The organism is Kytococcus sedentarius DSM 20547 (assembly GCF_000023925.1).
GTDB lineage: Bacteria > Actinomycetota > Actinomycetes > Actinomycetales > Dermatophilaceae > Kytococcus > Kytococcus sedentarius.
Genome location: NC_013169.1, coordinates 447,615 through 562,184, shown reverse-complemented (window position 1 = coordinate 562,184; position 114,570 = coordinate 447,615). Strand labels below are relative to the sequence as shown.

101 protein-coding genes, 4 pseudogenes and 1 riboswitch (2 of these 106 running past the window's edge) are annotated in these 114,570 nt (G+C 70.6%); of the genes and pseudogenes, 53 read left to right on the top strand and 52 right to left on the bottom strand.

Going from position 1 to position 114,570, the window contains the following annotated elements; translation table 11 throughout:
• Positions 1–118, bottom strand: partial view of an SDR family NAD(P)-dependent oxidoreductase gene (locus KSED_RS02700; RefSeq protein ID WP_012802046.1) — the 5' portion only. The gene continues 773 nt to the left of window position 1, outside the view; only the first 118 of its 891 coding nucleotides appear in the window; it begins with the start codon at positions 116–118; its stop codon lies off the left edge, out of view.
• Positions 115–1,434 carry an MFS transporter gene (locus KSED_RS02695; protein ID WP_012802045.1) on the bottom strand — a complete coding sequence of 440 codons (1,320 nt, stop codon included), beginning with the start codon at positions 1,432–1,434 and terminating at the stop codon, positions 115–117. Before KSED_RS02695 ends, KSED_RS02700 begins: the two co-directional genes overlap by 4 nt.
• Before the next feature lie 66 nt (positions 1,435–1,500).
• On the opposite strand from KSED_RS02695, the gene KSED_RS13405 reads away from it, so the two are divergent.
• The 4 genes from KSED_RS13405 to KSED_RS02675 all read left to right on the top strand — a co-directional run bounded on the left by KSED_RS13405 (position 1,501) and on the right by KSED_RS02675 (position 5,450).
• Entirely contained in the window at positions 1,501–2,094 is a 594-nt protein-coding gene (locus tag KSED_RS13405; protein WP_012802044.1) for an ArsR/SmtB family transcription factor, read from the top strand.
• A gap of 17 nt (positions 2,095–2,111) precedes the next feature.
• Entirely contained in the window at positions 2,112–2,957 is an 846-nt protein-coding gene (locus KSED_RS02685; protein WP_012802043.1) for an exodeoxyribonuclease III, read from the top strand.
• Positions 2,954–4,396 carry a flavin-containing monooxygenase gene (locus KSED_RS02680; RefSeq protein WP_012802042.1) on the top strand — a complete coding sequence of 481 codons (1,443 nt, stop codon included), beginning with the start codon at positions 2,954–2,956 and terminating at the stop codon, positions 4,394–4,396. The genes KSED_RS02685 and KSED_RS02680 overlap by 4 nt, the downstream gene beginning before the upstream one ends.
• A 142-nt stretch (positions 4,397–4,538) precedes the next feature.
• Positions 4,539–5,450, top strand: coding sequence for an SDR family oxidoreductase (locus KSED_RS02675; protein ID WP_012802041.1), 912 nt, complete (start codon positions 4,539–4,541; stop codon positions 5,448–5,450).
• 85 nt (positions 5,451–5,535) lie between these two features.
• Here KSED_RS02675 and KSED_RS02670 read toward each other — a convergent pair whose 3' ends face one another.
• Entirely contained in the window at positions 5,536–8,133 is a 2,598-nt protein-coding gene (locus tag KSED_RS02670) for an ATP-dependent Clp protease ATP-binding subunit (protein WP_012802040.1), read from the bottom strand.
• 405 nt (positions 8,134–8,538) lie between these two features.
• Between KSED_RS02670 and KSED_RS02665 the strand changes: the two genes are divergently transcribed.
• Positions 8,539–11,424, top strand: a complete 2,886-nt coding sequence (locus tag KSED_RS02665; protein ID WP_169307768.1) for a cell wall-binding repeat-containing protein — start codon at positions 8,539–8,541, stop codon at positions 11,422–11,424.
• 223 nt (positions 11,425–11,647) lie between these two features.
• Positions 11,648–15,586 carry a cell wall-binding repeat-containing protein gene (locus KSED_RS02660; protein WP_012802038.1) on the top strand — a complete coding sequence of 1,313 codons (3,939 nt, stop codon included), beginning with the start codon at positions 11,648–11,650 and terminating at the stop codon, positions 15,584–15,586.
• Between the two features lie 174 nt (positions 15,587–15,760).
• Here KSED_RS02660 and KSED_RS02655 read toward each other — a convergent pair whose 3' ends face one another.
• The 8 genes from KSED_RS02655 to KSED_RS02620 form a co-directional block, all read right to left on the bottom strand.
• The gene (locus KSED_RS02655; protein ID WP_012802037.1) at positions 15,761–16,195 is read right to left on the bottom strand and encodes a heat shock protein transcriptional repressor HspR; all 435 of its coding nucleotides are present in this window, start codon (positions 16,193–16,195) and stop codon (positions 15,761–15,763) included.
• Positions 16,192–17,277, bottom strand: coding sequence for a DnaJ C-terminal domain-containing protein (locus KSED_RS02650; RefSeq protein WP_012802036.1), 1,086 nt, complete (start codon positions 17,275–17,277; stop codon positions 16,192–16,194). The genes KSED_RS02655 and KSED_RS02650 overlap by 4 nt, the downstream gene beginning before the upstream one ends.
• A gap of 76 nt (positions 17,278–17,353) precedes the next feature.
• Positions 17,354–17,980 carry a nucleotide exchange factor GrpE gene (locus tag KSED_RS02645; protein ID WP_012802035.1) on the bottom strand — a complete coding sequence of 209 codons (627 nt, stop codon included), beginning with the start codon at positions 17,978–17,980 and terminating at the stop codon, positions 17,354–17,356.
• 107 nt (positions 17,981–18,087) lie between these two features.
• On the bottom strand, positions 18,088–19,983 hold the full coding sequence (gene dnaK / locus KSED_RS02640; protein ID WP_012802034.1) for a molecular chaperone DnaK: 1,896 nt from the start codon (positions 19,981–19,983) through the stop codon (positions 18,088–18,090).
• Positions 19,984–20,369: 386 nt separating this feature from the next.
• On the bottom strand, positions 20,370–21,512 hold the full coding sequence (locus KSED_RS02635; RefSeq protein WP_012802033.1) for a serine hydrolase domain-containing protein: 1,143 nt from the start codon (positions 21,510–21,512) through the stop codon (positions 20,370–20,372).
• Between the two features lie 126 nt (positions 21,513–21,638).
• A complete protein-coding gene (locus KSED_RS02630) occupies positions 21,639–22,586 on the bottom strand; it encodes an RNA polymerase subunit sigma-70 (protein ID WP_012802032.1) in 948 nt (315 codons plus the stop codon).
• Positions 22,583–22,972, bottom strand: coding sequence for a YybH family protein (locus KSED_RS02625; RefSeq protein ID WP_012802031.1), 390 nt, complete (start codon positions 22,970–22,972; stop codon positions 22,583–22,585). Before KSED_RS02625 ends, KSED_RS02630 begins: the two co-directional genes overlap by 4 nt.
• Positions 22,969–23,409, bottom strand: a complete 441-nt coding sequence (locus KSED_RS02620; RefSeq protein WP_012802030.1) for a YybH family protein — start codon at positions 23,407–23,409, stop codon at positions 22,969–22,971. The genes KSED_RS02625 and KSED_RS02620 overlap by 4 nt, the downstream gene beginning before the upstream one ends.
• An 823-nt stretch (positions 23,410–24,232) precedes the next feature.
• Between KSED_RS02620 and KSED_RS02610 the strand changes: the two genes are divergently transcribed.
• The 5 genes from KSED_RS02610 (at position 24,233) to KSED_RS02595 (ending at position 28,519) form a co-directional block, all read left to right on the top strand.
• Positions 24,233–25,483 (top strand): IS256 family transposase, encoded by a 1,251-nt coding sequence (locus KSED_RS02610; protein ID WP_012802028.1) that lies wholly within the window; start codon positions 24,233–24,235, stop codon positions 25,481–25,483.
• A 117-nt stretch (positions 25,484–25,600) separates the two neighbouring features.
• Positions 25,601–26,062 carry a helix-turn-helix domain-containing protein gene (locus tag KSED_RS15735; protein WP_081439745.1) on the top strand — a complete coding sequence of 154 codons (462 nt, stop codon included), beginning with the start codon at positions 25,601–25,603 and terminating at the stop codon, positions 26,060–26,062.
• Positions 26,063–26,172: 110 nt separating this feature from the next.
• Positions 26,173–26,739, top strand: coding sequence for a TetR/AcrR family transcriptional regulator (locus KSED_RS02605; RefSeq protein WP_012802027.1), 567 nt, complete (start codon positions 26,173–26,175; stop codon positions 26,737–26,739).
• Positions 26,740–26,741: 2 nt separating this feature from the next.
• Positions 26,742–27,698 (top strand): SDR family NAD(P)-dependent oxidoreductase, encoded by a 957-nt coding sequence (locus tag KSED_RS02600; protein ID WP_049758298.1) that lies wholly within the window; start codon positions 26,742–26,744, stop codon positions 27,696–27,698.
• Positions 27,695–28,519: an SDR family NAD(P)-dependent oxidoreductase gene (locus KSED_RS02595; protein ID WP_012802025.1), complete on the top strand. Its 825-nt coding sequence runs from the start codon at positions 27,695–27,697 to the stop codon at positions 28,517–28,519. The genes KSED_RS02600 and KSED_RS02595 overlap by 4 nt, the downstream gene beginning before the upstream one ends.
• 148 nt (positions 28,520–28,667) lie before the next feature.
• Here KSED_RS02595 and KSED_RS02590 read toward each other — a convergent pair whose 3' ends face one another.
• Positions 28,668–29,513, bottom strand: coding sequence for an RCC1 domain-containing protein (locus KSED_RS02590; RefSeq protein WP_237699554.1), 846 nt, complete (start codon positions 29,511–29,513; stop codon positions 28,668–28,670).
• Between the two features lie 583 nt (positions 29,514–30,096).
• Here KSED_RS02590 and KSED_RS02585 point away from each other — a divergent pair.
• The 3 genes from KSED_RS02585 (at position 30,097) to KSED_RS02575 (ending at position 33,656) form a co-directional block, all read left to right on the top strand.
• Positions 30,097–31,425: a hypothetical protein gene (locus tag KSED_RS02585; RefSeq protein WP_143827328.1), complete on the top strand. Its 1,329-nt coding sequence runs from the start codon at positions 30,097–30,099 to the stop codon at positions 31,423–31,425.
• 247 nt (positions 31,426–31,672) lie between these two features.
• Positions 31,673–32,266 carry an adenylate/guanylate cyclase domain-containing protein gene (locus KSED_RS02580; protein WP_012802022.1) on the top strand — a complete coding sequence of 198 codons (594 nt, stop codon included), beginning with the start codon at positions 31,673–31,675 and terminating at the stop codon, positions 32,264–32,266.
• 70 nt (positions 32,267–32,336) lie between these two features.
• Positions 32,337–33,656 carry an ISL3 family transposase gene (locus KSED_RS02575; protein ID WP_115306791.1) on the top strand — a complete coding sequence of 440 codons (1,320 nt, stop codon included), beginning with the start codon at positions 32,337–32,339 and terminating at the stop codon, positions 33,654–33,656.
• A 175-nt stretch (positions 33,657–33,831) separates the two neighbouring features.
• On the opposite strand, the gene KSED_RS02570 is transcribed toward KSED_RS02575, so the two are convergent.
• From KSED_RS02570 to KSED_RS02555, 3 genes and pseudogenes are all read right to left on the bottom strand, one after another.
• Positions 33,832–34,257 (bottom strand): hypothetical protein, encoded by a 426-nt coding sequence (locus KSED_RS02570; protein WP_012802020.1) that lies wholly within the window; start codon positions 34,255–34,257, stop codon positions 33,832–33,834.
• Positions 34,258–34,282: 25 nt separating this feature from the next.
• A pseudogene (locus KSED_RS02565) lies at positions 34,283–35,605 on the bottom strand (ISL3 family transposase).
• Positions 35,606–36,300: 695 nt separating this feature from the next.
• The gene (locus KSED_RS02555; RefSeq protein ID WP_012802018.1) at positions 36,301–36,645 is read right to left on the bottom strand and encodes an ArsR/SmtB family transcription factor; all 345 of its coding nucleotides are present in this window, start codon (positions 36,643–36,645) and stop codon (positions 36,301–36,303) included.
• 114 nt (positions 36,646–36,759) lie between these two features.
• Between KSED_RS02555 and KSED_RS15540 the strand changes: the two genes are divergently transcribed.
• The 4 genes and pseudogenes from KSED_RS15540 (at position 36,760) to KSED_RS02540 (ending at position 39,971) form a co-directional block, all read left to right on the top strand.
• Positions 36,760–36,948 carry a winged helix-turn-helix transcriptional regulator gene (locus KSED_RS15540; protein ID WP_081439744.1) on the top strand — a complete coding sequence of 63 codons (189 nt, stop codon included), beginning with the start codon at positions 36,760–36,762 and terminating at the stop codon, positions 36,946–36,948.
• A 212-nt stretch (positions 36,949–37,160) separates the two neighbouring features.
• Entirely contained in the window at positions 37,161–37,709 is a 549-nt protein-coding gene (locus tag KSED_RS02550) for a TetR/AcrR family transcriptional regulator (RefSeq protein ID WP_012802017.1), read from the top strand.
• Positions 37,700–38,296, top strand: coding sequence for a dihydrofolate reductase family protein (locus tag KSED_RS02545; protein ID WP_237699553.1), 597 nt, complete (start codon positions 37,700–37,702; stop codon positions 38,294–38,296). Before KSED_RS02550 ends, KSED_RS02545 begins: the two co-directional genes overlap by 10 nt.
• 345 nt (positions 38,297–38,641) lie before the next feature.
• A pseudogene (locus KSED_RS02540) lies at positions 38,642–39,971 on the top strand (ISL3 family transposase).
• A gap of 161 nt (positions 39,972–40,132) precedes the next feature.
• Here the strand turns inward: KSED_RS02540 and KSED_RS02535 are convergent.
• Entirely contained in the window at positions 40,133–40,891 is a 759-nt protein-coding gene (locus KSED_RS02535) for a hypothetical protein (protein WP_012802015.1), read from the bottom strand.
• A gap of 302 nt (positions 40,892–41,193) precedes the next feature.
• On the opposite strand from KSED_RS02535, the gene KSED_RS02530 reads away from it, so the two are divergent.
• The 6 genes from KSED_RS02530 (at position 41,194) to KSED_RS02505 (ending at position 45,876) form a co-directional block, all read left to right on the top strand.
• On the top strand, positions 41,194–41,997 hold the full coding sequence (locus tag KSED_RS02530) for an SDR family NAD(P)-dependent oxidoreductase (RefSeq protein ID WP_012802014.1): 804 nt from the start codon (positions 41,194–41,196) through the stop codon (positions 41,995–41,997).
• 155 nt (positions 41,998–42,152) lie between these two features.
• Positions 42,153–42,521: a hypothetical protein gene (locus KSED_RS02525; RefSeq protein ID WP_012802013.1), complete on the top strand. Its 369-nt coding sequence runs from the start codon at positions 42,153–42,155 to the stop codon at positions 42,519–42,521.
• Positions 42,522–42,584: 63 nt separating this feature from the next.
• Complete coding sequence (locus KSED_RS02520) at positions 42,585–43,304, top strand: ATP-binding cassette domain-containing protein (RefSeq protein ID WP_012802012.1); 720 nt, start codon at positions 42,585–42,587, stop codon at positions 43,302–43,304.
• On the top strand, positions 43,301–44,500 hold the full coding sequence (locus tag KSED_RS02515) for a hypothetical protein (RefSeq protein WP_012802011.1): 1,200 nt from the start codon (positions 43,301–43,303) through the stop codon (positions 44,498–44,500). The genes KSED_RS02520 and KSED_RS02515 overlap by 4 nt, the downstream gene beginning before the upstream one ends.
• A 29-nt stretch (positions 44,501–44,529) precedes the next feature.
• Complete coding sequence (locus tag KSED_RS02510; protein WP_041290834.1) at positions 44,530–45,048, top strand: hypothetical protein; 519 nt, start codon at positions 44,530–44,532, stop codon at positions 45,046–45,048.
• Positions 45,049–45,192: 144 nt separating this feature from the next.
• Entirely contained in the window at positions 45,193–45,876 is a 684-nt protein-coding gene (locus KSED_RS02505; protein WP_012802009.1) for a maleylpyruvate isomerase family mycothiol-dependent enzyme, read from the top strand.
• Between the two features lie 21 nt (positions 45,877–45,897).
• Here KSED_RS02505 and mnhG read toward each other — a convergent pair whose 3' ends face one another.
• From mnhG to KSED_RS02475, 6 genes are read right to left on the bottom strand one after another with little or no spacing between them, the layout of a single operon-like run.
• On the bottom strand, positions 45,898–46,389 hold the full coding sequence (gene mnhG / locus KSED_RS14460; RefSeq protein WP_012802008.1) for a monovalent cation/H(+) antiporter subunit G: 492 nt from the start codon (positions 46,387–46,389) through the stop codon (positions 45,898–45,900).
• Positions 46,386–46,676 (bottom strand): MrpF/PhaF family protein, encoded by a 291-nt coding sequence (locus KSED_RS02495; protein WP_012802007.1) that lies wholly within the window; start codon positions 46,674–46,676, stop codon positions 46,386–46,388. Before KSED_RS02495 ends, mnhG begins: the two co-directional genes overlap by 4 nt.
• Positions 46,676–47,296, bottom strand: coding sequence for a Na+/H+ antiporter subunit E (locus tag KSED_RS13400; protein ID WP_012802006.1), 621 nt, complete (start codon positions 47,294–47,296; stop codon positions 46,676–46,678). Before KSED_RS13400 ends, KSED_RS02495 begins: the two co-directional genes overlap by 1 nt.
• Entirely contained in the window at positions 47,293–48,858 is a 1,566-nt protein-coding gene (locus KSED_RS02485) for a Na+/H+ antiporter subunit D (protein ID WP_012802005.1), read from the bottom strand. The genes KSED_RS13400 and KSED_RS02485 overlap by 4 nt, the downstream gene beginning before the upstream one ends.
• Entirely contained in the window at positions 48,855–49,337 is a 483-nt protein-coding gene (locus KSED_RS02480; protein ID WP_012802004.1) for a Na(+)/H(+) antiporter subunit C, read from the bottom strand. The genes KSED_RS02485 and KSED_RS02480 overlap by 4 nt, the downstream gene beginning before the upstream one ends.
• Positions 49,334–52,270: a Na+/H+ antiporter subunit A gene (locus KSED_RS02475; protein ID WP_012802003.1), complete on the bottom strand. Its 2,937-nt coding sequence runs from the start codon at positions 52,268–52,270 to the stop codon at positions 49,334–49,336. Before KSED_RS02475 ends, KSED_RS02480 begins: the two co-directional genes overlap by 4 nt.
• Positions 52,271–52,508: 238 nt before the next feature.
• Here KSED_RS02475 and KSED_RS02470 point away from each other — a divergent pair, with 238 nt between their 5' ends.
• From KSED_RS02470 to KSED_RS02460, 3 genes are read left to right on the top strand one after another with little or no spacing between them, the layout of a single operon-like run.
• Positions 52,509–53,303, top strand: coding sequence for an N-formylglutamate amidohydrolase (locus tag KSED_RS02470; protein ID WP_012802002.1), 795 nt, complete (start codon positions 52,509–52,511; stop codon positions 53,301–53,303).
• Complete coding sequence (locus tag KSED_RS02465; protein ID WP_012802001.1) at positions 53,300–54,490, top strand: peptidase MATCAP family protein; 1,191 nt, start codon at positions 53,300–53,302, stop codon at positions 54,488–54,490. The genes KSED_RS02470 and KSED_RS02465 overlap by 4 nt, the downstream gene beginning before the upstream one ends.
• Positions 54,487–55,530, top strand: a complete 1,044-nt coding sequence (locus tag KSED_RS02460; protein WP_012802000.1) for a glutathione synthase — start codon at positions 54,487–54,489, stop codon at positions 55,528–55,530. The genes KSED_RS02465 and KSED_RS02460 overlap by 4 nt, the downstream gene beginning before the upstream one ends.
• A gap of 19 nt (positions 55,531–55,549) precedes the next feature.
• Here the strand turns inward: KSED_RS02460 and KSED_RS15535 are convergent, their stop codons facing one another.
• Positions 55,550–55,684, bottom strand: coding sequence for a hypothetical protein (locus tag KSED_RS15535; protein ID WP_012801999.1), 135 nt, complete (start codon positions 55,682–55,684; stop codon positions 55,550–55,552).
• 7 nt (positions 55,685–55,691) lie between these two features.
• Here KSED_RS15535 and KSED_RS15220 point away from each other — a divergent pair, with 7 nt between their 5' ends.
• Together KSED_RS15220 and KSED_RS02450 are read left to right on the top strand one after the other, a co-directional pair.
• A complete protein-coding gene (locus tag KSED_RS15220) occupies positions 55,692–56,432 on the top strand; it encodes a 4a-hydroxytetrahydrobiopterin dehydratase (protein WP_012801998.1) in 741 nt (246 codons plus the stop codon).
• A gap of 34 nt (positions 56,433–56,466) precedes the next feature.
• Positions 56,467–56,925, top strand: a complete 459-nt coding sequence (locus tag KSED_RS02450; protein ID WP_012801997.1) for a Rieske (2Fe-2S) protein — start codon at positions 56,467–56,469, stop codon at positions 56,923–56,925.
• A gap of 64 nt (positions 56,926–56,989) precedes the next feature.
• On the opposite strand, the gene KSED_RS02445 is transcribed toward KSED_RS02450, so the two are convergent.
• Positions 56,990–57,664, bottom strand: coding sequence for a LysE family transporter (locus KSED_RS02445; RefSeq protein ID WP_012801996.1), 675 nt, complete (start codon positions 57,662–57,664; stop codon positions 56,990–56,992).
• A gap of 88 nt (positions 57,665–57,752) precedes the next feature.
• On the opposite strand from KSED_RS02445, the gene KSED_RS13395 reads away from it, so the two are divergent.
• The 3 genes from KSED_RS13395 to KSED_RS02430 are packed head-to-tail and all read left to right on the top strand — an operon-like array spanning position 57,753 to position 60,074.
• Positions 57,753–59,063, top strand: coding sequence for a DUF389 domain-containing protein (locus KSED_RS13395; protein WP_012801995.1), 1,311 nt, complete (start codon positions 57,753–57,755; stop codon positions 59,061–59,063).
• A 4-nt stretch (positions 59,064–59,067) separates the two neighbouring features.
• Positions 59,068–59,454: a thiol-disulfide oxidoreductase DCC family protein gene (locus KSED_RS02435; protein ID WP_012801994.1), complete on the top strand. Its 387-nt coding sequence runs from the start codon at positions 59,068–59,070 to the stop codon at positions 59,452–59,454.
• Positions 59,455–59,471: 17 nt separating this feature from the next.
• Entirely contained in the window at positions 59,472–60,074 is a 603-nt protein-coding gene (locus tag KSED_RS02430; RefSeq protein WP_012801993.1) for a DnaJ family domain-containing protein, read from the top strand.
• 28 nt (positions 60,075–60,102) lie between these two features.
• Here KSED_RS02430 and KSED_RS13390 read toward each other — a convergent pair whose 3' ends face one another.
• Together KSED_RS13390 and KSED_RS02420 are read right to left on the bottom strand one after the other, a co-directional pair.
• On the bottom strand, positions 60,103–60,678 hold the full coding sequence (locus KSED_RS13390) for a GNAT family N-acetyltransferase (protein WP_012801992.1): 576 nt from the start codon (positions 60,676–60,678) through the stop codon (positions 60,103–60,105).
• Positions 60,679–60,682: 4 nt separating this feature from the next.
• Positions 60,683–62,011 (bottom strand): MFS transporter, encoded by a 1,329-nt coding sequence (locus KSED_RS02420; protein ID WP_237699552.1) that lies wholly within the window; start codon positions 62,009–62,011, stop codon positions 60,683–60,685.
• Positions 62,012–62,119: 108 nt separating this feature from the next.
• Here KSED_RS02420 and KSED_RS02415 point away from each other — a divergent pair, with 108 nt between their 5' ends.
• The 3 genes from KSED_RS02415 to KSED_RS02405 all read left to right on the top strand — a co-directional run bounded on the left by KSED_RS02415 (position 62,120) and on the right by KSED_RS02405 (position 67,317).
• The gene (locus KSED_RS02415; RefSeq protein WP_012801990.1) at positions 62,120–63,682 is read left to right on the top strand and encodes a SulP family inorganic anion transporter; all 1,563 of its coding nucleotides are present in this window, start codon (positions 62,120–62,122) and stop codon (positions 63,680–63,682) included.
• 262 nt (positions 63,683–63,944) lie between these two features.
• The gene (locus KSED_RS02410; protein ID WP_012801989.1) at positions 63,945–66,572 is read left to right on the top strand and encodes an excinuclease ABC subunit UvrA; all 2,628 of its coding nucleotides are present in this window, start codon (positions 63,945–63,947) and stop codon (positions 66,570–66,572) included.
• A gap of 94 nt (positions 66,573–66,666) precedes the next feature.
• A complete protein-coding gene (locus KSED_RS02405; RefSeq protein ID WP_012801988.1) occupies positions 66,667–67,317 on the top strand; it encodes a lytic transglycosylase domain-containing protein in 651 nt (216 codons plus the stop codon).
• Between the two features lie 57 nt (positions 67,318–67,374).
• Here the strand turns inward: KSED_RS02405 and trhA are convergent, their stop codons facing one another.
• The 7 genes from trhA to KSED_RS02370 form a co-directional block, all read right to left on the bottom strand.
• Positions 67,375–68,061 (bottom strand): PAQR family membrane homeostasis protein TrhA, encoded by a 687-nt coding sequence (gene trhA, locus KSED_RS02400; RefSeq protein WP_012801987.1) that lies wholly within the window; start codon positions 68,059–68,061, stop codon positions 67,375–67,377.
• Positions 68,058–68,843 carry an alpha/beta fold hydrolase gene (locus tag KSED_RS02395; protein ID WP_012801986.1) on the bottom strand — a complete coding sequence of 262 codons (786 nt, stop codon included), beginning with the start codon at positions 68,841–68,843 and terminating at the stop codon, positions 68,058–68,060. Before KSED_RS02395 ends, trhA begins: the two co-directional genes overlap by 4 nt.
• Positions 68,844–69,195: 352 nt before the next feature.
• A complete protein-coding gene (locus KSED_RS02390; RefSeq protein WP_041290833.1) occupies positions 69,196–69,906 on the bottom strand; it encodes a DUF305 domain-containing protein in 711 nt (236 codons plus the stop codon).
• Between the two features lie 59 nt (positions 69,907–69,965).
• Positions 69,966–72,206, bottom strand: a complete 2,241-nt coding sequence (locus KSED_RS02385; protein WP_012801983.1) for a copper-translocating P-type ATPase — start codon at positions 72,204–72,206, stop codon at positions 69,966–69,968.
• A 75-nt stretch (positions 72,207–72,281) separates the two neighbouring features.
• The gene (locus tag KSED_RS02380; protein WP_012801982.1) at positions 72,282–72,611 is read right to left on the bottom strand and encodes a heavy-metal-associated domain-containing protein; all 330 of its coding nucleotides are present in this window, start codon (positions 72,609–72,611) and stop codon (positions 72,282–72,284) included.
• A 71-nt stretch (positions 72,612–72,682) separates the two neighbouring features.
• Entirely contained in the window at positions 72,683–73,852 is a 1,170-nt protein-coding gene (locus KSED_RS02375) for a sensor histidine kinase (RefSeq protein ID WP_012801981.1), read from the bottom strand.
• Entirely contained in the window at positions 73,849–74,580 is a 732-nt protein-coding gene (locus KSED_RS02370) for a response regulator transcription factor (protein ID WP_041290832.1), read from the bottom strand. The genes KSED_RS02375 and KSED_RS02370 overlap by 4 nt, the downstream gene beginning before the upstream one ends.
• Positions 74,581–74,736: 156 nt before the next feature.
• On the opposite strand from KSED_RS02370, the gene KSED_RS02365 reads away from it, so the two are divergent.
• Both KSED_RS02365 and KSED_RS02360 read left to right on the top strand, forming a co-directional pair.
• Positions 74,737–75,603, top strand: a complete 867-nt coding sequence (locus tag KSED_RS02365) for a F510_1955 family glycosylhydrolase (protein ID WP_012801979.1) — start codon at positions 74,737–74,739, stop codon at positions 75,601–75,603.
• A 612-nt stretch (positions 75,604–76,215) separates the two neighbouring features.
• Entirely contained in the window at positions 76,216–77,781 is a 1,566-nt protein-coding gene (locus KSED_RS02360) for a multicopper oxidase family protein (RefSeq protein ID WP_012801978.1), read from the top strand.
• Positions 77,782–78,153: 372 nt separating this feature from the next.
• Here the strand turns inward: KSED_RS02360 and KSED_RS02355 are convergent, their stop codons facing one another.
• On the bottom strand, positions 78,154–79,461 hold the full coding sequence (locus KSED_RS02355; RefSeq protein ID WP_012801976.1) for an ISL3 family transposase: 1,308 nt from the start codon (positions 79,459–79,461) through the stop codon (positions 78,154–78,156).
• 219 nt (positions 79,462–79,680) lie between these two features.
• Here KSED_RS02355 and KSED_RS02350 point away from each other — a divergent pair, with 219 nt between their 5' ends.
• The 4 genes and pseudogenes from KSED_RS02350 to KSED_RS14010 all read left to right on the top strand — a co-directional run.
• Positions 79,681–80,622: a cation diffusion facilitator family transporter gene (locus KSED_RS02350; RefSeq protein ID WP_012801975.1), complete on the top strand. Its 942-nt coding sequence runs from the start codon at positions 79,681–79,683 to the stop codon at positions 80,620–80,622.
• The gene (locus KSED_RS02345; protein WP_012801974.1) at positions 80,619–81,533 is read left to right on the top strand and encodes a DMT family transporter; all 915 of its coding nucleotides are present in this window, start codon (positions 80,619–80,621) and stop codon (positions 81,531–81,533) included. The genes KSED_RS02350 and KSED_RS02345 overlap by 4 nt, the downstream gene beginning before the upstream one ends.
• Before the next feature lie 802 nt (positions 81,534–82,335).
• The gene (locus tag KSED_RS02335) at positions 82,336–82,809 is read left to right on the top strand and encodes a helix-turn-helix domain-containing protein (protein WP_012801972.1); all 474 of its coding nucleotides are present in this window, start codon (positions 82,336–82,338) and stop codon (positions 82,807–82,809) included.
• Positions 82,810–83,111: 302 nt separating this feature from the next.
• Positions 83,112–83,414: pseudogene (locus KSED_RS14010) on the top strand (integrase core domain-containing protein); the annotation flags it as partial.
• Here KSED_RS14010 and KSED_RS02330 read toward each other — a convergent pair.
• The 6 genes from KSED_RS02330 to KSED_RS14825 all read right to left on the bottom strand — a co-directional run bounded on the left by KSED_RS02330 (position 83,345) and on the right by KSED_RS14825 (position 89,022).
• On the bottom strand, positions 83,345–83,809 hold the full coding sequence (locus KSED_RS02330) for a hypothetical protein (RefSeq protein ID WP_012801971.1): 465 nt from the start codon (positions 83,807–83,809) through the stop codon (positions 83,345–83,347). The pseudogene KSED_RS14010 and the gene KSED_RS02330 overlap by 70 nt on opposite strands.
• 108 nt (positions 83,810–83,917) lie before the next feature.
• Positions 83,918–84,652 (bottom strand): 5'-methylthioadenosine/adenosylhomocysteine nucleosidase, encoded by a 735-nt coding sequence (locus KSED_RS02325; RefSeq protein WP_115306793.1) that lies wholly within the window; start codon positions 84,650–84,652, stop codon positions 83,918–83,920.
• A 318-nt stretch (positions 84,653–84,970) separates the two neighbouring features.
• Positions 84,971–86,185 carry a cobalamin-independent methionine synthase II family protein gene (locus KSED_RS02320; RefSeq protein WP_012801969.1) on the bottom strand — a complete coding sequence of 405 codons (1,215 nt, stop codon included), beginning with the start codon at positions 86,183–86,185 and terminating at the stop codon, positions 84,971–84,973.
• Between the two features lie 28 nt (positions 86,186–86,213).
• A complete protein-coding gene (locus tag KSED_RS02315) occupies positions 86,214–87,329 on the bottom strand; it encodes a homoserine O-acetyltransferase family protein (RefSeq protein WP_012801968.1) in 1,116 nt (371 codons plus the stop codon).
• Positions 87,326–88,732 (bottom strand): O-acetylhomoserine aminocarboxypropyltransferase/cysteine synthase family protein, encoded by a 1,407-nt coding sequence (locus KSED_RS02310; protein WP_012801967.1) that lies wholly within the window; start codon positions 88,730–88,732, stop codon positions 87,326–87,328. Before KSED_RS02310 ends, KSED_RS02315 begins: the two co-directional genes overlap by 4 nt.
• 152 nt (positions 88,733–88,884) lie before the next feature.
• Positions 88,885–89,022: a hypothetical protein gene (locus KSED_RS14825; RefSeq protein WP_012801966.1), complete on the bottom strand. Its 138-nt coding sequence runs from the start codon at positions 89,020–89,022 to the stop codon at positions 88,885–88,887.
• 12 nt (positions 89,023–89,034) lie between these two features.
• A riboswitch (SAM riboswitch) is annotated at positions 89,035–89,135 on the bottom strand.
• Positions 89,136–89,278: 143 nt separating this feature from the next.
• Between KSED_RS14825 and KSED_RS13385 the strand changes: the two genes are divergently transcribed.
• The 3 genes and pseudogenes from KSED_RS13385 (at position 89,279) to KSED_RS02300 (ending at position 90,770) form a co-directional block, all read left to right on the top strand.
• Positions 89,279–90,028, top strand: a complete 750-nt coding sequence (locus KSED_RS13385; RefSeq protein ID WP_012801965.1) for an aminotransferase class IV — start codon at positions 89,279–89,281, stop codon at positions 90,026–90,028.
• A gap of 48 nt (positions 90,029–90,076) precedes the next feature.
• Positions 90,077–90,415: pseudogene (locus tag KSED_RS15725) on the top strand (glutamine amidotransferase-related protein); the annotation flags it as partial.
• The gene (locus tag KSED_RS02300) at positions 90,321–90,770 is read left to right on the top strand and encodes a chorismate-binding protein (protein WP_308699673.1); all 450 of its coding nucleotides are present in this window, start codon (positions 90,321–90,323) and stop codon (positions 90,768–90,770) included. The pseudogene KSED_RS15725 and the gene KSED_RS02300, both read left to right, overlap by 95 nt.
• A gap of 53 nt (positions 90,771–90,823) precedes the next feature.
• On the opposite strand, the gene KSED_RS02295 is transcribed toward KSED_RS02300, so the two are convergent.
• Positions 90,824–91,939 (bottom strand): alanine racemase, encoded by a 1,116-nt coding sequence (locus tag KSED_RS02295; protein ID WP_012801964.1) that lies wholly within the window; start codon positions 91,937–91,939, stop codon positions 90,824–90,826.
• A 3-nt stretch (positions 91,940–91,942) separates the two neighbouring features.
• The gene (locus KSED_RS02290) at positions 91,943–92,533 is read right to left on the bottom strand and encodes a TIGR03086 family metal-binding protein (RefSeq protein WP_012801963.1); all 591 of its coding nucleotides are present in this window, start codon (positions 92,531–92,533) and stop codon (positions 91,943–91,945) included.
• A gap of 170 nt (positions 92,534–92,703) precedes the next feature.
• Between KSED_RS02290 and KSED_RS02285 the strand changes: the two genes are divergently transcribed.
• From KSED_RS02285 to KSED_RS02270, 4 genes are all read left to right on the top strand, one after another.
• On the top strand, positions 92,704–93,243 hold the full coding sequence (locus tag KSED_RS02285) for a YbhB/YbcL family Raf kinase inhibitor-like protein (protein WP_012801962.1): 540 nt from the start codon (positions 92,704–92,706) through the stop codon (positions 93,241–93,243).
• A gap of 1 nt (position 93,244) precedes the next feature.
• On the top strand, positions 93,245–93,793 hold the full coding sequence (locus KSED_RS02280) for a hypothetical protein (protein WP_012801961.1): 549 nt from the start codon (positions 93,245–93,247) through the stop codon (positions 93,791–93,793).
• A 24-nt stretch (positions 93,794–93,817) separates the two neighbouring features.
• The gene (locus KSED_RS02275) at positions 93,818–94,291 is read left to right on the top strand and encodes a hotdog fold domain-containing protein (protein WP_012801960.1); all 474 of its coding nucleotides are present in this window, start codon (positions 93,818–93,820) and stop codon (positions 94,289–94,291) included.
• 74 nt (positions 94,292–94,365) lie between these two features.
• Positions 94,366–95,604 (top strand): PIN domain-containing protein, encoded by a 1,239-nt coding sequence (locus KSED_RS02270; RefSeq protein ID WP_012801959.1) that lies wholly within the window; start codon positions 94,366–94,368, stop codon positions 95,602–95,604.
• Between the two features lie 441 nt (positions 95,605–96,045).
• On the opposite strand, the gene KSED_RS02265 is transcribed toward KSED_RS02270, so the two are convergent.
• The gene (locus tag KSED_RS02265) at positions 96,046–97,041 is read right to left on the bottom strand and encodes a siderophore-interacting protein (protein WP_012801958.1); all 996 of its coding nucleotides are present in this window, start codon (positions 97,039–97,041) and stop codon (positions 96,046–96,048) included.
• A gap of 119 nt (positions 97,042–97,160) precedes the next feature.
• A complete protein-coding gene (locus tag KSED_RS02260; protein WP_012801957.1) occupies positions 97,161–98,069 on the bottom strand; it encodes a CPBP family intramembrane glutamic endopeptidase in 909 nt (302 codons plus the stop codon).
• A gap of 157 nt (positions 98,070–98,226) precedes the next feature.
• Here KSED_RS02260 and KSED_RS02255 point away from each other — a divergent pair, with 157 nt between their 5' ends.
• Positions 98,227–99,408 carry an MFS transporter gene (locus KSED_RS02255; RefSeq protein ID WP_012801956.1) on the top strand — a complete coding sequence of 394 codons (1,182 nt, stop codon included), beginning with the start codon at positions 98,227–98,229 and terminating at the stop codon, positions 99,406–99,408.
• Positions 99,409–99,469: 61 nt separating this feature from the next.
• Here the strand turns inward: KSED_RS02255 and KSED_RS02250 are convergent, their stop codons facing one another.
• The 3 genes from KSED_RS02250 to KSED_RS02240 all read right to left on the bottom strand — a co-directional run bounded on the left by KSED_RS02250 (position 99,470) and on the right by KSED_RS02240 (position 104,314).
• The gene (locus KSED_RS02250) at positions 99,470–100,687 is read right to left on the bottom strand and encodes an MFS transporter (RefSeq protein WP_012801955.1); all 1,218 of its coding nucleotides are present in this window, start codon (positions 100,685–100,687) and stop codon (positions 99,470–99,472) included.
• Between the two features lie 100 nt (positions 100,688–100,787).
• Positions 100,788–103,664, bottom strand: a complete 2,877-nt coding sequence (locus KSED_RS02245; RefSeq protein ID WP_012801954.1) for an MMPL family transporter — start codon at positions 103,662–103,664, stop codon at positions 100,788–100,790.
• On the bottom strand, positions 103,664–104,314 hold the full coding sequence (locus KSED_RS02240) for a TetR/AcrR family transcriptional regulator (RefSeq protein ID WP_012801953.1): 651 nt from the start codon (positions 104,312–104,314) through the stop codon (positions 103,664–103,666). Before KSED_RS02240 ends, KSED_RS02245 begins: the two co-directional genes overlap by 1 nt.
• Positions 104,315–104,482: 168 nt before the next feature.
• Here KSED_RS02240 and KSED_RS02235 point away from each other — a divergent pair, with 168 nt between their 5' ends.
• Positions 104,483–105,949: a basic amino acid/polyamine antiporter gene (locus tag KSED_RS02235; protein ID WP_012801952.1), complete on the top strand. Its 1,467-nt coding sequence runs from the start codon at positions 104,483–104,485 to the stop codon at positions 105,947–105,949.
• A 76-nt stretch (positions 105,950–106,025) separates the two neighbouring features.
• Here the strand turns inward: KSED_RS02235 and KSED_RS02230 are convergent, their stop codons facing one another.
• From KSED_RS02230 to KSED_RS02215, 4 genes are all read right to left on the bottom strand, one after another.
• Positions 106,026–106,748, bottom strand: a complete 723-nt coding sequence (locus KSED_RS02230) for a GAF and ANTAR domain-containing protein (RefSeq protein ID WP_012801951.1) — start codon at positions 106,746–106,748, stop codon at positions 106,026–106,028.
• Positions 106,749–106,856: 108 nt separating this feature from the next.
• Positions 106,857–107,642 (bottom strand): ABC transporter ATP-binding protein, encoded by a 786-nt coding sequence (locus KSED_RS02225; protein WP_012801950.1) that lies wholly within the window; start codon positions 107,640–107,642, stop codon positions 106,857–106,859.
• Positions 107,639–109,294 carry an ABC transporter permease gene (locus KSED_RS02220; RefSeq protein WP_012801949.1) on the bottom strand — a complete coding sequence of 552 codons (1,656 nt, stop codon included), beginning with the start codon at positions 109,292–109,294 and terminating at the stop codon, positions 107,639–107,641. The genes KSED_RS02225 and KSED_RS02220 overlap by 4 nt, the downstream gene beginning before the upstream one ends.
• A 50-nt stretch (positions 109,295–109,344) precedes the next feature.
• Positions 109,345–110,523 carry a thiamine ABC transporter substrate-binding protein gene (locus tag KSED_RS02215; protein ID WP_012801948.1) on the bottom strand — a complete coding sequence of 393 codons (1,179 nt, stop codon included), beginning with the start codon at positions 110,521–110,523 and terminating at the stop codon, positions 109,345–109,347.
• Between the two features lie 326 nt (positions 110,524–110,849).
• On the opposite strand from KSED_RS02215, the gene KSED_RS02210 reads away from it, so the two are divergent.
• Complete coding sequence (locus KSED_RS02210) at positions 110,850–111,200, top strand: DUF4235 domain-containing protein (protein ID WP_012801947.1); 351 nt, start codon at positions 110,850–110,852, stop codon at positions 111,198–111,200.
• 167 nt (positions 111,201–111,367) lie between these two features.
• Here the strand turns inward: KSED_RS02210 and KSED_RS02205 are convergent, their stop codons facing one another.
• Positions 111,368–112,240: an alpha/beta hydrolase gene (locus KSED_RS02205; RefSeq protein WP_012801946.1), complete on the bottom strand. Its 873-nt coding sequence runs from the start codon at positions 112,238–112,240 to the stop codon at positions 111,368–111,370.
• Between the two features lie 197 nt (positions 112,241–112,437).
• On the opposite strand from KSED_RS02205, the gene pdhA reads away from it, so the two are divergent.
• Positions 112,438–113,553: a pyruvate dehydrogenase (acetyl-transferring) E1 component subunit alpha gene (pdhA, locus tag KSED_RS02200; RefSeq protein ID WP_012801945.1), complete on the top strand. Its 1,116-nt coding sequence runs from the start codon at positions 112,438–112,440 to the stop codon at positions 113,551–113,553.
• Positions 113,550–114,570: the 5' portion of an alpha-ketoacid dehydrogenase subunit beta gene (locus tag KSED_RS02195; protein ID WP_012801944.1), read on the top strand. 14 nt of this gene lie beyond the right edge of the window; the window shows 1,021 of its 1,035 coding nt (coding positions 1–1,021); its start codon is at positions 113,550–113,552; the stop codon falls past the right edge of the window. Before pdhA ends, KSED_RS02195 begins: the two co-directional genes overlap by 4 nt.

Sequence of the window (114,570 nt, the reverse complement as noted above, 5' to 3'; positions counted from 1 at the left end):
CCACCAGCACGAGACCGTGCCCCTTGGCGGCCAGCTGCTCGGCGAACTGCTTGCCGATGCCTGAGGAGGCGCCGGTGACCAGCGCCATCGGGTGGGAGGAGTGCTCAACCGAGGTCATGGGACAACTGTCGCAGCCCGGCGGGGCCGGCGCCCGCTGGGACGCGCCGCACGATGGGCGCGGTGCAGCCAGACGCTGCCGGCCAGCATCACCAGGCAGGCGGCGGTTCCGCAGGCCACGTAGGTGCCGCGAGGGCCGAGGGCGGACCCGAGGAGGCCACCGATGGCCAGGGCACCCAGGGAGAAGGCACGGACGGTGCCCACGAAGGCGGCCTGCACCCGCCCGCGCCGGGCCTCGGGCGTGTGGAGCATCAGCAGGGTGGCGGAACTGACGTTGGCGGCCATGTTGCCGGCGCCGATGGGGACGGCCAGCCCGACGTACCACCACCACGACGGGACGACCCCCGCGACCAGGATGAGGACGGACACGACCCAGAAGCCGCCGAGGAAGAGGACGAGCCTCGCGGCATCGGAGGTGACGCGCCGGACGCCCCACGTCCCGATGACCGCGCCGACCCCGAAGGCGACCTCACCCCATCCGTACTGGGCGGCCGAGGCTCCCAGCTCCTGCCGGGCGAGCAGCACTTCCACCACGTTGACCGCCTCCCCCACGAGCACGAGTGGAGTGAGCACCAAGAGGATCGGCCCGAGCACCGGGTGGGTGACGAGCCAGCGGAGGGTAGAGACGGTGGGCGGGGCCTCCGCGTCCTCCGACTCGGCGATCTCGTCGGTGGCGAGTGGGTGCGTGGCCGCCCCGCCACCCCGGCGGGTCCGGATCGCGAGTGCTGCCACACCCCCGGCGAGAGCGCAGAGCGCCGTGATGCCGGCGGCTGCCACCACGCCGCCGAGGGAGTAGGCGAACGCGCCGAGCAGCGCCCCGGCGGGTGCCGCGAGCACGCCGAGCCCCTGCTGCCACGCCATGGCGTCCCCGATGCGCTCGTCCCCCACCACCTTGGCGGTCAGGGCGGGCCAGACCGGCAGCTCGAGAGCGTGGCCGGTCTGGACGAGCGCCACCGTTCCCAGGGTCAGCCACCACCAGAGGGTCTCGCTGCCACCTCCCGGTCCCGGCGCACGGACGGCGGCCACCAGGCCCGCAAGACCCGCCAGCTGGACCGCCGTCGCGGCCAGGAGCAGCTGGCGCGAGTCGCGAGTGTCCGCCAGGCGGCCCGTCCAGCCGATGGTGAGGACCACCGGCAGGGTCACGGCCCCCATGAGCAGGGCCACCCCCACCGCCCCTCGCCCGGCGCCCTCGGTGGTGAGCAGCAGGGCCGTGGCCAGGGCCGAGCTGCCGAGCAGGGCTGCGAGACGCGCGGGCAGGATCCAGCGGATGTCCCCCTCGGTCCAGATCGAGGCGGAATTGCGAAGGTTTTCTTTCATGATTGTGAAGGTAATGCTTCACAACTCTATGCGCAAGATGTCTTTCAGGTCGTCTACGGTGGGGTCATGGCCGCGAAGGACCCCACCCCCGACCTCCCCGAGGGCGTCGAGATCACCCACGACCACACCGGCAGCACGCTGCGGATCACCGGCGCCCGCCCGGTCCGCGCGCTGGCCCACGTGGCGCGGCAGCACGTCATCGAGCTGCTCTACGACGGCCGGGTGCTGACGGCGTCCGCCGCGGCCACCGCGGTGGGCACCACCCCCTCGGCCATGAGCTACCACCTGCGCGCCCTGGAGAAGTTCGGCATCGTGCGGCGCGCGGACTCCCTCGACGGCCGGGAGCGGCCTTGGCGAGCGGCCGCCGACCACCTGGCGGTCACCCACTCGGCGCTGCGGCAGGACGATGCCGGGACCGAGACCTACCTCTCCACCCTGCTGCCCACGGTCGAACGGGCCCTACGCAGCGCCAGCGGGATCCAGGTGCCCACGCGCTTCAAGCGCACCACCCTCCAGCTGACCCCGCAGGAGGCCGAGCAGCTCAACACCGAGGTGGAAGCGCTGCTGGACGCCTGGGCCGCACGTCACGCCACGCCCTCCGACGGCGCCCGGACCTACACCCAGTTCTGGATTGACGCGCCCACCGGCCCGGACGCCTGACCTCCTACAGTGGGCCTGTGCGCATCGCGACCTGGAACGTCAACTCCCTCCGCGCCCGCCTCGACCGGGTGGCGGAGTTCCTGCAACGTCACGAGGTGGACGTCCTGGCCCTGCAGGAGACCAAGGTGCAGGACGACAAGTTCCCCGCCGAACGCTTCGCGGAACTGGGCTACGAGATCGCCTTCCACGGACTCAACCAGTGGAACGGCGTGGCCATCGCCTCCCGCGTGGGCCTCGAGGACGTCACCGTGGCCTTCCCCGACCAGCCCGGATGGGGCGACGAGCCCGTCGTGGAGGCCCGCGCCCTGGGGGCCACGGTCGGGGGTCAGCCACGCGCCGACGGCAGCGCGACCCCCCGCATCCGCCTGTGGAGCCTGTACGTCCCCAACGGGCGCGAGATCGGGCACCCCCACATGGACTACAAGGTGGGCTGGCTGGACACGCTGGCCGGGCACGCCGGCACGTGGGCCGGCGAGGACCTGCCGCTGGCCCTGGTGGGCGACTTCAACGTGGCTCCGCTGGACACCGACGTCTGGGACATCGCCGCCTTCGAGGGCCACACCCACGTCACAGAACCCGAACGCGCCGCCTTCCAGGGCTTCCTCGACGCCGGCCTGGTGGACGTCGTGCGTCCCCACACCGAGCCCGACACGTTCACCTACTGGGACTACCAGCAGCTGCGCTTCCCCAAGCGGCAGGGCATGCGCATCGACTTCGTCCTCGGGTCCCAGCCGTTCGCCGACCGGGTGACCGGGGCCTTCGTCGACCGCGAGGAACGCAAGGGGAAGGGCGCCAGCGACCACGCCCCGGTCGTCGTGGACCTCGCAATCGACCTCCCGACCGGCACCCGGGACACGCCGTGACCCGCTGCACCGTCGCGGTCGTCGGCGCCGGCTTCGGCGGCGTGTCCGTGGTGGATGCCCTGGCGCGCCAGGGCATCCACGACGTCGTCGTGGTGGACGAGCGCGGCGGCGTCGGAGGGCGCTGGCTCGACCGCCTGGACCCCGGCGCACGTAGCCGCGGCTCCCTCAGCGAGTCGACCCTGCCCGGCCGGCCCCGCACGCCCGCGGAGTCCTCCCCCTTCGCCGACGCGATGCGGTCCTACCTGCAGCGCGTCGCCGCCTGGACCTCGATGGGGGAGCGCCTCCTGACCGACCGGGTCGCCTCGGCCACCCAGGCCGGGGACGGGTCCTGGACCCTGCACCTGGGGTCCGGCGACACCCTGGAGGCCCAGTTCCTCGTGCTCGCCACCGGCCTGGAGGGCGACCCCTTGGTCCCGGAGATCCGGGGGACGAATGCCTTCGAGGGCCCCCTGCTGCACACGCACGTGTGGGACCCGGCGGCGGAGCTGGACGGTCAGCACGTCGCCGTCCTGACCCACCCCACCGCCGGCCACCTCGCGCCGCTGGAGCACGTCCACACCGCCGCGGCGCTGGCCGAGGGGGCCTCCCGGGTGACCGTCTTCTCCCCCGACCAGCCCTGGATCCTGCCCGAGCGCCCCACCACCGACCCGGTCGACCTGGTGATGAGCAACTCCCGGGTCCGTACCGCCGGAGACCGCGCGCGGCGGGTGAACCAGGTGGTGCGCACCGCCCTGCCGGCCCCCGCACGCGCCCCCTGGGACGCGGCAGAGACCGTGCTGCGGCCCTCCCCCATGCCCTGGCAGCGCGCGATGCACGACGCCACCCGCCTGGCCCGCCAGCACCTCGAGCCCCAGGCCCTGGAGCACCACCACGCCTCCACCCCGGTCTCCCGCGGGACGGTCCGCAGCGAGGCCTGGTTCCGTGGCGTCACCCAGGGGCGGCTGGACCTGCTGCGCATCGGGATCCACCGCATCACCCCCGATGCGGTCGTGGACGTCAACGGCACCCGACACCGCGTGGACGCGATCGTGCTGGCCACCGGCGCCGAGTCGGTGGGGCCGGGGCACGGCATCGAGGGGCTGGACCCCGCCACCGGGGGGCTGCTCGCCGACTGGGCACCGCACCTGGGGACTCTCGGGCGAGTGGCCAACCTGATGGTGACCGGGGGCCCCGCATCGGACCTCCCCGTCGGGGGCGACGCCGAGGTGTTCGGTGCCCGGGCCGACCTCGTGGCACGCCTCATCGGGACGACGATCCGACGCGGCGCGCAGACGGTGCGCGCCACCCCCCTCGCCGTGGAGCGCTGGGAGCGTCGCGTCAGGGAGCTCCAACGCGATGCGGGTCTGGAGCGGGTCGTCGAGGCCGTGATGTGGCCCGGCCAGCGCCGCGACCTCGTGCGGCTGCTGCGCGGCGCCCCCGAGGACTTCGTCCTGGGCTGAGCGCCTCCGGGGGCCCGGGCGCACCCCAGCGGGGCGCGGCGCTCCCCGCACGCCTCCCCCTCGAGGCGCCGTCCTGACGGCGTGAGCCGCGTCATGCCTGCTCGGGATGCGGGACCCCTGCCCGCAGGAGAAGACTGAGGGCATGAACGAGCAGACGAACAACGCCTCGGACTCCCCCGCCGTCGACCCCGTGACCCGCTTCGAGAGCATCACCCCGCCCGAGCAGGACCAAGACTTCCCGGGCCTCGACACCGAGCTGGACCCGGTGCCCGACCTCGGGGAGGACAGCTACCGCGGGAGCGGGCGCCTGGAGGGCAGGAAGGCCCTCGTGACCGGTGGCGACTCCGGCATCGGCGCCGCCGTGGCCATCGCCTACGCCCGGGAGGGCGCCGACGTGGCGATCAACCACCTGCCGGCCGAGCAGTCGGACGCCGACCGCATCATCGCCCTCATCGAGGCCGAGGGGCGCACGGCCGTCTCGATTCCCTCGGACCTGACCACCCGCGAGGCCTGCGACGACGTGATCGCGCAGGCAGTGGAGGGGCTCGGCGGGCTGGACATCTTGGTGAGCAACGCCGGCAAGCAGGTCTCCACCCCGGAGATCAGCCAGATCAGCGACGAGCAGTTCGACCTCACCATGAAGACGAACGTGTACGCGATGTTTTGGCTCTGCCGCGCGGCCGTGGAGCACCTCGGTACGGGGAGCTCCATCATCATCACCACCTCGGTGCAGGCCTACTCCCCCAGCGAGCACCTGCTGGACTACGCGGCCACGAAGGCTGCCGAGAACGCGTTCGGCAAGGCGCTGTCCAAGCAGCTGGCCCCGAAGGGGATCCGGGTGAACCTGGTGGCCCCGGGGCCGATCTGGACGGTGCTGCAGGCCGTCGAGGGCCAGCCCGAGGAGAAGTTGCCGAAGTTCGGCAAGGACCAGCCGCTGGGCCGCGCCGGGCAGCCGGCCGAGCTGGCCTCGGCGTATGTGTTCCTGGCCAGCCCCGAGGCCAGCTACGTCGTGGGCGAGACGCTCAACGTGAACGGCGGCGCCGACTCGCCGTGAGCCCCGCGGACACCCGAACTCCGCACCGGTGCTGAACTCGGCAGTTGAGATCAGCACCGGTGCGGAGTTGGTCACCGATGGCCCGTCAGACCAGGCGCAGGCCACCCTCGGCATCGTCGGCTACGTCCACGGTGACCTCCTGGCCGTCACGGACCTCCCCGGCGAGCAGCGCCCGGGCCAAGGTGTCGCCCACCTCGGTCTGCACCAGGCGGCGCAGCGGCCGGGCCCCGAAGGCCGGGTCGTATCCCTGGTCCGCCAGCCAGGCGCGGGCCGCGTCCGTGACCTGCAGCGTGATGCGGCGCGCCGCCAGCCGGCTGGCCAGCGCGTCCACCTGCAGGTCCACGATGCGGGCCAGCTCCTCGCGCGACAGCGGCTCGAACACCACCGTGTCGTCCAGCCGGTTGAGGAACTCCGGCTTGAAGTGGGCCCGCACCGCGGCCATCACCGACTCCGTCCGCACGGCCGGGTCCAGCGACGGGTCCACCAGGTACTGGGAACCCAGGTTCGAGGTCATGATGAGGATGGTGTTGCGGAAGTCCACCGTCCGCCCCTGGCCATCGGTCAGCCGCCCGTCGTCGAGCACCTGCAACAAGATGTCGAAGGTCTCGGGGTGGGCCTTCTCCACCTCGTCCAGCAGCACCACCGAGTACGGCCGGCGCCGCACCGCCTCGGTCAGCTGCCCGCCCTCGTCGTGGCCGACGTACCCGGGGGGCGCACCCACCAGACGCGCGACGGCGTGCCGCTCGCTGTACTCGGACATGTCGATGCGCACCATCGCCCGCTCGTCGTCGAACAGGAAGTCCGCCAGCGCCTTGGCCAGCTCGGTCTTACCGACGCCCGTGGGGCCCAGGAACAGGAACGAGCCGGTGGGCCGGTCCGGGTCCGCCAGCCCCGCGCGGGAGCGGCGCACCGCATCGGACACGGCCCGCACTGCCGCGGTCTGCCCGATCAGGCGCTCGCCCAGGAACTCCTCCATGCGCAGCAGTTTCTCGGTCTCGCCCTCGAGCAGGCGTCCGGCGGAGATGCCGGTCCAGGCGGCGATCACCTCGGCGATGTCGTCGGCCGTCACAGCATCGGACACCATCGGCGCCGTCGCGTCACCGACCTGCCCCGATGCGGGGGCGTCGCCCTCCGCGTCGGGGCCGCGCCCCGCATCGCGCCCCTCGGCCTCGGCCAGCTGTGCCTCCAGCGCGGGGACGTCCCCGTAGAGCAACTTGGACGCGCCGGCGTAGTCGCCCTCGCGCTGCAGCCGCTCGGCCTGGGTGCGGGCCTCGTCCAGCTGGGCCTTGAGCTCGCCCACCCGGTTCAGGCCGGTCTTCTCGGCCTGCCACCGCGCGTTCAGGTTCGAGAGCTCCTCGCGCTTGGCCGCGAGGTCCTCACGCAGGGCGGCGAGCCGCTCACGAGAGGCCTCGTCGGTCTCGGCGGCCAGGTGCATCTCCTCCATCGCCAAACGGTCCACGGCGCGGCGCAGGGTGTCGATCTCCATCGGCGAGGAATCGATCTCCATGCGCAACCGGCTGGCCGCCTCGTCGATGAGGTCGATCGCCTTGTCGGGCAGCTGGCGGTGGGTGATGTACCTGTCGGACAGGGTGGCGGCGGCCACCAGGGCCGAGTCCTCGATCGTGACCTTGTGGTGCGCCTCGTAGCGCTCCTTCAGACCACGCAGGATGGCGATGGTGTCGACCACCGAGGGCTCGCCCACGAACACCTGCTGGAAGCGGCGCTCCAGGGCGGCGTCCTTCTCGATGTTCTCGCGGAACTCGTCCAAGGTGGTGGCCCCCACGAGGCGCAGCTCGCCGCGCGCCAGCATGGGCTTGAGCATGTTTCCGGCGTCCATGGAGCCGTCCCCGGTGCCGCCGGCGCCCACCACGGTGTGGAGCTCGTCGATGAAGGTGACGATCTGGCCGTCAGAGGCCTTGATCTCCTCGAGCACGGACTTGAGGCGCTCCTCGAACTCGCCGCGGTACTTGGCCCCGGCCACCATCGCCCCCAGGTCGAGGCTGATGAGGCGCTTGCCCCGGAGCGACTCGGGCACGTCGGCGTCCACGATGCGCTGCGCGAGCCCCTCCACCACGGCGGTCTTGCCCACGCCCGGCTCGCCGATGAGCACCGGGTTGTTCTTCGTGCGACGTGAGAGCACCTGCACCACGCGCCGGATCTCGGAGTCCCGCCCGATGACGGGGTCCAGCGCTCCCTCCCGGGCCAGCGCCGTGAGGTCGGTGCCGTACTGCTCCAGTGCTTCCGAGCCGTTCTGCGGGTTCTCGCTGGTCACCTTCGTGCCGCCGCGGAGGGCATCGAGCTCGGCGGACACGGCCGCCGCGTCGGCGGTGATCGCGCCGGTCTCCACCAGCGCCAGGGTCAGGACGTCGACGGCCAGGTGGGTGTCGCCCCGCGCGGTCATGATGGTGTGCGCCTGCTGCAGCAGTCGCAGCGCCTGCTGGCCCAGTTGGGGGGTCTGGCCGGTTGCCGTCGGCAGGCTGGACAGCGTCGAGCGGGTGGCCGCGGCAACCGCCTCCGGCGAGGTCCCTCCGGCGGCCAGGAGGGAGCTCACGGTGGCGTCGCCCAAGGCGACCGTGGCCGCGGCGACGTGGGCAGGGGTGATCTCGGCGTGGCCGGCGGCCTGGGCCTCTCGCTGGGCGATGGCCAGGACCTCGGACACGAGGGTGGTCGGTTGAAGGTCCATGGAACTCCTCGGGGTCGGCGGCGGTGCCGCGGGGTGCGCCGTGGGTTCGCGCCCGGGCGCCTGTCGTGTGCTGGTGTCAACACCCCCAGAGTTGAGTCCATTCCGCTCAACCCTGGGACTCGGGTCGGGCACCCCCGGCGGTCAACCGGCACCCGACCCGGCCGATGTGGGATTTCCCACCCTGCGTGATCCACACAACACCATAGTCCTTCGGCTCCATCATTTTTCGTCACCTGACGAGACTGCGTTCACCGAGTGTTCACCGGAGGCATTTGCACCCCCGGGGGCGCCCCGATACCTTGCAAGGACGGGACGTCAGGGGAAGGCCCTCTGCCGACCGGGCCGACGGACTCCCGCCGGCAGGACGGGTGCCCGTGCCACCACACATGAATGGGGAATGTTGTGTTGAACTCCACATCTCGTCGCGCGCTGAGCGCCGTCGGCGTCTTCGGGCTCACGCTGGGCATGGTCCCGGTCGCCGCCGTCGCCACCGGTGACTCCGCACAGCCGGCCGCCAAGGACGCCTCCTCCGAGGCCAGCACCGCGAAGGCCGACACCAAGCGCTACATCGTGACGATGGCCAAGCCCTCGCTGAGCGCTACCTTCAAGAACAGCGGCGCCACGGGCCGCCTGAACACCCAGACCGCTGCCGCCCAGAGCTACACGCAGAAGCTCGAGGCCCAGCACGCCACCGCCGCCAAGGCCGTGGGCGCCGACATGGTGTTCGAGTACTCGACCGTGATCAACGGCTTCTCCGCCGACCTCACCGAGACGCAGGTCGCTGCCCTCACGGCCCGCGGTGACGTCGTCTCCGTCACCCCCGTGCGCATCGAGCGCCTGCTCGACGGCCCGGCTGCCCCGAGCGCCTTCTCCGCCAACAAGCCGCAGACCGACGTCTCCCGGGACGTGATCGGCCTGACCGGCGAGAACGGTCTGTGGAACCAGGTCGGCGGCCCCACCGAGGCCGGCAAGGGCCAGGTCGTTGCCGTCATCGACTCGGGTATCACCCCGGACAACCCCTCCTTCTCCGACGAGGGCATGCCGCAGGCCCCCTCCACCTGGAACGGCGAGTGCGAGGCCGGCAACGACCCCGCCAACTGGTCGGCCGACAAGTGCAACAACAAGTTGGTCGGTGCGCGCTCCTACGTCGACGAGATGATGGCCGCCTACCCCGGCCAGGAGTTCGGCCCGGACGAGAGCAACAGCCCCTACGACAAGAACGAGCAGTCGCACGGTAGCCACGTGGCCGCCATTGCCGCTGGCGCTCCCGTCAGCGTGCAGGGCTACGACATGGTCGGCGTGGCCCCGGCCGCCCACATCGCGGCCTACAAGGTCTGCATGGACATCGTCCAGGACGGCCAGGTCTTCCAGGGCTGCCTCGGCGACGCCTCGGTGATGGCCTACGAGGACGCCGTCCAGGACGGTGCCGACGTCATCAACTTCTCGATCTCCAACGACGACCAGTACGCCAACGACCCCGTGGACGAGGCCATGAAGGGCGCGGCCGACGCCGGCGTCTTCGTCGCCGCGGCCGGGGGCAACTACGGCCCGGGCACCTCCAACCCGGTCAACGTCAACAACGGTCTGCCCTGGGTGACCACGGTCGCCGCGGCGAACCACCGCGAGGAGAACGGCCCGGTGCCGAGCGTGCCGGACTGGTCCTCGATCGGCCCGGTCACCGACAGCCCGGCCAACCAGAACCTGCTGGCCCCCTCGCTGGGTGCCCCCGGCGTCCAGGTGCTCTCCGCCATCAACAACGACAACTGGGGTTGGATGGACGGCACCTCCATGGCGAGCCCGCACGTGGCCGGCATGGCGACCGTCGTCGCCGGTGCGCGTTCGGACTGGTCGCCCATGGCCATCAAGTCGGCCCTGCAGACCACCTCCACGTCCTACGCCAACGACATCAGCAACGACCCGTTCGTGGGTGGTAGCGGCTTCATCGACGGCTCCAAGGTGCTGAACCCGGGTGCGGTGTTCGACTCCGGCCTGGCCGACTGGAACGCGTTCGACGGCGACCGCGCCAACGGCTACCAGATGAACATCGCCTCGATCCAGATCGGCCAGCTGAAGTCCGACGGCGCCACCGCCGTCACCCGCTCGCTGACCGGTGTGGCCGAGGGCTCGGTCACCTGGACCGCCACCTACGAGGGCCCCGAGACCCTCGAGGTCACCGCCCCCGACGTGACCGTCGCCGCCGGCGAGACCGTGGAGACCGAGATCTCCGTGGCCAACACCGGTGCGGCTGCCGACGAGTGGCAGAAGGGTTGGATCACCTACTCGGCCGACGGCCAGAACGACATCCGCGTCCCGGTTGTCGCCCGTGGCCCGGTGACCGATAGCGGCACCGACCCGGAGCCGGAGCCCGACAACGAGCTCATGCGCTGGTGGGGTGCTGACCGCTACGGCACCGCCGCGGACATCGCCACCAAGTACGGCAAGGCCGACACCGTCTACATCGCCTCCGGCGAGGGCTTCTCCGACGCGATGACCGGTAGCACCGCTGCCGCCCGCGGCGAGACCCTCTCCATGCCCGACGGCGGCGAGGACGTCCCGGTGCTGCTGACCCGCAACGACCGCATCCCGGCGCAGACGACCGAGGCGCTGCAGACTCTGGGTGCCAAGAAGGTCGTCCTCATCGGTGGCGAGACCGCTATCTCCGGTGAGGTCGCCGACCAGTTCGCGGCTGCTGGCCTGACCGTCGAGCGCATCGGTGGCGAGGACCGCTACGAGACCAGCGCCAACGTCGCCGAGAAGTTCGGCGCCGGCCTGGACACCCTGTACGTGGCCTCCGGCGAGGACGCGGCCTACGCCGACGCCCTGGCCGGCAGCGCGCTGGCCGGCATGCAGAACGTGCCGGTGCTGCTGACGCACCCGACCGAGGTGGCGAAGTCCACGCAGGACGCCATCAACGAGCTGAAGCCCAAGAAGGTCGTCGTCCTGGGTGGCCCCGCCGCCGTGTCCGACGCCGTGGCCCAGCAGCTGGGTGCCTCCGAGCGCCTGGCCGGTGCCAACCGCTACGAGACCGCCGCCGAGATCGCCGAGCAGTTCGGTGACACCGACTGGACCTTCGTGGCCGACGGCATGGACTTCCCGGACGCGCTGACCGGTGGCGCCTACGCCGCCAGCGTGGACAGCCCCGTGCTGCTGACCCGCACGGCCAAGCTGCCCACCGCGACCTCCGCGTACATCACGGCGAACACCACCGAGAAGACCGTGATCTTCGGTGGCACCGCCGCGGTGTCCCAGGGCGTCGAGGCCGAGCTGAAGGCCATCCTGGGCATCAACTGAGGCCGATGGGGTGAGCGGGCCACCGCGCCCGCCCTCCCCGCCACCTGATCGCCCGAGGGGCCCCGTCCACACCCGTGGACGGGGCCCCTCTCGCGCACCCGGCCCCGATGTGGTGACTCAGGTCACGTTTGGGTAACCTTTGGCGACATTTCGCTGATTTGCGCGACGTAGCGCGGGCGGGTCTGAGAGGTTGGCAGCACCATCCCCCCCATGAGGAGTATCAGTGGTCACACACCGCTCTCTGCCGCGCCATGCCACCGCATCGGCGATCGCCATCGCCATGGCCGGCGTCATCGCCCCCGCCACCACGGCAGCACCGGCCACCCAGGACGCGTCGTCGGCCGGCACCTTCGCCGTCGCCCACGGCGAGGCCCGCGACGCCGCCGCCAAGCAGGAGTTCACGGACGGTCAGTACATCGTCACCTTCCGTGACCAGCCCACCGTCGCCTACGACGGCCACCTGAAGGGGCTCGCGGCCACCAGCCCGGCCAAGGGCGAGAAGTTCGACGTGCAGAGCGCCGCGGTGCAGAAGTACGAGAGCCACCTGGTCCAGCGTCAGGACGCCGTGCTGGCGACCGTCGGGGCGAAGAACCCCGTCGTCCGCTACACCACGGCCCTGTCCGGCGTCGGCGTGACCCTGACCGCCGAGCAGGCCGCGGAGCTTGCCCGCAGCAGCGAGGTCATCAGCGTGGCCCCGGAGGAGATGCTCGAGCTCCACACCGACACCTCGCCGGAGTTCCTCGGCCTGACCGGTGAGAACGGTGTCTGGAATACCGGCAACGGCCTCAAGGGCGAGGGCATGGTCGTCGGCGTCATCGACTCCGGCATCTCGCACCACAACCCGAGCTTCGCCGAGGGCGACATGGCTCCCGCGCCGGCCGACTGGAAGGGCGTGTGCGCCACCGAGGCGCCGCAGGACTTCCCCTCCGACGCGTGCAACAACAAGCTGATCGGCGCCCGCTTCTACGTGGAGGGCTTCGGCAAGAGCCGCATCGCCGACCACGAGTCCCTGTCCCCGCTGGACGTGGGTGGCCACGGCTCCCACACCGCCAGCACCGCCGCCGGCAACGAGGGCGTCACCGCCACCGTGAACGGCGAGGAGCACGGTGTCATCTCGGGCATGGCCCCGATGGCCCACGTCGCGGCCTACAAGGTCTGCTGGGACGAGAAGGGCGGCGACGGCGGCTGCAGCAGCCTCGACTCCGTCAAGGCCATCGACGACGCGGTCGCCGACGGCGTGGACGTCCTGAACTACTCGATCTCCGGCACCTCGAGCAACTACATCGACCCGGTCGAGATCGCCTTCATGAACGCGGCCGCCAACGGCATCTTCGTGGCTGCCTCCTCCGGTAACTCCGGTCCCAAGGCCTCCACGACGAACCACCCCTCCCCGTGGCTGACCACCGTGGCCGCCTCCACCCACCGCATCGCCGAGAACACCCTGGTGACCGGTGACGGCGAGCGCTACATCGGCTCCTCGGTGACCGGTGGCCTCCCCGAGGCCCCGATGATCCTGGCCCAGGACGCCAAGGCGGCATCCGCCACGGCCGAGGACGCGAACCTCTGCAAGATCGGTTCCCTGGACCCGGCCCTGGTGGCCGGCAAGATCGTGGTCTGCGACCGCGGCGTCACCGCTCGTACCGAGAAGTCCGACGTCGTGGCCGAGGCCGGCGGCGTGGGCATGGTGCTCATCAACCCCACCGAGAGCTCGCTGGACACCGATGCCCACGTGGTCCCGACCGTGCACCTGTCGCACACCCACCGGGACGTCGTGCGCGCCTACGCCTCCGGCGAGGGCGCCACCGCCTCCATCCTGGAGACCAACGAGGGCTCCACCACCGAGGTCCCCGAGATCGCCGGCTTCTCCTCGCGCGGCCCGTCGCTGGGTGGCGAGGGCGACATCCTCAAGCCGGACGTCTCGGCCCCGGGTGTCGGTGTGCTCGCGGCCTACGCCACGCCCGAGCGCGGTGCCGACGCGTTCGGTTACAGCTCCGGTACCTCGATGAGCTCCCCGCACATCGCCGGCCTGGCCGCCCTGGTCAAGCAGGCCAACCCCGAGTGGTCCCCGATGGCGGTCAAGTCCGCCCTCATGACCACCACGCGTGACCACATGAGCGCCGCCAGCAACGACCCCTTCGCCACCGGCGCCGGGTTCGTCGAGCCGCGCCGCATGCTCTCCCCGGGTCTGGTCTACGACGCCGGTGAGCAGGACTGGTGGGACTTCCTCGCCGGTCAGGGTGTGACCCGTGGCGGCAAGCCCGTCTCCGAGAACCCGATCGACGCCTCGGACCTCAACCAGGCCTCGATCGCGCTCGGCCAGCTGCTGGGTCAGCAGACCATCACCCGCACGATCACCAACACCACGGACGCCACGGCCACCTGGACCGGCACCATCGCAGGCCTGGAGGGCGTGAAGGCGACGCTGAGCCAGTCCACCGTCACCCTGGACCCGGGCGAGTCCGCGGACGTGGAGATCACGTTCGTCGACGAGACCCTGGCGAAGGACGCGTGGACCAAGGGCACGCTCACCTGGACCGCCGCGGGCCAGAACGACGTGCGCTCCCCCATCGCGGTGCGCGCCGGTGACCTGAAGGCGCCGCAGCTCGTCGAGGGCAAGGCGACCGACGCCACCATCGACATCCCGATGATCTCCGGCGAGGACCGCGACGTGAGCATCGCGACCCGCGGCCTGGTCAAGGGCGACGACGTCCGCGGCGAGGTGCGACTGCCGTCGAGCCGCGACGACCTGGTGATCGACGACCCGAACAACTTCCGCTACGACTTCGAGGGCTCGCGCTACTCGACCGTGTGGACCGAGATCATCCCGGACGACCCGTCGGTCGACCTGGACCTGTACGTCACGTACAAGGGCATGAGCCTCAAGGTCGGGCAGGCCGCCACGGCCGGCGCCGCCGAGCGGATCCTCATCCCGACCCTGTACCTGCAGGACGACTACACCGTCCACGTGCAGGCCTACGACCTGGGCGGCGCGGACTCCACCGGGTTCACGCTGCGCACCTTCGTGCTGCCGGAGAAGGGCGACGCGGGCAACCTGACCTTCGCCAACCCCTTCTCGCTGGAGCAGGGCGTGGAGACCAACGTCCCGGGCACCATCTCCGTGGACGACACCTCCGCCCCGTGGTTCGGCAAGGCCACCACCACTCCCCCGAACAACTCCTTCCGCACGCTGGCCGAGACCTACGTGCTGCTGGAGCCGGGTGAGAAGGGCGAGCCGGGTCTGGAGCGCATCGAGGGCCGGGACCGCTACGCCACCGCTGCGGAGATCTCCAAGAAGTTCGGCTCGTCCGACACGGTGTACATCGCCTCGGGCATGAACTTCGCCGACGCGATGTCCGGCACCGCGGCTGCGGGCGCCGGCATCGAGGGCCTGCAGTCCCTGCCGGACGACGCGGACAAGGAGATCCCCGTCCTGCTGACCCGTCCGGACCGCATCCCGCCGCAGACCACCGAGGCCCTGCAGTCCCTCGGCGCGAAGCGCGTGGTGCTGGTGGGTGGCGAGACCGCCATCTCCGAGAAGGTCGCCGACGAGCTGGCCGCCTCCGGCCTGAGCGTCGAGCGCATCTCCGGTGCGAACCGGTACGAGACCAGCGCCAACGTGGCCAAGTCGTTCCGCGGTGACGTGGAGACCCTCTACATCGCCTCCGGTGACGAGAAGAACTACGCCGACGCGCTGGCCGGCAGCGCCCTGGCCGGTTCGCAGGACGTCCCCGTCCTGCTGACCCGCCCGGACCGGGTGCTGCCCACCACCATGCACGCGGTGAGCACGCTCAAGCCGAAGAACATCGTGGTGCTCGGCGGCGAGACCGCCGTCTCGCCGGAGGTGTACGAGACCCTGGGCGCCACCGAGCGCCTGGCCGGCTCGGACCGCTACGGGACGGCCGTGGAGATCGCCAAGGAGTTCCCCGCCAAGAGCGACTTCACGGGCTACGCGACCGGTATGAACTGGCCGGACAGCCTCACCGGTGGCGCGTACGCGGCCAAGGAGGGCGGCCCGCTGCTGCTCACCCGCCCGGACCGCCTGCCCCCGGTGGTGTCGGACTACGTGACGGCGAACCCGACCACGCAGAACGTCATCTACGGCAGCGAGGCGGCCGTCTCGCAGAACGTGGAGGACGCGCTGCGCGGCCTGCTGGGCCTGTGATCCCGATGGGGTGAGCCGCCCTGGCGGTCGGCTCACCCCATCGCGCCCGGGTCGTCCGGGGAGGCACACGAGGGAGGTCCCCCACCTGTTCAGGTGGGGGACCTCCCTCGTGCCGCGGACGGCCGGGTGGCGGCGCACCTCCGGCGGCGCCGCGGCCACAGCGGGAGTGTCCGACTACCGCAGCGGACTCCAGAGCACCAACTCGCCCGCCGATGCGGGGCGCGTGGGCCGCTGCCCCTGGCGCACCGCCTCGACGCCACCCCGGCGACTGGCGGCGAAGACGCGCTGCCCGGCCTCGAGCACCGTGCGGAGGCGCTGGACCTCCGCATCAAGCTCCGCCAGGCGGGCCTCCAAGTTCTCGTTGGCCCGGGTGAGCTCCAGGATGCGGCGGATGCCCTCCAGCGAAACCCCCTCGGAGCTGGAGAGCCGCTGCACCTCGCGCAGGCGCTCGACGTCGGCCTCCGAGTAGCGCCGCCCCCCGCCCCGGGCGCGCGAGGGGGAGACAAGTCCCATGCGGTCGTACTGCCGCAGCGTCTGGGCGTGCATGCCGGTCAGCTCGGCCGCCACCGAGATGACGTAGACCGGGCGGGTGTCCGGCGAGCGGCTCACGACGCAGCGCGGGTGGCGAGACCTGCCCGCGGGTCGGAGTCGTCGGCCGCGCGCAGGGCCTCGATGGCCTCGCGCTGGGCGTCGGAGAGCTCGGCGGGCACCTCCACCTGCACCACGGCGATGAGGTCACCGTTGCCGTTCTTGGTGGGCATGCCCCGGCCGCGGATGCGCAGGCGTCGCCCAGACGGGGTGCCGGGGGCGAGCTTCACCTTGACGCTCTGGCCGTCCAGGGTCGGTACCGCCACCGTGGCGCCCAGGGCGGCCTCGGCGAAGGTGACCGGCAGGTCAAGCACCAGGTTGTCGCCCTCGCGCCGGAACACCGGGTGGGGGCGGACGTGCACGGTGATCATCAGGTCACCGGGCGGGCCGCCGGTCCGGCTGGGGTGCCCCTTGCCCTTGAGACGGATCTTCTGGCCGTCCTTGACCCCGGCCGGGATGCGGATGGTGGTCGAGCTGCCGTCGGGCTGGCGGACGGTGGCCTTGTCGCCGGTCATCGCCTGCCGCAGGTCCACGGTCACCGAGCTCTCGACGTCCTGGCCCTTGGTCGGGGCGCTGCGGGGGCCTGCCCCGCCGGGACCGAAGCCTGCGCCGCCGCCGGGGGCGCCGAAGCCGGCGCCACCGCCCCCGCCGAACATCCGCAGGATGTCCTCGAGGTCCTCGGGGTCGACCGACTGGCCACCACGGCCACCCATGCCGCCCATCCCGGCGCCACCCGGGCCACCGGTGGTGAAGCGCACGCGCTGTCCACCGCCGCCACCGCCGCCGAACATCGAGGAGAACACGTCCTCGAAGCCGTCTGCCCCACCGCCGCCTGGGCCGCCGCCGGCGCTGAAGCGCGCCCCGCCGGCGGCCATCTGGCGAATGGCGTCGTACTGCTCGCGGTCCTCCGCATCGGAGAGCACCTGGTAGGCCTCGCCGATCTCCTTGAAGCGCTGCTCGGCGGCCTCATCACCGGGGTGCTGGTCGGGGTGGTTCTTCCGTGCCAGCTTGCGGTAGGCCTTCTTGATCTCGGCGTCGTCGGCATCGGGCGAGACGCCCAGGGTCTTGTAGAAATCCTTCTCGAACCAGTCCTGGCTCGCCATCACGCCTCCTCGCGAGATCGATGAAGTGGGTGCCTGACCCGCCGCCCGGTCCCCATCACGGGGTGGGCGGCGGGGCTCAGGCCGGGTCGGCCACGGCCACGCGGGCGGCGCGGACCACGCGTTCGCCCACCACAAAACCGGGCTGGAGCACCTGGACGATGGTGGTCTCGGTGGTGCCCTCGGGCAGCTCGGCCTGGGTGTGCATCAGGGCCTCGTGGAGGGTCGGGTCGAAGACCTCGCCCACCGCGCCGACCCGGCGCACTCCGAAGCGCTCCAGGGTGGTCTCGAGCTTGGTGGCGATGGCGGCAAACGGGCCGTCGGTCAGCTCACCGTGCTCGCGGGCCATGTGCACGTCGTCCAGCACCGGGAGGAGCGCCTCCACGACGGTGCCGATGGTGGCATCCTTGTCCTTGGCGCGCTCCCGCTCCATGCGGTTGCGGTAGTTCACGTGGTCGGCCTGCGCGCGGCGCAGGTCCTCCAGGCGCTCGGCGGCCAGCAGCGTGTCGGGGTGGGGCTCGGGCGCGGCCTCGCCGCCCGAGGCGGGCTCGGCCTCGTCGACGAAGGCAGGCGCACCCTCGGCGGTCACTTCGGGCATCTCGGCCTGGTCGCCCACCTGCTCGGGGCGGGACTCCTCCACCAGGCGCTGGGCCTCGGCGTCGAGGTCGTCCTGCGGCTCCTCGGGGCGGTCGGTCTGGTCAGTCATGGGCACCTCCGGGTCTGGGCGTCGGGGGCGGGGCGGTCGGCCCCGCCCCCGATCGTGCATCAACGTCCACCGCGCCGGGCGCAGCGCTCAGCTGCGCCCGGACGGCATCACTTGGACTGGTCGGTCGTGCCCTGGTCGTCGTCCTCGACGACCTCGGCGTCCACCACATCCTCGTCGGCGGCCTGCTCGTCGCCAGCGCCCTCGGCGCCGGGGGCGCCCTGGGCGCCCGCGTCACCGGCCTCGGACTGGGCCGCATACATCGCGGCACCCATCTTCTGGCTGGCCTCGGAGACCGCGGTGGTCTTGGCCTTCAGGTCCTCCGGGTCGGCGTCCTCCTGGGCCACGACGGCCTTGAGGTCGGACAGTGCGGTGTCCACCTCGGACTTCTCCGCCTCGGGAAGCTTGTCGCCGTTGTCGGCAATGAACTTCTCGGTGGAGTAAACGACCTGCTCAGCCTGGTTGCGGGCCTCGGCGGCCTCACGGCGCTTGGCGTCCTCGGCCGCGTGGGCCTCGGCGTCCTTCACCATGCGGTCGATTTCGTCCTTGTCGAGGGCCGAACCGCCGGAGATCGTCATCGACTGCTCCTGGCCGGTGCCACGGTCCTTGGCGGACACGTGCACGATGCCGTTGGCGTCGATGTCGAAGGTGACCTCGATCTGCGGCACGCCACGGGGCGCCGGGGCGATGCCGGTGAGCTCGAAGTTGCCCAGCGGCTTGTTGTCCCGGGCCAGCTCGCGCTCGCCCTGGAACACCTGGATCCCGACGGCCGGCTGGTTGTCCTCGGCGGTGGTGAACACCTCCGAGCGCTTGGTCGGGATGGCCGTGTTGCGCTCGATGAGCTTGGTCATCAGGCCGCCCTTGGTCTCGATGCCGAGGGACAGCGGCGTGACGTCGATGAGCAGGACGTCCTTGCGGTCGCCCTTCAGCACACCGGCCTGGATGGCGGCACCGGCGGCCACGACCTCATCGGGGTTGACGCCCTTGTTGGGCTCCTTGCCGGTGAGCTTCTTGACCAGCTCGGTGACGGCCGGCATGCGGGTGGAACCACCGACCAGCACGACGTGCGAGATCTCGTCGATGGTGACGCCGGCGTCCTTCATGACGGCCTCGAAGGGCTGCTTCGTGCGGTCCAGCAGCTTCTCGGTCATCTGCTCGAACTGGGTGCGGGACAGCGACTCGTCCAGGTGGATCGGGCCGTTCTCCCCCATCGACAGGTACTGCAGGTTGATCGACGTGGAGGTGGAGCTCGAGAGCTCCTTCTTGGCCTGCTCGGCGGCATCGCGCAGACGCTGCATGGCGATCTTGTCGTTCGACAGGTCCACGCCGGTGGTGTTCTTCACGCTGGTGAGCAGGTGCTGCACCACCGCGTCGTCCCAGTCGTCGCCACCGAGCTTGTTGTCACCGGAGGTCGCGCGCACCTGGATGGTGGAGAAGCCGTCCTCGGGGTCCTTGCCCACCTCGAGCAGCGAGACGTCGAAGGTTCCGCCACCGAGGTCGAAGACGAGGATGAGCTCGTCCTCCTTGCCCTTGTCCAGGCCGTAGGCCAGGGCGGCGGCAGTGGGCTCGTTGATGATGCGGAGCACGTTGAGGCCCGCGATCTCGCCGGCCTCCTTGGTGGCCTGGCGCTCGGCGTCGTCGAAGTAGGCCGGCACGGTGATGACCGCGTCGGTGACGTCCTCACCCAGGTAGGCCTCCGCATCGCGCTTCAGCTTCTGCAGGGTGCGGGCGCTGATCTCCTGCGCGGTGTACTTCTTGCCGTCGATCTCGGTGGTCCAGTCCGTGCCCATGTGGCGCTTGACGGAGCGGATGGTGCGGTCGACGTTGGTGACGGCCTGGCGCTTGGCCACCTCGCCGACGAGGACCTCCCCGTTCTTGGAGAACGAGACGACGGACGGCGTGGTGCGGCCGCCCTCGGCGTTGGCGATGATCTCCGGCTCCCCACCATCGAGGATGGCCATGGCGGAGTTGGTGGTACCCAGGTCGATACCGATTGCGCGTCCCATGCGGGAACCTCCTGCGAGTAGTCGCGGTTGAGTTGATGCGGAGCAACTCTGGGGTTCGCCTGGCCGGGTGGTCAAGACGGGGCTCACCAAAGTTGCGTCTGATGGACTCAACCCACGACGCCACGGGTTCATTCCCCGCACCGTGGTGTGACCTGCGTCACGGCGTGCCTGTAGGTTCTCGCGCGATCTGTCAGCGGTGCAGTGCTGTGGCCTGCGGCGCGACGACTAAGACGCGGGCCCGGATTCTCACTAGGTTGTCCGGTTCCTCAGCGACGGAGCTGTTGTGACACCTATTGGCACATCAGCTCCTAGCGAAGCTCTGGATCGACAATGTGCAACGAACGCTGCTCCTCGGTCGATCGAAGGTTCTCTTGCCGCCCTCGAAACTATTGACGATCGCCTTGCTCGCGATTGAGAAGTTCTTCGAACTCGGAGATGACGAGGGATCCCTGAGGCCCCTCGAGGGCCACCTGCGTCAGCAGGATGCTCACCTCGCCGCGATCAGGGTTCACACGCCCAAAGGTGCCGGCCCCTCCCGACCACCCGTAGCTGCCGTCGGAGCGCACGCTTCCTCCGAACCCCCACCCTTCGCCGCCGTCAAGGAAGAAGCCGGCCCAACGCCGCTGCGACGCGGTGAGATGGTCGGTCAGGAGAAGGGTCACCAGGTGTTCGGGGAGCACCTGGTGACCGCGCCGCTGACCGCCGTCGAGCAGCATCTGTCCGAAGGCGCGCCAGTCGTCGGCGGTTCCGATCAGGCCTCCCGCCCCGTCGGGGAACGACGGCGGTCGTGAGTACAGCCCCTCGGGCGGATCGATGAGTTGAAGCGGTAAACGGGCATCGTCAGTACGTCCATAGCGGCTTGCGAACCTGGGGAGTTCTGCTGGCGGGACCCACCAGCGCGCATCCTGCATTTCCAACGGCTCGAGGAGGCGTTCGGCCATCAGTACGTCCAGTGACTGGTCGCCGACCCGCTCCAGCAGGAGTCCCAGCAGGGTGCTACCCGTGTTGTACGTCCAGCCGACTCCGGGCTGGTGCGCAAGTGGCAGTCGTCCCGCAGCCTTCAGGAAGGATTCCCTGTCCAGAGACCGTGGTTCCGGGCCCTCCTGGAGTTCGGTCATGAGCGCCTCGGTGAACGGCGACTCGAAATCGGTGGTGAACCCGAGCCCTCCGCGCATGGTGAGCAGGTCCTGCACGTTCACCGGTCGGTGCGCCGGCTCCGTCTCCGATAGGGGCCCGCCCGGGTTGATGAGGACGCGCTGACCGGACAGCTCCGGGAGCCAGCTTTCGATGGGCGAGTCAAGATCGAGGCTGCCGTCTGCCACGAAGGAGAGTGTGAGGGCCGCGGTGAACGGCTTGCCGAGGGAGTCCCAGTGGAACAGCGTCTGAGAAGACATCGGGATGCGGAACTCGAGGTCCTGCACCCCGACGGCAGCAATGTCGGTGTGCCCGTGCCGGGAGCGCAGTGCCACGGCCCCGGGAAGGATTCCCGCATCGACCTGTTCTTGGAGCATTCTGCGGATCTGTTCCATCCGTGCAGTGTCCCATGATGGGTGGAGGGCTTCACGGGCCTGTCAGGACTTTTCACCGGGAGCGAGCCAGGCCGACCGCCGGGTTCCCGCTGTCCGGGGTCCGTAGATCCTGCGCCCTGCTCGTGGCTATGCGGTCAGGGGTAGTCCGAACGTTGGGAAGTGCGATGCGTCGAGGAAGCTGTGCATCGCGGAAATCTTCCTGTTGTCCACCCGGAGCACGTCGATCGAGAGTGCGGTGAACGGTCCGGCCGGGGACGGTGCGATGTAGTTGGCTATGGCGGGTGCTCCGTTGGCGCGGGTCTCCATGAGGTGCCAGTATCCGATATTTGCCGGATCGAGCAGGTAGGCGTAGAACTCGTGAATCTCGGGGCGTCCCACGCAGGGATCCTCGGGTGGCATGCTGAGGCGGGCGTCGGCCGTGAAGAGCTCGACAACCGCGGTGATGTCACCCCTCCCGTGGGCCTCGAGGTAGGCGCGGACGAGCTGCGCGACCGCTGGAGCGTCATCCGCTTCGAGGTGTGGCGCGAAGTCCGCTCCGAGGCGGCGGGTCCTGGCGCGTGCACGTTGGAGCAGGCTGTTCACGGCGGTGGGCGGGCAGTCCAGCAGTTTCGCGGTCTCAGCCGTGTCGAACTCGAGGAGGTCCCTCGCGATGAGCACGGCGCGCTGACGGACGGGAAGATCGAGCAGAGCGGCCATCACCTCGAGTGAGGTCGACTCCTTCCGTGCAACGAGTTCTGCGGGATCGACATGGTCCGGATGCGGAGAGATACCTCCTTCGGTCTCGAGGATCTCGGCGACCGAGGCGTGGGGGCCGGTGCGTCGCTCGTGACTCTTCAGGAAGTCCAGGCAGGCGTTGGTCGCGATGCGGTAGAGCCAGGTGCGTCCGCTGGCACGTCCGTCGAACTGTGCTCGGGAGCGCCACGCGCGCAGGTAGGTTTCCTGCGCGAGCTCCTCCGCGTCGGTGAAGGACCCGGTCATCCGGTAGCAGTGAGCGACGATCTCGCGCCGATGCGCGTCGAACAGAGCGCCATACTCCGCCTCGACCGACGCCTTCTCGCTCTGCCCCGCGCTCATGGGTGCGTAAATGAGTGGTGCTCGTGACTGATCTGCCAAGTCCCCTCGCGTCGTCGCAACCCGAATGAGAGTCGCAGTCGGCGACTGGGGTTCTGCGCGAGATCGTCGGGGGTGCCGCACCGTAGCAGTGCCCAGGCGAAACCGTGATCGTCGCCGTGTTCGACGTGGAGCTCGGTGATCTCGAAGCGAGCACCGGTACGGACCCACTCGAAGAAGGGGTACCAGCTCGCGGTGTAGTCGTCCAGTCCCCGGCGACCTTGTTCGGGTCCGGGGACGTCGAACATGACGATGTCGTCACTGTGGTGCGCGAGGGTACCGTCGAGGTCTTCTTCCTGGACGGCGCGGGCCCACTCGGTGATGAGAGTGCGGATATCTGGCTCGTTCATGGCGTCAGCTCCATCGCGGCAATCCCGGTCTCCGGGTCTACGGGGAACGAGACGTGTTGGTGCACCATTCTCCATCCGTTCTCCGTGCGGCGGAAGACCCGAGTGCCGCGTGACCAGGAAACCATTATGGTCCCGTCGGCGTTCGTCGATGCCATGCGGTTCAAGCCCCAGGCGACGGCCAGATCCTCGCGAACCATGACCTGGAGGTCGGGCACCGTCCATGAAAAATCATCACCCTGGTAGTCGAACCCCTGGCGGCACTCCTCGCGGATCTCGGTGACGTCGGTGTGCTGAAGCGGGGGCGAATGCTCGTAGGAGATGATGCTGGGGGCGATCGGGGTCATCGTCGCGTCGAGGTCCTTTCGGGCGCTCGCCGCGAACCACTCCTCATGGAGCTCGCGTATCTCGCGTTCAGCCTGGGAGTCTCGGGTGTTCATGGCGGTCCTCGTCTCTCGTTTCGGAAGTTCCGGGTCGCAGGTACAGACGATCGGCGGCGCTGGATTCATCGGCCTCCCCGTCGATGATCAGATGGGCACGTGACTGCTCCCACGTCGTCGCGACCTTGTCGCCGGCGACGGTGCAGTACCGGAGGAACACGTCGCGTCCGCCCACAGGTCCATCGTGCCCGTCTGACAGATGCGCCCGAAATCTGACACGCACTGGCCAAGAAACCCGGAACTGGCCAACTTGTGCCGGAACCTACACGGAATCTCTTACCCGGCCGGAGCGACAAGGGGAGTTAGGCTGTCTGTGCGTCTCCTACGTCGATGCTCGCCAGCCTACACCCCCGTGTCAAGCGGAGGTAAGGGCGGCGCGCCCGCCGTGGTTGTCGGTTCTCATTAAAGATGTCGTTGTCTCACTAAGGATGTCGTAGGTGTGTCGCTGTCTCACTAGAGATGTCGCGGCGAGGATGCTGGTTCTGAGGCAGAGGACACCAGCGTCCACGTCGAGGCCTCATACGTGACCTCGGCCGGCATGCACGTCACCGAGCAGATGGGCTCGGTGGACGACCTTGTGGTGGCACTAGCGAAGCCCGTGCGACGTATCCGGTCCCACCGCGGACAGAAGCATCGGCCCGGGCTCTTCTGGTCCGCGACGACCGGGGATCACGTGCCGTACGAGAGCTGGCTGGAGCTCGATCGGAGTTGAGTCCCGCATAGTGGTGTAGCGCGGTGGCCACGATGTGCCCGGACATGGGTGCGGTCACCGTGTGATCCTTCGAGTCAACCTTCCACAGAATCCTCGAACGGAGTCATCACGATGACCGCACCTCACATTGTGGACCCTGCCGGCCTGCTGAGCGAAGCCCTGGCCGAAGCCTCGCCGGACCTGATGCGCCACTTGCTGCAGCAGACCATCAACGCCCTGCTGTCCGCAGACGCCGACGCGGTGGTCGGCGCCGAGTACGGCCGCCCCAGCACGACCCGTACCGCCCAGCGCAACGGGTACCGTCACCGCGACCTGGACACCCGCGTGGGCACGATCGACGTGGCCGTTCCCAAGCTCCGCACCGGGACCTACTTCCCCGAGTGGCTGTTGGAACGCCGCAAGCGGGCCGAAACCGCGCTGATCACCGTCGTGGCCGACTGCTATCTGGCCGGGGTGTCCACCCGCCGCATGGACAAGCTGGTCAAGACCCTCGGTATCGACGGCCTGTCGAAGTCCCAGGTCTCGCGGATGGCCGCCGAACTCGACGAGCACGTCGAGGAGTTCCGGCACCGGCCCCTGGACACCGCCGGGCCGTGGACCTTCATCGCGGCCGACGCCCTGACCATGAAGGTCCGTGAAGGCGGCAGGGTCATCAACACCGTCGCGTTGATCGCCACCGGGGTGAACAACGATGGCCACCGCGAAGTCCTGGGCCTGCGCGTAGCAACCGGAGAGACCGGGGCGGCATGGAACGAGTTCTTCGCCGACCTCGTCGCCCGCGGCCTGACCGGTGTGCAGCTCGTGACCTCTGACGCCCACACCGGTCTGGTCGAAGCGCTGCGGGCCAACCTGCCCGGCGCGACCTGGCAACGCTGCCGCACGCACTACGCAGCCAACCTCATGTCGGTCACTCCCAAGAGCATGTGGCCAGCAGTCAAGGCCATGCTGCACAGCGTGTACGACCAGCCCGACGCCCCCGCGGTGGACGCCCAGTTCGACCGGCTCCTGGACTACGTCCAGACCAAGCTTCCCGAGGTCCACGCCCACCTGGACGCCGCTGAGGCCGACATCCTCGCGTTCACCAATTTCCCGAAGGACGTGTGGTCCCAGATCTGGTCGAACAACCCCGCCGAACGCCTCAACCGTGAGATCCGCCGCCGCACCGACAGTGTCGGGATCTTCCCCACCCGCCAGGCCGTGGTCCGTCTCGTCGGGGCCGTCCTGGCCGAGCAAACCGACGAATGGGCCGAAGGCCGCCGCTACCTGGGCCTGGACCTCCTGGCCCGCTGCCGCATGCACCTCATCCCCACCCCCCAGGAGGACACCACCACGACCACCGAGCTACCCGCCCTCACCGCCTGACAAACCACCCCACGACCCGAAGGACACCGCTACACCACTACCCGGGACTTGACCGACCGGCGCAAGCTTCGAAGAGGTAGCACTCAACTGGCAGCACTTCGAGGGGGATCAGCCCGCATGAGCCTTTTCGAGGTCCGCGTCGGTGAGCGCGTCTGGCTGGACGGCCAACCATGGCTCGTTGAGGAACTCAGTGGGGCGTCAGCGCTGATTCGCCATGGCTCGACCTTTCATCGAGTTGCACTGGAACGCCTGCGCTCCGCCGTACCGCTGGGGGGTGACGCGACCGAGCGCCCGCTGGAAGACACTGAGTCTTGGAGCGCGGCCGGGAAGGCAGATCAGAGCAAGGCTCTCCACCGTGCTCGAGTCGTGGAGGAGATCCTCCGCTCGGAATCGAGGGCCGCGGTGACTGCTGCTGCAGATGCCGAGGGAGTGTCCGTCCGGACGATCCAACGCTGGATCACCGCTTATCGGGACGCCGCAGCCCCCGGGCTACTGGACCTGGTCGTCCTTCGTGCGGATCGCGGACCGAATATCCACGGGGCTCGGTTGTGTTGGCGGGCGAGTGCGGGTACCTTATGAAAGGAAACCATTTCGTATCGAAAGGACGGGGCATCGTCATGACAGAGGGCTCAGGTGGACTCGGAGGATCGTCAGGTCGCCCTGTCAATGCTGAACTGACGCCGGCGATCATGGAGGCGGTGCTGTCTCTGCTCGCGGACGAGGGCTACGCCCGGCTGACCACCGCTGCGGTCGCGAAGCGGGCCGGGGTGTCCACAGCGACGCTGTACCGCCGATGGCCCTCCAAGCGGGAGCTCCTGCTGGCCGCGGCTGGTCAGATCGGCGAGGCCGAGGCGGACGACGTCGACACCGGCACAGTGGAGGGAGACCTGCGCGCGCTGCTGGCCCATAAGCGTGCTGTGCTCTCCGGCAGGATCGGCGCGACACTCGTCGCGCTCGTCGGCGAGTCGGCGCATGACCGAGAACTCGCCGCGATCGTGCGCACCAGCATCCTCGAACCGACGCGGGAGCACCTGGAGGCGATCTTCGACCGTGCTGCCGCACGGGGCGAGGCCGTGGGAGCCGATGCCGCATCCGCGGCGCACCTGGTCGTGGGGACGGTCTTGGCCCGCGTCGCTTTCGCGGAAGGCGCAGGACACGACGACCTTCTGCCGGGCAGCGACGTGACACTCCTGATCCAGGCCATCGCCGGTGACACCGCCCAACCGGGTCCCGGCGGAAGGGCCCGGAGGCGATGACGATGGAGCAGACCGTGGTGATGACCGGAGCGAGCCGCGGGATCGGCCGCACGGCGGCGCGCCGCCTGCTCGCCGGTCGCCCGCAGGCGCATCTGGTGCTGCTGAGCCGTACCGTCCCGCAGGCATTGGTCGACGAGTTGCGAGCAGCCGGCGGGTCGGTGACTGTCATCCGCGCCGACCTGTCCTCTCTGCGCAGCGTGAGTGAGGCGGCTGACGAGGTGGTGGAGCTGGTGCATCCCGGCCGCCTGCCACCGATCGGAGCGCTGGTCTGCAACGCCGGGGTGCAGCTGACGAACGCACTGACCGAGACCGTGGACGGCTTCGAGGCGACCTTCGCGGTCAACGTCCTGGCCAACCACGTCCTGCTGCGGAGGCTCCAGGGGCACCTGCCTCCCAGCGCGCGGGTCGTCGTGACGGTCAGCGACACGCACTTCGGCGACCTGAGGCACAACCTCGGCATGGTGCCGGGCCCGCTGTGGCACCCGGTCGAGACGCTGGCTCGGGTCGCCGCGTTCCCCGACCCGAGCGGCAGCACAGCGGGGCGGGCCGCCTACTCGACCAGCAAGCTCGCCGCCATCTACCTCGTGCACGAATACGCGCGCCGACTCCCGACCGGCTTGACGATCACCTCGTTCAACCCGGGCTTCGTGCCCGGCACCGACCTCGCACGCGATGCCGATGCCATCTCCCGGTTCGCCATGCGACGGGTCATGCCCCTGCTGACGCTCACTCCGCTGGCGACCTCCCCCAGCCTGGCAGGGCGGTTCCTGGCAGACGCGGTACTCGGCACCGTCTCGGCCCCGACCGGCGCGTACATCGACCGTGACCGAGTGGCTGCATCATCGCCGGCGTCCTATGACCGGCAGCGCGAGCGTGAAGCCTGGGAGGCGGTCGAAGCGCTCACAGCCCGGTTCCTCCCCTCCGATGCTGACCCGAACCCAGGAAGGGAGAACCGATGAGAACGATCGTCATCACCGGAGCCAGTGACGGCATCGGCGCGGCAGCCAGCCGACAGCTCGCGGAGACCGGCGCACGGCTGATCCTCGTAGGGCGTTCGCCGGAGAAGACCAGCGCGGTCGCCGCCGCCACCGGTGCCGAGCACTATGTCGCCGACTTCGCCAGGCTCGACGACGTACGCCGCCTCGCCGGCGAGCTGAACGAGGTCTGCGAGCGGATCGACGTGCTGGCGAACAACGCGGGCGGCATGTTCTCCGGACCGACAGTCACCCAGGACGGCTTCGAGAAGACCTTCCAGATCAACCACCTCGCCCCGTATCTGCTCACGCACCTGCTGATCGACAAGTTGCTCGACAGCCGCGCGGCCGTTGTCAACACCTCCAGCATCGGCGCGAGACTGTTCGGCCACATCGACCTCGAGGACCTGAACAACTGGGAGGGGTTCTCACCGAACAAGGCCTATGGCGACGCCAAGCTCGCCAACATCCTGTTCACCAAGGAGCTGCACGAGCGCTTCCACGGCCGGGGCCTCTCCTCAGTCGCATTCCATCCTGGCAATGTCGCGACGAACTTCGCCTCGGACACAGACAGCTACTTCCAACGCGTCTACCACGGCGCGCTCAGGGCGTTCCTGATCTCCCCAGAGCAGGGAGGAGCACGCCTGCGGCACTTCATCGAGGGTCAACCGGGCCGGGCGTGGACATCGGGGGAGTACTACGGTGCACCGGGCCGGATCGGCCGCACGAACAGGCAGGCCTACGACGCCGGTATCGCGGTTGAGCACTGGCGGCGAAGCGCGGCCATGCTCAGCATCGACTGGTGAAGAGCATGCGCCCACAATCCCTCGGCTGCAAGTGAGCGGTCTCAGTGACCTTGATCCCTGATCGGAACCAGATGGCTGTACGTACCGGAACGCGGTGGAGTTTAGGTTCAACGTGTGATCGACGGTCGATTACCGGGCATGCTGGACTTCAGTTCATCTGTGGTCGAGTGGCCCAGGCGTTGACATTGCATTGCTGCTCGGTGTGGTCGCCCGCAGCCACGACTGTTCCGTCGGCGCGCAGCCCAAGCGAGTGTCTCGCTCCGGCTGCGATCGCTGTGATGCCGGTCCATGACTGGACATCGCACTGGCCGAACTGGTTGTCGCCCGTTCCGAAGACCCTTCCGGTCTGGCTCAGCGCGAGCGTATGGACGGAGCCGGCCGCCACTGAGGTGATGCTTCTCCACGATGACACCTCGCACTGGCCTCTGCTGTCGTCGCCGACGGCGACGACGGTGCCGTCTTCGTGTAAGCCGACGGTGTGCAGGTAGCCGGCAGAGACCCCGGACACGTGTGTCCACCGGGCGACGTCGGTCTGCCCTCGCTGATTGTTGCCAGTTGCGAGGGCTGTGCCGTCGCGTCGAACTGCGACTGTGTGCCAGTCGCCGCACGCGATCGCGACGATCCCGCTCCACAACTGCACGTCACACTGTCCTTCCGCGGTGCGACCGGTGGCGACGACCGATCCGTCGGCACGTAGCCCCACGGTGGTCCTCCAGCCGGCGGCTATTGCCGTGATCTCGCGCCACTGCGTGACGGCGGTCTGCCCGGCGTCGCTCCAGCCGGTAGCAAGTGCAGTCCCATCGGCTCGGAGCCCCATTGTGTGAGACTTGCCGGTATTGCGGGCCGTGTGGACGCTGCCAGCGGCTACGGCGATGACGTCGGACCAGGGTAGGACGTCACACTCGCCGGCTTGATTGTTGCCAGTGGCAATCACGGTCCCGTCCTCGCGTCGCAGCACTGAGTGCCGGTTCCCGACCGCGAGTACGGTGCGCACGTGGACCTCCTCCGCGGTTCTCGTCGCCACCTGATCGTAGGCCGTCATACCAGTCGTTGCGGCAACGCCCGTCTCGTGGCCCCAGCGCGACGTGGCAACGTTACCGACCTCGGAACTCGGACGAGCTCCAGCACTCCCGCGACCGTAGTGACAGCTCTGGTGCTCGCAGTCGTTCGAGAGCTTGTGATCGTCCCGATCTCCCACATGGGAGCGCCGGAGGGACGGTGAGCGAGCACCGACCTATGGACATAGCTCTCCAAAGGTGATTCGGCTACGGAATGCGGTGGAGATCCGGTTCAACGTTTGATTCGGCGCGTTTGCGCTCTAACTTCTGCTAGCGGTGGCCTTCGCTAGTTCTTCAGTGCGCACTAGTGCGACCGCACGATGGGGAAATTCTGTAGGACACGCCTAAGGTAGGATTGGGTTCCTTGCATTCGCGCCAGGGCAACGCGCTGCCACCGCGAACCCGACCGCTGGGCAGGTTGCGGAGTCACCTAAGTCCTCAGCGGTCCCGCGTGCCCGTTAGGAGATCGGACTGGTGCCGGTGTGCCTAGATACGGTTGAGCGAATCCAGTATTGACAAGTGGCTTGGGCAAACATGCTGAATAATCGTGAACTTGCGTCCGTGATCTTGATCGCGTCGCTGGTCGTGCTCGCAATGGTGCTGCCTAAATGGCGCGGCGTCGCTCTCCCTGCTCTCAGAACTTTTGCGAGCTCTCTCTTCAAATGGGCGGTGCTCCGCGTCTTTGGGCTCTTAATCGTTTGGGTCGCACTATGGGTCGTGCTCGCGTGGCTCCTCGGCATCTGGCAGATGAAGCTACTGAAGGACACCGTCGTCATCGTGGTTGGTGTTGGCTTCCCGCTCCTCTTCAAGTCCATAGGAGCGAAGTCCGGCGTTGAGATCCTCGACCATGTCCGTCGCGAGACCCTCACGCTGTCCACGCTGTTCCTGTTCTACCTGAACCTGGAATCGTTGCCACTGTGGGGCGAGCTGATCGCGCAACCGGTCATCTTTCTCCTGGCGGCGATGACGGCCTTTGCTCAGCATGACGAGAAGGGGCAGCGAGTACTCGGGTGTTTCTCTATCCCGCTCGTGTTGATCGGACTGGGCCTGCTCGCATGGACCACCGCCCAGACCTTGAACAAGTGGGACGAGCTCGTCTGGCCAGACCTACTGGCTCCGTTGGCGCTCTCAGTGTGGCTCCCGTTCGCGATGTTCCCTTACCTCTACGCAGTGGCGTTCTACGCCGCGACTGAAGTGATCTTGAAGCGGCTCCTGTGGACAAACGAAGAGTTGCCAGTACGTGCACGCTTAGGAGTCTACGCAGGGCTACACGGATCTGTGCGCTGGGCGAAGGAACTGACCGGCCGCTACAATGACGTGGCGCGGGCAACAACATTTAGGGGAGCGCTGTCAGAGATGCGCGACTTCCGACACGACGTGACCCGACGCGAGCAACTCGAAGCTGATCGGCTTTCCGACCTGGAGACCTTCTCAGGCCAGGCCGGGGTTGACGAAACAGGGGCTCAACTCGACCGTAGAGAGTTCTACGGCACCAAACGCGCTCTGCAGTTCATCCATACTGCCCAGGCTCTCCGGTACGAACGGCGGGGAGAGACGTTTTGGGATGACCTCACCGACATGGTGATCAGCCCCGTGTCGAAGTGGGGCTTACCAGATCAGCACGGCATTGTCGTTCAGACGACGAACGACAAGAAGAAGTGGCGGGCGTGGCGTCGCTTGCCGTCAGGCTGGGTGCTCGGGATCGGTGCAACCGGGCGCTTTGGAGAGTATCGGTATGCCGGTGCGGAACCGCCCACGACGTGGCCAGGAGCGTCCGACGAGTGGACCGACTCTGCCATCGCGTTGGGTCCCGTCGATTGGGATCGGAACGACGGTCCCAGGTTGTGACGATGGCTTTGCCCCGGCGTTACTGTTACGCTTGAGCGATGACCGGCCTATCAGGTGAGACGGCTTTGCCGAGTTCGCAAGCTGAGGTTATTCGGCTACTGAACGTGGTGGAGTTCCGGTTCGCTTTATAACCTCTGGCGTCCATGACAGGTTGCGCACAGACCTTATTCTGCGCCCCTTTGACGCCGCCCAGAGACCAAGCTGATCAAGCGAACGGATAAAGTGAGCATGGGGGAGGAGCCTCGACATGAGTCTGAAAGATGAACTGGATGCGTACGTCCAGAAGACCGTCGACGAGCAGTGGGAGCGTCGCGCAGGCCAGAAGGTGCCCGACGCCGATGACCTTCCGCTGAAGAACCTTGCTGTCGAGCTCGACGCAACCGTCCTCTACGCGGACCTTGCGTCGTCGACGAAGATGGTCAAGGGTCACAATGACTGGTTCGCTACGGAAGTCTACAAGAGCTATCTCTACTGTGCAGCCAAGATCATTCGAGCGCGGGGCGGCATCATCACCGCCTACGACGGGGACCGCGTCATGGGTGTGTTCATCGGAGACTCGAAGAACACCGACGCTGCGAAGTGCGGGTTGCAGATCAACTGGGCATCGAAAAAGATCGTGGCAGCGAAGATCGCCGAGAAATACCCGAAGAGCACCTTCGTGCTCAAGCAGCGGGTTGGCATCGATACCTCGAAGCTTTTCGTCGCCCGAACAGGCATCCGAGGCAGCAATGACTTGGTGTGGGTCGGGAACGCGGCAAACAATGCGGCGAAGCTGGCCGCGCTTGATCCTCGTTACCGGCTCTTCAGAGTTGAGTGTGGGCGCGCCGCTGGCGCGGGGTAGCTGGAGGTAGACGTCGAGGTCCCCGATGATGAGCGGACTTCTACCCCCGCTGATCTCAAGGACCTCGACGATGCCCAACCATAGTTGCGTATGCCCTGACGCGCTCGATCGCTGCGACCGATGCGACCTTCTCCTCGACTTCCCCAGCCTCCACCTCGTGGCGGTCACCAAGGCCCGAGCGGGACTGGTCCTTGAGGTCGAGTCCTGCGACCCGGTCGCCGGCTGCCCGGGCTGCGGTGTCGTCGCAACTGGCCACGGCCGGATCACGATCGAGATGATCGACGCTCCCTGGGCCGGACGGCCGGTGCGGATCCGGTGGCGCAAGCGCCGCTGGATCTGTCTCGAGAGCGTTTGCGCGGTGACGACCTTCGTCGAGCAGGACCCGGAGGTCTGCGCCCCGCGGGGCCTGCTGAGCACGCGCGCGATCCGCTGGGCGATCGGACAGCTCCGGCGCGTGGGAGCGACGATCCAGGGCCTGGCCCGCCAGCTCGGCACAACCTGGAACACGCTCTGGTCCCAGGTCCAGCCCGTCCTGGCCCAGGCCGCAGGCGATCCATCCAGGTTTGAGGGCGTTCAGGTCCTGGGCGTGGACGAACACATCTGGCACCACCGGGACCCGCGCAGGCGCGGACCGAAGGAGCTCACCGGGATGGTCGATCTGACTCGCGGCACCCACCCCACCGCCAGACTCCTCGACCTCGTCCCCGGCCGATCCGGCAAGGCCTACCGAGACTGGCTCGACGAGCGCGGCGAGGAGTTCCGCAAGCGGGTCGAGATCGCGACGCTGGACCCGTTCCAAGGCTACAAGAACGCGATCGATGACCAGCTCGAGGATGCCACCTGCGTGCTGGACGCCTTCCACATCGTGAAGCTCGCCGGGGCTGCAGTCGATGACGTCCGCCGCCGGATCCAGCAGGAGACCCTCGGCCACCGAGGCCGCAAGGGCGACCCCCTCTACGGGATCCGTCATGTTCTCCGCGCCGGACGGGAACGCCTCACGCCGCGCCAGCAGACCCGTCTGGCCAGCGCATTCGCGGCCCACCCCGATCACGTCGCGGTCGAGGTCGCCTACCAGTGCGCCCAGGACCTCCGAGACGTGTTCCACCAGCCCACGCACGCGCAGGGTCGTCGACTGGCCGAGCAGCTGATCGAGAAGCTGCCATCCTGCCCGATCCCCGAGATCGCGCGATTGGGGAAGACGCTACGCCGGTGGAAGACCGCGTTCCTTGCCTACTTCGACACCGACGGCGCGAGCAACGGGGGCACCGAGGCCGTCAACGGGATCATCGAACTCGGCCGCCGCATCGCCCGCGGATTCCGGAACTTCGAGCACTACCGCCTCCGAATGCTCCTCATCGCCGGCGGGCTCGACGCCTCACCCCACACTTAACTCTGAAGAGCCTCGTTACCCGACCTACATCACCGCCGACGTCTACAGCAAGCTGAACGAGACCTCGAAGCTCGGGGGCGACCCGAAGCGGAACATGTGGACTGACCTCGGTACCTCCGACATGGGCTATCAGATCTACGGGTCGACGTTCTGGTGGTCGGTCTGACGCCGGATCTCAACTGAGGGAGCTGATCCAGTCGTCCATCGGAGGGATGATGGGATTTCCCTGGTACACGGTTCCGATGCTGGACGTCCACTGCGGGCGTAGCAGGCTCTTGTTGTTCTCGTTCAGGTTTGAGTAGAAGACGTCGCCGACGACGATCGGGCTCGATCCCCAGCCACGCCCCGCCAGGTGCGCCAGATGTGCTGCCCTGTTGACGACGTCGCCCATGTACACGACGTCGTTGATCGTGCTGCCGCTGTACCCCGCCTTGATCATGAGGACCCGCCCGTATTCGACACCTATGCCGATGCTGAGCTGGGTGATCCCTGCCTTCTCGTAGTGGTGGTTGAGGAGCTTCAGGAGGGTATTGGCCTGCGCCGCGATGGCGAACACATCGTCGATGTGGTTGACCTGCGTCGTCTTGTAGGACGCCCACACGCAGTCGCCGACGATATTCGGCTCTTCACAGATGAGGGTGTAGGTGGGGTCTGAAGCCGCCGGTCTCGAGCAGGCTGCGGGCGATGTAGTTGGTGAGGTTGCGGAAGCCGAGGGCGGAGCCGCGGAGGTGTTCCAGGCGTCCGTTGAGGGCCTCGGTGGGCCCGTTGGATGTGCCGGGCCGGTCGAAGTAGGCGAGCACGTCGGCGGCGCGCTTGGCCAGGGTCCGGCCCAGCGTGGTGAGCTCGACCAGTGGCTGCGGGATGCCGGCGCCCAGGTCTGTGATCAGTTTGTCCATCAACTCCCGGCCCTGGCGCCGGTCCTGGTGCCGGTAGGCGGCGATCATGCGCTGGTAGATCCCCCAGGTCGCCTCGACCTCGAGGTGTTCCTCTGCCGCGAAGAGCGCGTGCAGGCGGTCGTTCTGCTTGTCGGTGAGCAGGTCCGCGCCGGTGTGCAGGGTTCGGCGGGCCTTGTAGAGCGGGTCGTCCTTGAATCCTCGGTGGCCGTGGATCATGAGCTGGACCCGGCGTCGGCACGCATCCAGGGCGTCGCCGGCCAGTCGAACGACGTGGAAGGGGTCCATCACCGCGACCGCGTCGGGGACCTCCTCGGCGGCGGCGGTCTTGAAGCCGGTGAACCCGTCCATCGCGACCACCTCGACCCTGTCGCGCCAGGGCTGGTCGCGGTCGGCCAGCCAGGTCTTGAACACGGCCTTGGAGCGGCCTTCGACCATGTCCAGTAGCCGGGCCGGGCCAGTGCCGTCGCGAACCGGGGTGAGGTCGATGATCACGGCCGGCGTACTTGTCGCCCTTGCGGGTGTGGCGCCACACGTGCTCGTCTACGCCGAGGACACGCACCGAGTCGAACCGGGCTGGGTCATCGATCAAGACCCGCTTGCCTTCGGCCAGGACCGCGTCGTTCGCGGTGTTCCAGGCAACACCGAGGCCTTCGGCGACGCGAGACATCGTCAAGTGCCCGACCACGATCCCTTCGAGTGCCCACCGCAGCCCGGCCCGGGAGATCTTCGCTCGTGGTTCAGCCGCGGCGGTGGTGTCCTGCCGCCACACATGACCGCACCCGGCGCACCGGTACCGGCGGATCGTGACCAACAGAGTCGTGGGGCGCCAGCCCAGCGGTTCATGGGCCAGTTCCCGGGTCACGGTGTCACGCGGGACACCCTGACAACCGCACCGCCGGCACCACTGGTCCGGCTCCACGACCCGGCAGGCCAGCACGGCACGGTCGGGTTCGAGCCGTTGGCCCACTGCTTCCAGGCCGAGCACGTCCAGACGGCAGTCAGGTCAGGGTGGTCGAACAAATCAGCGCGGCCACCGACGGTAGCGTCGTACATGTCGAGGTCTTTCGAGATGGGCGTGTAGGAACCTCCATCCTCGGAAGACCTCGACCCCTACCCCCACACCGACGCGCCACCCGACCGCGCGACATGCCCTACACCCTCATCTATGAAGAGCCGTCAAAGATGGATCTCACACTCTTGGCCTCCCAGGCGTCTACAGGACATGACACGGTCACCACAGACGGCTCAGGCCATTCCCTTTTCGACGACGTGCGACCAGATCGCCTGGGAGCAGACGAATCCCGACGGCACACGATCGGCCACGCTGGTGGGTACGCGGCAACCAGGGGTCACGTTCACGTACGCGTTCTTCATCCCGGCGGGCGTCTGGGACCAGCCGCATTCCCACCTCAGCGATGCCCGCCTCGTGGTCGCTCGTGGGGAACTGCGCTTGGGGTACGGGCACCGACTGGACCGCGACGCGGCGACACAGCACCCAGTGGGCAGCTTCCTCCATGTCCCGGGAGGCGCAACGCATTTCGACGGGGCCGAGGTCGACACGATCTTGATCGGCACGGCGGTCGGTCCATGGTCGACGGACTACGCGAACATCCGGCCTCGCTGAGCTCGCCGCCGGGAGAGGCAGCTGAGGATGCACGCCGGCCCGTCGGGCGTTGGCGGAGGGCAACACCCGTGCTCCGGACGGTCCACGCGTGCGAAAGGCCGTTGCAGCTCTGCTCGCCAGCGCCCTACTTGAGTCCGACTTTGGTTGCCTCGCCGGGCGCGGCGCTCAAGAGGGAGGACACCAGCCCGGGAAACCGCGCTTCGAGGTCATCAGCGCGCAGGTGGACGTAGCAGCGGGTGCCCTCGTCCCGGGTGCGGGTGATCCCCGCACTGCGAAGGGTCTTCATGTGGTGGCTCAGCGTGGACTTCGACACCGGGGCGTCCAACTCGCCCCACTGGCGCTCATGCCCGTCGGAGAGCAGGCACACGATCCCCAGGCGCAGCGGGTCGGACAACGCAGAGAGCACACGAGTCAGAGAGAGGTCCGCGGTGGCCGGGTGCTTGCTGTCCGCGTGGTCGTCGGGGGTCACGGCCTAATCCTAGCTCGTTCGATGTTCGTCGACCATCGAACATTCTGGTAGCGTCTTCAATGTTCGCTAACCGTCGAACATTACTCAGCATCCAACACTGACTTGAGGAGACGCATGCCTCGCCGTTCCCCGTGGCTCGCCGCCCTGTTCATCGCCACCCAGGTGCCGCCGAAGGTTGAATACTCCCTCACCGCATCAGGTGCATCCCTCAACGAGGCACTTGGCCCCCTCGGCGATTGGGGTCGAGAACGACTCCACCGAGAAGGCCTCGAGGTTTGCGACGTCGACTCCCGCAGACCGTGACGCCACCAACGTCCAGACCCGCAAGACCCGTGAGAGGGCTGGACGTTGGTGACGCCCGCCGAAGATGCGACGCGGGTGCCTGGTCCCCACCGCTGAGTTGGCGGTGGTGGCCGTAACGTTCGTTCCAGATGGCAAGCGCGGTCGAGCGGTCGGCACGAGACGCCGGGAGGAGCCGGCTGGCAATAGATAGTGAATGATGATTTACTATCTGTATGGCCAGACCACGACGACACGATCAACAGGTACTCCTGGAGCGCATCGGCATCGCACTGGAGGAACGGCGGTCGTTGGAGCCCTGGACTCTTGCGGACATTGCACCATCCGCCGGCCTGAGTCCTGCGGGGTTGCTCAAACGGTTCGGGTCCCGTCAAGGGATCTTGCTGGCGTTGAGCCGCCGTTGGGCCGAGTCGATTCCGGAGGCTCCGCTGGGGAAGAACCCGCCGGAGGTGGAGCTGCGTACATGGGTTGAGTTCCGCTTTTCCGCCGATGGGTCCGGAGGCGTGGCTCAGGGCCTGGTCAATCTTCTCGACGACCTGATGGACGATGAGCTACGCGCGCTTCTCGCGGAAGGTTGGGCCAAGGAGATCCGCTACCTGGCCGCCCTTCTGAGCCAGATGAATCGACCCCGGGATGGGGACGCGAATCGATGCGCCGCCCTGCTCTTCGACGCACTCAACGGGGCGATGCTTCGCCGCGCCACGGAGCCCACCGCACCTGGACCCGAACAAGTTCTCGATCACCTGCTGGAGGTATGGACATGACCCATCAACGACGCAACTGGACCGGCCGTGTCTTCATCGGAGCAAGTCTCGACGGCTTCATCGCGCGCCGCGATGGAGAGATCGACTGGCTCACCGATCCACCGCCCGGCCCGCAGCACGCAACGGTCACCAGCAGCACCGAGGTCGCGGGGTGGGACACCTTCTTCCCAAGCATTGACCACCTGGTGATGGGTCGCGGCACCTACGAAAAGGTGCTCACCTTCGACGGCTGGCCGTATGGCGGAAAGAAGGTGATCGTCATGTCCACAACCCTGGAATCCGACGACGACCGCATCACGATCGCCCGCAGCCTCGACAATGCCCAACGGACGCTGGCCGCATCCGGGGCCCGGCAGGTCTACGTCGATGGCGGAATGGTTGTCCAAGAGTTCCTGCGTGCTGATCTGATCGACGAGATCAGCATCGGATGGGCACCGGTCCTGATCGGGAGTGGACGCCCTCTCTTCGGCCACCTTGACCACGACCTTCAGCTCTCGCTGGTGGCCACGAACGCCAGCGCCAGCGGCATGGTCCACGTCACCTACGCCGTACACCCGCACCAGGCGCAGACGGACGGCGGTAAATGAGGACGGCCGCTTGAATCGTTCTCGCGCTGGCTTCTTCGACCATAGGGGGCCTCGGCGACGACCCGCTTGACGCAGCTTCGCGATCTGCCCGTCGATCTCCTCGTCGAGGTCGTCACTGACAGGACCACGATCGAGACGGCCAGGGCTTCGGCAGCGATTACGGCCGCCTCCAGCCGGACGGGACGGGTCTGTGACCTGCGGTTCCCCCGAGGAGCCCGAATGAGGCTCTTCATAGATGAGGGTGTAGGGCATGTCGCGCGGTCGGGTGGCGCGTCGGTGTGGGGGTAGGGGTCGAGGTCTTCCGAGGATGGAGGTTCCTACACGCCCATCTCGAAAGACCTCGACATGTACGACGCTACCGTCGGTGGCCGCGCTGATTTGTTCGACCACCCTGACCTGACTGCCTTCTGCCGTCTGGACGTGCTCGGCCTGGAAGCAGTGGGCCAACGGCTCGAACCCGACCGTGCCGTGCTGGCCTGCCGGGTCGTGGAGCCGGACCAGTGGTGCCGGCGGTGCGGTTGTCAGGGTGTCCCGCGTGACACCGTGACCCGGGAACTGGCCCATGAACCGCTGGGCTGGCGCCCCACGACTCTGTTGGTCACGATCCGCCGGTACCGGTGCGCCGGGTGCGGTCATGTGTGGCGGCAGGACACCACCGCCGCGGCCGAACCACGAGCGAAGATCTCCCGGGCCGGGCTGCGGTGGGCACTCGAAGGGATCGTGGTCGGGCACTTGACGATGTCTCGCGTCGCCGAAGGCCTCGGTGTTGCCTGGAACACCGCGAACGACGCGGTCCTGGCCGAAGGCAAGCGGGTCTTGATCGATGACCCAGCCCGGTTCGACTCGGTGCGTGTCCTCGGCGTAGACGAGCACGTGTGGCGCCACACCCGCAAGGGCGACAAGTACGCCGGCCGTGATCATCGACCTCACCCCGGTTCGCGACGGCACTGGCCCGGCCCGGCTACTGGACATGGTCGAAGGCCGCTCCAAGGCCGTGTTCAAGACCTGGCTGGCCGACCGCGACCAGCCCTGGCGCGACAGGGTCGAGGTGGTCGCGATGGACGGGTTCACCGGCTTCAAGACCGCCGCCGCCGAGGAGGTCCCCGACGCGGTCGCGGTGATGGACCCCTTCCACGTCGTTCGACTGGCCGGCGACGCCCTGGATGCGTGCCGACGCCGGGTCCAGCTCACGATCCACGGCCACCGAGGATTCAAGGACGACCCGCTCTACAAGGCCCGCCGAACCCTGCACACCGGCGCGGACCTGCTCCCCGACAAGCAGAACGACCGCCTGCACGCGCTCTTCGCGGCAGAGGAACACCTCGAGGTCGAGGCGACCTGGGGGATCTACCAGCGCATGATCGCCGCCTACCGCCACCAGGACCGGCGCCAGGGCCGGGAGTTGATGGACAAACTGATCACAGACCTGGGCGCCGGCATCCCGCAGCCACTGGTCGAGCTCACCACGCTGGGCCGGACCCTGGCCAAGCGCGCCGCCGACGTGCTCGCCTACTTCGACCGGCCCGGCACATCCAACGGGCCCACCGAGGCCCTCAACGGACGCCTGGAACACCTCCGCGGCTCCGCCCTCGGCTTCCGCAACCTCACCAACTACATCGCCCGCAGCCTGCTCGAGACCGGCGGCTTCAGACCCCACCTACACCCTCATCTGTGAAGAGCCCTATTGATCTCAAAGCCCTTGCCCACTGCGATGTCCTCCCTGGTCGACTGCTGCGCTCGAGGATCTTACGCCGTGTCGACAACCCCCCGGGTTCTGCACTTGATGGGGCGAGTGTCCGGCCGTGACCAAGCCGCGGGAAGAAACCACGCCCTAGATCATCCGTCGCTGCTCTCGTTGGGGTCACCTTCCCGTACGAGGGGAGTGCCTTTGCCCCACCAGGAGCGAACCTCATCTCCGATCACCTGTGCCGCCTTCTGTGGGAGTGGCGTCATGATGGTGAACGCGGTGCGCCGCGAGACTGTATTCAGTGAAGCCCCAATGGTCCATACTCTCCCGTCGTCCGCTACCAGGAGACGGTCATGGAGATCCGGCTGTGAGCGAACGTCCACCTGCAGCCCTTGGTTGCTATCTACCAAGGTCGTAAGAGCCGCTTTCTTCCGACTGTCCTTCTCCCCCACCAGCACCCTGTCGATGCTGGTGTTTCGTGCAACATCCACCAACCCGTTGAGGTCAAGGTATGGATCGACGAGCGTTGCGCGACCAGCTGCGGCGAGCTCCCCAATCAGGACCGCATAGGAGAGCGGGTCACGATGGTCCAGGGTGACAACCTGACCGGCATCAGAACTGGCAGCTTCCGCCCAGCGGAGCAGCGATTTCCCCAACGGGGTGACTTCTACTCCGCCCCCGACCTTCTGAAGCCACTGAATGCGGATCAGATGCTTCACGATCCCCTCGTCAACGCGCATCCATTGCTTGTTCCACCCCGTCGGCAGCACTGACACCAGTGAGGCCTCCGCCGGCACCGGGGAGGCGAGCCACAGCTTGACCTCGCTCTCAACGGGCCGGTAGCCGCCCGCGTTGGCTGCCGCCACAGAACCCAGCACCCTGTGCTGCTCCTGATTCATGACCTCCATGGCGGGATCTTCACACAGACTTGCCGTGGCAGCGCTATCCGCATCTCCCCGGCCAGAGCCACTGGCGCAGGGCCCCATGAGTGGTGTCCGAGGATTTGGACACGAACATGAGATGAGTCCCGCGACAGCACTGTGTCAATGGCCTAGTCAGCGCCGGGTCTCCGTGACACTCGGTGCGAGAACCTACAGTGCCGCCTCGTTGTCGGCTCACCCACGTGTTCGGGGACGCCTCGGCGGTGCTGAACTGCGGCGGTGGCGGACGGCCCGTGGAGCTCCCCCTGGCAGGGTGACAGGCTGAGGGCATGAGCACTCCCTCCCGAGGCATCCTGGTCACCGGCTCCTCCCGCGGCGTCGGCGCCGCCACCGCCCGTGCCTTCGCCGAGCGAGGTGACCGGGTGGTGGTGCACTGCCACCGCAACCAGGACGCCGCCCGGGCCGTGTGCGAGGCCCTGCCCGGCACCGGCCACACCGTGCTGTCCGCCGATGTGGCCGACCCCGATGCGGTGGAGCAGCTCGCGCGCGACGCCATCGCCCACCTGGGCCGCATCGACGTGCTGGTGAACAACGCCGCCCTGGCCACCCCACCCGATGAGGGGCGCGGCCGCCGCGGCGACCACCCGCTGGAGGACACCGACTACGACGACTGGGTGGCCATCTGGCAGCAGACCCTGGCCACCAACCTCATCGGCCCGGCAGCGCTCACCCACCAGGTGGCCCGCCACATGATCGACACCCCGCCGGCCGACGGCCTGCCGACGGGCCGCATCGTCAACATCGGCAGCCGCGGCGCTGTGCGCGGCGAGCCGGACATCCCGGCCTACGGTGCCAGCAAGGCGGGGCTGCACGCCTTCGGGCAGTCCATGGCCGTCCGGCTGGGGCGCCACGGCATCGCCGTCACGACCCTGGCCCCCGGCTTCATCGAGACCGACATGACGCGCGACCTCCTCGCCACCGAGGCCGGTGAGGGCCTGCGCACCCAGAGCCCGTTCGGCCGCGTGGCGCGGGCGCAGGAGGTCGCCGCGGCCGTGGTGGCCCTCGCGGACCCGGGTGCCGAGTGGGCCTCCGGCACGGTCGTGGACTTCAACGGCGCCAGCCACCTGCGCTGACGACGTCAACCCCCTGACTGCACCGTCAGGCATTTCTTGACCAACTCTTGGGCACATCGTGACCTGCTGTTCACCCAGGACGAACGTCCCCATGGGAGTGTGAACCCGACGGGGGGGGGATCAGCCCGACCCGCACACACGTTCAGGAGCAGATCATGAAGTCGCCGATGCGCGCCGGAGCCGCCGCACTAGCTCTCACCACCCTCGCCATCGCCCCCGCCGCAGCAGAAGCGGGGGGCTTCACGTCGTTCATTCAGGGCGCCCAGGCAGGCTTCTTGTCCCAGGTCTGGCACGACTATGACCACGACAACGTTGACACGAAGATCTACTTCGGCAGCTGCGACAGGAGCCGCCAAGAGGTGGGCGTGTACCGCCAGCAGTTCGGCATCGACCCCAACTACGGCACCCGAGTGCTCTGTGGTGGGCGCACCGGGATGTGGGGTGACATGCCGGCGGACGACTACCGCTTCAAGCTCGAGAGCGGTAGCTACATCGACGTCGGCATCGTGCGCGTCTCTTGGTGACGACTCATCCAGAGTGTGGGTCGCGCCGCCGCGCGGCCCACACTGGCCGTTGAAGGGAGACTCATGACTCTGCGCGCTGAGAACATCTCCGTGGGGTACCGCAGGAAAGTGGTCTTCGAGGAGCTCGACTGGACGTTGCGCCCTGGGGACCGTGTGGTGCTGCTCGGCCCCAACGGAGCCGGAAAGACCTCACTGATGAAGACCTGCGCAGGCCTCCTGCGCCCACGGGGTGGTCGTGTCGCCACCCACGAGCACGAGGCCGCCACACCGCAGGAGCTGGCTGAAGCCGTCGCTCTCATGCCGCAGCAGATCACGGCCGTCCCCCGACTGTCCTGTCGCGAGCAGGTCGCCTATGCCGGGTGGCTCGCGGGGCTCCCCACCTCCGAGGCCGAACAGCGAGCCGACGGCGCCCTGGTAGCAGTAGGTCTGACCGACCAGGCCGCCACGCGGTCCAAGGCACTCTCGGGCGGACAGTTGCGGCGTCTGGGGCTGGCCGAGTCGCTGGTCAGGCGCACTGGGGTGCTGCTCCTGGACGAGCCCACCGCGGGTCTCGACCCCGCTCAACGGGCCCGTTTCCGCCGCGTGCTGGCCGACCTTCCGCCGGAGAACACGGTGGTGGTCAGCACCCACGAGACGCACGACATCGCCGAGGCCTTCACCCGTGTGTGCATCCTTGACTCTGGGCGCTTCGTCTTTGATGGCTCCCCGGAGGAACTGCTCGAGCGGACGGGTGCCCACACCATCGAGCTGGCGTACGCCCAGATCATGGAGAACGCTGCATGAAGGCCCTGACAACCCTCCGCTGGTCCCGGGCCCCGTGGTTGGCGTTGCTGGCCGTGGGCGGCACCGTCCTGTTCATCGCCGGGACACGGTTCCCCCACTCCTACACGGCGGATGTCTTCTCCCGCATCGACTTCACCCTGCGCGCCCTGGCTCCCCTGACTGCCGCAGGTGCCGCCTACCTCACCGCAGAGATTGCCGAGTACGTCTCCAGACACCGCGCCGGACGCTCGTGGTGGGCCGGCGTCCTCCGGGCGGTCTGGCCCGCTGTCGCCATTCCGGCCGTTGTGTATTCCTCCGCCCTGGCGTGGGGGTTGATCGTCAAGGCTGGCGCGTTGCCCTCTCCGGCCACCTGGGCAATGGCCGGCCTCAACCTCGCCGCCCTGGTCACGTGGGGCCTGGTGGGAGTGCTCGTCGGCAGCACGGGGCAGCGGCTGGCGGCCCCCGTCCTGGCGGTCGCGGTACACCTCTTCTACGCGTTCCTCCCAGCCATGACGACCCCTTGGCTTCGGCAGCTGCCCGGCGTGCAGACCGGGTGTTGCGCCACGGACACGGCCCCCGGGTGGGGGTTCATGGCCACGGGCGCCCTGTTCTACGGCCTGCTGGCGGTCGGATGCGTGGCCGCCGGGTTGCTCTCTGCCCGCCGTTGGGCGGGGCTGCTCGCCAGCCTCGCGGTCGCTGGCGGGGCCGCCAGTGCCCTGGCCATCAACTCGACCGGGAGCGACGAGTACGTGATGTCCGTGCCCCGCACCGATCCCCTCGTCTGCCAGGAGGGCCACCCGACGGTGTGCCTGTGGCCTGAGCACCAGGACCGACTCCCCCAGGTCTCACAGGCCCTGGCGCAGGCCCAGCAGACCTTGACGGAGCACGGCGCGCCGGCCCTCAGCGACCGGATCAGCGAGCACGAGGGTGACGGTGCGGGACCGCTGGGATATCGCAGGGACCTCTCGGAAGCCCCGATGGTGACCAATGCCGCCTACATCAGCTTGGCCCAGCAGGCTGGCCGCGAGAAGTGCGGCAAGACCGGCCTTCGGAGTGCGGCAGTCGCCATGGCCTTGGCAGCCGGGCACGAACTGAAGGACATCTACCCCTACGAGAAGCCGCCCCAGTCCATGCGCGAGTTGAGCCGACAACCGGTGGACCAGCTGATCGCCCGGGCCCAGAGGGACCTGCTCACCGTCGCGGAGTGCGCTCGATGACATGGTGGTGGCGTTCCCGCGGTGGAGTGGTGACACTGCTGGTGGGCGGACTCGCGATTCCCGGCCTCCTGACCCTGGCGCACACAACCACCCGGCTGGACATCTGGCAGTTCCTCACGCTCGCACTGCCAGTCGCCTTGGCGTGGTCACTGGCCTCTCGCGACGATCCGCGCGAGGTGCGCGCCCAGCGGCCCTCGGGTGTGCTCGATGCAGCATGGGTGGCCGCAGTGACCGGCCTGTCGATCGGCATGACGGCGACGCTCATCTTCGCGCTGGGTGGTGAAGGCAGCCTGCGCGGCGCCTTGTTTCTCCTGTGGAACCTCGCCTTCTCCGCCGGCCTGGCCAGCGTGCTGATGCGGTGGGTGTCCCCCGCCACAAGCGCTCTGATCACCGTGGTCTGCTCCCTGGCTCTGTACACCGCTCGGTTCGTGTTCAGCCCCACGGCGGCCCTGATTCACGCCGAGACCCCGGTCGCCCTGGCGGTGGCGGCGTCCGCGATCGTGTTCGCTGCGGGCTTGGTTGCCGTGGCTGTTCGCCGCAGATCCTGAACCGCGACCTGTTCGCCTCCGAGCCCCGGAGAGGATCCGGCACGGTCGTGGACTTCAACGGCGCCAGCCACCTGCGCTGACGACGGGGACCGGACACTCGCCTGATGAGCCCGAACTGTCTGTGCCCTGCGCGAGACTGAGCCCATGCAGCTGCCCCACCGCCGCCGTTCCCACCTCAGGGCCGACAGCCCCCGCCCGGCCGACCACGACGTCTGGCGCCTTGTGCACGCCGAACGCCGCGCCCTCATCGACGACCTGGCGGGCCTGACGCCCGAGCAGTGGGAGACGCCCTCCCTGGCCGACGGGTGGACGGTGCACGACGTGGCCGCCCACCTCATCGACAACGCGCGCGCCACACCCTGGCGGTTCACCGTGGGCATGGTCCGCGCCCGTGGTGACCTGGACCGGCAGAACCGGGCCGGCGTCGAGGCCGAGCGTCGTCCCACCCCCGCCGCCACGCTGGACGCACTGCGCTCGGTGGCGGGGCGCACCAGCGGACCACCCACCTGGATGGCGCCGGTGGCCAGCCGGCTGGTGGAGGAGATCGCCCACGGAGAGGACATCCGCCGCCCGCTGGGCATCCGCCACTTCTACCCCATTCCGGCCGTGCAGCAGGCGCTCGCGTACCAGCTGCGGGCCCCGGTCTCGATGGGGGGAGCCCCCGCCGAGATGCGCCGCGTGCGCCTGGTGGCGACGGACGCCGCCATCACGGTGGGTGAGGGGCCGGAGGTACACGGGCGACTGCTCGAGCTGCTGATGGCCGCCACCGGACGGCCGTGGCACCAGGGGGCGCTCACCGGCGACGGGGTCGGGCTGCTCGGGGGCTGAGCGGCCGGGGCCCCGGGGAGGTCAGGCCCGGGGGCCGTCCTGCGGGGCGGGCTCGTCCTGCTCCGCGGCGCCGGACTCACGCTCCGGCTCCCGCCAGGCCTCCCACGGGTCCTGGCCGGCGTCGGCGTCCTCCTCCTGGAGCCGGGACTCCTGCTCCTCGAGGGACTCCAGCATGGCCATGCGCTCCTCCCACGCCCGCACCACCGGCCCCTCGGAGTCGGCCTGCCCGATGCGCAGCGCGGCGCGGCCGGTCATCTGCGCAGCCACGGGCACGGTGATCAGGTGACAGGCCGCCATCACCAGCAACATGCCCACGTCGCCGAGCTCCCGGGTGCGCAGGCCGATGCCCAGCGCGACCAGCAGCACCCCCAGCACCTGGGGCTTGCTGCCGGCGTGCATGCGGCTGAACAGGTCGTTGAAGCGCCACAGCCCGACCGCTGCCGACAGGCACAGCACCGCGCCGCCGAGCAGGCACAACAGCCCCACGACGTCCGCCAGGTCGAGCAGGCTCACCGGTCCACCTCCTGCGACACAGGCGCGTCCTGCTTGCGCACGAAGCGCGCCACGCTCACCGAGCCCAGGAAGCCGATGAGCGACAGGGACACCAACACCGGGAGCGTGGTCGTGTGACGGTGCACCGCGGCCTCGACGCCCAGCGAGCAGATGAGGATGCCCATCAGCACCTCCAGCGCCACCACGCGGTCGAGCATCGTCGGCCCCGTGACCACCCGGGCCAGCGTGAGCACCCCGGAGACCGCCAGCACGATGCCGACGCCCCAGATGAGGATGGTCTCGGCCATCACTCCTCCCCTTCCTCGGACGCACCGCGCCGGACGCGCCCGGTGAGCGCGGACTGGCCCGCGATCGGCTCGCCCGGCTCGCAGACCAACACCTGTTCGCACTTCGGGTCCAGGGCCTTGAGCAGGAGCTCCTCCTGGCGCCACACCCGGTGGCGGAAGGCCTGTTGCTCCTCGGGGGTGTAGACGGCGAAGCCGTGGACCAGCAGGGTGCCGACGCTGCGGTCGATGTCCAGCACCACGCTGCCCGGCACCAGGGTGGTCATACCCGCCGTGGTGGCCACGAAGAGCTCGTCGGTGGAGCGCAACGGCACCTCGAACAGGGTGCCGCTCGGGGGCCTGCGGGCCGTGAACACCGTCCACGCCACCGAGGCGCTGGCCACCGTCAGGTCCCCCACGAAGTGCGCGCCCAGCCGTGCCAGGGCCACGGGGCGGAAGGCCAAGGGCACCTCCAGCCGGGGCAGCGGGAAGAACAGGCACACCAGCACCGCGACGACCACACCGCCGATGAGGTCGAGCCACCCGAGGGAGCCCCACAGCAGCAACCACAGGCTCGTCAGGAGGACCACGGCACGCAGGTCGACGCGGTCGCGCCAGGCCCGGCCCAGGCTGGCGGAGCTCACTGGGGCACCCCCTCGGGGAAGATCGCCTGCGTGTAGACGACCGTCTCCAGCAGGTCGTACGCCGCCCGGTCGGTGAGGGCGAACAGCGGGCCCGCACCGACCGACAGGGCCAGCCCGACGACGATCAGCAGGATCGTGGGGGTGACCACACCGGGCACCAGGGCCTGCGAGACGTCACGGTCCGGGTCCGGCAGGTCCCGCAGGGGGCGCCCGTCCTCGCTGAACGGCGGGCGCCAGAAGGCCCGGGCCCAGGTGCGCGAGAGCGCATACAGGGTGAGCAACGAGGTGACCACCGAGGCGGCCACCAGGGTGTAGGCCAGCCAGCCCCCGTCGGCCACACCGGCCTCGATCAGTCCCACCTTGGCCACGAACCCGGAGAAGGGCGGGATGCCGCCGAGGTTCATGGCCGGCACGAAGAAGAGGATCGCCACCAGCGGCGAGGTGGTGGCCAGCCGGTCCAGGCGCATCGTCGAGGTGGTGCCCCCGCGGCGCTCGATGAGGCCGGCGACCAGGAACAACGAGGACTGGATGAGGATGTGGTGGACCATGTAGAAGATGGCCGCCGAGAGACCCAGCTCCCCGCCCAGGGCAATACCGAAGATCATGAAGCCGATGTGGCTGACCAGGGTGAACGACAACATCCGCTTGATGTCGTCCTGCACGACCGCGCCCAGGATGCCCACCACCATCGTCAGCGCCGCGGCGACCAGCAGCATCGGGCTCACCCGGTCGTCCGGGAAGAGCAGCACCTCGGTGCGGATGACGGCGTACACACCCACCTTGGTGAGCAGGCCGGCGAACACCGCCGTGACCGATGCGGGGGCCGTCGGGTAGGAGTCCGGCAGCCATCCCGACATCGGGAAGACGGCGGCCTTGATGCCGAAGCCGAGCAACAGCATCAGCTCCAGGGCCAGCCGGGTGTCGGCGTCCACCGAGGACAGGCGGTAGGCCAGGTGGGCCAGGTTCACGGTGCCCGCCGCCGCGTACACCAAGGCGATGGCCGACAGGAAGACCAAGGAGGAGACGAGGCTCACCGCCACGTAGTTCACCCCGGCGCGCACCCGCTCCCGCGTACCACCCAGGGTCAGCAGCACGAAGCTGGCCGCCAGCAGCATCTCGAAGCCGACGTACATGTGGAACAGGTCGCCCGAGAGGAAGGTCGTGGAGACCCCCGCCGAGAGCACCAGCAGCGTCGGGTGGAAGATCGCCAGCGGCGCCTGACCGTCGCTCTCCTCGTCGAAGGAGGACCGGCCCTCCCCGATGGAGAACAGCACCACCGCCAGGGTGACCACCACGCTGACCAGCAGCATCAGGGAGGCCAACCGGTCGGCGATCAGGACGATCCCCTCCAGCGGCGACCAACCGCCGACGTTCACCACCTGCGGGCCCCGGGTGTCGCTGAGGTAGACCAGCGCGGCGCTCACGGCCACGGTCAGCGTCAGGGCACTGACCGTGATCAGGCGCTGGGTGCGGGTGCGTCGGGTGGCCACCAGGGTCATCCCGGCCGCGGTGAGGGGGACCACCACCGGCAGCGGCACCAGCATGTCGGGCGTCAGGTTCATGCCACTCCCCCCTGCTCCTGGTCGCGGTGCGTCCGGGTGTCGTCCTCGGCGTCGTCGTCCTCGTCACCCTCCCCGTCGTCGGTGGAGGCCTCGCTGAACACCTCGTCGGTGTAGGTGTTGGCCTCCGCGCGGCGCGAGATGCGGGCGCTCTCGGTGTCGGCCTGGACGAGGTCGGTGTGGCTCAGCTGCCAGGACCGGTGCGCCAGCGCCATCACGAACGCGGACATGGCCAGGCTGATGACGATGGCGGTGAGCACCATCGCCTGCGGCAGCGGGTCGCTCATCTCGGAGGCCTGGTAGAGCCGCGTGATGGGGGCGCGCCCCGGCTCACCGCTGGACACCATGAACAGCAGGTTGATGGCGTTGCCCATGAGCAGCATGCCGAACAGAATCCGCACCAGGCTGCGCGAGAGGAACAGGTACACACCGCAGGCGGACAGCACGCCGACAAGCAGGCACAGGGTGAGGCTCGGGATCATCGGGAGGCCTCCTCGTGGTCGGCGTACTCGGCGTCCAGCAGGCGGGCCGAGCGGTCGGCGGGCTGGTCTTCGTGGTGGATGTCGCGGTCCAGCGCCGAACCCAGGGAGCTGAAGATGTCCAGCAGCAGCCCCACGACCACCAGGTAGACGCCCACGTCGAAGGCGGTGGAGGTGACCAGGTGCAGGTCCCCGAGCGGCCCCAGGTGCAGGTCGAAGACCCAGGTCTGCAGGACGTGGCCGCCCACCAGCATCGAGAGCAGGCCGGTGCCCGCCGAGAGGAACAGTCCGGTCCCCAGCAGCCAGCCGGGCACCACCGGGAGCGCCGCCCCGAGCTCCGCGCGCCCCCCGGCCAGGTAGCGCAGGAGCAGTGCCAGACCGGCGACCAGGCCGGCAGCGAACCCGCCGCCGGGGTGGTTGTGCCCGGCCAGCAGGAGGTACAGCGACCAGACGATGATGGCGTGGAAGATGACGCGGGTCGCGACCTCCAGCATCAACGAGCGACCGCCCCAGGGCAGCGACCCCGCATCGGGGATCCAGCGCCGCCCGTCCGAGGAGGCGGCCGCGTGGCTGCGTCGCCGGCCGCGGGCGTTGCGGATGCGTTCCCAGCTGGTGCTCGCGCGCTCGGAGCGCAGGAAGACCAGGCTGGCCACGCCGGTCGCGGCCACGAGGACCACGGAGAGCTCCCCCATCGTGTCCCAGGCGCGGATGTCCACCAGGATCACGTTGACGATGTTCTCGCCGCCGCCGTAGGACTTCGCCCGGTCGGCGAGGATCCCCGAGGCCGGCGGGGCCTGCCGCACGGCGGCCGCCGTCAGGGCGAGCAGGAACATGACCAACCCCACCGCGATGCCCAACGCCCAGCGCAGCCGGCGGTCGAGGCGGGTGGAGAAGTCGCGGAACTTCACGGGCAGCCGGCGCAGCACCAGCACGAAGACGGCGATGGACACCGTCTCCACCAGCACCTGCGTGAGGGCGAGGTCGGGCGCGCCGTGCAGCAGGAAGAGCATGGCCACGCCGTAGCCGGTGACCCCGACCAGGAAGACGCCGCGCAGGCGACGCCGGGAGCGGGCGGCGGCGATGGCGGCACCACCCACGATGAGGGCCACGGCCAGCTGGGCCGCGCTGTCGAAGACGCGGACCTCGGCCGGCCAGGTGACCCCGGTGACGAGGGCCGCTCCGGGCAGGAGCACCACCATGCTGAAGATGAGGGCCAAGTTGAGCTCGAGCGAGCCCCGCTGGATGAAACCGGTGGTCTCGTTGGCGCTGCGCTCCAGCATCCGCATGGCCCAGCGGTAGCCCCGCTCGGAGGAGACGAGCTCCGGCATCGAGCGTTGGGCCACGGCGACGGGGCGGCGCGCGACGACCAGCAGGACACCCAGCACGATGACCACCCCGGTGAGCAGCAGGGGGATGCCCGGGTGCGGGACGAACAGCAGGTGCGCGGGCTCGGGGGTCTTCGGCCACGGACCACCTGCGGCCGCGAGCCAGGGCTCCAGGCGCGTGGCCAGTGGCGCGAGCACCAGGCCGGCGGCAGCGAGCACGGCCGGCACGGCAACCGCCCAGACCGGCTGTCGGGTGACCGGGGTCGGGACGGTGGCGGCCTTCTTGCCCGGGATGCCCGGGGCGTGGTCGCCCAGCCCCACGAGCAGGAAGCGGGCGCTGTAGGCGAAGGTCAGCGCCGAGCCCAGCACCACGACGACCAGGGCGGCGGTGGAGACCGCGTCACCCGGGGCGGGCCCGCCGTGCTGGAGGGCGCCGATGGCGGCCTCCTTGGCGACAAAGCCGTACAGCGGGGGCAGTCCGGCCATGGAGGCCAGGGCGAGCACGCACGACCAGTAGGTCCACGGCATCGAGCGGCGAAGCCCCGAGAGCAGGCGGACGTCGCGGGTGCCGGTGGCGTGGTCGATGACCCCGACCGAGAGGAAGAGCGAGGACTTGAACAGGGCGTGGGCCACGATCAGCGCCACCCCGGCCAGGGCGGCGTCGCCGTTGCCGATGCCCAGCAGCAGGGCGAGGAAGCCCAGCTGGCTGACGGTGCCGTGGGCCAGGAGGAGCTTGAGGTCCGTCTGCCGCAGGGCCCGCCACGCGCCCAGCAGCATGGTGGCCCCGCCACCCACCACGAGCATCCACCGCCAAACCGCGAGGTCGGAGAAGCCCGGGGCCATGCGGGCCATCAGGTAGATGCCGGCCTTCACCATGGCCGCGGCGTGGAGGAAGGCACTCACGGGGGTGGGAGCCGCCATGGCACCCGGCAGCCAGAACTGGAAGGGCACCAGCGCCGACTTGCTCATGGCACCGACGAGCACCAGGCCCACCGCCACCGCGACGGTCGTGGTGGCGGCCGGCGGCTCGGCCACGATGACCGAGAGGCGGTAGCTGCCGACGTGCTCGGCCAGCATCACCAGGCCCACCAACATGGCCAACCCGCCGAAGGTGGTGACGACCAGCGCCTGGCTGGCGGCCACGCGGCTGGCCTTGAGGCGCGAGGTGTGCCCGATCAGCAGGTACGACAGGACGGTGGTGATCTCCCAGAAGATGTAGAGGAGCAGCACGTCGTCGGCGGTGACCAGACCCACCATGGCGCCGGCGAACGCGGTGAGGCAGGCAGCGAACCGGCCCAGCCCCTCGTCGTCGTCGGAGAAGTAGCCGGTGCAGTAGAGGAGCACCAGCGCCCCCACCACGCCGATCACGAGCGTCATCAACCACGCGAGGGGATCGAGCCGGAAGGCCAGGGCGAGGCTGAGGCTGGGGACCCACTCAAGGCGTTCGGACGGCGGGGCGACGCTGCGCGCTGCGGTCGACTGCGCCAGGGCCCACACGGCCGTCCCGGCCGGCACCACGGCGAGGAGGGGGAAGATCCACCGTCCGAGGCGAGGCGCCAGCAGCGGGGCAGCCAGCGCGGCAAGGAAGTGGAGGGCGACGGCGATCAGCATGTGCGCTCCTCCAGGACGTCGGGCGGCGGCCTCCCCCGCCATCGGTGCCACCACGGGAGCCACAGCAAAACGGGAAGTTGTGTGCGCCACAGCAGGGGCGCTGAGCGAAGTATAGGGCCCGCCCCTCCGCGGAACCCGCTCGGGTGACACGTCCCCCGCATCGTCCGGACGTGATGCACCCCACGTCCGGTGGCGCTCGGCTGGCCCGGGTGTGGGCCGCTCGGGTAGACACGAGGCCATGACACAACCACTCACGCACGAGTTCTCGGGTGACTGGTCCGGCCAGCTCGTCGCCACCTCCATCCACGGCGGCCATGGGCTGCGCGAGGACACCGCGGCCGCCATGCGCCTGGACGAGGACACCCGGCTCCGCGAGGAGGACCCCTTCACCGACCGCATCGGCTCCGGGGCGGCTGCTCAGGTGGTGGTGCACCACTCGCGCTTCGAGGTGGACCTGAACCGACCCCGCGAGGAGGCGGTCTACCTCCGCCCCGAGGACGCCTGGGGTCTGGACATCTGGACCGACGGCGAGCTCGACGCGACGGCCACGGAGAACAGCCTCGCGCAGTACGACCGCTTCTACGCCGAGCTCGGCGAGCGCCTGGACGAGCTCGCCGCGCGGGGGCCGTTCGTGGTCTACGACGTGCACTCCTACAACCACCGCCGCGACGGTGAGGACGACCCCGGCGCCGACGTGGCCGACAACCCGGAGGTGAACCTGGGCACCGGCACGGTGGACGAGCACTGGCGCCCCGTGGTCGAGGCGTTCACGCGCTCCCTGGAGGCCCAGGAGGTCGCCGGGCACCGGCTGGACGTCCGGGAGAACGTGAAGTTCGAAGGGCGGGCCCTGGCGTGGTTCGTGCACGAGCGCTACCCGGACACGGGCGTGTGCCTCGCACTGGAGTTCAAGAAGACCTTCATGGACGAGTGGACCGGCGTGCCCGACGAGGCCCACCTCGACGCCCTGCGCGAGGCCCTGGCGGCCACGCACGCCCCGGTGCTCGAGGCCCTGCGGGAGGTGGGCCCCCGGTGAGCGACACCCCCTCGGCACCGGAGGGCCGGGAGGCACTGTCCCCCGCCGACCTCGCGGTCGACCACACGCTTGCGATGCTGTCGGACTCCATGCGCTTCCTGCTGGACATCACGCCGGTGAACTCCGACGAGGAGAAGGAGCGCTTCATCTCCGGCACCCACGAGGAGCCGACCTTCGTCTACCGCGACCTGGAGACCGACCCGGCCATCCAGTCCGCGCAGATCGCCCAAGTGGCCCTCGGTGAGGTGGAGGACCCCACCGTGGGCAAGCTGCTGCAGAGTAAGCGGCGTGAGCTGTCCCTGCAGATCGACATGCTGCGGGCCCGCGGCACCGACGACTTCCGGCAGCTGTCCGCCGAGCTCTACGGCGCGGTGGGCCCCAGCCTGCGGGACACCGCGGAGGACCTGGTGGCGCGCCTGGAGGTGCCCTCGCGGAACTCGCACATGGTGGACGCCAAGGGCTTCCTCGTCGCGGCCCAGGAGGAGATCGACGCCTACCGCGAGCTCGACCCGGACGTCAGCATCCACGCCGAGGTGCGCTCCGACGTGGCCGGCGTGCTGGTGGAGGGCGACACCCTGCTGATCAGCAACCATGCCAACATCCCTGCCCCTCGCGTGCAGGCCCTGCTCATGCACGAGGTGGGGACGCACCTGGTGACGCAGGTGAACGGCGTCGGACAGCAGATGAAGACCCTCGGCTCCGGACTGGCGGGCTACGACGAGACCCAGGAGGGCCTGGCCGTGCTCGCCGAGATCGCCGTCGGCGGGTTGACCAGCTTCCGCCTGCGCCAGCTGGCGCTGCGCGTGCTGACCGTGCACCGCATGCTGAACGGCGCCACCTTCCGCGAGGCCTACCAGGCGATGCTCGATGTGGGCGTGCCCCCGGGTTCGGCCTTCACCACCACGATGCGCGCCTATCGCTCCGGCGGGCACACCAAGGACGCCATGTACCTGCGCGGCCTGGTGGACCTGCTGGCCCACCTGCGAGAGGGTGGACGGCTGGACCTGCTCTTCCTGGGGAAGTTCGCCCTGCGCGACCTGCCGCTGGTGCAGGACCTCGACGACCGTGGCCACCTGCGCCCCAGCCGCATCACCTCGCGGTGGCTCCTGGACCCCGGAACCCGCGAACGCCTCGACCAGGCCGCCGCAGCCGATGACCTGACCACTCTCACGAAGGACCCCACATGAAGATCGCCTACGTCGTCAACGACGTGATGACCGAGAAGCCCGTCTACACAACCACCCGTCTGGCCATGACCTCCACCTCGATGGGGCACGACAGCTACGTGCTGGGCATGGGTGACTTCGGGTACGAGCCCGACGGCACCCTCGTGGCCCGCGCCCGGTGTGGCAAGGACAAGAGCTACCGCTCCCTGGAGCGCTACCTCGCGGACGTGCAGAAGCCCGCCGAGGAGGAGCAGATCGCGCTCAGCGACTTCGACGTGGTGATGCTCCGCGCGGACCCCGCCGACGAGAGCGACGGCAGCGCGTGGGCGAACAACGCCGGCGTCGCCTTCGGCGAGCTGATGGCCCAGAGCGGCGTGCTGGTGGTCAACGACCCCAGCAGCCTGAGCAAGGCCCTCTCGAAGGCCTACTTCCAGCACTTCCCCGAGGCGGTGCGCCCCCGAACGCTCATCTCCCGCGACGAGGAGCGCATCGAGGAGTTCGTCAAGGAGCTGGGCGGCAAGGCGGTGCTCAAGCCGTTGCAGGGCTCCGGCGGGTCCGGCGTGTTCGTCGTGAACAGCGACGAGTCGCCGAACCTGAACCAGATCATCGAGGCCATCGCCCGCGACGGCTACGTCGTGGTGCAGGAGTTCCTCAAGGAGGCCAAGAACGGCGACGTACGCATGTTCCTCATGAACGGCCAGCCGCTGACGGTCGACGGCCACGTCGCGGCCTTCCGCCGTCGCAGCCAGGGCGAGGACATCCGCTCGAACATGTCCGCCGGCGGCAAGGCCGAGAAGGTGGAGGTCACCGACGAAATGCTCGAGCTCGCCGAGGCCGTGCGGCCGAAGCTGGTGGCCGACGGCATGTTCCTGGTGGGCCTGGACATCGTGGGCGACAAGCTCATGGAGGTGAACGTGTTCAGCCCGGGCGGGCTCGGCTCATGCCAGGCGCTGTACGAGACGGACTTCGCGCCGGCCATCATCGAGAACCTCGAGCACAAGGTGACGATGCGGGGTCATTACGGCCGCCAGCTGCGCAACGCGGCGCTGGCCACCCTGTGACCGCTGGCGCGGCGCCCCGTCAGCGCGTGACGGCGTCCTGCGCCCCGGCGGCGTCGTAGGAGGCGTTCGCCTCGACCTGGGCGATCTCCTGGACGTTCGGGTTCGGGTTGGTGCACGAGGTGCCGGGGCCGGGGCCGGGGCCGGGGCGGCACAATGGACCGATGGACGCCGACCTGCCAGCCCTCCTGACCCCCGAGTGGCGAGAGCTCGAGGGCCGCCTGACCACCGCCTTCGTCCCCCGGGACTACGCCACGGCCACGGCGTTCGTCGCCGCGATCGCGGCCGCGGCCGAGGAGGCCGACCACCACCCCGAGGTGACGTTGGCCCCCGGCCGCGTCGTCGTGGCCACCCACAGCCACGATGCGGGAGCCGTGACCGAGCGCGACCACCGGCTGGCCCGGCGCATCGACGAGATCGCCGCCGCCCGGGGAGTGGCAGGGGACCCGGAGCGCTTCCACCGCGCCTCGGTGTGGGTGCCGGTCACCCCCGACGAGGCCTACGCCCTGGTCAGCGACGTGACCCGCACCGGCCAGTGGAGCCCCACCTGTCGTGCCTGCCGCTGGACCGACCCCGACCACCGGGGGGTGGGTGCCACCTTCGAGGGCGACAACCAGACCCCCGAGCGACAGTGGACCACCACCAGCACGGTGGTCACCGCCGACCCCGGCCGCCGCTTCGCCTGGCAGGTCAACCAGGGCTTCGTCGAGTGGGGGTTCACGCTGACCCCTGCGGCCCAGGACGGCACCCTGCTCACCCAGACCTGGCACTTCACCCGGACCGGCCGCGCCGGGTTCGACGAGAAGTGGGGCGTCGACGCCGTCGCGCAGGCCGACCAGCGCGAGCGCCAGGCCCACGCCGACATGCCGGTGACGCTCGCCCGCATCGCCGCCGCGCTCTCCTGACCGTCCCCGCCCCCCCACCACCGAGGAGCACCCCGTGACCCACCTCCCCAGCCCCTGCTCGACCTGCCCCGGCCACCCCGCACGGCCCGGCCCGTCCCGCCGCCAGGTGGTCACCGGCGCCACCGCCGTGGCGGCCTTCGGGGTGCCCACCCTGGCCGCCTGCAGCGACGACCCCGGCACCTCGGGTCGTCCCGGCGTGAACACGGTCAGCGTCGCGGCGGACGACGTGCCGGTGGGCGGGGGCGTCATCCAGGAGGGCTGGGTGGTGACGCAGCCCACCGAGGGCGACTTCAAGGCCTTCAGCGCCGAGTGCACCCACCAGGGCTGTGCGGTCAGCGAGGTCGCCGACGGGCAGATCATCTGCTCCTGCCACGGCAGCTACTTCGCCATCGCCGACGGTGCCCCCACCGCCGGGCCCGCGACCAGGCCCCTGGCCGGCGCCGCCGTGGAGGAGGCCGACGGGCAGCTGACGATCAGCCCGCAGCAGGGCTGAGCACGCCGCCGGCCCCGCGCACCGGCGGGGCCGCCGCTCCGGCGCCGTGGCCCGGGAGCCGCCGTCACTCCAGCAGGAGCACCACCCCGAGCACGACGAAGGCCACCCCTGCTGCCGCATCGATGAGGTGACCGGCCCGTTCGTAGAGGCGCACCAAGGGCGGGCGGCTCGCGGCCCGGGCCAGGGCGAGGAACCACACCAGGGCGATCGCCAGCATCATCAGCAGCACGGCGCCCCGCACGGCCCAGGAGAGGGTCGGCGGGAGGAGCGTGGAGAACAGCGCGCCGAAGAAGACCAGCGCCTTGGGGTTCGCCACGTTCGTGGCCAGGCCGAGGCGGAAGGCCGCGCCGGCCGTGATGGGGTGGGCCGGGGAGGGTGCGGCCGCCGGCTCGGCCACGCCCGACGCCTCGTCGGCGGCGGCCGGCCCCAGTGGCGCGGCCCGGGCTGCGCGCCGGGCCCGCCAGAGGCTCCACAGGATGAACACCCCGTAGCCGATGAGGAAGACCGCACCGGCCACCTTCATCACCACCCCCACCGCCGGGATCGCCTGCACCAGGGCCGTCAACCCGACCAGCGCCAGCACGATCCAGACGCTGATCCCCGTGACCACGCCCAGCGCCGTGGAGGTCGCCGCGCGGTGGCCGTGACGCATCGCCGTGCGCAGGATGGCGACGAAGTCAGGGCCCGGGCTCATCACGCCCAGGGTCCAGACGATCGCCAGTGGCAGAAGGAGGTCCATGGCGCGCCAGTCTAGGAACGCCGGCACGGGGGGCACCTCCGCCGGGCAGGTCACCGCGAGGGCTCCGGTCATGGGTGATGCTGGGCCCATGCAACACACCCAGGACAGCCGTGTCGCGCCGCAGTGGCACCCGGGAGCGGTGGTGGCGGTCGTGGAACTGGCCGCGCTCGGCCTCGCCCTGGGCGCACTGGCCTCGGTGCCGGACCAGTGGGGGCCGGTCGTGCACCGCATCGGCGCCGGGGTCGGTGCGGTGTGGGCGGTGTGGCTCGCGGTGCGCGCCACCCGGCGTGGCGCAAGCCCGCTGTGGATGGGCGGACTGGGCCTGGCTGCGGCCGGGCTGGCGGTCACCGCGTTGGGCGAGGCCGGTTGGTGGGGGTGGTCGGTGCGGGCCTACGCGGCGGGGCTGGTGCTCCTCATCGCGGCCGAGGTGCGGTGGCGACGGCACGAGGAGGCCATCACCGGCCCGGGACTGAACGAGCTGCTGTTCGCCGGCCTGGCCACGGTGACGATGGTGGCGCCCGTGCTCGGGCTGCGCGTGTCCCTGTTCGCCGGGTTGGCGCTGGCCGTGCTGCACGTCGGCATCGATGCGGCCCACCGGGCGGGGTTCACCGACGTCTCCCCCACCGGCGAGGCCGACGACGGGCGGCTCGAACGGTGGTTGCGCTCGAACGCCGCCTCCGGGGTGGACCGGGGGGAGGTCGTGGACACTCTGTTCTTCGAGGCCGAGCAGGGCCGGGGCCGGACGGTGCAGTTCCTGGTGCAGATGGTGTTGGCCACCGTGATCGCCACGTTGGGGGTGCTCACGGACTCCACCGCCGTGGTGATCGGCGCCATGGTGGTGGCCCCGCTGATGCTGCCGCTGCTCGCCGCCGGGCTGAGCCTGGGGATGGGGTGGCCGCGGCGGCTGGTGCGCAGCCTCGTCCTGGCGGCACTCGGCATCGTGCTGGCGGTGGGGGTGGCCTTCGTGCTCGTGCGCGCGCTGGGGATGGGGATCGACCTGCAGGCGAACTCCCAGGTGAGCTCCCGCATCGCGCCCACCGTGCCGGACCTGCTGATCGCCGTGGCCTCGGGCGCGGCGGGGGCGTTCGCCCTCTCGCGGCGCAACCTGGGCACGGCGCTACCGGGGGTGGCGATCGCCATCGCGCTGGTGCCGCCGTTGGCGGTGCTGGCCACCTGCTTGGAGCAGGGCGCGTGGAGCGCGGCGGCCGGGGCAGGGCTGCTGTTCCTCACCAACATCGTGTGCATGGTGGCCGCCGCCGGGCTGACCTTCGTGCTCACGGGGGTGGTGCCGCTGAGCTCGCTGGAGACGAACCAGGAGCGGGTGGGGGCCTGGGGTGTGGGCGTGGGCGTGGCGGCCGGGCTCGTGGTCTGCGCGTTGGCGCTGCATGCGGGACGATGACTCCATGAGCGCCCTGCTGTACGACCCCGACTGCGGCTTCTGCACCCGTGCGGCACAGGTGCTGGCGCGGTGGCCCGTCACCTGTGAGGTCGCCCCCATGACCCCGGACCGGCTGACCGCCGCGGGGGTCGATGCCCAGCGGGCCGACCGGGAGATCCCCTTCGTGGACGATGCGGGGCAGGTCTCCTACGGCGCCGCGGCCATCGCGGCGGCACTGCGGACGGCGGACCGGTCGACCTCGCTGGGGCGGCTGGTGTGGGCGGCCGGCGCGGCCCTGGGTGCCCCGCCCCTGGCGTGGGTGGCACCGCCGGTGTACCGGCTGGTGGCCGAGCACCGGCACGAGCTGCCCGGCGGGACCCCCGCGTGTGCGCTGCCGCCTCGGGCGGGGTGACCTGCAGGAGGTGCACCGTGAGTGATCCCGACCGACCAGCCGAGCACCCCGGTGGCACGGAGCCCGAGCCCCGCTCCCGCCCGCTGCAGGCCCACCACGTCCAGACCGTCGTGGACAAGGCCATCGAGCAGGCCCAGCGAGAGGGCGCCTTCGACAACCTCCCCGGCGCGGGCAAGCCCTTGCACCTCAGCTCCTCCGACGACCCCGAGTGGTGGGTGAAGGGGTTCATCGAGCGGGAGGGGCTGGACTTCTCCGAGGCCCAGCCCGGCCCGCTGCAGCTGCGCCGGGAGCGGGCCGGCTTCCCCGAGTCGCTGCTCCACCTGGCCGACGAGTCCGCCGTCCGGGAGCACCTGGAGGACTTCAATGCCCGGGTGCTGGCCGACCGTCGACGCCCCGTCGCCGGCACCTCCTCGCCGCCGGTGGTCGGGCGCGTCGACGTGGAGGAGGTGGTGGGTCGATGGCGGGAGGCCGCCGCGGCGCGGGAGCAGTGCGGCCGGGGCGACCACGACGTCGCGCCCGCCACGACGACTGATCACGCCGACGACGACGCCTCGCCCGAGGGTGGCAACCGAGCTCACGGGAAGTCGACCCGCCGGTGGTGGGCTCCCTGGCGGCGCTGAATCCTTCCGTTCGTCACGGACTCCGTGGTCACCCGCGATGCATGGGTGGAGAACTGGCCGAGCCGTACCCATCCCGCGGGTCGAACACCATCCCGATGACGTCCGGGGCGCCGGCGTCCAGCCACTCCGGGCGCTGCCGGGTGACCTCCCGCCAGCCCAGGTGCCGGTAGAGGGACAGGGCCCGCTCGTGCGTGGGCAGCACGTCCAGGCAGGGGACGCACCCCGCATCGAGGACGTACCCGGTGGCGTGGCGCAACAGGGCGACCCCGGCCCCCGTCCCCCGTGCGGAGGTGGCCGTGAAGAGGACCCCCACGACCCGCAGGTCCTCGGCCGGGCGTCCACTGGCAGCACTCCAGGCCTCCACGAACGGGGCGTCACCGCCGCTGCCGTCGCTCGCAGTACGCCCCACCGCCACGTGGCCCACCACCTCACCGCCCACCTCGGCCACCCACGCGGCCTCCTCGGCCGGGCGCTGGATGAACTGCTCCGGCGGCGCGGGCAGCGGGTCGCGGTGCGGGTAGCCGGAGTGGGCCTGTTGCTCGAGCAGTGCCGCTGCGAGGCCGGGCAGATCGGCGTCGCGACGGGGGCGGATGGACTGACTCACGGCGTCAGTGTGCCGCAGCCGCCGCTTCGGGGCCGACCTCGGCCACGTGTGCGATGTGGGACAGCGAGCGCCAGATGAGCACCAGCGTGAGCCCGGACCCGGCGAACGCCACCCAGAACGGCGCCGTGACCCCGAAGGCGTCGGCCACGGCCCCGCCGATGGGCATGCCGATCACCATGCCGCCGGTCAGGCCCACCATGTTGATGGACGAGATGCGCCCCATCATGTGCTGCGGCGTCGCCCGCTGCCGGACCGCCGACGAGGTGGCCGACCACACGAAGGTGTACAGGCCGAAGCCGAACATGGTCGCGTACGCCACCGACGCCGCGGTGGTCGTGGCGAGCACCAGGTGCATGAGCACCTCCAGCGTGAGGCAGACCTTCATGATGCCGGCCAGCGACCACCGGGCGGCGATGCGGTCGTAGGCCAGCACCGAGATCACCCCACCGACCGCGGTGGCCGAGGTGAGCAGGCCGAACCCGACGGGCCCCAGCCCCACGCGCTCCTGCGCCCAGAGCACGAGGATGCCCCACCCCATCGCCCACGTGATGTTGAAGGTCAGGATGGTGAGCACCAGCGTGCGCACGGCGGGGGCGTCGCGCAGCCACCGCAGCCCGCTCACCACGTCGGCGTGCAGCCCCCGCACGCCCGATGTGGTGCGCGTGGCCGTCTCGCTGTCGGCGCCGGCGACCGGCGGGACCACCATGCGGGAGACCAGGACTGCCGCCAGCACGATCGCCAGTGCGGAGACCCCGAACGGCCACGCCGAGCCCAGCGCGAACAGGAACGCGCCGAACGCCGGGCCCACGAGCTGGTTGGCCACGAGGAAGGCCGACATGAGCCGGGCGTTGCCGGTGACCAGGTCCTTGCGCGCCACCACCGAGGGCAGCAGGGTGTTGGTCGCGCTGTCGCAGAGGACCTCCGCCGTCCCGAGCAGCAGCATCACCACCAGCACGGCGGCGATGGACACCTGCCCGGTCACCAGGATGGCCACCAGGACCATCAGCACCGCGGCGCGCAGCAGGTTGGCCAGCATCGCCATGCGGCGCCGGTCCACCCGGTCGGCGATGGCGCCGGCCCCCAGCCCCAGCACCAGCCACGGCAGGCGGTTCAGCATCGGCGCCGCGGAGATGAGCAGGGCCGAGGAGGTCTGGCTGGCCACCAGCAGCGGACCCGCGGCGAGCACCACCCCATCGGCCAGGTTGGAGGAGTAGGCCGAGCCCATCAGCCAGCGGAAGCTCGACCCCATCCGCGGCGGGAGGAACCAGTCGACCGCCCGCCCCAGGGGCCCGGGGCGATCGGTCGGCGCGGGCGTGGCGGGGGACGGGAGCACCGGGAAAGAGTAGGGCCACGGCGGCGGGGGCGGCCACGGAGTTCCACCGGGCAGGGGGGCGCCTGCGAGAATGCCGCGTCCCCACCAGCACCCCCTCCGCGGAGCACCGTGACCTCACCGACCCCTGCCCCGGCGTTCCCCGCCACCGACGACTACCCGCTGGTCCCCGAGGCCGGCGAGCGCGAGACCTCCACCTGGGCGGCCCTGCGCAACCCGGCCCGCCTGCGCACCGAGGTGCTGGCGGGCCTCGTGGTGGCCCTGGCGTTGATCCCCGAGGCGATCTCCTTCTCCATCATCGCGGGGGTCGACCCGCGGCTGGGTCTGTTCGCCTCGTTCACGATGGCGGTGAGCATCGCCATCCTGGGCGGTCGCCCGGCGATGATCTCGGCTGCCACCGGCGCCGTCGCACTGGTGATCGCCCCGGTGGCCCGCGAGTACGGGATGAACTACTTCATCGCCACGGTGATCCTGGCCGGGGTGTTGCAGGTGGTCCTCGCCGTGCTGGGGGTGGCGCGGCTGATGCGGTTCATCCCCCGGATGGTGATGGTCGGCTTCGTCAACGCGCTGGCGATCCTGATCTTCGTGGCCCAGCTGCCCCACCTGACCGACGTCCCGGTGCTGGTCTACCCGCTGGTGGTCGCCGGGCTGGCCATCATCTTCCTGCTGCCGCGGCTGACCACCGTGGTCCCGCCGCCGCTGGTGGCGATCGTGCTGCTCACCGCCGTGGTGCTGCTGGCCGGGTGGCAGGTGCCCACCGTCGGGGACATGGGTGAGCTGCCCGACTCGCTGCCGACGCTGCTGGTGCCCGACGTGCCCCTGACGGCCGAGACGCTGCGCATCATCGGCCCGTTCGCGCTGGCGATGGCGCTGGTCGGCCTGCTCGAGTCGCTGATGACGGCCAAGCTGGTGGACGACATCACCGACACCCACTCCAACAAGACCCGGGAGAGCTGGGGCCAGGGCGCGGCGAACGTCATCACCGGCTTCTTCGGCGGCATGGGCGGCTGCGCCATGATCGGCCAGACGATGATCAACGTGAAGGCCTCCGGAGCGCGCACGCGGATCTCGACCTTCCTCGCGGGCGTCTTCCTGTTGGTCCTGGTGGTCGTGCTGGGCGACACGGTGGCGCTCATCCCGATGGCGGCGCTGGTGGCGGTCATGGTCTTCGTCTCCTGGGCGACCTTCGACTGGCACTCCATCGCCCCCTCGACCCTGAAGCGGATGCCGTGGAGCGAGCTCGCGGTGATGGTCGTGACGGTGGTGGTGACGGTGGTCAGCCACAACCTCGCCTATGGCGTGATCCTGGGTGTGCTGACGGCGTTCGTGGTGTTCGCCCGCCGGGTTGCGCACTTCACCACCGTGGAGCGGGTGGCCACGCTGGACACGACCGAGGACGGCGAGGTCGACACCGCGACCTACCGGGTGCGCGGCGAGCTCTTCTTCGCCAGCAGCAACGATCTGGTCTACCAGTTCGACTACTCCGGCGACCCGCAGCGCATCGTCATCGACCTCTCGGAGAGCCACATCTGGGACGTCTCCACGGTGGCGGCGCTGGACGGCATCCAGACCAAGTACGCCGCCCGGGGCAAGAGGGTGCAGATCGTCGGGCTGAACGAGGCCTCGGCCGCCCGCCACGGGCAGCTCTCCGGGCACCTCGGAGAGGGCCACTGAGGCGGGTCGGTGCCTCACTGGGGACCTCCGCGCTCAGGTCCTCGTCCAGCTGGTCGGCTCGCTCGTCGTCGCCGCCGCCGGGGTGGTCAACCTGTTCTCTGACTCCCTCGACGGCTGGTGGCGCCTCCTCGCGGTGGGCCAGGTCCTCACCGGTGTGGTCTGGTGCGCTGGCGTGGTGCGCCAGTGGCGCAGGGCACGGGGCGCGGCTGGTCCTGAGGCGTGACCTCGCACCTCTGACACCCCCGCCTGTGAGACTGGCCCGATGACGTCCGGCTCGCCCTCCATCCCCACCGCACCGACTCTCCCCGCCTCCTCCGACGGCCACATCACCGTCACCGGCGCCCGCCTGCACAACCTGCGCGACGTCACGGTCTCCATCCCCCGCGACCGCCTGGTGGCCGTGACCGGCGTCTCCGGCTCGGGCAAGTCCTCGCTCGCCTTCGGCACGGTCCACGCCGAGGCACAGCGCCGCTACTTCGAGACCGTCGCCCCCTTCGCCCGCCGCCTCATCCACGCCGCGGTCGACCCGCAGGTGCGCAGCATCACGGGGCTGCCCCCGGCGGTCGCGCTGGGCCAGCAGGCCACCACCAGCGGCACCTCCTCGCGCTCCACCGTGGGCACCGTCACGCACACCGGCAACACCCTGCGCATGGTCTTCTCCCGATGCGGTGACTACCCCACCGGCGCCGCCCACCTGGACTCCGACGCGTTCTCCGTGAACACCGCCGTGGGCGCCTGCCCGGAGTGTTCCGGCCTGGGCGTGGTGCACGAACCCACCGAGGCCTCGATGGTGCCCGACCCCGACCTGTCGATCGCCGAGGGGGCCATCGCTGCATGGCCCGGCGCGTGGCAGGGCAAGAACTACCGCGACATCACCGCCACTCTGGGCTACGACATCACCTCCTCGTGGCGCGACCTGCCCGCCGCCGACCGCCAGTGGATCCTGTTCACCGACGACCAACCCGTGGTGCAGGTGGTGCCCGAGCGCGACCCGGAGCGCATCCAGCGTCCCTACTCCGGCACCTTCTCCTCGGCCCGCCGCTACCTGATGCGGACGCTGTCCGAGACCAAGTCCGCCACCCAGTGGGCCCGCGCCCTACGCTTCGTGGAGACCACCCCCTGCCCCGCCTGCGACGGCCACGGCCTGCGCGCCGATGCCCTCGCCGTCACCTGGCAGGGCCGCTCGCTGCCCGATGCGGCAGCGCTCCCCCTGGCCGAGCTGGCCGACCTCGCCCGCCGCCGCCGGCACGCCCTGCCCGACGAGGGCGGCAGTGCCCGCGAGGGTGCCGAACGTCTGCTCCTCGGCGACCTGCTCGCGCGCCTGGACGTGCTGCTGGAGCTCGGTCTGGGCCACCTCTCCCTGGGGCGCCGCAGCACCACCGTCTCGCCCGGCGAGATGCAGCGCCTGCGCCTGGCGACCCTGCTGCACACCGGCCTGTTCGGGGTGGTGTACGTGCTCGACGAGCCCTCCGCCGGCCTGCACCCGCGCGACACCGAGGCCCTGCTGCGCGTCCTGCGCCGGTTGGTCGATGCGGGGAACACCGTGCTGGTCGTCGAGCACGACATGGCCGTGGTGGCCGCGTGCGACTGGGTGGTGGACGTCGGCCCCGGCGCCGGCGAGGGCGGCGGCCGGGTGTTGCACTCCGGGCCGGTGGACGAGCTGGCCGGCGTGGCCGAGTCCGTCACCGGGCGGTACCTGGCCCAGCCGATCCACCCCGCGGAGGTGCTGGGGGCCGACGCGACCGGCGGCTCCACCAGCGCCGGCACCCCGGGAGACGATCTCGCCGCGGAGCCCCTGCCGGCACCGCGCACCGGCAGCGGCCAGCTCGTGGCCTCGGGTCTGCGCCGCCACACCGTGCGGGGGGTCGACCTCACGCTGCCGCTCGGTGCGGTGAGTGTGGTCACCGGCGTCTCCGGGTCGGGCAAGTCCTCGCTGCTGGACGCCCTGGCCGACGTGGTCGCGATGCATGCCCAGGAGGTCTCGACCGAGGCGGCCGAGGAGCACGGGGAGCCGGGCACCCAGGACGTGGGGCACCCCGGTGAGGGGCATCCGGGTGAGGATGCCGCCGGGGCCGCGCTCACCGCATCGGGCACGGGCACCGGGCAGGGCACCCCGCCGGCGCCGGCCCGGGTGGTACTCACCGGCGGACGGGTGGAGCGCCTGGTGCGCATCACGCAGAAGCCGATCGGCCGCTCCCCCCGCTCCACGCTCGCCACCTACACCGGGGCGATGGACCGCATCCGCAGCCTGTTCGCCGCCACCGACGACGCGCAGGAACGCGGCTACGGGGCGGGGCGGTTCAGCTTCAACACCACCCCGGGCCGGTGCCCCACCTGCGAGGGGCAGGGCTCGGTGTCCGTGGAGCTGCTGTTCATGCCCGGCACGTACTCCACCTGCCCGGAGTGTCACGGCGCGCGCTACGACGCCGAGACGCTGCAGGTCCACTGGGAGGGGCACCGCATCGACGAGGTGCTGGGCTGGACCGTGGCCGAAGCCCGCGAGCGCTTCGCCGAGCACCCGCAGCTGGCCCGCACCTTCGGCGCCCTGGCGGACCTGGGGCTCGACTACCTGACCCTGGGGCACCCGGCAACCGACCTCTCCGGCGGGGAGGCGCAGCGCATCAAGCTGGCCACCGAGCTGCGCGTGCAGCGCCGCACGCCGACGCTGTACCTGTTCGACGAGCCGACCACCGGGCTCCACCCGGCCGACGTGCACCGGCTGCTGCGTCAGCTCCACGGGTTGGCCGGCGCGAGCCACACCGTCGTGCTGGCCGAGCACGACGCAGTGGCCGTGGCGACGGCCGACCACGTGGTTGAGATGGGGCCCGGCGCCGGCGGCGCGGGCGGACGGGTGGTGGCCGCCGGCATCCGTTCGTCGTTCGTAGCGTGAACAGCGCGCTGACCGTGCACCGAACGACGAACGGATGCCGTGGCGTGGCCGTCCGCCCGGCTAAACTCTGCCGACCCCTCACCCCAGGAGCACCATGGCGAAGCGCCGCCGCACCACCCGCAGGAACGGCTTGGACCCCCGCGCATGGATCGCGATCGCACTGGTTGTGGCACTCGTGATCGCCTACGGCGTGTTCACGCTCAACCCGGCCAACGAGCGGGTCGACGACATCCCGGAGCAGGCGCTGGAGGCCTACCGGGGTGCGGCCGAGGGTGCCGAGGACTTCGAGCACTCCTGCCACCACCTGGACTGGCGGGTGCTCGCCGGCATCGGACGGGTGGAGAGCAAGCACGCCGAGGGGGGCGAGCTCACCGACGCGGGCGTGGCCGACCCGCCCATCTACGGCCCGCGTCTGGACGGTTCCGGCGCCGGCGGCAACACCACCGGCATCAGCGACACCGACGGCGGCGAGGTCGACGGTGACACCGAGTACGACCGCGCGGTGGGGCCCATGCAGTTCATCCCCACCACCTGGGAGATCCACGGCAAGGACGGCGACGGCGACGGGGAGGCCGACCCGCAGAACATCCACGACGCCGCGCTGTCGGCCGCGAGCCTGCTGTGCGCCAACCAGGAGATCGACCTCTCCGACGAGGACACCCTGCGCCGCGCCATCAAGCGGTACAACAACTCCGACGCGTACGTGGAGAAGGTGCTCACCTGGGCGGAGCGCTACGGGCGCTGAGACCCGCGGCCCGTCCCCGCCGATGGGGCCGCCCGGTCAGTGAGCGACGCCCGCCGCTCACTGCGGGATGACGTACACGGCCACCATGAACCAGTGCAGGGCGGCGGCGATCGCCACCAGCACGTGCCAGATCTCGTGGAAGCCCAGCACCCCCGGCCACGGGTTGGGCCGCTCGAGGATGAAGACCACGAACCCGGCGGAGTAGACCAGCCCCCCGGCCGCGAGCAGGGCGACCATGCCCGGCTCGAAGGTGACGCCCGCGGCGAGCAGGGCCACCGGCAGCCACCCCAGCACGATGTACAGGGTGTTGGTGATCTCCTTGGGCAGGTCCCGTCGCACCGAGCGGGCCACGATGCCGCCGATGGCGATCGCCCACACCGCCCCGAGCACCGCCCAGCCGAAGGGCGTGCGCACCTGCACCAGCACCAGCGGCGTGACCGTGCCGGCGATGAGGCCGAACACGGCTGTGTAGTCCAGGGTCCGCAGCACCGAGTCGCCGCGCTCGCCCAGGTCCAGCCCGTGGTGCAGCGTGCTGCAGGCGAAGAGCGTCACCAGCGAGGCGCTGTAGATGCTCGCCCCGACGATCCGCCAGGGGTCGCCGGTCGTGGCGGCCTGGGTGATGAGCACCGCGGCGCTGAGCAGCGCGAAGCAGGTGGCCGCCAAGTGCGAGAGGGTGTTGATCCGCTCGTCGGTGACGTGGACGCTGCCGTCCTTGCTGCGGGCCGGGGCGGTCGTCCCGCTCATGCGGTGAACGCGATCACGGCGTCCGCGAACGCCTCCGGCGCGTCGATGCTGGCACGCCGGCCCGCCCCGGGGACCTGCTCGATGCGGGCGTCCGGCATCAGCTCGACGACCTGCTTGGCCATGATGCTCCCCGCCCGGTCGTTGGCCCCCACGAGCACCAGCGTGGGCTGCTGCACGGCGGCCAGCGTCTCGCGCATGTCGATCCCGGCCAAGGAGTCCAGCGCCGCCAGGGTGCGCCCCCGGTCGATCCCCTGGGCCACGAGGTTGTTGCGGGGCTGTGCCTGGAGCGCGAGCTTCTGCATGCGCACCGCCATCTTCGGCATCTGCACGAAGACGCCGGACAGCACCAGCCGCCGCACCTTCTCGGGGTGCTCGGCCGCCAGCGTCGCGGCGACCATGCCCCCGATGTCCTGGCCCACCGCATCGAACGCGCGCCAGGTCATGACGTCGGAGTTGTAGAGCACTGCCGAGGCGCACTGCTGCAGGTCGAAACCGCCCTTCTGGGTGGGCTTGAGCCCGTCCACCCACGGCGCGGCCATGGGGCGGCCGGCACCGATGCGGCTCACCACGTCCTGCCAGTCGATGGGGTTGGACCCGATGCCGTGGATCAGCGCCAGCGGCGTGGGCTGGGCGGGCTCCCCCGCATCGGCCCGGGGGTCGGTGCCCTCCAGCGGGCCGCCGTCCGCCGGGTCGGTGGGCGCGTCGGCGGGCGCGTCGGCGGGGGTGTCACGCGCCTGGTTGAGCAGGCGGTCGAAGTCGTCGTCAGTCGGAGAGGTGCTCACGGGTCCACCGTAGTGCGCCCGCCCGGTCAGCGGCCGGGCGCGTCGTCGGGACCGGACAGGAGGACGGCGCCCAGCGGCTCCTCGGCCGGCAGGTCGGCCGCGGCCCGTTCGGGATCGAGGACGCGCATGATCTGAAGCGCCCTGGGTTTCACCCGCCTAGATCCAGGACCGGCTGGGGCGGCACCGGGGGACACTGGGCCGTCGAACCAGCCCTAAGGGATGGCCCTCCTGCCGTCGAAGCAGGGGCCGGCCTCACCCAGGGCGGCCCATCATCCGCTGACGGCACCACACCTCCAAGGACGGCCCGTCCACCGAACGGGCCCTCCTTGGGATTGTGGTACGGCGATGCCGGTCAGGTCGCGGGCAGCTCCTGAAGCATCTGTTCCATCTCGGTGATCTCGGCCTGCTGGTCCGCGACGACCTTTTCGGCCAGGGCCACGGCCTGCGGGGTCTGCCCGCCCTCGACCTCGTCCTGGGCCATCTCGATGGCGCCCTGGTGGTGGGCGGTCATCTGCTCCAGGTACAACCGGGCGGCCTCGGTGCCCTGGGCCTGCTCCAGGGCGGCCATGTCCTCCTCGGACATCATCCCGGACATCCCGCCGTGGTCCATGCCCTCCATACCGCCCATGTCTCCCATGTCCACGGGGTCTTCACCCCAGGCGGTGAGCATGGCGTTCATGCGCTCGATCTCCGGGCCCTGGGCGTCGATGACCTTCTGGGCGAACTCGGCCACCTCGGCCGGGATCTCATCCTTGGCCAGCAGCATCTCGCTCATCTCCACCGCCTGCTGGTGATGCGGGATCATCATCTGAGCGAACATCACGTCCGCGTCATTGTGCTCGGCGGAGACCTCCTCGGCCGAACCGGTGGCCGAGCTAGTAGCCGATTCCGTGGCGGACGGTGTCGCGGTGTCCGTGGCCGCAGGGGTGGCGGCGGGGGCGGAGCCGGTCGCGGTGGCCGAGGCCTCAGCGCCGGCGTTCTCGTCCTGGGCCCCGGTGCCGCAGGCGGTCAAGGTCAGGGCGGAGGCCAGGGTCAGGGCGGTCAGCGTCATCGTGCGTTTCATGGTGGGTCCTTTCATGGTGGGTTGAGGGTTCACATCAGGGTTCACGCCAAGGGGCGAGATCAGGAAACCGCAGCCGGCTGAAGGGCAGCCTGCGACCGGGGGCGCTCGAGAGGAGCCAGGTGCTCCGGGTCCAGGTCGGTGCGGCGCAGCAGCTGGGCGTTGAGGGCCACCACGATGGTGGAGACGGACATCAGGATCGCGCCCACCGCGGGGGAGAGCACGAAGCCGATCGGGGCCAGCACGCCGGCGGCCAGCGGGACGGCGAGCACGTTGTATCCGGTGGCCCAGACCAGGTTCTGGATCATCTTGGTGTAACTGGCCTTGGACAGGTGGATCATGGATAGCACGGCACGGGGGTCATTGCCGGCCAGCACCACGCCGGCCGATTCCATGGCCACGTCGGTGCCGGCGCCGATGGCGATGCCGACCTCGGCCCGGGCCAGGGCCGGGGCGTCGTTCACGCCGTCCCCGACCATGGCCACGGACAGGCCCCGGGCCTGCAGTTCGGTGACCTTGGTGTCCTTGTCCTGGGGAAGGACCTCGGCGAAGACCTCGTCGATGCCCAGATCCCGCGCCACGGCCTCGGCGACCTGGCGGGCGTCGCCGGTGATCATCGCGACCTTGACCCCCCGGGCGTGCAGGGCGGCCACGGCGGCCCGGGACTCGGGGCGGATCTTGTCCTCCACGGCAACCGCGCCGATAACGGACCCGTCGCGGACCACATGCAGCACCCCGGCCCCCCGATCCGTCCAGGCCCGGACATCGGCGGCCAGTGCCTCGGGGGTGTCCAGGGTGAGCTCGCGCAGCATGTTCGGCCCGCCGACGAGGACCTCGGCCCCGGCCACGGTGGCCGTGACCCCGCGGCCGGTGGCGGCCTGGAATCCGGTGCCGCGCAGGCCCAACCGGGCGGCCTCGGCATGACTGGTGGCGGCGGTGACGATGGCCCGGGCCACCGGGTGCTCGCTGTCGGCCTCGGCCGCGGCGGCGTAGGCCAACAGCTCGGCCTCGGAAATGCCGGGCGCCGCGGCGACACCGGTGACGGCGTGGGCGCCCTCGGTCAGGGTGCCGGTCTTGTCAAAGAGCACCACGTCGATGGTCCGCATCTGCTCCAGGGCCATCCGGTCCTTGATCAGCAGCCCGGCCTTGGCGGCGCGTTCGGTGGAGATCGCGATCACCAGCGGGATGGCCAGGCCCAGGGCGTGCGGGCAGGCGATCACCAGCACGGTCACGGTGCGGGTGACCGCATCGGTGGGCTGACCGATCACGGTCCACACGATCGCGGTGATGATCGCCGCCCCCAGGGCGAACCAGAACAGCAACGCGGCGGCCCGGTCCGCCAACGCCTGGGCCCGGGAGGAGGACTCCTGGGCGTCGGCGACCATCCGCTGGATCCCGGCCAGAGCGGTGTCGGCGCCGACGGCCTCGATGCGCACCCGCACGGTGTTGTCGGTGGCCACGGTCCCGGCCACCACCCGCTCCCCGACGGTGCGGGCCACGGCCCGGGATTCGCCGGTGATCATCGACTCGTCGAACTCCGCGGCGCCTTCCAGGATGGTCCCGTCGGCCGGCACGCGGGCCCCGGAGCGCACCAACACGGTGTCCCCGACCGCCAGCTCGCCGACGGGCACGGTCACGGTGTCTCCGTCCACGATCTTCTCGGCCTCCTCCGGCAGCAGCGCGGCCAGGGCGTCCAGGGCGGAGGATGCCGCGCCGAGGGCGCGCATCTCCATCCAGTGCCCGAGCAGCATGATGGTCACCAGCAGGGCCAGTTCCCACCAGAAGTCCAGTATCAGGTCCCCGATGCCCAGGGAGGTGATCCAGGAGGCGACGAAGGCCACGGTGATGGCCATCGCGATCAGCAGCATCATCCCCGGCTGGCGGGAGCGCACCTCGGTGAGTCCGCCCTTGAGGAAGGGGGCGCCGCCGTAGAGGTAGATCACGGTGCCCAGCACCGGGGCGATCCACGCCGAACCGGGGAACTCAGGGACGTGGTAGCCCAGCAGTTGTCCGACCATGTGGCTGAAGAACACCACCGGGAGTGACAGCACCAGCGAGACCCAGAACCGGTTCTTGAACATCGCGGTGGAATGCCCGGCGTGCTTGCCGTGGTCATGGACCTGGTGCTCCTCGTCCAGGGCCGAGTGGGCGTGGCCCTGGGGCACGGCCTGCCCGTGGGTGGCCGCGTCCGCGGGGTGGTGGGCGGCATGGTCGGTGTGGTTGGCGTGGCCGGCGTGGGGGTTCGGGTCTGGGTGTTCGGCGGTCTGGTCGGTGGGGTGATCGTGGTGGTGCGGGGTGCTCATGGTGTTCCTTCTGCTCGGCGGTCTGTTCGGCGACCGGCTCGGCGGTGGGGCGCCGACCTCGAGGGGATGGGTCGGTTAGATCCGGACGCGGTAGCCGGCCGCTTCGATGGCCGTCCGCACGGAGTCCGCGGAGGCGGGCCCGGTCACGGTGACGGGGGAGGCCCCGCCGGCGACCAGTTCGACCCGGACATCGTCCACCCCGTCCAGGGCGCTCACGGCCTCGGTGACGGAGCCCACGCAGTGTCCGCAGGTCATGCCCTCCACCTGGTAGGTCGCGTCGCCGGCGCTCGTCCCGGTTGGGTCGGCACTCTGTCGCCCGGCGGGGGCGGTGGCGTCGGCGGCTGGGGCGCAGCACGAGCAGCCGTTGGTGGCCCCCGGCAGCGGGGTGCGGGCGGATTCGGTCATGACGGTCTCCTTCAGGTCTGAGGGCGGCGCCGGACGGCGCCTCTCCTCTTGGTATATACCCCCCGGGGGTATCATTCAAGGGGTGGAGCGCCGGTGTTCACGGTGGATAAACGGGTGCGCCGGTAGGTGGGCTGGTCGGGGGGCTGCTTGGTGGGCAGGTCGATGGTGAACGTCGCCCCGGCCGTGGTGGAGGTGGCGCTCAGGGTGCCGCCGTGGGCCTGGATGAGAGCTCGGGAGATGGCCAGGCCGACCCCGGAGCCGCCGTGGTCACGGTCGCGGGCGGTGTCCCCGCGGTAGAAGCGTTCGAAGACGTGCGGCAGGTGCTCGGGAGAGATCCCCTCCCCGGTGTCGGTGACGCTGAGCGTGACCCCGGACGGGCTTTGTCGGGCCTCGAGGGTGACCCGGCCCCCGGCCGGGGTGTGGCGCAGGGCGTTGGTGAGCAGGTTGCCCAGGACCTGGCCCATGCGCTGGCGGTCCACGTCCACGGCCAGGCCCGGATCGGCGTCCATGGTCAGGGCCACGCCCTTGGTGGCGTAGGCCTCCTTGTGGGCCTCGGTCGCGGCATGCAGCAGCCCGCTGACCCCTTGGGGGCTGCGGTCCAGTTCGATCCGGCCCTCCTCGGCGCGGGAGACGTCGTTGATGTCCTCCACCAGCCGGGTCAACCGGGCCAGCTGCTCGCCCATCAGCTCACCGGTGGGCTCGTCCCAGTGGGACACCCCGTCTTGCAGGGCCTCGTGGTAGACGGTCAGCACGGAGACGGGGGTGCGCAGCTCGTGGGCCAGGTCCGAGAGCATCCGTCGACGGGTGTCCTCGGTGCGCTGAAGCCGTGCGGCCATGGTGTTGAAAAACCCTGCCAGATCCTCCACCTCGGTGCCGGCGCCCATGGCCGGCACGCGGGTGTCGTACCGTCCACCGGCCATGGCCTTGACCGCCTGGGTCAGGGCGTTGATCGGACTCTGGATCCGGCGGGCGACATGCCAGGTCAATGCCAGACAACAGATCAAGGCCGTGGCCAGGGCCACGGCCAGGGTCCAGAAATTGGCGTCCCGGTAGGCCTGCTCCACGTGCAGCACCTGGGCTGCATCGTGTCCGGCCCCGGCCTGTTCCAGGTGCTCGTGGAACAGTGGTGGGCCGGCCAGGGAGGCCACCACCACCGCGGCCAGCACGCTGGCCCCCACCACCAGCAGCTGGGCGAGGAAGAACCGGGCCGCTAATCCTTGGTAGCGCCGCCGGCCGGTCATTGCTCCGCCATCCGGTAGCCGACCCCGCGGACGGTGTCGATATAGCGGGCCGGGTCCGCGTCGAGCTTGCGGCGCAGGTTCTTGATGTGCACGTCCACGAGCCGTTCATCGCCCACCCAGGCCGGGTCCCAGACGATATCGATCAGCTGGCGCCGGGAGAAGGCCTGGTGCGGGCGCCCCGACAAGGCGGCCAGCAGGTCGAACTCCGTGCGCGTTAGTTGCACCACCTGGCCCGACACGCGGGCCCCGTGGGCGGCCAGGTCGATGACCAAGTCACCGCAGACCCGTTCCGGTTCGGGGGCTGACACCGTTGTGCGCGGCCGGCGCATGACCGCCCCCACCCGGGCGACCAGCTCCCGGACGCTGAAGGGTTTGGTGATGTAGTCATCGGCCCCCACCGCCAATCCCTCCAACCGGTGGCGCTCATCGCCGCGGGCGGTGAGCATCAGCACATAGCACTCGGAGAAGGCCCGCACCCGCCGGCACACCTCGATCCCGTCCATCCCGGGCAGGCCCAGGTCCAGGACCATCACGTCGGGCTCGTGAACCCGGGCGGCCTGCACTGCGGCCGGGCCGGTGTGGGTGAGGGCCACCTCGTAGCCGGCCCGCTCCAGGTAGGTGGCCACCATGCGCGCCAGCGGCTTCTCGTCATCGACCACCAACACCCGGCCGGCCGCCGGACCAGTCCCAGTGTCAGTCCCAGTGCCAGTGCCAGTGCCAGAGTTCATGGGTCCAGTCTCGCTCTGTCTCGCGCCCCGGCGGCTCAGAACGGTGCCGGGGCGGGGAATCTTCATCGAATCTTCAAGGCAAACCGCCCCATCCCGGCGCGTCACCGGCCGACAATGGTAGAAGCCCCGCCTTTTGGCCCGGGGCGGAAAGGCTCCATGACCCCCCTGACCCGCAGAACCCTGATCGCCGGCGGGCTGACCCTGCTCGGCGCTGGCACCCTCACCGCCTGCGCCGCGCCGAACCCCGCGACATCCCCGGCGGCCGGCACCGGCACGCAGGGCACCGGCACGGCCATCACCCACGTCCATGCCCTCACCCGGGACCCCGAGTCCGGTGAGGTGCTGCTGGCCACCCACCAGGGCCTGTTCCGGCTCCAGGACGGGGAGCTGACCCAGGTCGGTCCGGTCGTGGACTTCATGGGTTTCACCCTGACTCCCGAGGGCCGCTACCTGGCCTCGGGTCACCCCGCGCCGGGCACCGACCTGCCCGAGCCGCTGGGCCTGGCCGAGTCCACCGACCGGGGCCAGAGCTGGACGGTGCTCTCCCGCGGCGGCGCATCCGATTTCCACGCCCTGGCCGCCGGCCCGAACGGGGTCCTCGGCTTCGATGGGCAACTGCGCGCCAGCACCGACGGCCTCACCTGGCAGAGCCTTGAGATCCCCGTCGCCCCGGCATCGCTGGCGATCTCCCCCCAAACCGGGACCGTGCTGGCCACCACCGAAACCGGCATGTTGCGCTCGACCGACCACGGCGCGACCTGGACCACCCTGGACACCCCCCAGCTGATGCACCTGGTCGCCTGGGCCGATGACACCACCGCCGTGGGCGCCGGCATCGAGGGACACCTGCTGACCAGCACCGACGCCGGCGACACCTGGACCGCCAGCGACCGCCCGGTCGGCACGGCCACCGCCCTGGGAACGGGCATCACCGACGACGGGCAGACCGAAGCACTGCTGGTCGTCGGCTCGACCGTGCTGTCCACCACGGACGGCGGGAACACCACCGAATCGCTGCTGTGACCTCCTCCCGCCGCCCCCTGTCCGGCTGGCCCGCCCTTCGAACCGTTCTGGGCACCCTCGTGTTGATCCTGGGCCTGCTCGGGATGCACGCTGGTACGGGCACCAGCGCGGCTTGGGCCGCCACCGGTACGGCCGCCGCCACAACTGTTCATCACCTCGGGCCGGGGGCCATCGGTCCGGCCGGCATGGTGCCCGAGGTCGTGCTCCCGGCCGAGCCTGCCGGGGATGAGGCAGCCGACCCCGGGCTGCCGGTCTGTGCCCTGGAGGCCGTGGACGATACCTGCGCCTCGGCCCTGACCAAGGCACCTGTCGTGTCCCACTTGGCCTCCCGGGCTCTCCTGCCTAGCCCCGGTGGGGGACTGACCGCACCACCCCTGCCTTGGGTTGCCCATTTCCGGCCCCCGTGGACCCTTCACTGGCTCAACTGGCCATCAGCCGCACCTACCCCCCCCGGCCGCGCCCCACCGGTGAGCGCAGGGTCCGCCAATACCTCCGGGTGACAGCGGCACGCAGCCCCGGTACGCCACCGGCCTCACCCAGCAACTGATCAGCCATGCCCGGCCCCGTTGCACCCGCCTGCGACACGGGGCCGGATGACGGAAAGAAGAACCGATGACCTCCTCACTGACCACCCGCCGCACCTTCCTGGGCGCCTCCGTCGGGTCCCTGGCGCTGGCCGGGCTGGCCGCCTGCGCCGATCCCGCCACCAGCCCCCAACCGTCAGGGCGCATCCTGCCCACCGACCCGCTGGTCGCCGAGTACGAGAAACGACGCGCCGCCTCGGGCACCACCGTCACCCACCGGCTCTCCGCCGCACCCCTCGAGACCTCCCTCCAGGGTCGGGGCCTGACCACCTGGGGATACAACGACGGCCTCAACGGGCCGCTGCTGCGCGCCCAGACCGGGGACCTGCTCAAGGTCAGCGTCGCCAACGACCTGCCCGAGGACACGAGCGTGCACTGGCACGGGCTGGCCCTGCGCAACGACGCCGACGGAGTCCAGGGGGTGACCCAGGACCCCATCGCCGCCGGAGGACGCTATACGTACGGCTTCCGGCTGTCCCATCCGGGCACGTACTGGTACCACTCCCACTTCGACACCCAGCGCGAACGCGCCCTGTACGGGGCCCTGATCGTCGAGGACCCCAACGAGCCCCTCAGCTACGACCAGGAATGGGTCGTGATCCTGGACGACTGGCTCGACGGGATCACCGGAACACCGCAGGACGTCGTCGAGGAACTCTCCGCCGGGATGGACATGTCCGGCGACATGGAGGGCATGGCCGGCATGGCGGGCATGGACCACGGGTCCATGAGCCAGGACAGCTCCCCGGGCATGCCCATGAAGCACATGCTCACGGGTGCTGAGAGCGACTATCTGGGCGGGGACGCCGGCGACGTGAAGATCCCCGTGCACCTGTTCAACGGCCGCCCCCCATCCGACCCGGACACCTTCTCCAGCACCCCGGGCAACCGGATCCGCCTGCGCTTGATCAACGCGGCCGGAGACACCGCCTACCGGGTCGGGATCCCCGGCCAGGAACTGACCATCACCCACACCGACGGGTTCCCGGTCCAGCCCCGCCAGGCCGATGCCGTCGTTCTGGGGATGGGCGAACGCCTGGACGTGCTGATCACCCTCGGCGACCAGGCGGTGCCCGTACTGGCCCTGCCCGAGGGCAAGACCGGCCACGCCTACGGCATCATCGCAGCCGGTCCAAAGACCACGCTCTCCGGTCGGCTCCCGCAGACCCTGGGCGGAACCGTGCTCGATGGCAGCCGACTGAAGGCACACGAATCCGTCCTGCTCCCACCCAAGGACCCGACCAGGACCCACGAGGTACGCCTCACCGGATCGATGATGGAGTACGACTGGGGCATCAACGGGCGACGCTTCGACCCGGCCAACCCCTTCGAGGGCGCCTTCGAACTCCGGTTGGACGAACGCGTGCGGGTCACGATGACCAACGACACCGACATGTGGCACCCCATGCACCTGCACGGCCACACCTTCCAGCTGGCCGACCATGGCGCCCGCAAGGACACGGTCATCATCAAACCCCGGCAAACCATCGTCTTCGACTTCGAGGCGGACAACCCGGGCCAGTGGCTAACCCACTGCCACAACGCCTACCACGCCGAGGCCGGGATGATGGGCGTCTTCTCCTACATCCACTGACCCTCCCGCCCGGCCCACACCCCTCCATCCACGGGGGGATCGCACGGTGGCCGCCCAGGAAAGAACATGCCTTTATCGCTCACCCCCACCCACCGTGCCCAGCCCGCCCGAGACCTCTGGCCCGGCACCCCCGTCCTGACCCGTAGGAGGAAATAAATGGGCGAGTACTTCGCTCAGACGGTCCAATCCGGCGCCCTGCTGCTGGCCATCCCCCCGTCCACCTACGAGGCCCACCGGGCCGCTACGCTGCCAAACGCAGCGTAATCACACCCCGTGTCCAAGATCCGGGGGTAGGGCCTTGCTACTCTGCCACTGCCAGATGGCGCGGACATTGACTGGTCACGGCTCGAGCGACAGCCGATTGGAGGCTCTTCACAAACGAGGGTGTAGTCGGGGCCTGAATCCGCCAGCTTCGAGGAGTGCTCGGGCGATGTAGTGGGTGAGGTTGCGGAACCCGAGGGCCAGCCCGCGAAGATGCTCAAGTCGTCCATTCACGGCCTCGGTAGGTCCGTTGCTGGTGCGGGGTCGCTCGAAGTAGGCCAGGACATCGCAGACGCGTCTGGCCAGGGTGCGGCCGAGCTTGCGCAGCTCGACCAGCGGTCGGGGCACCCCGTCGGCGAGGGCATCGATCACCGAGCTCATCTCGACGCGGCCGGTGACCCGGTTGGGGTCTCGGTAGGCGGAGATCATGCGCTGGTAGATGCCCCAGGTGCACTCGACCTGGACGTGCCGGTCCCCGGTGAACAGCTTGTCGAGGCGCTCGTGTTGACGGTCGGTGAGCAGGTCGGCGCCGGTGTGCAGGGTCCGGCGCGCCGAGTAGAGCGGGTCGTCCTTGCGGCCGCGGTGCCCGTGCAACTCCTGCTGAACGCGGCGGCGGCACTCATCCAGGGCGTCGCCAGCCAACCGGATGACGTGGAACGGGTCCATGACAGTGACCGCGCCCGGCAGTTCCTCGGTGGTGGCGGTCTTGAACCCGGCGAACCCGTCCATGGCGACGACCTCGATCCCGTCGCGCCAGGCCTGGTCCCGCTGCGCGAGCCAGTCCTTGAACGCCTTCTTGCTGCGGCCCTCGACCACGTCCAGCAGGCGGGAGGGCCCGGTACCGTCCCGGACCGGGGTGAGGTCGATGATGACGGTGACGTACTTGTCGCCCTTCCTGGTGTGCCGCCACACGTGCTCGTCGACCCCGACCGCGTTCACCCCGTCCAAGCGGGACGGGCGGTCGATCAGCAGCCGTTGACCTTCGGCCAGGACGGCGTCGTTGGCGGTGTTCCACGAGACCGCGAGCCCCTCGGCGACGCGGGCCATCGACAGGTGCCCGATCACGATCGCGACCAGGCCCCACCGCAGGCCGGCGCGGGAGATCTTCGCCCGCGGCTCGGCAGCGGCGGTGGTGTCCTGACGCCATACGTGGCCGCACTCGGGGCACCGGTACCGGCGCACGGTGAGCAGCAGCGTGGTCGGGCGCCATCCAAACGGCTCGTGCGCCAGTTCCCTGGTCACGGTGTCCCGCGCAACGCCCTGGCAGCCACACCGGCGGCACCAGTCGCCCGGCTCGACGACTCGGCAGGCGAGCACCGCACGATCAGGTTCGAGCCGTTGGCCGGTGACCTCCAGGCCGAGGTCGTCCAGGCCGGCGAAGGTAGTCAGGTCGGGGCGCGTGAAGGTAGCGTCGGGCACGTCGAGGTCTTCCCGGTGGGTGGCGTAGGAACCCCCATCTTCGGAAGACCTCGACGCCTACCCCGGGACCGACGCGCCAGCGCCCTCTACACCGTCATCTGTGAAGAGCCCGATTGGAAGATGCCGCGACCTTAACCAATCGGCACCCAACCAGATGGCGTGATGGGAATCGCAGTGGTCCGATCGCGCAGCAGATGACGAAACGGAAGAAGGAAGACGATGGCTCACGGTAACGGCGGTCGCAGCCACGCGGGGCACCTGCCCTCCAGCGGCGCCGCCCTGGCGATTTCGGCGTGGCTGACGGGGATCTACTTCGTCATCGAGTTGGGCATCGGCCTGTGGACGGGATCGGTGGCGGTGATTTCGGACGCCTTCCACACCTTCTCGGCGGTGGGTGGCGTGCTGGTGGCCATCATCGCCGCCCGACTGGCCCGCCGCCCGGCCGATAAGGACCGCAGCTTCGGTTGGTATCGCGCCGAGGTCGTGGGCGCCCTGGTCAACGGCGGCTTCTTGCTGGGCATGGCGCTGGTCGTGATTGTGATGGCCGGCATGCGCATGACCGACCCCGTTGACTTGCCCACTACACCCATGCTGTGGGCGGCGGCCGGTGGCTTGCTCACCGAGTTCATCTCGTTGGGATTGATCTGGAAGCAAAGCCGCAGCGACCTGAACGTCAGAGGCGCGCTGTGGCACATTCTTCAGACTTTCGTCGGCAGCCTGCTCATCATCGTCACCGCGCTGGTGATCCGCTTCACCGGGTTCTTGCTGATCGATCCGCTGCTCGGAATGGCCTTCGGCTTCGTCCTGATATGGGCAAGTTGGGGCATCCTGCGCGACGCCACCCATTTGCTGATGGAGGGCACGCCCGCTGAGATTCGCCTGGGTGAGGTGACCGAAGCACTGGAAGCGCTCGACGGCGTTGAAGGCGCCCATCACGTGCACGCTTGGGCACTGACCAGTGGACGTTACGTGTTCTCCGGTCACCTGCGCATCGCCGACGGGGCCGATCCACAGGCTGTGCTCCAAGCCGCCTCCAGCATGCTCAAGGATCAGTACGGCTTCTTCTTCGCCACACTGCAGGTGGAGGCCGCCTACCTCGACGAGTCCGACGCCGAAGCGATCGATGTCATGCGTGAGACGCGCAAGAAGGGACAGGCGTGAGAACCCTCCTTCTGCTTGCCTTGATCACGTTCTCCGAGGCGACCATCGGTGTGTTCGTCAAGCTCACCGACGGGCGGATCCCAATCCAGACGCTGACCTTCTATGCCATGGCCTTCGCAGCGACTTTCCTGTTCATAGCGCGAGCCCTGGCAACTCGGCAATGGCCCCGCTTTCCCGCGGGCAACGTCAAGGACACCGCTATCATCGGCGTGCTGATCGCGGCCCAGGGCAGCGCATTCAATTTCGCGATGTCGCTTGTACCTATCGCCAACGCGGTGATCTTCTGGAGCATCGCGCCGTTCTTTGTGTTCATCTTTTCGGCGATTTTCCTCGGCGAGAAGGCGCGAAAAAGCTACATCCTGATATTCGCTATCGCCCTGGTCGGCATTGCGCTGGCCAACCCGCTCGGTGGCGGCCATATGCTGGGAAATTTCGTGGCGCTGGCCACCGGGGCGATCTACGCCGCGATGGTCACCTACATGCGCTACGAGGGTAAAACCGAGACCGGGAACGACATCGCCTGGTCACTGCTGGTCGCCGCACTTTCGCTTTCGCCGTTCCTCCTGATCGTCGGCCCCGGCCAAGTGGCGACGACGATCGCGCATCCGGCACTCGGCGTGGAACTGCCGGTGATGCTCTGGGCCGCGGGCCTGGGCATCGTCTCCACAGGTTTCGCCTACTTCGGCATCTCCATCGTCTTGAAGTCGATCGATGCCAATGTCTATGCCCTGGTCGACATCATCGTCTCGCCGGTTATAGCCTCCATATTCGGATATCTGATCTTCGCAGAGGTGCCCGGACGAGGCATCATCTATGGTGGCGCCTTGCTGCTCGCCGCCGGCTTCTGGCTGTCCCGCGAGATGTCGCGGGGCCGAGAGAACCAAGCCGTGCACCCATGCCAATGCGTCTAATCGCCGCAGGCAATAAAGGGGGCAGATTCCAGTGGACGTCGCCGGGTGAGTTGCATTTAGCGACCATCGATGAGCAGACCCATGCCCCCGCAGGTGTCGCAACCGGGGCCCGGCCCGACACAGCGCGTTGTCCATATAGGCGGTTGGTCCGCATGTGCGCCGCCACTCTTGCGGGCCCGACCTCTAGGCCGAGCGACTTTGTGGCCGCACTGTGCTGTTCGGTGTGATGTTCGGCAAACGGAGCATATGCCAAGTACCCGCGTGAGGACTTTCCTTACTGGTTCAAGCGCGCCTTCGGCGCGAGTGCCCGTCGTGCTCCGCTCCGCGGGGACCCCCGCGCTGCGCTCGCTTCGCTCGCTCCGCACACCCCCGCCCGCTCCGCACTCCGGGCACAACAACGAGGCACCCGCCCGTCTGGACGGATGCCCCGCTGGCCTGTTCCGATCAGCTCGTCTCAGGCACGATGACCCGGTGGACACCGCACACCTGGAAGCCGACGAGACCTTCGGCCCTTGCCTGGTACGCGACTGCCCGAACTACATCGGGCGCCATCCTGCTTACCGCGAGGCCACCGACCCGCGGTTAGAGAGTCTCCACGCCGCGCACCAGCATCAAGGGCGCTACGCGTCGCTACGCGATGGCCTCCGGCCACCCCTGACCCTGGTCCGCGACGCGGAGGAGGGCTAGTTATCGGGTCGGTGGCCCCACTCCGGCCGGCCCCAGATCTTTGCGACGCCCCCACCGTGGTGGTTGTTCGTTTTGTTCGTTTGAGTATCCTTGTGGATGAGAGGACGGCGACGACATGACCAAGACAGCAGCTGGCCCCGACGTCCGAACCTACGTGCCCGAGGGGGCGGTCGATCCGGCCCTGAAGGCCATCCTGGGCGAGGGCAGTACACAACGACCAGAACTCGTTGGCGCTAATGGCGAGCGCCTCCTGCTGCCCGAAGCGATGTACGACGTGCTCCGGCAGGTCGCAGAAGCCCTCGACAAGGGCATGGGGGTCACCGTCGCGCCGAAGAACGCCCGCCTGACCACCCAGGAGGCGGCCGACTTTCTCGGCATCTCGCGACCTACCCTCGTCCGCATGCTCGAAAGAGGCGAGATCCCCATGGAGAAGCCAGGGCGTCACCGGTTCGTTCGGCTGGCAGACCTCGTCGACTACCAACAGCACCAGAGGAACCAGCGACGCGAAGCGCTCGAACGCATGGCCCTCGAAAGCGAACGCGATGGACTCTACGAAGCCACCGACGGTCCGCCCCGGCGCACTCGCTGACACCAGATGGCGTTCCCAGCCTTCCTCGACACCTGCGTCCTCTATGGAGCAAACCTCAACGACACCCTGCTCCGGATCGCTGAGGAGGACGCCTTCAGTCCGCAATGGTCCCCGGACGTCGTCGAGGAACTTCGCCGCAACCTCAGCATGATCCCCAACCTTCCGGCGGGTGCAGCCGACCGTCGCGTACACCCTCAACAACCGCCCCCGCAAGGTCCTCGGGTGGAAGACCCCCGCCGAGGTCTTCGACGAGCAACTACGCTCCCTTCAACAACCCGGTGTTGCATCGACAGGTTGAACTCGCCCAGTACGTCAGCCTGGCGTACTCAGACGCGCTGATCACGGCTGGGGTGAGTGCTTCGGTGGGCACCGTGGGCGACTCCTATGACAACGCCCTGGCCGAGACCGTGAACGGGCTCTACAAGGCCGAACTCATCCACGCCAAGCGGCTCTGGGAGTCCGTCGAGGCTGTCGAGCTGGCCACGATGGGATGGGTGCACTGGTGGAACACGCAGCGTCTGCACGAAGCCCTCGGCTACCGCACCCCCGCCGAGGTCGAAGCTGCGTACACTCCCTCCCGAGACGTAGCGCCCGTTGCGTCCTGACCTCGGAACGAAACCCAGGGCGCTTCAATCCACACCAGCAGCACGGGCACCAGGACGAGGTCGGCCCCCAGCGCCGCGGGGACCACCCACTCCGGCGGCAGCGCGCCGCCCTGGGCAGCCCATGCGGTGCCGATGAGGGGGACGGCCGTCAGGGTGCCCGCCCACAGGGTCAGCACGGCGAGCACCTCCCAGGTCAACCGCTCGGCCCGGGCCAGGCGGCGCGGGGTGCGCACCCAGAACTCCTTGTGGGGCAGGTTGACCCACGGCATCGTCCGCGCGTGGGTGAGCAGGCGGGAGATCCACGGCGTCGGGAGCAGGACCCCGCCCACGATGACCAGCAGCAGCATCGCCTCGAGGCGGCCCATCTGCTCCAGCCGGCCGTCACCCGTGCCCACCCCCCTGCTTGCGGCGGACGGGGCCCCGGCCGTCGGGGCGCAGCAGCTGCCCGTTCGGTGCCCACATCTCGATCACGGGAGCACCTCCTGCCCCGGGCACCCGCCCGTTCACGCCCCACCCCGCACGAGCTCACGGGCGAGCGCGACCCCGCGCTCGGCGGCCATGCCCAGGAAGGCCGGGAAGTCCGCCACCGCCCCGGCGTCGGCGCTGTCGCTGATGCTGCGCACCACCGCCCAGGGCACCCCCATCCGGGCGCACGCCTGGGCCATGGCCGCGCCCTCCATCTCGGCCGCGAGGGCACCGAACTGCTCGACGATGCGGACGCGCTGCGCCACCGAGGCGATGAACTGGTCCCCCGAGGCGATACGGCCGGTGTGCACCCCGGCCCCGCCGGACACCTCCCGCGCCGCGTGCTCGCACGCCGCCCGCAGCCGGTCATCGGACCGCCAGACAGCCGGCTCGCCGAGCAGCTCCCCCGGGGCACGACCCAGCGCGGTGACGTCGACGTCGTGCTGCACCACGTCATTGGCCACCACGAGGTCACCCACGCCCACCTCGGGCGCCAGCCCCCCAGCAACCCCGGTGAACACGATGCGGTCGGCCCCCACCGTGCGCAGCGCAACCGCCCCCAGGGCGGCGTTCACCTTGCCCACGCCGCTGCGCAGGACGGCCACGTCCACCCCCTCGAGCTGCCCCGTGGTGACCTCCTGGCCCAGCACGGTCTCGGGGCGGGGATCGGCCAGCGCCGCCCGGAGCGAGACCACCTCGGCCTCGATGGCCCCCATCAGGCCCAGAACTCCCCGGGGCCCGCGGCGCCCCTCCACTCCCGGTGCATGCGACATGCCCGGCAGCATCGCACAGGGCCCGCAGCGTGCGCCGGGAGCATCCCTGCGGCAGGCCCGCTGTGGCCCTGCCGCCCCCTCCTGCAGCCGCTCCCGGCGCCCTCGCGAAGGAGTTGGGCAACCACTGAGCACACTGCCGCACCGGTCTCTCACGTCACTCGCAGCGGACTCACGACCGGCGCACAGGCTGGGGGGCGGGCCTCACACGCGCCTCACAGGGACGGCGCCGCGGGTGGCCGGACCGGGCTAGCCGGGCTGCTGGGCCGGACCGGCTGGCCGGCGCGGAGCCAGGCTGGCCGGTCCAGCCGGCCCGGGCACTCAGGCGCGCTGGGCGCCCGCCACCAACGACTCGAGCTTCGCCCAAGCGATGTCGGGGTGGACGCGACCGCCGAAACCGCAGTCGCTCGAGGCGATCACGCGGTCGCTGCCGACGGCCTCGGCGAAGCGTCCGATGCGCTGGGCCACCAGGTCCGGGTGCTCCACCACGTTCGTCGCGTGCGAGACCACCCCGGGCAGCAGCGTGAGCCCCGCGGGCACCTCGACATCGCGCCAGACGGTCCACTCGTGCTCGTGGCGCACGTTGCCGGCCTCGAGCGACAGACCACCCACGTTCGCCTGCAGGACCTCCCCGAGGATGTCCGCCAGCGGGACGTCCGTCGTGTGCGGGCCGTGCCACGAGCCCCAGCACAGGTGCAGCCGCACCCGGGAGGTGTCCAGACCCTCCAGCGCCAGGTTGAGGGCCTCGATGCGGCGGGCCACGAACCGCTGGTAGTCGGCCACCGACGGCTCGGGGTTCACCTGGTCCCAGCTCTCGGCCAGGGAGGGGTCGTCGATCTGCAGCTCGAGCCCCGCATCGAGGATGGCGGCATACTCCTGGCGCAGCACCCCGGCCCAGGCGTGGAGCCACTCGGTCTCGCTGGTGTAGTGCGCGTTGCCGATGCGGGCCGCGGACCCGGGCGAGAGGGCGCACAGGTACCCGCGCCCACCGCCGGTGGCGGCCAGCGCCGCGGTGAGGGCGCGCGTGTCCCGGGCGACCGCATCCTGCCCGGCGTACCCGATGGTGCCGGTCGCCGTGGGCAGGGGCAGCGGGCGGCGGGCGTCGATGCCGGTGCCGCTCGTCGGGTCGCCGTACACGTCACGGAAGCGCAGCCAGTCGCGGCGGCGGCCGAAGGTCGTCAGGCGCACACCGTCGGCCGGGTCGGCCGGGGTGTTGCCGAGCCGCTCCTCCTGCGCCTCGAGCTCCTGCGGCGACTGCGTGGGCTCCACCAGCTCCAGGCCGCTGGTGCGGTCGAACGAGTAGGTCCACCAGGCGCCGAAGTCCTGGGAGGCGGTCATGGCGTGGCCGTACTCGCCGTCGTTCACGATGTCGAGGCCGAGGTCGCGCTGGCGGGCGACGACCTGCTGCACGGCGGTGCTCAGCTGCTCGTCGAACGCTGCGGCGTCGATCTCGCCGGCGGCACGGCGTGCGTTGGCCTCCCGCAGGGAGTCCGGGCGGGGCAGGGAGCCGGCGTGGCTGGTGAGGACGGGGGTCATGGGGAGCTCCTGGGGTGTGGTGAGGGGGTCAGGCGAGGACCGAGCGCAGCACCGTGGCGGTCTGCTCGGTCTCGATGAGGAAGCCGTCGTGGCCGTGGACGGACTCGATGACGGCGTACCGGCCGCCGGTCCCGCGGGCCAGGGCGCGCACCTCGTCGGGGGTGGTGAAGCGGTCCGAGGAGACCGCCACGGCGGTGACACGGGCGGGCAGGTGCCGCAGCGCGCGCTGCACACCGCCCCGCCCGCGGCCGAGGTCGTGCGTGGCCATCGCCCCGATGAGGCGCAGGTAGGACACCGCGTCGAAGCGCTCGACGAAGGAGCGGCCGTGGTGCTCGAGCCACGCTGTGAGGCGCCCCGCATCGGGCCCGAAGCGCTGCTCCAGACCGTCCGCGCTGCGGTAGGTGAGCACGGCCAGCTGGCGGGCCAGCGCCAGGCCGGCAGTAGGGCCGGACTGGGGGGCGTAGTGCCCGCCCTGCCAGGCCGGGTCGGCGGTGACGGCCGCGCGCTGGACCGCCAGACCGGCCCGCAGGTCGGCCGAGGAGGCGGCCGGTGCGGCCACGACGACGGCGTGGTCCACCGGCACGGCGGTCTGCGCCGCCCACTCCAAGGCCCGCATCCCACCGGCCGAGGCACCGATGACGTGCGCCACCCGACGGATGCCCAGGGCCTGCACGGCGCGCACCTCCGCGGCGACCTGGTCGCGCACCGTCACCTCGGGGAAGTCGGCGCCGCCCAGCGCGTTCGGCACCGACGCACCCGCCGGGCCGCTGGTGCCGCTGCACCCACCGAGGACGTCGGGGGCGATGACGTGGAAGCGCTCGGTGTCCACCGGCGCCCCCACCCCGAGGACGCCCGGCCACCAGCCCGTGGGACTGTGCGCCGGGCCGCCCGGCCCGGCCACGTGGGAGTCACCGGTCAGGGCGTGGAGCAGCAGCACCACGTTCGAGCCGTCGGCGCGCGGTGGGGCACCCCAGCGGCGGACGCTGACCTGCAGGTAGGGGACGGCTCCCCCGCCCTCGCAGACCAGCCGACCGAGCCGCAGCAGGTCGTGCCGCGGCGCCGGACAGCCCCCGGCGCCGACCAGCGGGGCCGGTTCCGCGGTGCGCGCGGCGCCGGGGCGCACCGGGCTGAGCACCGCGGTCACCGCGCCACCGCCGCGAGGCCGCGCTCGAGGTCCGCCAGCAGGTCGGCGCTGTCCTCGATGCCGACACTCAGGCGGACCAGCCCGGGGGTCACCCCGGCGGCGAGGCGCTCCGCATCGGACAGCTGGGCGTGGGTGGTGCTGGCGGGGTGGATCACCAGCGAGCGCACGTCGCCGATGTTCGCCACGTGGCTGAAGAGCTTCAACGCCGAGACGAAGGCGCGCCCCGCATCGGCCCCGCCCGCGAGCTCGAAGGAGAGGACCGACCCCGGGCCATCCGGCAGGTAGCGCTGGGCGACCTCGTGGCTGGGGTGACCGGGCAGGCCGGCCCACTGCACGCGGGTGACCTCGGGCCGGGCGTCGAGCCAGCTGGCCACCTCGTGGGCGTTGGCCACATGCTTCTGCAGCCGCAGGGTGAGCGTCTCCAGGCCCTGCGCGATCAGCCAGGCATTGAACGGGGCCGGCGCGGAGCCGAGGTCCCGCAGCAGGCACACGCGCGCCCGCAGGACGTAGGAGAGGTTCACCCCAAAGGCACCGTCGGCCCCGAGGTCGCGGGCGAAGACCAGGCCGTTGTAGGAGGGGTCGGGCTCGGTGAAGTTGGGGAACCGCTCCGGCTGGGCGCCGTAGTCGAAGGTGCCGCCGTCCACGATCGCCCCGGCGATCGCGGTGCCGTGCCCGCCGAGGAACTTGGTGGCCGAGTAGACCACCACGTCCGCGCCGTGCTCGAGCGGCCGCAGCAGGGCCGGGGTGGCCACGGTGTTGTCCACGATCAGCGGCACGCCCGCCTCGTGGGCGGCGTCGGCGACGGGCCGGATGTCCAGCACCAGGCCCGACGGGTTGGCGATGGTCTCGGCGAACCAGGCCTTGGTGTTCCCCCGCGTGGCCTCCCGCCAAGCGGCGGGGTCGTTGGGCTCGTCCACGAAGGTGGTGTGGATGCCGAGCTTCTCCAGCGTGACCGCCAGCAGGTTCTGCGTGCCCCCGTAGAGGTGGGCGGACGCCACCACGTGGTCGCCGGCACGGCAGAGGTTGAGCAGCGAGAACGTGGTGGCCGACTGGCCGGACGACAGCAGCAGGGCGCCGACTCCCCCGTCGAGGGCGGCGAGGCGGTTCTCCACGGCCTCGGTGGTGGGGTTGGTCAGGCGCGTGTAGATGGGGCCGAGCTCGGCGAGCGCGAACCGGTTGGCGGCCTGGTCTGCGTCCGCGAAGACGTAGCTGGTGGTCTGGTGGATGGGCAGGGCGCGCGAGCCCGAGTCCGAGTCCGGCACCTGGCCGGCGTGGATCGACCGCGTCGCCAGGCCCCACGCGGAGGGGTCGGGGGCGGCCGAGGGGGTGCTCACCGCATCAGCGGTGGTGTCGGTGGTGGTGTCGGCGTCGGTGGTGGGGGTGGGCTCGGTGGGGTGCGTCATGGTCTTCTCCTGGGTCTGGGGTGCGCCGCGGTGCCCCTCGCACCCGCATCGACGATGCGGGGAGGGTGCGGCACGCCGGCCGGCCCCACGACGGGGCGGCAGGCAGCGAAAAGGGGTCGTCGGGCCTCAGCGGGCTCGGCGCAGGGGGCGGCTCAGGCGGCGCCCTGCGCCCAGCGCATTCGCTGCACCGAGACCAGGGAGAGGACCACCGGGCGGAACCCCGGCAGCGGCGTCACGGGGCCCAGCGGCAGCGTGACGCAGAGGGTGTGATCGGTGCGGATGTCGTGCATCTGCGGATCTCCTTCGCATCGATCGTGGCGTTGGCACCCGTGCTCGGACCCGGGGGTCCGCAGGGTTGCCGCGACGTCAGGGAGCCACGTCTCTCGGTCGCTCTGGATGAGGTGCGGTCAACCTAGGCCACGGTGGCGGCCGCGCGCAAGGTGGTGCCGTGCGCAGGTTGCCTGCCCGCATCGGCCCGCGATGGCGCACAATGGCGCTGCGATGAGGACGGAACACGAGACGGACGCGGGACAACAGGCAGGCGACATGACCCAGTGGGCTGCCACCGGGACGGCGGCCGAGCCCGAGGTGCCCACGGAGGCGGTGGTCGTCACCGCGTGGCGCCACACCGACGGGCGGTGGCCGGGGCGGGCGCGCCACCTGGCCCGCACGGTGGAGGGGTGCGAGCGCCTCTGGCCGCAGTGGCCGGACTGGCAGGAGCGCGTGGAGCGTGCCACCGAGGTGCTGCCGGAGGAGATCGACACCGGCGACTGGTTCCCGCGGCTCGAGGCCCGGTCGGACGGCATCGTCGTGCTGGTGCGTCCCGCGCCGCCGCGCCGCCCCACCACCCGCCTGTGGACCGCCCCGGGGGCCGACGCCCGACGGCACCCCGCCGTGAAGGGACCGGACCTGCACCAGCTCTCGGGACTGCGTGACCGGGCCCGGGGTGCCGGGGCGGACGACGCCGTGCTGTGCACCCCGACCGGCACCGTGCTGGAGGCCGCCCACGGCACCCTGGTGTGGTGGTCCGGGGAGCGGCTGGCCTCGCCGTCGGTGGCCGGGCGCCTGGCCTCGGTCACGGAGCAGCGGCTGCGGGAGCTCGCCGCGCGCCGCGGTGTCCAGTGGGTGGTCGAGGAGCTCGCGCCCACCGACCTGGCCGGGCGCGAGGTGTGGCTCGTGAGCGCGCTGCACGGCATCACCCAGGTCACCTCGTGGCGCGACGGGGCGACCGAGCTGGTCCTGGCGCCGACCGCCCGGGCGCAGGGGTGGCACGACGCGTTGGCCTCGATGCCGTGACGCCGGCCGCGCTGCCCCCGCACCCGGCACCGGGGGCACCCCACCGCCGTGGCCGTGGGGCCGGCACCCACCGCGGAGCACGGGCCGGTGGACCGGCTCGTCCGCTGCGACGGCGCCGGCGGGGTGGCGGGTGACGACGGCGGCGGCGTGTCCGGGGCCAGCGGCGGTGGGCCCGGCGCCGGCGGGGTCGTGAGCGACCTGCCCGACGGCCCCTCCATCGTGCGCTACCCCTCACTGGCCGTCCCCGAGCCGTTGCCGCCCGGGTGGGTGGTGGACGCCCGCTCCGGCGACGGTGTGGTACAGGCGATGCACCACACCGACCGGTCCTGGTGGGGCGTGCAGTTCCACCCCGAGTCGGTGGGCACCGGTGCGGGCGCGGCGGTGCTCGAGGCGTTCGCCCGGGCACGGTGTGCGGCCACCTGCGGGACGGCGTGGACGTGGTCGACCTGGTGCGGGTCACCTTCCCCGGGGCTCCATGACCGGCGCCCCCAAGCTGCGCTCGATGGACCTGCTCGTGGCGCTGGAGGACGGCCCACGGGGCATCTACTCCCGCCCGCTGGGGTACCTCTCGGCCACGGGCGCGGCCGACCTGGCCATCGTCATCCGCACCGCCGTGATCAGCCCCGGACCCGATGGGGTGAGCCGCCCCAACGGGGGCGGCGGCGGCGCCATCGTGCTCGCCTCCGACCCGCGCGCGGAGTACGAGGAGATGCTCGCCAAGGTCCGCTCGGCCACCCGCTGAGGCGGTCTCGTGGGTGAGCCCCCGGCTGCCCCGGTTCCCCCGGCTGCGTCACCTCAGGCGTTCAGCCCCCGGGCTGCCACCGGCCACGACTCCACGAGCCGGCCATCGACCTCCACCCAGAGCCTGTCGGTGAGGTTCACCGCGTTGCAGGCGTGGTTGGGCACCACCCGCACCTCCGTCCCGAGGGGTGGCAGCTCGGTGTCCTCGGGCAGCACCGCCACCGCGTGGTGCTCGGAGAGCAGCTCGATGCGGGCCTCCGGGTGGTCCAGGAGCCGTCCGAAACCGGTGGCCCACCCGGCGCGGTCGGCACCCAGGGCCTTGCTCCCCGCATCGAGGACCAGGCGGCCGCCGGCGTGGCTGACCACGGTGGCGTGCACCGTGAGCGCGACGTCGGCCGACGAGCAGGTGCCCAGTTCCCACTGCTGGGCGTCACCGACGACGTAGACGCCCGGGCGCACCTCGTCGAACCCGTCGCCCTCGTGCTCCACGGTGGGCGTGGAGCCACCACTCACCCAGGGTTCGAGGATCCCCGCCCCGCGCAGGGAGTCCGCGGCGACGGCGAGGTCTCGTGCCTCCTGTTCGGCGACCTCCTCGCGCCCGGTCGGTGTGTAGCTGTGCCCCGGGAACGCGAACACCCCACGGACCACGAATCCGGCCTCCAACCCGGCGCGCGCGACCGCCCCGGCGTCCTGCGGGGCGCATCCGCTGCGGTGGTGCCCGCAGTCCACCTCCACCACCAGCTCCGGCAGGGTCGGGGGCGAGATCGGTGCAGCCAGGGGGCGGCCCGGTGCGGTGCCCAGCAGCGAGGCGAGGTGCTGCACGGCCTCCACCGAGTCCACCCCGACGGCGAGCCGCACCCGGGCTGCCAGCTGCGCTACGCGTCCGGCGCGGTCGGCGTCCCACCACACGGGGTAGGCGATCAGCAGGTCGGTGCACCCCGCATCGGCGAAGACCTCGGCCTCCCCCAGGGTGGCCACGGTGAGCCCGCTGGCGCCCGCCTCCAGCTGCAGGGCAGCGATCTGCGGGCACTTGTGGGTCTTCGCGTGCGGGCGGAGCGCTTGGCCGCGGTCGGCCGCGAGGCGGGCCACCCGGTCGATGTTGGCCTGCAGCCGGTCGCGGTCCACCACGGCGAACGGGGTGGACGGCCGGGAGGTGGGCAGCGTCGACACGGCTCAGCGCCCCAGCAGGGCGACGAGCTGGTCCATGGGGTGGTCGGACCGGGGCCGGGTGGGCGGCGCGAAGATGCCCGCGGCCCGGTGGTCGGCGACGCGCGGCTTCTCGTAGGCGAAAGCGACGCCCACCGCATCGGTGATGACCGGCACCGCGACGCCACCGCCCTGGGCCACGTCCCAGGCGTGGACGACCAGGTCCACGAGCATCTGGTGGGCATACTCCCCCGCGGGGTGCTCGCCCCCGGAGAACGCGACCAGCTGCTCCGCGTCGTCGACCTGCGCCCAGGCCTGGAGGGAGCCCAGCATCGCCATCTGCCACGCACGGCGGGCCTGCGCCGGGGAGTCACCCAGGACGTTGCCGTCGTACCGGTCGCCGACCTCCTGCAGGGACTCCCCGCGCAGCAGGTGCGGCACCCACAGGTGCTCGGCCACCACGTGGTTCACGACGTCCCGGACCGACCACTCGGCGCACGGCGTCGGGCGACCCCACACCCCGTCGTCCAGCCGCTCCAGGACCACCCCGAAGGCACGGGCGGACTCCGGCAGCAGGTCGATGGCCTGGCGGGACGTGGCGGGAGCAGGTGCAGTCATGCCTCGCACGGTAGTCGTCCGGGCTGACACCGGCCCGGTGGCGGGGCGCCGGGTGTGGACGAGCACCCGCGGACGGCAGCCGGCGCCCCGGCGTGGTGGGTGACGGGGCACGGCCCGGCACCCCGGGCACAGGGGGTGACGCGAGGGCCGCAGCCGCATACGGTGGACCCATGGATCTGCAGCGACCGCAAGCACCGGAGCCCTACAGCCTCCTCCCCGAGACCGCATCGTTCGAGGTCACCAGCAAGGACGTGCGCGAGGGCGAGCCCATGGACGCTCGGCACGCCGCGGACGGCGACGAGACCTCCCCCCACCTGGCCTGGAGCGGCGCGCCGGAGGGCACCCAGTCCTTCGCCGTGAGCTGCTTCGACCCCGACGCCCCCACCCCCGCGGGTTTCTGGCACTGGACCGTGCTGAACCTGCCGGCCGACACCACCGAGCTCGCGGCCGACGCGGGCGCCGAGGGTGGCCACAATCTGCCCGAGGGCGCGTTCATGGTGAGTGCCGACACCGGAGCGAAGGCCTGGGCCGGCATGGCACCGCCCCCCGGTGACCGCCCGCACCGCTACATCTTCGCCGTGCACGCCCTGGACACCGACGACCTCGGCCTCGACCAGTCCGCCAGCGCCACCGTGGCGGCGTTCACGATGCTGTTCCAGACCATCGGCCGCGGGACCCTCACGGGGACCTACCAGGTCCAGGGGGACTGAGATGGCCCACGACGTCGTGGCCTCGGCCGTGCGGGCGGAGCCCTTCCCGGCCGGGACGGCCCTGGCGCTCACCGCCGTCGCCGCCACCAGCAGCGCCCTGCCCGACTGGGTGCCGGACTGGCGGCGTCGGTGGCCGTTGCAGCTCGCCCTCGCCGGGGTCGGGGCGGCCGTGTTCGCGCTGCGCCCCGACGGTGTGGCACCCGGCGGGCTGACCGCATCGGACCGGGCCACCGCCGGCGGGGTGGGTGAGACCGGCCCCGATGGGGGCGACGCCACCCCCATCGGGCGGGCAGACGAGTCCACCGACTCGCTGCCGAGCACCTCGCAGGGGCTCGACCAGCCGGACATCCCCTGGAGCAAGGTGCTGCTACCCGGGGTGCTGCTGCTCGGGGCCGGGTTGGCCGGGGGGCTGTGGCTGGAGCGGCAGGCGATCAAGGTCGTCTCGCGCTGCGGCGCGTCCCGCCCGCGGACGGTGCTGGCACTGGTGAGCGTGCCCTTCCTGTGGTGGTCGCTGCGGCAGGACCTGTCCGAGGACACCGACCACGCCTGATCGGCGCGTCCTACCCTGTACGGCGTGGACACCTACACGACCTACCGCCGGCTGCACCACACCCGCATCGGACGGGCCCTGTTCGCCCGGGTCTACGGCTGGCGGGTGCCGTACTTCCGCCCGCTGCGGATGCGGATCGACCACGTCGGGCCGCACCGGGCCGAGCTCGTGCTGCCCAAGCGACGGGCGCTGGAGAACCACCTGGGGACCGTGCACGCCATCGCGGTCTGCAACGGGTTGGAGGCCGCGATGGGCCTGCTCGCCGAGGCGACGACTCCCCCATCGCACCGGTGGATCCCCGTCGGGATGGAGGTGGAGTACCTCGCCAAGTCGACCACCGACCTGCAGTGCGTGGCGATCACCACCCCCGACGAGTGGCCGACCGCGGCCGACGAGACGCTGGGCGTGCCGGTGGGGGTCGCCGCGACCCGGGAGGACGGCACGGTCGTGGTGGCCGGGACGATCACCATCCGGGTGAGCCCCCGCCCGGCCCGATGAGGCGGTGGCCGCTCCGATGAGGGGTGACCCCGGGTGCGGGATGGCGGGCCCGTGGGGCGAGTAAGGTCACGGGTGTGGAAGAAGACCGGATCGCACTGTTCGTGGACTATGAGAACCTCGCGCTGGGCGCGCGGGACCACTTGGGGGGAATGACCTTCGACCTCAAGCCCATCGCTGACGCCCTGGCCGAGCGGGGGCGGGTGGTCGTGCGTCGGGCGTACGCGGACTGGTCGTACTTCGACGAGGACCGGCGGATGCTGACGCGCAGCCACGTCGAGCTCATCGAGATGCCCCAGCGCATGGGCGCCTCCCGCAAGAACGCCGCCGACATCAAGATGGTCGTGGACGCCATCGAGATGGCCTTCGAGCGCGGCTACATCACCACCTTCGCCATCTGCACGGGTGACTCCGACTTCACCCCCCTGGTGCACAAGCTGCGTGAGCTGAACAAGAACGTGATCGGGGTGGGCGTGCGCAACTCGACCAGCGCGATGCTGCCGCCGAGCTGTGACGAGTTCCTGTTCTACGACACCCTCGATGGGGTGGACCCGCACACCCCCGCCAAGGAGACCAAGGGCTCCGAAGGTGGCAAGTCGGGCCGCGGCAAGAAGAGCGGCGGGTCCGGCGGTGGCGCCGCGAGCAGCGGCGGCTCGGGCGGCGGGGCGACGAACACCGCATCGGAGACGCCGGCCAAGGGCGGGACCGGTGCAGGGAGCGACGCCGCCGACACCAAGACCGATGCAGGGAAGTCCGGCAAGTCCTCGCGCGGCGGCTCGCGCTCGGCGCCGAAGACGACCCCCGAGGGCGAGGAGGTGGCCACCGCCAACCAGAGCACCGGTGCGTTGGCGCCGCTGGTGGCCCAGACCGTCGCCGGGCTGCAGCGCACGGCCAGTGGGCCGGTCACCGCATCGGCCCTGAAGCGGACCCTGTTGCGCAAGGACCCGACCTTCTCCGAGGCGGACTTCGGCTTCCGGGCGTTCGGGGAGCTGTTGAAGCACTTGGACGACCGTGGCGTCATCACGCTGTCGGACGGACCCTCGTCGGGCGACCCGATGGTGGAGCTCCCCGGCGAGGCCGACCGCGAGGTGGCGTTCGACCTGCTGCGCCGGGTGCTGGACGAGGAGGACCCGGAGGGTGAGGGTGTGCCGCTGTCCGGACTCAAGGACCGGCTGCGTCACCACGAGTCGGAGTTCAGCGAGAAGTCGCTGGGGTACTCGAGCTTCCTGCAGTTCTGCAAGGCGGCAGACACCGAGGACGTGGCCGAGCTGTGGTGGGACGACGAGCACGACGGGTACCTGGTCGCGGCGCTGTGAGGGGCTGAGGCAGGGATCCAGGAGGCAATGGGGGGCCGGCGCGGGTGCGTCGGCCCCCTGTGGCGTGGGGTGGGGTGGGGTGCGGCTGGGGATTGTGCACAGGTCGGGTGGGTGTGTCTGGGGACCGCGCGACGTCGCCCATATGTTCTAGTTCTTGTTTGCATCGTGTCGGTTGCGTGTACCATCGGCGAGTGCGCCGGCGAAGGCTTCGACCGACCGTTCTCCTGACGCCAGATGCACCACGTCAACCCATGGAAAGCCCCCCGAGGGGCACCCCCCGGATGGGCACATCGAACAACCCGCCACCGGCCACACCACCACCCGCGAACCCAGCGGCCGCATCACCATCCACATCCACCACTGAAAGGGACCACCGAGCCCACCTACCGCAGGCGGAAAACCCAGGCACGGTGGACCCTTCAACGGCGAGCGATCGGCGACTCAGACCTGGCTGACGCCCTGCTTCCAGTAGCCCATGAAGGCCACCTGCCGCCTGTCCCATCCGCACTCGCGGACGAGGTGCCTGCGCAACGCCTTCACGGCACTGGACTCAGCGGCGAACCAGGCATAGGTGAGCTCTGCATCCGTGACACGAGTGACCTCCCACGGCACGGCCTCCGGGTCGTCGGTGACATCGGGCTGTCCGAGGTCTCCGGCCGGGGCAGACTCCCCCGACGGCACCTCGTTGGTGGGCGGCACCGACTCGCCACGGGCCGTGACGCTGTCTTCGAGATGGACCGGCTCGCGCGACCCCGCCTGGACAGTGAGCCGCTCGGGCACCTCGAGAGTCAACCGCTCCCCCGGTGCCTGGCCCTCGTCGCGGGGCAGCCACACGACCTCGATGCCAGCCGGCGCCTCGATCTCGCGGGCGTCACCGGACTCCGGGACCTCCAGGAAGGCCTGCCCGGTCGCGCCGGCGGGGAGGGCACGCAGGATGTTCACGATGGCGGGCACCGCTGTCTCATCCCCAGCCAGGAGGAAGCGCTCAGCCGCCCCGGGGGTCCAGTCGACCCCCACGGCCTCGTTGCCGGGGACGGTGGCGTCCGGCCCCCACACCATCACGGGGTCACCGGGCTGCACGTGCAACGCCCAGACGGACCCGGGCCCGGTCTCCCCGTGAACAGCGACGTCGATGTCCAGCTCCCCCGCATCGCGACGCACGGCCGCGGGCGTGTAGGTGCGGAAGACGTTGCGCTCGGCGTCGGGCAGTTCCCTCCACGCGAGGTACCAGGTGTCGCCGGTCGGGAACGTGGCGAACGGGTCGGCTCCCTCGTCCGCACCCTCCAGGGGGAAGACCACCTTGATGCGCTGGTCCAGGCAGGTGTCGCCGAAGTCGCGGAGGCCCTCATCGGCCAGGGTGACCCGCACGAAGCTCGGCGAGATGCGCTGCATCCCGCTCACGGTGGCTCGGAAGTCCCTGTAGTTCGCCTTCGACATGAGCGCAGGTTACGTGAGGTGAGGCAACCCTCACAACCGCTGCTGTGCGCGTCCGCATCAGTCTCCGCGGCGCGTGTCCGGACCGGCCGCCGCGGTGGTCGGGCCCAGACCTCGCGGCCTCAGATCCAGTCGACGCGCGGCGCAACGGTGGCGTACCCGATGAAGGCCACCAGGTCGATGACCACGTGGGCCACCACCAGCGGCATCACCCGACCGGTCCGCAGGTACCAAGCCCCGAAGACCAAGCCCATCACGACGTTTCCCAAGCCCGCACCGAAGCCTTGGTACAGGTGGTAGACGCCGCGCAGGAGGGCAGCCAGGACGACAGCCGTCCAGGGCAGGACACCCAGCTGACGCGACCGCGTGACGAGGTAGCCGACGACCACGACCTCTTCGAGCACACCGTTCTTCAGCGCAGCGAGGACGAGGAGTCCCAGCGCCCACCACGGACTCGCCTCGCTGGCCGGCGCCACGGTGGAGTTCAGGCCCCAGTGCGTCGCCGCGAGGTAGAGCCCGAGCCCCGGCAGGCCGATGACGGCCGCCAGCAGCAGCCCGCCGGCCAGATCCGGTCCCGGGCGGGTGCGATCGAGACCGACGATCCGGGCCCCCGCGCTGATCGGCCTACGACCCGGACGCCCTCCCGAGGGCACGGCCGCACCACTCTGTGCCGTCGGGTCAGCGGGCGCCACCAGGTGACCGGACGTGGCCGGGGCACGGGATGCCTCCGAGGCATGGGTCGGCACAGGGGCACGGGACGCCGCCGGGCCACGGGGCGGCCACACAGTGCCGAGGAGGAAGAGCGCCAGCACTGCCGGCACCAGGGCGAGGCCCAGGCCCACCACCTCGTAGAGCACCGAGAGCCACGGGCGACTGGGATCGGCCGGGGTGTTCATGTACGTGGTCGCCGCAGCCAGGCCACCAGGACGCGAGAGCAAGTCCACCAGTCGCAGCAACGACCACAGCGCCGAGGCACCCAACGAGAGCCCGAGCACCAGGAGCACCTCGGTACGCAGGGTCCGCCGATCCATGGGGGTGAGCGTACGCACCACCGACCCGTGGTGGGCAGGAGCAGCGCTCGACGCGCAGCCCGTCAGCAAGGGCACCGCTCCGGCGCCACCACGCGGTGCGCTGCACGTCACCCCACAACCGTCCTGAACGCCGCTCTGCCGCTGGGAGAATGGCCCCATGCTGCGTCCCGTCCTCACCTCCGCCCCGCAGGTGGCGGCCCTGTTCGTCATCAACGGGTTCATGATCGGCATCTGGGGTGGTCTGCTCGCGAGCCTGCGGGACCGCATCGGCATCCACGAGGGGGACGTCTCCATCCTGCTGGTCACGGTCGGGTTCTCCGCAGCCGTGACCATGCAGATCTCCGGCCGGCTGGCCGACCGCATCGGAGCCCGACGTCCCACCATCGTCGGCGCCGTCGTCATGATGGTCGCCTTCGCCACCCTCGCCGCCGCCACCTCCTGGCCGATGCTGCTCGTCGCCGCCTGCCTGCTGGGACTGGGCAACGGCGCCATGGACGTCTCCATGAACGCCCTCGCGGTGAACGCCGAGCGCGTGGCTCGCCGCCGCATCATGAGCACCCTCCACGCCTTCTTCTCGATGGGGTCACTCGCCGGCGCCAGCGCCGTCCTGGGTGCCAACACCGTCAGCTCCGGCCCCGGGGGGACGGTCGTGGTGGCGACCCTCGGCGCCATCGTGGTGGTCTCCGCGCTGCTGCTGACCATCAGCCCCCGCACCCCGGACACCCCGATCATCGCCCACCGCGACGAGGCCGGCGGCCGCACGCGCCTGCCCGCGATCACGTGGCTTCTGGCCGCGATGGCGGTGCTGTTCGGCCTCACCGAGGGCACCGGGTGGGACTGGTCGACCATCCACGTCACCGACGTCACCGGCGTCTCCCCCGGTGTGGGTGCCGCCGGCCTGGCGGTCTTCTCGGCCGCGATGGTGGCGCTGCGGCTCAGCGGCGACTGGGTGGTGGACCGCATCGGCGCCCGCCCCGCCCTCGTGGGGGGTGCGCTGCTGGCCGCGGTCGGCTACCTCGTGGCGGCCACCCAGAACTCCCTGCCCGTCGTGCTGGGCGCGTGGGCGCTGGTGGGCATCGGCGTGGCCGTCCTGGCCCCGATGATCTACGGCATGGCCGGACACCTGGGCGGCGGACGCATGCTCGCGGTGGTGGCCGGAGCGGGGTACCTGACCTTCCTGGCCGGTCCCGCACTGATCGGCTGGGCGAGCACCCGCTGGGGCATGGGCCCGGCCATGTTCGTGCCGCTGACCACCGCAGCCTTGGTGGCCGGGCTGGCGGCCATGTTGCCGCGTCGGGCGCGGGAGGCCGCGGTGGCCGACGCCGGAGCCGGCGACTGAGGGATTCGCGGCGGGGCAACGCCCCTAGCACCCCGGGCGGAGCGCCCTCGCAGCGCCTCGGTCAGGTGACTTCCTGCTCGACGACCACCCGCGCGGTCTCCCGCCGACCGATCCACACCAGCACCGAGGCGGCCATGATCACGCCGGTCGCAGCGAAGGCGAAGCCGTAACCGAACTGCTCGGCCAGCATGCCCACGACGATCGGCCCGAGAATCGCCCCGACGTCCTGCGACATCTGGAAACCGGCGAGCACCGTCCCGGCCGAGCGCTCGTTGCCCACCACGTCGGCCACCGCAGCCTGCTGGGCTGGGTTCAGCATGCCCGCCCCCACGCCGGCCACCGCCATCACACCGAGGTACACCCACACGTCGGTGATGAACCCGGAGAAGGCCGTGAACACACCACACACCACCAGCCCGCCGATGATGAGGGGACGCCGCCCGATGCGGTCGCTCAACCGGCCACTGTGGTTCAGCACCAACACGTTGCCCACGGCGAACGCGGCCAGCGCGAAGCCGGCCATCTGCGGCCCGGACTGCAACACCTCCACGACGAACAGCGGCACCAGCGCCACCCGCACCCCGAAGTTCGCCCACCCGTTCGCGAACCCGCTGGTCAGACAGGCCTTGTAGACGGGATCCGCCCAGGCCTCACGCACCAACATCCGGGGCGGTCCGGTTCCCTTGCGGGCGGCGTGCCCCACATCGCGCGGGATGCCGATGGCCACCACCCCGGCGGCGATCAGCAGGGCGACCCCGTAGATCAGGAAGGGCGCCCGCAGGCCCAGCCCGGCCAGCAGCCCGCCGAGGACGGGGCCGAACACGTTGCCCAGCAGGAAGGCCGACCCGTAGGCGGCGGACACGCGACCCCGCTTGGTGGGCGGCGCCATCCGGACCAGCAGCGCCACGGCCGAGACGGTGAACATGGTGGAGCCGATGCCGCCCAGCGAGCGGAAGATCAGCAGCATCCAGTAGTTGGTGGCGAACGCGGCGGCTCCCGTGGACAGCGCGACGATCACCAGCCCGGTCAGGTACACGGGCCGCTCACCCAGGGCCTCGGAGAGCCGCCCCCCGACCGGGGCGAAGAACAGCCGGAAGGCCGCGAAGGTGGAGATGATCGCCGCAGCGGCCGTGGGCCCCACCCCGAAGCTGCGGGCGAACTGCGGCAGGGCCGGGGCCACGATGCCGAATCCCACCGCCACGACGAAGGCGGCGCCGATGAGGATCCAGATCTCCCGGGGGAAGCCCGTTGCCTCGTCAGTCGCCGCCGTCGTCGTCATCAGGGGTCAGCCTAAGCCTGTCCCCGGGTCCGCGCCCCGCCGGTGGGTGAATTGTCACCGGCCGATGGGGCGGACCCTCACCAGCCCCCGCGCGCCACCCTCACCGCGCCGTGGCCGTGGCCGGCTCGGCCGGGATGTGGTGGCCCTCGGCGTCGACCCCGTGGGCCTTCTGGAGCTTGGCACCCTCGACGTCCAGGTCCGGCAGGATCCGGTCCAGCCAGCGCGGGATCCACCAAGCCTTCTCACCGAGCAGGTGCAGCACCGCGGGGGTGAAGGTCATGCGCACCACGAACGCGTCTACGAGCACACCGAGCGCCAGTGCCAGGCCGATCGGGCGGATCATCGTCAGCTCCGCGTGGATGAAGCCCGCGAAGACCGAGACCATGATCAGCGCCGCGGCCGTCACCACGGAGGCACCGGCACCGAAGCCGCGCTGCACCGCCTTGCGGGCGGACGCGCCGTGCGCCCAGGCCTCGCGCATGCCACTGACCAGGAACATCTGGTAGTCCATGGCCAGACCGAAGAGCACGCCGATCACCAGGGTGGGCAGGAAGCTGAGGATGGCGCCCGGCTCGTTCACGCCGAACAGCGACCCGAGCCAACCCCACTGGTACACGGCGACCACGGCACCGAAGGACGCACCGACGCTCAGCAGGAAGCCGGCCGTGGCCACCAGCGGCACCACGATGCTGCGGAAGACCAGCACCAGCAGCAGCAGGGAGAGCCCCACGACCACCGCGAGGTACAGCGGCAGCGTGCTGGCCAGCGCCTCTGAAATGTCGATGTTGGCCACCGTCAGGCCGGTGAAGCCGAGCTCGACGTCCTGTGCCGACTCGATGCCGGGAGCCTTGTCCCGCAGGCGGTGCACCAGGTCGAGGGTCGCCTCGTCACCCGGGGCGGTGCTCGGGGTGATCTGGAAGGCGAGCATGGAGCGGTCCTCGCTCATGCCCGCAGGCACCACGTACTCCACGCCCTCGGTGGCGTGCAGCTCCTGCGCGATGGCGATCTGCCGGTCGGCCGCCTCGCCCTCCGAGAGCCCCTCGGGCGCCTCGGCCATCGCCACCAGCGGCCCGTTGACTCCGTCACCGAAGTGGGTGCGGATGGTGTCGAAGGTCTGGTAGCCCTGAGAGTCCGCAGGTGCGGTGGAGCCGTCGGGCATGCCCAGACGCATGTCCGTCACCGGCCAGGCGAGGGCACCCAGGCCCAGGACGACGGCCAGCACGGTGAGCCACGGGACGCGGGTGACCAGCCGGGCCCAGAACGGGTGGTCCTCGTCGGCGGCCTCGTGCTGCACGGAGGTGCCGCCCCCCGGTTCGGAGGAGGTCCCGGCGTGCTGCGCGGTGGCCGGCGGGTTGAAGAAGGACGTGGCCCCGCCCCGCGGACGGCTGCCGGCCCGGAGCTCCTGCTCCTGCTCGTTCGCCAGCGCACGCCCCTGCGCGCCCGCCTGCTCCTGTTCCAGCGCACGGGCCCGCTTCGCCCGGCCGCCCTTGCCCAGCACGCGGTCGCCCAGGAGGGACAGCAGCGCCGGCGAGAGGGTCCAGGCCACGAGCACCGCGATGAGCACGGTGGCCGCGGCCACCAGACCCATCGTCCCCAGGAAGGGAATGCCGGTCAGCGTCAGCGCCGCCAGGGCGATGAACACCGTGGCGCCGGCGACGCCGACGGCGTTGCCCGCCGTGCCGATCGCCAGGCCGATGGACTCGTGCTTGTCCATGCCCGTCACCATCTGGGTCCGGTGGCGGTGGACGATGAACAGCGTGTAGTCGATGCCGACCGCCAGGCCGAGCATGACGGCAAGCACCGGGGTGATGTCCTGCATGGAGATGAAGGGGGTGAGGGACAGCGCCCCGGCGACACCGACCGCGACGCCCAGCAGCGCGTTCACCAGCGGCAACCCCGCAGCGGTCAACGAGCGAAGCATCACCAGCAGCACGATGGCGGCCACCACCACGCCGATGATCTCGCCCGGGCCGATGATCGAGCTCGTGTCCTGCGACATCTCCTCGGAGAAGGTGGTCGTGATGCCCTGGTCCGACAGCCCCTCGGCCTTGGCCATGACGGCCTCGCGGTCCTCGATCGCGACGTTGTGCATCTCGTCGGCGAAGCGGATCTGCGTGTAGGCAACGCCCCCGCCCTCGGCGACGAAACGCATGCCGTCGGTCAGCTCCTGCTGGGCCTGGCCGCGCTCCAGATCGGCCTCGCCGGAGGTCAACTCCTTCTGGGAGTCCGCGAGCTTCTTCTCGTTGGTGGCGATCTCCTGCTCACCGGCCTCGAGCTTCTCCCGCTCGTTCGACAGGCGCTTGGTCCCGGCCTCGACCTCGGCCTCGGCCTGCTCCAGCTGCTGCTGGCCACGCTGCAACCCGGCCTCGGCCTGCTGCACCCGGGGGTGGTCGGGGCCCAGCTGGGCCCGCAACTGCTCCACCTGCTCGCGCTGCTGCTTCAGCTCGGTTCGACCGGACTGCAGCTCCTGCTTGCCGGCGTCGAGCTCCTTCTGCGCCTGCTCAAGCTGCTCCCGCCCCTGCGCGAGCTCCTTCTTGCCGGACTCGAGCTCCTCGCGGCCGTTCTCCAGCTGGGTGCGCCCCGACTCGAGTTCCTCGCGCGCCTGCTTCAGCTCCTTCGGCGCGTCGTCGATCTCCTTCTGCAGCGCGAACGGGCTCTCCGCGGCGGTCACGCCCTCAGCCGTGGCAAAGTCCTTGACGACCTCGTTGATCGCGGTCCGCTGGTCGGCGGTGAACTCCCCGGACTCGCTCTCGAAGACGACCGTGCCCACGCCGCCTGCCGCATCGGGCACGCCCTCCTTGAGCTGGTCCATGACCTCCTGGAACTCTGTTCCGGGGATGGTGAACTCGGTGCTCAGCGGCTTGGAGAAGGTGGCGGCGGCGCCTCCGAATGAGGCCACCACCATCAACCAGGCGATGATGACCGGCCACACGTGGCGCGAGGCCCAGTGGCCGAGGGCATAAAGACGTTCGGCCATCAGGGCCGTCCTTCCGTCGTGGTGTCAGGGGAATCAGGTGTGTCTGCACTGCCGTACCCGGAGCGCAGGTCGTCCAGGGCGCGCTGCGCGAGCTCGATGAAGGTGCGGCGGGACTCCTCGTCGGCCGTCCCGCCGGTGCGCTCCATCCACGCCTCCGCGGCGGTCTCGATGACGCCCAGGCCGCTGCGGGCCAGTCCCGCCAGGAAGAGCCGGTCGGGCTCTACCCCGACCCTGCGGGAACGCGCTTCCAGGAGCGCGAGGGCGTCCCCCACGGAGTCGGTGACGATCGCCGTCTCCGCCCGCCGCAGGGCCGGACTGTGGACCGCTGCCCGCCGGATGCTGGCGATGCGGTCGAACACCGCGGCATCGAAGACGGTCGGCAGGGCCCGGCGCAGCACGTCGAGCGGGGGGACGGACGCCTCGGAGCGCTCGATCTCCGCGACAAGCGTGTCCATGCTGGCGTGGGCCGGCACGAGGAGCGTCTCCTCAACCGTGCCGAAGTAATTGAACAGGGTGCGGCGGGAGACACCGGCTCGCTCGGCCACGGACTCCGCGGTGAGCTGCTCGATGCCGCGTTCCTCCAGCACCCCGAAGGCAGCGTCCACGAGGGAGGCCCGGGTGCGGTCCTTGTGGGCCTCACGCAGTGACATGCCACCAGCGTAGGGCTCTCCCTGCACAGCGTGCAAGTTTGCGCGGTGTGCACAATGGGTGACCTCGGTCACCCGCCCCGCCCGGGCCCGTCGCACAGTTCGGTGCCACCGCACCCGGCACGCCGATGGCAACTGGGAGCACATGTGGGGCCCGTGCACAATGGCCCCATGTCGAGCACCCTCGCCGAGACGACCGACCGCCCCGCCCCCGACGACGACGGGCAGGGTCGCAAGGGCCTCCTCGGCGTCCCGCAGCTCACCGCCCTGGTGGTGGGCTCCATGGTGGGAGCGGGCATCTTCGCCCTCCCCATGAACATGGCCCAGGCTGCTGCGCCGGGCCCGCTCCTCATCGGCTGGGGGATCACCGGCGTCGGCATGCTCGCCCTCGCGCTGACCTTCACGCTGCTGGCGCGCCTCGCCCCCAACCCCGACGGCGGCGTCTACGGCTACGCCCGCGACGGGTTCGGCCGCTTCCTCGGCTTCTCCTCCGCGTGGGGCTACTGGATCAGCGCCTGGCTGGGCAACCTCAGCTACCTGGTGGTCATCTTCTCCACCCTCGGCCTGTGGTTCCCGATCTTCGGCGAGGGCACCACGTGGGTCTCCATCGCCTGCGCCAGCGTGCTGCTGTGGGCTTACACGTGGCTGCTGATGCGCGGCGTCCGCGAGGCAGCGAGCCTCAACCTGGTCGTCACCCTGGCCAAGATCGTGCCGATCGTCGCCTTCGTGGTGCTCACCGCCATCGCCTTCGATTACGGCGTGTTCACCGCCGACTTCTGGGGCCGCCAGACTACTGGCGCCCCCATCATGGAGCAGGTTCGCGGCATGATGTTGGTGACCGTCTGGGTGTTCCTCGGCATTGAGGGCGCGACGGTCTACTCCGAGCGGGCCAAGGACCGCGCCTCCATCGGGCGGGCCACCGTCATCGGCTTCGTCGGCGTGTTGGCCCTGCTGGTCGCCGTCAACCTGCTGAGTGCCGGCATCATGAGCCAGGCCGAGCTGGCCGAGCTGCAGGACCCGTCCATGGCCGGGGTGCTGCGCGAGGCCGTCGGGCCGTGGGGAGCCGTCCTCATCGGGGTCGGCATGATCGTCTCGGTCGCCGGCGCACTGCTGGCCTGGATGCTGCTGTGCGCGGAGATCCTGTCGGTCACCGCCCGCGACGGCTCGATGCCGAAGGTCCTGGCCACCGAGAACCGGCACGGCACCCCCACCTGGTCGGTGCTGCTCACCAGCATCGTGCTGCAGCTGGCCCTCGTCTACGCCGCGTTCGCGGGCTCGAGCTACTACGACATCATCCTCATGGCCGGCTCCATGATCCTGTTGCCCTACCTGCTGAGCGCCGGCTACGGCGTCGTGCTGGCCGTGCGCAACCGGTCGCTGGGAAAGGCCGGCATCGGCAGCATCGTGCTGACGCTGGTCGCCACCGTCTACGGCCTGTGGCTGATCTACGCCGGCGGGCTGGGCTACCTGCTCATGACCGCCCTGTTCTACGCCCCGGGCGTCCTGGTCTATCTGTGGGCACAGCGGGAGCGCGGCGAGCACGCCATGAAGGCGTGGGAGTGGCTCGTCTGGGCCGTCATGGCCGCAGGCTTCGTGGCTGCCGTGGTCGGCTTCGCGACCGGGTCGCTGACCCTCTGACAGCAGGCGACGGGCGGACTGGCTGAGCGGCGGCCGGGCTGAGCCCACAGGCCGGCTGCCCGGGCACTCGCGGCCCTCAGGCGACCGTGCGCCCCTCGACCACGGCCCGCGCCACCTCGACGAGGCGGACGTTGGTGTTCCGGGACCGGTCGCGCAGCACCCCGAAGGCGGCCTGGTCGTCGATCCCCAGGCGCACCATGAGGATGCCCTTGGCCTGCCCGATGAGGTCGCGGCTGGCGACCGCCTCCCCCATCTGCGACATGTACTGCCGGGCACTGAGCGCCACCGAGGCGTGGACCCCCAGCAGGCGTGCGGTCCGCTCGGCGTCCTCGCCGAAGGCGTGCGGCTCGCGGGCGTAGAAGTTCAGGGCGCCCTGGCCCTCGCCGCCGGAGGTCGGGTCGATCTCGTCGCCCTCGTAGGTCGCCAGCTGGATGGCCATCATCGAGCCCACCCCGTGCTCGGCCGCCCAAGCGCTGAACGCCGGCCACTCCGGGTCCGCCGACGTGTCCTCCAGGTGGGTCACCGAGGCCTCGCGGACCGCCGACACGCACGGCCCCTCCTCGTACTCCTCCTGGAAGCGGTCGACCGCGAAGCAGACGTCGTCGGTGGCTGCCACGGTGGTGATGCGTCCACCCCGCTCCAGCAGGGAGACCGAGACGTCGTCGGCAACCTCGACCAGGTCACCGGCAACCTCGCAGATCAACCGCGCCAGCTCCTCGACCGAGTCGGCCGAGCCGAATCGCCGGGCGCTGCGCGCGAGGCGGACGGCCACGTCATCCGCGGGCAGGTCACAAGGCATGGTTTCCATCGTCCCTCTTCGGTGCAAATCCGTCCACTACAAAGGATCTCGCGGCAGCGGTAGGTGTTTCGGCGTCTCCCCGCGGCCGCGTCGGGGCAGCGTCCGGGCTCATCGGCCCACCTCGTCCGACCTTTCCCGGCCCACGACGCGGCCGGCCTCCATGCGCACCACCGCATCGGCCAAGCGGGCCTCCTCGTGGTCGTGGGTCACGAGCATCGCCGTGGTCCGCGTCTCGTCGATGATGCGGCGCAGGTCGGCGCCCAGCTGGGTCCGCAGGTCCCGGTCCAGGGCGCTGAGGGGCTCGTCCAGCAACAGCAGGCGCGGTGCGGCCGCCAGCCCGCGCGCCAGGGCCACGCGCTGGCGCTGCCCGCCCGACAGGGTCCGCGGGTCGCGCCGCTCGGTCCCGGGCAACCCCACCATCTCGAGCAGCTCGGCGGTCCGGGCGCGCCGCTTCGCGCGGGGCACGCCCCGCAGGCGCAGGGCGTAGGCGACGTTCTGCTCCACCGAGAGGTGGTCGAAGAGCTGGCCGTCCTGGAAGACCAACGCGAAACCCCGTCGGTGCGGGGGGACGTCCGTGACCTCCCGGTCACCGAAGCGGATCTCACCCTCCGTCAGGGTCTCCAGCCCGGCCACCGCGCGCAGCAGGGTGCTCTTGCCGCACCCCGAGGGGCCGAGAACGGCGGTCAGCGTGCCGGTCGGCACGGTGAGCTCCACCGCATCGAGGGCGCGCAGGGTTCCGCGGCGGAGGCGGAAGTCGACCGTGGCCCCGCGCACCTCGAGTCCGGCGTCCGCGCTGGGCGCGTGGGGGCTGGCCGAGGCAGGGCGGGCACCTTGCTGCCCGGCGGGGCGCTGGGTCGGGGTGGACCGCTCAGTCGGGGTGGGACGCTCAGTCACCAACTACCTCCAGTGGTCGGGGCGAGGCGGTCGACCACGGCCATGACGGCCACGGTCACCGCAGCGAGCAGCACACTGGCGGCCAGGGCCATGCCGAAGGTCTCCGCGCCGGGGCGGCCGATCAGCTCGGCGATCACCACCGGCACGGTGGGCGTGTCGGGGCGGGCCAGGAAGCTCGTGGCGCCGAACTCGCCCAACGAGACGGCGAGCGCGAAGCCGGCCGCGGCCGCGGCGGGGCGCGCCGCCAGCCGGGCGTCGATGGTGAGGAACTGCCGCCACGGCGGCGCCCCCAGGGAGGCTGCGGCCTGCCGCTGCCGGTCGTCCACCCCGCCGAGCGCGGGCACGAGGGTGCGCACCACCAGCGGGGTCGCGACCAGGGCCTGCGCCAACGGCACGAGCAGCGGCGAGCCCCGAAGATCCAGCGGCGGGGTGTCCAAGGCGATGAGGAAGCCGAAGCCCACCGTCACCGCCGAGACCCCCAGCGGCAGCATGAACAGCAGGTCCAGGGTGCGGACAGTGCGAGCGGCCCCGGGCGTGCGGCCCGGACGGGTCAGCGCGATCGCGACCAGGGCGCCCAGCACCAGCGCCACCACGGTCGCGTCCACCGCCGTGCGCCACGACTGCTCCAGGGCCTCCAGGACGGTGACCTGCAGCGCCGCGTCCGCCGCGGCCTCCGGGGAGGCCAGGGCGCGGTAGTTGCGCAGGGACCACCGGGCACCGTCCACGGTGGGCACCTGCAGCGAGCGCACCACGAGCGCCACCACCGGTGCGGTGATGAAGGCCAGCACCCCCAGGGCCACCACCACCGCCGGGAGGTCCCCACGCCTCATCGGCCGGGGTCGGGAGGACGCGCCCGTGGCCCGGGCGGAGCCCCGCAGCCGGCCGGCCACCCAGACGAGCAGCCCCACGACCAGCACCTGCAGCACCGAGAGCACCGCGGCGGCGCGCAGGTCCAGGTACTGCGTGGTGAGCAGGTAGATCTCGGTCTCGATGGTGCGGTGCCGCAGACCGCCGAGGGTCAGCACCACCCCGAAGGCCGTGCTGCAGAACAGGAAGACCACCACCGCCGCACTGGTGATCGCCGGCATCAGGCGCGGCAGGGTGATGTCGCGCAGCACCTGCCACGGCGCGGCTCCCAGCGAGGCCGCGGCCTCCTCCGGACGCCGGTCCAGCCCGGCCCACACCCCGCCGACAGTCCGCACGACCACGGCCAGGTTGAAGAACACGAAGGCCGCCCCGATCGCCCACGGCGTGCCGTCCCAGCCGAGGAAGCCCAGCGGCCCCCCGGGCGCCAGCAGGCTGCGGAACATCACGCCGACCACGACGGTGGGCAGCACGAAGGGCATCACCACCCACGAGCGGGCGAGCCCCCGCATCGGGAAGGCCAAGCGGTACAGCACGAACGCGGTGGGCAGGCCCAGCAGGAGGGTCACGACGGTGCCGGCCAATGCCATGCCCACCGTGAACCCCAGCACGCGCAGGGTGCGACCGCGGCCCAGCACCTCCGGCAACGCGGAGAGATCGGGCGAGCCGCCGGGGAAGAGGCCGCGCCCCACCATCGAGCCCACCGGCCAGGCGAAGAACACCGCGAAGAAGACCAGCGGCAGCAACGCCCACACCAGCGGCACCCAGGCGCTGCCGCGGCTCCTCATCGGGCTCCTCTCATCGGGGGCCCCTCGCGGTCCCGCTCACGCGCACCGGATCACTGACCCGCGGCCTCGCTCCAGCGCATCAGCCAGTCCTCGCGGTTCTCCTGGATGCGGGCGGCATCCACCTCGATCGGCTCCTTCGCCGGCGGAGCCCACTGTTCCCAGGCCTCGGGGAGCTCCACGCCCTGGCGCACCGGGTAGACGTACATGGAGTCCGGCAGACCGGCCTGGAACTCCTCGCCCAGCAGGAACTCCACCACCTTCGCCGCGGCCTCGGGCTCGTCGGCGCCCTCGAGCACGCCGGCGTACTCCACCTGCCGGAAGCAGGTGTCCAGCAGCGCGGAGGTGGTGGGCTCGTCGCCGCCCTCGGGGACGGTGATGGGCGGGGACGAGGCGTAACTCAGGACAATCGGACGGTCGCCGTTCCCGCCGCCAGCGGTGAAGTCGACGGTGTAGGCGTCCTCCCACCCGGCGGTCACCTTGACGTCGTTGGCCACCAGGTCCTTCCAGTACTGCTCCCAGCCGTCGTCACCCTTGGCGCCGATGGTGGCGAGCAGGAAGGCCAGGCCCGGGCTGGAGGTGGACGCACCGGGCGTGACGAACAGGCCCTTGTACTCGGGCTTGGTGAGGTCGTCGAGGGTCGCGGGCGGGTTGATGCCCTTCTTCTCGAACCAGGTGTCGTCGATGTTCACGCACACGTCGCCCGCATCCACGGGCGCCAGGCGCGCCCCCGCATCGGCCTCCATCGCGTGGTCGGCGACGCCCTGCGGCAGGTCGAGCCCGTGCTCGGCGACGACGCCCTCGGTCAGCGCGCGGCCACCGAAGGTGTTGTCGATGCCGAACACCGCATCGCCGATGGGGTTGTCCTTGGTGAGGACGAGCTTGTTGGTGAGGCTGCCGGCGTCGCCGGACTTCTGGACCTTCACCGTGATGCCGGTGCGCTGGGTGAACTCCTCCAGCACGCCCTCCGGCGGGTTGAACGAGTCGTGGGTGACCAGTTGGACGGTGCGGCCGTGGAGGTCCTCGCCCTCGGCGGACGCCCCGCCCGATGAGGCGGCGGTGCCGCTGGCCTGGTCGGTGCTGCTCTGGTCGGTGCTGTCCGACGCCTCGGTGGTCCCGCCGGTCTCCTCCGCGGCGTCGTCGGTGCTCAACGAGCACCCCGCCAGGGCGAGCGATGCGGTGACGGCGACGGTGATGGCCAGCGGCCGGGTGGTCTGCGCTGCGTGGCGCACGGTGATCTCCCTTGATCGACTTCCTCCGCCGGTGGTCCCGGCCAGGTTCCAAGGGTCTGCGGCAGTGCCGCACTCTCAGCGCCTCGTGGGCGCTCCCCTGTCGTGGGGTCGAACATACCTCCTCGCTTCGGCGGCTCCCCACCGGGCCGGGTGGGTGCTGGCGGTGCGGCGTGGGCGCAGACCGCCTGGCCGCGGGGCGCCACGACGGCCGGGCGGGCGCGCGCCATGCCAGAGCATCAGAGGGGCGGGCGTGACAGACTCGGGGCCGAGAACCCACTGGGCCTCGCACCACGGTGCAGGCACCCCGCAGGCGAAGGAGTAGTTGCATGAACCTCGCGTACAAGGCGCTCGCGACCGTGCTGCCGATCGTGGCAAGCGTCGTGGCCCGCAAGATCTCCGATGGCACCTGGAAGTTCACCACCGGAAAGTCTGCCCAGAACCCCGACGACCCCGAGGTGGGCTTCAAGGAGGCCGCGGCCTTCGCCATCCTCTCGGGCGCCGTCGTGGGCGTAATGCGCATGCTGGCCAACCGCCAGGCCTCGCACGTCTACATGAAGCAGAACGGCAAGCTGCCCCCGGACCTGCAGAAGAAGCTGGGCCTGACCGACGAGCAGGCCCGCGAGAAGGCCCAGGCCAAGCTCAAGGCCGAGCAGGACAAGAAGGCCGCCAAGCGCTGAGCCCCGGCGCCAGGTCCCGACCTGCGGCCACCGCGGTCGGCATCTCGGAACCTGACACAGCGAACCGGCACCTGACACACCCAACACGGTGTGTCAGGTGCCGGTTTCGTGTGTCAGGTCCGCGACCCGAGCGGCGCCCCCGGTGCCCGCCACCAACCGTCCTCCGGTCACGCGCTGCGCAGGAAGTCCGCCACCCTCGCGATGTACCCCGGCCGGTCGGCGAAGTACGCCCCGCAGTGGTCCACACCGGCCACGACATCCAGCCGCGAGCCCTCCCCCGCCACGGCCGCCAACCGGTGCGCGTGCTCCACCGGGATCACCGAGTCCTGGTCCCCGTGCAGCAACAGCAGCGGCCGCGGGGCGATGTCGGCCACCACCTCGACCGGCTGCACCTCGGCGAATCGGTACCCGTAGCGCAGGCGCGTCGCTTGGTCGACGAGCTGCACCATCGGCACCGGGGGCAGGCGCATCCCGCGCGCCGCAGCCGCGATCACCCCACGCATGTCCGCGAAGGACGAGTCGGCCACCACCCGCCGCACCCGGGGGTCCCGCGCCGCGACCTGCAGGACGACGGCCGCCCCCATCGAGAAGCCGATGAGGTCGACCTCCGCCTCGGGACGCCGCGCGGCCACGTGGTCCAGCGCCACCTCGAGGTCCCGCTGCTCGTAGTGGGCCAGCGACTGCGGCCCGTCGGCGGACTCGCCGTTGCCACGGAAGTCGAAGAGCAGCACCGACCACCCCTCGCGCCACAGCCCGGGCCCGATGCCGAGCATGTCCGCCTTGGACCCACGGTGACCGTGGCAGACCACCGCGACGCGCTCCGATGCGGGCTGGTCCAGCCACCAGCCGGCCAGCCGGGTCCCGTCGGAGGCGGTCAGGGTCACGTCCTCGGACGGCACCTGCACCTCGAAGGGGGTGAACGCGTAGTCCAGCGGTGGGCGCTGCGGGCCGCTGATCTTGCGCGCACCGGCGAGCGCCCCGGCCGTCACCCCCATCGCAGCGGTTCCGGCGAGTGCGATGAGTGAGGTGCGGCGCGGCATGGCCCCAGCGTAGGTGGCGGGCCGGCCGCTGGCGGGCCTTCACCCAGACCACCACCAACTTCGTCGACCCCCCGGAGGACCGACGCATGAACACCCAGGCACCCACCGACCGCCGGACCCGCCGGCCCGTTCCCCCGCACGCCGTGACGTGGGCCATACTGGCCGGTGGCCCACGTCACAGTCGTCATGGAGGACCCATGCCCAGCCCGCAGGACCTGCTGCCGAGCGAAGAGCCGGTGCAGTTCATCGCCCCGGGGGGCGAGCTCACCGCATCGGACCACCCCCGGGGGTACACGCTCCCCGAGCCCGGCCGACTCCTGGCCCTCTACCGGGGCATGGTGCTGGGGCGCCGCTTCGACAAGCAGGCCACCGCACTGACGAAGCAGGGTCGGCTCGCGGTCTACCCGAGCAGCTACGGCCAGGACGCCTGCCAGGTGGCGACCGTCCAGGCGCTGCGCGAGGACGACTGGTTCTTCCCCACCTACCGCGACTCGATGGCGCTGGTCACCCGTGGCATCGACCCGGTGCAGGTGCTCACCCTGCTGAAGGGCGACTGGCACGCCGGGTACGACGTCGCCGCCACCCGCACCGCCCCGCAGTGCACCCCACTGGCCACCCAGCTCATCCACGCCGCCGGCGCCGGCGCGGGCGCCGCCCGCAAGGGGTCCGATGCGGCCGTGCTCGCCTTCATCGGCGACGGCGCCACCTCGGAGGGCGACTTCCACGAGGGGCTGAACTTCGCCGCGGTGTTCAACGCGCCGGTCGTGTTCGTGGTGCAGAACAACACCTACGCCATCTCCGTGCCGCTCTCGAAGCAGACCAAGGCACCGTCGCTGGCCTACAAGGGCATCGGCTACGGCATCCCCTCGGAGCAGGTGGACGGCAACGACGCCGCGGCCGTCGCCGCGGTCATGGACAGTGCCCTGGCCCGCGCCCGCAGCGGGGGCGGGCCCACCCTCGTCGAGCTGCACACCTACCGCCTGGACGCCCACACCAACGCCGATGACGCGACCCGCTACCGCGCGTCCGACGAGGTGGAGGGGTGGCTGACCAAGGACCCGATCGTGCGCCTGGAGCAGTACCTGCTCGCGACCGGGGCCTTGGACGAGGCCCGCATCGAGGAGATCCGCGCCGAGGGCGAGGAGCAGTCCGCCGCCCTGCGCGACCGGATGAACGCCGACGTGGAGCACCAGCCGCTGGACCTGTTCGACCACGTCTTCACCAACCCCACCGCCCAACTCACCGAGCAGCGCGCCCAGGTGGCAGCCGAAATGGCCGCGAGCGCCGAGAACGACCAGGAGGCCGCCCGATGAGCGTGACCATGGCCCAGGCCCTCAACCAGGCCCTGCGCGACGCGATGACCGCCGACGAGAAGGTGCTGGTGTTCGGTGAGGACGTCGGCACCCTGGGCGGCGTCTTCCGCATCACCGACGGCCTCACCGGCGACTTCGGCGAGGACCGCTGCTTCGACACCCCGCTGGCCGAGGCCGGGATCATGGGCTTCGCCATCGGGCTGGCCATGGAGGGCTTCCGCCCCGTGGTGGAGATGCAGTTCGATGCGTTCGGCTACCCCGCCTTCGAGCAGGTCGTCAGCCACGTCGCGAAGATGCGCAACCGCACCCGCGGCTCGGTCTCGCTGCCGATGGTGATCCGCGTGCCCTACGCCGGCGGGATCGGCGGCGTCGAGCACCACTGCGACTCCTCCGAGGGCTACTACGCCCACACCCCGGGTCTGAAGGTCGTCGCCCCGGCCACCCCCGCCGACGCGTACTCGCTGCTGCGCGAGGCGATCGCCGAGGACGACCCGGTGGTCTTCATGGAGCCGAAGGTCTCCTACTGGGCCAAGGAGGAGGTGGAGCTGCCGGTCCAGCGCGAGCCCTTCGGCACCGCGGCCGTGCGCCGCCAGGGGTCCGACGTGACCCTGGTGACCTACGGCCCGCAGCTCAAGACCTGCCTGCAGGCCGCCGAGGCCGCCTCGGAGCTGGGCTACGACGTGGAGGTCGTGGACCTGCGCACCATCGTCCCCTTCGACGATGCGGGCGTCGTCGAGTCCGTGCGCCGCACCGGCCGGTGCGTGGTGGTCTCCGAGGCGCAGGGCTTCGCCGGCGTGGCCGCGGAGGTGGCCGCCCGCGTGCAGGAGCGCTGCTTCCACTCGCTGGCCGCGCCGGTGCTTCGCGTGACCGGGTTCGACATCCCCTTCCCCCCGCCCAAGCTCGAGCACACCCAGCTGCCGAGCGTGGACCGGGTGCTGGACGCCATCGAGCGCCTGCAGTGGGACGACCAGCCCGACCTGACCCACGCCGGCCCGACGGCCGGCGCCGCGACCACCG

Bases quoted from the DNA above. Each gene is read 5' to 3' on its own strand.
- KSED_RS02695 (WP_012802045.1), bottom strand. From the start codon at position 1,434: ATGAAAGAAAACCTTCGCAATTCCGCCTCGATCTGGACCGAGGGGGAC.
- KSED_RS13405 (WP_012802044.1), top strand. From the start codon at position 1,501: ATGGCCGCGAAGGACCCCACCCCCGACCTCCCCGAGGGCGTCGAGATC.
- KSED_RS02675 (WP_012802041.1), top strand. From the start codon at position 4,539: ATGAACGAGCAGACGAACAACGCCTCGGACTCCCCCGCCGTCGACCCC.
- KSED_RS02670 (WP_012802040.1), bottom strand. From the start codon at position 8,133: ATGGACCTTCAACCGACCACCCTCGTGTCCGAGGTCCTGGCCATCGCC.
- KSED_RS02650 (WP_012802036.1), bottom strand. From the start codon at position 17,277: ATGGCGAGCCAGGACTGGTTCGAGAAGGATTTCTACAAGACCCTGGGC.
- KSED_RS02645 (WP_012802035.1), bottom strand. From the start codon at position 17,980: ATGACTGACCAGACCGACCGCCCCGAGGAGCCGCAGGACGACCTCGAC.
- dnaK (WP_012802034.1), bottom strand. From the start codon at position 19,983: ATGGGACGCGCAATCGGTATCGACCTGGGTACCACCAACTCCGCCATG.
- KSED_RS02635 (WP_012802033.1), bottom strand. From the start codon at position 21,512: ATGGAACAGATCCGCAGAATGCTCCAAGAACAGGTCGATGCGGGAATC.
- KSED_RS02630 (WP_012802032.1), bottom strand. From the start codon at position 22,586: ATGAGCGCGGGGCAGAGCGAGAAGGCGTCGGTCGAGGCGGAGTATGGC.
- KSED_RS02625 (WP_012802031.1), bottom strand. From the start codon at position 22,972: ATGAACGAGCCAGATATCCGCACTCTCATCACCGAGTGGGCCCGCGCC.
- KSED_RS02620 (WP_012802030.1), bottom strand. From the start codon at position 23,409: ATGAACACCCGAGACTCCCAGGCTGAACGCGAGATACGCGAGCTCCAT.
- KSED_RS02610 (WP_012802028.1), top strand. From the start codon at position 24,233: ATGACCGCACCTCACATTGTGGACCCTGCCGGCCTGCTGAGCGAAGCC.
- KSED_RS15735 (WP_081439745.1), top strand. From the start codon at position 25,601: ATGAGCCTTTTCGAGGTCCGCGTCGGTGAGCGCGTCTGGCTGGACGGC.
- KSED_RS02605 (WP_012802027.1), top strand. From the start codon at position 26,173: ATGGAGGCGGTGCTGTCTCTGCTCGCGGACGAGGGCTACGCCCGGCTG.
- KSED_RS02600 (WP_049758298.1), top strand. From the start codon at position 26,742: ATGGAGCAGACCGTGGTGATGACCGGAGCGAGCCGCGGGATCGGCCGC.
- KSED_RS02595 (WP_012802025.1), top strand. From the start codon at position 27,695: ATGAGAACGATCGTCATCACCGGAGCCAGTGACGGCATCGGCGCGGCA.
- KSED_RS02580 (WP_012802022.1), top strand. From the start codon at position 31,673: ATGAGTCTGAAAGATGAACTGGATGCGTACGTCCAGAAGACCGTCGAC.
- KSED_RS02575 (WP_115306791.1), top strand. From the start codon at position 32,337: ATGCCCAACCATAGTTGCGTATGCCCTGACGCGCTCGATCGCTGCGAC.
- KSED_RS15540 (WP_081439744.1), top strand. From the start codon at position 36,760: ATGCCTCGCCGTTCCCCGTGGCTCGCCGCCCTGTTCATCGCCACCCAG.
- KSED_RS02550 (WP_012802017.1), top strand. From the start codon at position 37,161: ATGGCCAGACCACGACGACACGATCAACAGGTACTCCTGGAGCGCATC.
- KSED_RS02545 (WP_237699553.1), top strand. From the start codon at position 37,700: ATGGACATGACCCATCAACGACGCAACTGGACCGGCCGTGTCTTCATC.
- KSED_RS02535 (WP_012802015.1), bottom strand. From the start codon at position 40,891: ATGGAGGTCATGAATCAGGAGCAGCACAGGGTGCTGGGTTCTGTGGCG.
- KSED_RS02530 (WP_012802014.1), top strand. From the start codon at position 41,194: ATGAGCACTCCCTCCCGAGGCATCCTGGTCACCGGCTCCTCCCGCGGC.
- KSED_RS02525 (WP_012802013.1), top strand. From the start codon at position 42,153: ATGAAGTCGCCGATGCGCGCCGGAGCCGCCGCACTAGCTCTCACCACC.
- KSED_RS02520 (WP_012802012.1), top strand. From the start codon at position 42,585: ATGACTCTGCGCGCTGAGAACATCTCCGTGGGGTACCGCAGGAAAGTG.
- KSED_RS02515 (WP_012802011.1), top strand. From the start codon at position 43,301: ATGAAGGCCCTGACAACCCTCCGCTGGTCCCGGGCCCCGTGGTTGGCG.
- KSED_RS02505 (WP_012802009.1), top strand. From the start codon at position 45,193: ATGCAGCTGCCCCACCGCCGCCGTTCCCACCTCAGGGCCGACAGCCCC.
- KSED_RS02495 (WP_012802007.1), bottom strand. From the start codon at position 46,676: ATGGCCGAGACCATCCTCATCTGGGGCGTCGGCATCGTGCTGGCGGTC.
- KSED_RS02485 (WP_012802005.1), bottom strand. From the start codon at position 48,858: ATGAACCTGACGCCCGACATGCTGGTGCCGCTGCCGGTGGTGGTCCCC.
- KSED_RS02480 (WP_012802004.1), bottom strand. From the start codon at position 49,337: ATGATCCCGAGCCTCACCCTGTGCCTGCTTGTCGGCGTGCTGTCCGCC.
- KSED_RS02475 (WP_012802003.1), bottom strand. From the start codon at position 52,270: ATGCTGATCGCCGTCGCCCTCCACTTCCTTGCCGCGCTGGCTGCCCCG.
- KSED_RS02470 (WP_012802002.1), top strand. From the start codon at position 52,509: ATGACACAACCACTCACGCACGAGTTCTCGGGTGACTGGTCCGGCCAG.
- KSED_RS02460 (WP_012802000.1), top strand. From the start codon at position 54,487: ATGAAGATCGCCTACGTCGTCAACGACGTGATGACCGAGAAGCCCGTC.
- KSED_RS15220 (WP_012801998.1), top strand. From the start codon at position 55,692: ATGGACGCCGACCTGCCAGCCCTCCTGACCCCCGAGTGGCGAGAGCTC.
- KSED_RS02445 (WP_012801996.1), bottom strand. From the start codon at position 57,664: ATGGACCTCCTTCTGCCACTGGCGATCGTCTGGACCCTGGGCGTGATG.
- KSED_RS13395 (WP_012801995.1), top strand. From the start codon at position 57,753: ATGCAACACACCCAGGACAGCCGTGTCGCGCCGCAGTGGCACCCGGGA.
- KSED_RS02435 (WP_012801994.1), top strand. From the start codon at position 59,068: ATGAGCGCCCTGCTGTACGACCCCGACTGCGGCTTCTGCACCCGTGCG.
- KSED_RS02410 (WP_012801989.1), top strand. From the start codon at position 63,945: ATGACGTCCGGCTCGCCCTCCATCCCCACCGCACCGACTCTCCCCGCC.
- KSED_RS02405 (WP_012801988.1), top strand. From the start codon at position 66,667: ATGGCGAAGCGCCGCCGCACCACCCGCAGGAACGGCTTGGACCCCCGC.
- trhA (WP_012801987.1), bottom strand. From the start codon at position 68,061: ATGAGCGGGACGACCGCCCCGGCCCGCAGCAAGGACGGCAGCGTCCAC.
- KSED_RS02390 (WP_041290833.1), bottom strand. From the start codon at position 69,906: ATGAAACGCACGATGACGCTGACCGCCCTGACCCTGGCCTCCGCCCTG.
- KSED_RS02385 (WP_012801983.1), bottom strand. From the start codon at position 72,206: ATGAGCACCCCGCACCACCACGATCACCCCACCGACCAGACCGCCGAA.
- KSED_RS02380 (WP_012801982.1), bottom strand. From the start codon at position 72,611: ATGACCGAATCCGCCCGCACCCCGCTGCCGGGGGCCACCAACGGCTGC.
- KSED_RS02375 (WP_012801981.1), bottom strand. From the start codon at position 73,852: ATGACCGGCCGGCGGCGCTACCAAGGATTAGCGGCCCGGTTCTTCCTC.
- KSED_RS02370 (WP_041290832.1), bottom strand. From the start codon at position 74,580: ATGAACTCTGGCACTGGCACTGGCACTGGGACTGACACTGGGACTGGT.
- KSED_RS02365 (WP_012801979.1), top strand. From the start codon at position 74,737: ATGACCCCCCTGACCCGCAGAACCCTGATCGCCGGCGGGCTGACCCTG.
- KSED_RS02360 (WP_012801978.1), top strand. From the start codon at position 76,216: ATGACCTCCTCACTGACCACCCGCCGCACCTTCCTGGGCGCCTCCGTC.
- KSED_RS02350 (WP_012801975.1), top strand. From the start codon at position 79,681: ATGGCTCACGGTAACGGCGGTCGCAGCCACGCGGGGCACCTGCCCTCC.
- KSED_RS02335 (WP_012801972.1), top strand. From the start codon at position 82,336: ATGACCAAGACAGCAGCTGGCCCCGACGTCCGAACCTACGTGCCCGAG.
- KSED_RS02325 (WP_115306793.1), bottom strand. From the start codon at position 84,652: ATGTCGCATGCACCGGGAGTGGAGGGGCGCCGCGGGCCCCGGGGAGTT.
- KSED_RS02320 (WP_012801969.1), bottom strand. From the start codon at position 86,185: ATGACCCCCGTCCTCACCAGCCACGCCGGCTCCCTGCCCCGCCCGGAC.
- KSED_RS02310 (WP_012801967.1), bottom strand. From the start codon at position 88,732: ATGACGCACCCCACCGAGCCCACCCCCACCACCGACGCCGACACCACC.
- KSED_RS14825 (WP_012801966.1), bottom strand. From the start codon at position 89,022: ATGCACGACATCCGCACCGATCACACCCTCTGCGTCACGCTGCCGCTG.
- KSED_RS13385 (WP_012801965.1), top strand. From the start codon at position 89,279: ATGACCCAGTGGGCTGCCACCGGGACGGCGGCCGAGCCCGAGGTGCCC.
- KSED_RS02290 (WP_012801963.1), bottom strand. From the start codon at position 92,533: ATGACTGCACCTGCTCCCGCCACGTCCCGCCAGGCCATCGACCTGCTG.
- KSED_RS02285 (WP_012801962.1), top strand. From the start codon at position 92,704: ATGGATCTGCAGCGACCGCAAGCACCGGAGCCCTACAGCCTCCTCCCC.
- KSED_RS02280 (WP_012801961.1), top strand. From the start codon at position 93,245: ATGGCCCACGACGTCGTGGCCTCGGCCGTGCGGGCGGAGCCCTTCCCG.
- KSED_RS02265 (WP_012801958.1), bottom strand. From the start codon at position 97,041: ATGTCGAAGGCGAACTACAGGGACTTCCGAGCCACCGTGAGCGGGATG.
- KSED_RS02260 (WP_012801957.1), bottom strand. From the start codon at position 98,069: ATGGATCGGCGGACCCTGCGTACCGAGGTGCTCCTGGTGCTCGGGCTC.
- KSED_RS02255 (WP_012801956.1), top strand. From the start codon at position 98,227: ATGCTGCGTCCCGTCCTCACCTCCGCCCCGCAGGTGGCGGCCCTGTTC.
- KSED_RS02250 (WP_012801955.1), bottom strand. From the start codon at position 100,687: ATGACGACGACGGCGGCGACTGACGAGGCAACGGGCTTCCCCCGGGAG.
- KSED_RS02245 (WP_012801954.1), bottom strand. From the start codon at position 103,664: ATGGCCGAACGTCTTTATGCCCTCGGCCACTGGGCCTCGCGCCACGTG.
- KSED_RS02240 (WP_012801953.1), bottom strand. From the start codon at position 104,314: ATGTCACTGCGTGAGGCCCACAAGGACCGCACCCGGGCCTCCCTCGTG.
- KSED_RS02235 (WP_012801952.1), top strand. From the start codon at position 104,483: ATGTCGAGCACCCTCGCCGAGACGACCGACCGCCCCGCCCCCGACGAC.
- KSED_RS02230 (WP_012801951.1), bottom strand. From the start codon at position 106,748: ATGCCTTGTGACCTGCCCGCGGATGACGTGGCCGTCCGCCTCGCGCGC.
- KSED_RS02220 (WP_012801949.1), bottom strand. From the start codon at position 109,294: ATGAGGAGCCGCGGCAGCGCCTGGGTGCCGCTGGTGTGGGCGTTGCTG.
- KSED_RS02210 (WP_012801947.1), top strand. From the start codon at position 110,850: ATGAACCTCGCGTACAAGGCGCTCGCGACCGTGCTGCCGATCGTGGCA.
- KSED_RS02205 (WP_012801946.1), bottom strand. From the start codon at position 112,240: ATGCCGCGCCGCACCTCACTCATCGCACTCGCCGGAACCGCTGCGATG.
- pdhA (WP_012801945.1), top strand. From the start codon at position 112,438: ATGCCCAGCCCGCAGGACCTGCTGCCGAGCGAAGAGCCGGTGCAGTTC.